Annotated in this window: 99 protein-coding genes and 2 pseudogenes (2 of these 101 running past the window's edge); 31 read left to right on the plus strand and 70 right to left on the minus strand. The window is 55.3% G+C overall.

Translation table 11 applies throughout. The features are described from left to right. The 7 genes from P8S54_RS03395 to P8S54_RS03425 form a co-directional block, all read right to left on the minus strand. Positions 1-342: the 5' end (the start) of an enoyl-CoA hydratase/isomerase family protein gene (locus P8S54_RS03395; RefSeq protein ID WP_281443239.1), read on the minus strand. 774 nt of this gene lie to the left of the window's left edge; the window shows 342 of its 1,116 coding nt (coding positions 1-342); the start codon lies at positions 340-342; the stop codon falls past the left edge of the window. Positions 343-402: 60 nt separating this feature from the next. After that, complete coding sequence (locus P8S54_RS03400) at positions 403-1,557, minus strand: acyl-CoA dehydrogenase family protein (protein WP_009099455.1); 1,155 nt, start codon at positions 1,555-1,557, stop codon at positions 403-405. A gap of 221 nt (positions 1,558-1,778) precedes the next feature. Then, positions 1,779-2,771: a branched-chain amino acid ABC transporter permease gene (locus tag P8S54_RS03405; RefSeq protein WP_281443240.1), complete on the minus strand. Its 993-nt coding sequence runs from the start codon at positions 2,769-2,771 to the stop codon at positions 1,779-1,781. A gap of 2 nt (positions 2,772-2,773) precedes the next feature. Then, positions 2,774-3,661 carry a branched-chain amino acid ABC transporter permease gene (locus P8S54_RS03410; RefSeq protein ID WP_281443241.1) on the minus strand — a complete coding sequence of 296 codons (888 nt, stop codon included), beginning with the start codon at positions 3,659-3,661 and terminating at the stop codon, positions 2,774-2,776. Between the two features lie 145 nt (positions 3,662-3,806). Continuing rightward, positions 3,807-5,030, minus strand: a complete 1,224-nt coding sequence (locus P8S54_RS03415; protein ID WP_281443242.1) for an ABC transporter substrate-binding protein — start codon at positions 5,028-5,030, stop codon at positions 3,807-3,809. Between the two features lie 189 nt (positions 5,031-5,219). Then, positions 5,220-5,969 carry an ABC transporter ATP-binding protein gene (locus tag P8S54_RS03420; RefSeq protein WP_281443243.1) on the minus strand — a complete coding sequence of 250 codons (750 nt, stop codon included), beginning with the start codon at positions 5,967-5,969 and terminating at the stop codon, positions 5,220-5,222. Next, the gene (locus tag P8S54_RS03425) at positions 5,966-6,754 is read right to left on the minus strand and encodes an ABC transporter ATP-binding protein (protein ID WP_281443244.1); all 789 of its coding nucleotides are present in this window, start codon (positions 6,752-6,754) and stop codon (positions 5,966-5,968) included. The genes P8S54_RS03420 and P8S54_RS03425 overlap by 4 nt, the downstream gene beginning before the upstream one ends. Positions 6,755-7,087: 333 nt before the next feature. Here P8S54_RS03425 and P8S54_RS03430 point away from each other — a divergent pair, with 333 nt between their 5' ends. The 19 genes and pseudogenes from P8S54_RS03430 to P8S54_RS03520 all read left to right on the plus strand — a co-directional run bounded on the left by P8S54_RS03430 (position 7,088) and on the right by P8S54_RS03520 (position 36,180). Then, positions 7,088-7,495 (plus strand): MerR family DNA-binding transcriptional regulator, encoded by a 408-nt coding sequence (locus tag P8S54_RS03430; protein ID WP_009099444.1) that lies wholly within the window; start codon positions 7,088-7,090, stop codon positions 7,493-7,495. A gap of 6 nt (positions 7,496-7,501) precedes the next feature. Then, on the plus strand, positions 7,502-8,671 hold the full coding sequence (locus P8S54_RS03435) for an isovaleryl-CoA dehydrogenase (protein WP_281443245.1): 1,170 nt from the start codon (positions 7,502-7,504) through the stop codon (positions 8,669-8,671). Between the two features lie 22 nt (positions 8,672-8,693). After that, positions 8,694-10,301: a carboxyl transferase domain-containing protein gene (locus P8S54_RS03440; RefSeq protein ID WP_281443246.1), complete on the plus strand. Its 1,608-nt coding sequence runs from the start codon at positions 8,694-8,696 to the stop codon at positions 10,299-10,301. Between the two features lie 12 nt (positions 10,302-10,313). Further along, positions 10,314-11,147 (plus strand): enoyl-CoA hydratase/isomerase family protein, encoded by an 834-nt coding sequence (locus tag P8S54_RS03445; protein WP_281443247.1) that lies wholly within the window; start codon positions 10,314-10,316, stop codon positions 11,145-11,147. After that, entirely contained in the window at positions 11,144-13,195 is a 2,052-nt protein-coding gene (locus P8S54_RS03450) for an acetyl/propionyl/methylcrotonyl-CoA carboxylase subunit alpha (protein WP_281443248.1), read from the plus strand. The genes P8S54_RS03445 and P8S54_RS03450 overlap by 4 nt, the downstream gene beginning before the upstream one ends. Before the next feature lie 11 nt (positions 13,196-13,206). Next, complete coding sequence (locus P8S54_RS03455; RefSeq protein ID WP_281443249.1) at positions 13,207-14,115, plus strand: hydroxymethylglutaryl-CoA lyase; 909 nt, start codon at positions 13,207-13,209, stop codon at positions 14,113-14,115. Between the two features lie 59 nt (positions 14,116-14,174). Further along, positions 14,175-15,878, plus strand: a complete 1,704-nt coding sequence (locus P8S54_RS03460; protein WP_281443250.1) for an AMP-binding protein — start codon at positions 14,175-14,177, stop codon at positions 15,876-15,878. 101 nt (positions 15,879-15,979) lie between these two features. Beyond that, on the plus strand, positions 15,980-16,804 hold the full coding sequence (locus P8S54_RS03465) for a class I SAM-dependent methyltransferase (RefSeq protein WP_281443251.1): 825 nt from the start codon (positions 15,980-15,982) through the stop codon (positions 16,802-16,804). A gap of 43 nt (positions 16,805-16,847) precedes the next feature. Beyond that, a complete protein-coding gene (locus P8S54_RS03470) occupies positions 16,848-17,417 on the plus strand; it encodes a hypothetical protein (protein WP_281443252.1) in 570 nt (189 codons plus the stop codon). Positions 17,418-17,616: 199 nt separating this feature from the next. Continuing rightward, positions 17,617-19,599, plus strand: a pseudogene (gene tssI / locus P8S54_RS03475) (type VI secretion system tip protein TssI/VgrG); the annotation flags it as partial. Positions 19,600-20,789: 1,190 nt separating this feature from the next. Continuing rightward, a complete protein-coding gene (locus P8S54_RS03480; RefSeq protein WP_281443253.1) occupies positions 20,790-21,542 on the plus strand; it encodes an ankyrin repeat domain-containing protein in 753 nt (250 codons plus the stop codon). 464 nt (positions 21,543-22,006) lie between these two features. Then, positions 22,007-23,959: pseudogene (gene tssI / locus P8S54_RS03485) on the plus strand (type VI secretion system tip protein TssI/VgrG); the annotation flags it as partial. Positions 23,960-24,136: 177 nt separating this feature from the next. Next, positions 24,137-27,913, plus strand: a complete 3,777-nt coding sequence (locus tag P8S54_RS03490; protein WP_281444056.1) for an RHS repeat-associated core domain-containing protein — start codon at positions 24,137-24,139, stop codon at positions 27,911-27,913. A gap of 194 nt (positions 27,914-28,107) precedes the next feature. Further along, complete coding sequence (locus tag P8S54_RS03495) at positions 28,108-31,020, plus strand: RHS repeat-associated core domain-containing protein (RefSeq protein WP_281443254.1); 2,913 nt, start codon at positions 28,108-28,110, stop codon at positions 31,018-31,020. Beyond that, positions 31,010-31,303, plus strand: coding sequence for a hypothetical protein (locus tag P8S54_RS03500; protein WP_281443255.1), 294 nt, complete (start codon positions 31,010-31,012; stop codon positions 31,301-31,303). Before P8S54_RS03495 ends, P8S54_RS03500 begins: the two co-directional genes overlap by 11 nt. Positions 31,304-31,376: 73 nt before the next feature. Continuing rightward, complete coding sequence (locus tag P8S54_RS03505; protein ID WP_281443256.1) at positions 31,377-33,029, plus strand: RHS repeat-associated core domain-containing protein; 1,653 nt, start codon at positions 31,377-31,379, stop codon at positions 33,027-33,029. 210 nt (positions 33,030-33,239) lie between these two features. Beyond that, positions 33,240-35,477 (plus strand): RHS repeat-associated core domain-containing protein, encoded by a 2,238-nt coding sequence (locus tag P8S54_RS03510; RefSeq protein WP_281443257.1) that lies wholly within the window; start codon positions 33,240-33,242, stop codon positions 35,475-35,477. Continuing rightward, entirely contained in the window at positions 35,474-35,695 is a 222-nt protein-coding gene (locus P8S54_RS03515; protein WP_281443258.1) for a hypothetical protein, read from the plus strand. Before P8S54_RS03510 ends, P8S54_RS03515 begins: the two co-directional genes overlap by 4 nt. 35 nt (positions 35,696-35,730) lie before the next feature. Further along, positions 35,731-36,180 (plus strand): hypothetical protein, encoded by a 450-nt coding sequence (locus P8S54_RS03520; protein WP_281443259.1) that lies wholly within the window; start codon positions 35,731-35,733, stop codon positions 36,178-36,180. Here the strand turns inward: P8S54_RS03520 and P8S54_RS03525 are convergent. Continuing rightward, positions 36,177-36,473, minus strand: a complete 297-nt coding sequence (locus P8S54_RS03525) for a hypothetical protein (protein WP_281443260.1) — start codon at positions 36,471-36,473, stop codon at positions 36,177-36,179. The genes P8S54_RS03520 and P8S54_RS03525 overlap by 4 nt on opposite strands. A 277-nt stretch (positions 36,474-36,750) precedes the next feature. On the opposite strand from P8S54_RS03525, the gene P8S54_RS03530 reads away from it, so the two are divergent. From P8S54_RS03530 to P8S54_RS03540, 3 genes are read left to right on the plus strand one after another with little or no spacing between them, the layout of a single operon-like run. Further along, complete coding sequence (locus tag P8S54_RS03530; protein WP_281443261.1) at positions 36,751-37,029, plus strand: Trp family transcriptional regulator; 279 nt, start codon at positions 36,751-36,753, stop codon at positions 37,027-37,029. Then, positions 37,026-38,447: an anthranilate synthase component I family protein gene (locus P8S54_RS03535; RefSeq protein WP_281443262.1), complete on the plus strand. Its 1,422-nt coding sequence runs from the start codon at positions 37,026-37,028 to the stop codon at positions 38,445-38,447. Before P8S54_RS03530 ends, P8S54_RS03535 begins: the two co-directional genes overlap by 4 nt. Next, positions 38,444-39,118: an aminodeoxychorismate/anthranilate synthase component II gene (locus P8S54_RS03540; RefSeq protein WP_281443263.1), complete on the plus strand. Its 675-nt coding sequence runs from the start codon at positions 38,444-38,446 to the stop codon at positions 39,116-39,118. The genes P8S54_RS03535 and P8S54_RS03540 overlap by 4 nt, the downstream gene beginning before the upstream one ends. Here P8S54_RS03540 and P8S54_RS03545 read toward each other — a convergent pair. The 8 genes from P8S54_RS03545 to cysM all read right to left on the minus strand — a co-directional run bounded on the left by P8S54_RS03545 (position 39,102) and on the right by cysM (position 49,293). Next, positions 39,102-39,392: a DUF1294 domain-containing protein gene (locus P8S54_RS03545; RefSeq protein ID WP_281443264.1), complete on the minus strand. Its 291-nt coding sequence runs from the start codon at positions 39,390-39,392 to the stop codon at positions 39,102-39,104. The two genes, P8S54_RS03540 and P8S54_RS03545, sit on opposite strands and share 17 nt — an antisense overlap. A gap of 38 nt (positions 39,393-39,430) precedes the next feature. Continuing rightward, complete coding sequence (gene rluF / locus P8S54_RS03550) at positions 39,431-40,447, minus strand: 23S rRNA pseudouridine(2604) synthase RluF (protein WP_281443265.1); 1,017 nt, start codon at positions 40,445-40,447, stop codon at positions 39,431-39,433. Between the two features lie 26 nt (positions 40,448-40,473). Beyond that, positions 40,474-41,019 (minus strand): DUF924 family protein, encoded by a 546-nt coding sequence (locus P8S54_RS03555; protein ID WP_281444057.1) that lies wholly within the window; start codon positions 41,017-41,019, stop codon positions 40,474-40,476. A 76-nt stretch (positions 41,020-41,095) separates the two neighbouring features. Beyond that, the gene (gene ppc, locus P8S54_RS03560) at positions 41,096-43,744 is read right to left on the minus strand and encodes a phosphoenolpyruvate carboxylase (RefSeq protein WP_281443266.1); all 2,649 of its coding nucleotides are present in this window, start codon (positions 43,742-43,744) and stop codon (positions 41,096-41,098) included. A gap of 34 nt (positions 43,745-43,778) precedes the next feature. Then, a complete protein-coding gene (gene mazG / locus P8S54_RS03565) occupies positions 43,779-44,615 on the minus strand; it encodes a nucleoside triphosphate pyrophosphohydrolase (RefSeq protein ID WP_281443267.1) in 837 nt (278 codons plus the stop codon). Next, positions 44,615-46,891 (minus strand): GTP diphosphokinase, encoded by a 2,277-nt coding sequence (relA, locus tag P8S54_RS03570; RefSeq protein WP_281443268.1) that lies wholly within the window; start codon positions 46,889-46,891, stop codon positions 44,615-44,617. The genes mazG and relA overlap by 1 nt, the downstream gene beginning before the upstream one ends. A 68-nt stretch (positions 46,892-46,959) precedes the next feature. Continuing rightward, positions 46,960-48,396: a 23S rRNA (uracil(1939)-C(5))-methyltransferase RlmD gene (gene rlmD / locus P8S54_RS03575; protein WP_281443269.1), complete on the minus strand. Its 1,437-nt coding sequence runs from the start codon at positions 48,394-48,396 to the stop codon at positions 46,960-46,962. Further along, positions 48,397-49,293, minus strand: coding sequence for a cysteine synthase CysM (gene cysM / locus P8S54_RS03580; RefSeq protein WP_281443270.1), 897 nt, complete (start codon positions 49,291-49,293; stop codon positions 48,397-48,399). A 91-nt stretch (positions 49,294-49,384) separates the two neighbouring features. Here cysM and P8S54_RS03585 point away from each other — a divergent pair, with 91 nt between their 5' ends. Next, on the plus strand, positions 49,385-52,084 hold the full coding sequence (locus P8S54_RS03585; protein ID WP_281443271.1) for an ATP-binding protein: 2,700 nt from the start codon (positions 49,385-49,387) through the stop codon (positions 52,082-52,084). Here P8S54_RS03585 and acpS read toward each other — a convergent pair. The 12 genes from acpS to rpoE form a co-directional block, all read right to left on the minus strand. Further along, entirely contained in the window at positions 52,081-52,458 is a 378-nt protein-coding gene (gene acpS / locus P8S54_RS03590; RefSeq protein ID WP_281443272.1) for a holo-ACP synthase, read from the minus strand. The genes P8S54_RS03585 and acpS overlap by 4 nt on opposite strands. A gap of 23 nt (positions 52,459-52,481) precedes the next feature. Continuing rightward, a complete protein-coding gene (pdxJ, locus tag P8S54_RS03595) occupies positions 52,482-53,300 on the minus strand; it encodes a pyridoxine 5'-phosphate synthase (protein ID WP_281443273.1) in 819 nt (272 codons plus the stop codon). A 76-nt stretch (positions 53,301-53,376) separates the two neighbouring features. Continuing rightward, positions 53,377-54,069, minus strand: a complete 693-nt coding sequence (gene recO / locus P8S54_RS03600; protein ID WP_281443274.1) for a DNA repair protein RecO — start codon at positions 54,067-54,069, stop codon at positions 53,377-53,379. Positions 54,070-54,077: 8 nt separating this feature from the next. Beyond that, the gene (era, locus tag P8S54_RS03605; RefSeq protein ID WP_009099393.1) at positions 54,078-54,977 is read right to left on the minus strand and encodes a GTPase Era; all 900 of its coding nucleotides are present in this window, start codon (positions 54,975-54,977) and stop codon (positions 54,078-54,080) included. Next, on the minus strand, positions 54,974-55,666 hold the full coding sequence (gene rnc / locus P8S54_RS03610; RefSeq protein ID WP_009099391.1) for a ribonuclease III: 693 nt from the start codon (positions 55,664-55,666) through the stop codon (positions 54,974-54,976). The genes era and rnc overlap by 4 nt, the downstream gene beginning before the upstream one ends. A gap of 96 nt (positions 55,667-55,762) precedes the next feature. Further along, positions 55,763-56,566, minus strand: a complete 804-nt coding sequence (gene lepB, locus P8S54_RS03615; protein WP_009099388.1) for a signal peptidase I — start codon at positions 56,564-56,566, stop codon at positions 55,763-55,765. Between the two features lie 16 nt (positions 56,567-56,582). Continuing rightward, positions 56,583-58,400, minus strand: a complete 1,818-nt coding sequence (gene lepA / locus P8S54_RS03620) for a translation elongation factor 4 (protein WP_281443275.1) — start codon at positions 58,398-58,400, stop codon at positions 56,583-56,585. 192 nt (positions 58,401-58,592) lie between these two features. Further along, positions 58,593-60,002: a DegQ family serine endoprotease gene (locus P8S54_RS03625; RefSeq protein WP_281443276.1), complete on the minus strand. Its 1,410-nt coding sequence runs from the start codon at positions 60,000-60,002 to the stop codon at positions 58,593-58,595. A 67-nt stretch (positions 60,003-60,069) separates the two neighbouring features. Next, entirely contained in the window at positions 60,070-60,519 is a 450-nt protein-coding gene (locus tag P8S54_RS03630; protein ID WP_281443277.1) for a SoxR reducing system RseC family protein, read from the minus strand. Positions 60,520-60,537: 18 nt separating this feature from the next. Then, positions 60,538-61,554 (minus strand): MucB/RseB C-terminal domain-containing protein, encoded by a 1,017-nt coding sequence (locus P8S54_RS03635; protein ID WP_348651274.1) that lies wholly within the window; start codon positions 61,552-61,554, stop codon positions 60,538-60,540. A gap of 26 nt (positions 61,555-61,580) precedes the next feature. After that, a complete protein-coding gene (locus tag P8S54_RS03640) occupies positions 61,581-62,309 on the minus strand; it encodes a sigma-E factor negative regulatory protein (protein WP_281443279.1) in 729 nt (242 codons plus the stop codon). A gap of 301 nt (positions 62,310-62,610) precedes the next feature. Beyond that, on the minus strand, positions 62,611-63,210 hold the full coding sequence (gene rpoE, locus P8S54_RS03645) for an RNA polymerase sigma factor RpoE (RefSeq protein WP_281443280.1): 600 nt from the start codon (positions 63,208-63,210) through the stop codon (positions 62,611-62,613). Positions 63,211-63,601: 391 nt separating this feature from the next. Here rpoE and P8S54_RS03650 point away from each other — a divergent pair, with 391 nt between their 5' ends. Further along, positions 63,602-64,675, plus strand: a complete 1,074-nt coding sequence (locus P8S54_RS03650; protein WP_281443281.1) for a 3-deoxy-7-phosphoheptulonate synthase — start codon at positions 63,602-63,604, stop codon at positions 64,673-64,675. Between the two features lie 78 nt (positions 64,676-64,753). On the opposite strand, the gene dinG is transcribed toward P8S54_RS03650, so the two are convergent. Together dinG and rhlB are read right to left on the minus strand one after the other, a co-directional pair. After that, positions 64,754-66,880, minus strand: coding sequence for an ATP-dependent DNA helicase DinG (gene dinG / locus P8S54_RS03655; RefSeq protein WP_281443282.1), 2,127 nt, complete (start codon positions 66,878-66,880; stop codon positions 64,754-64,756). Positions 66,881-66,885: 5 nt separating this feature from the next. Continuing rightward, the gene (rhlB, locus tag P8S54_RS03660; RefSeq protein WP_009099369.1) at positions 66,886-68,160 is read right to left on the minus strand and encodes an ATP-dependent RNA helicase RhlB; all 1,275 of its coding nucleotides are present in this window, start codon (positions 68,158-68,160) and stop codon (positions 66,886-66,888) included. A 145-nt stretch (positions 68,161-68,305) separates the two neighbouring features. On the opposite strand from rhlB, the gene P8S54_RS03665 reads away from it, so the two are divergent. Both P8S54_RS03665 and xthA read left to right on the plus strand, forming a co-directional pair. Next, the gene (locus P8S54_RS03665) at positions 68,306-68,554 is read left to right on the plus strand and encodes a hypothetical protein (protein ID WP_009099368.1); all 249 of its coding nucleotides are present in this window, start codon (positions 68,306-68,308) and stop codon (positions 68,552-68,554) included. Further along, on the plus strand, positions 68,554-69,387 hold the full coding sequence (gene xthA, locus P8S54_RS03670) for an exodeoxyribonuclease III (protein WP_281443283.1): 834 nt from the start codon (positions 68,554-68,556) through the stop codon (positions 69,385-69,387). The genes P8S54_RS03665 and xthA overlap by 1 nt, the downstream gene beginning before the upstream one ends. An 88-nt stretch (positions 69,388-69,475) precedes the next feature. On the opposite strand, the gene P8S54_RS03675 is transcribed toward xthA, so the two are convergent. The 13 genes from P8S54_RS03675 to P8S54_RS03735 all read right to left on the minus strand — a co-directional run bounded on the left by P8S54_RS03675 (position 69,476) and on the right by P8S54_RS03735 (position 81,408). After that, positions 69,476-70,582 (minus strand): hypothetical protein, encoded by a 1,107-nt coding sequence (locus tag P8S54_RS03675; RefSeq protein WP_281443284.1) that lies wholly within the window; start codon positions 70,580-70,582, stop codon positions 69,476-69,478. Between the two features lie 4 nt (positions 70,583-70,586). Beyond that, on the minus strand, positions 70,587-71,339 hold the full coding sequence (locus P8S54_RS03680; protein WP_281443285.1) for an energy transducer TonB: 753 nt from the start codon (positions 71,337-71,339) through the stop codon (positions 70,587-70,589). Further along, entirely contained in the window at positions 71,336-71,743 is a 408-nt protein-coding gene (locus P8S54_RS03685; protein ID WP_281443286.1) for a biopolymer transporter ExbD, read from the minus strand. The genes P8S54_RS03680 and P8S54_RS03685 overlap by 4 nt, the downstream gene beginning before the upstream one ends. Beyond that, the gene (locus tag P8S54_RS03690) at positions 71,736-72,278 is read right to left on the minus strand and encodes a MotA/TolQ/ExbB proton channel family protein (protein ID WP_281443287.1); all 543 of its coding nucleotides are present in this window, start codon (positions 72,276-72,278) and stop codon (positions 71,736-71,738) included. Before P8S54_RS03690 ends, P8S54_RS03685 begins: the two co-directional genes overlap by 8 nt. Before the next feature lies 1 nt (position 72,279). Beyond that, positions 72,280-73,662 (minus strand): MotA/TolQ/ExbB proton channel family protein, encoded by a 1,383-nt coding sequence (locus P8S54_RS03695; RefSeq protein ID WP_281443288.1) that lies wholly within the window; start codon positions 73,660-73,662, stop codon positions 72,280-72,282. Next, positions 73,659-74,444, minus strand: coding sequence for a DUF3450 family protein (locus P8S54_RS03700; RefSeq protein ID WP_281443289.1), 786 nt, complete (start codon positions 74,442-74,444; stop codon positions 73,659-73,661). Before P8S54_RS03700 ends, P8S54_RS03695 begins: the two co-directional genes overlap by 4 nt. Before the next feature lie 320 nt (positions 74,445-74,764). Beyond that, entirely contained in the window at positions 74,765-75,736 is a 972-nt protein-coding gene (nrdF, locus tag P8S54_RS03705) for a class 1b ribonucleoside-diphosphate reductase subunit beta (protein WP_009099349.1), read from the minus strand. A 31-nt stretch (positions 75,737-75,767) separates the two neighbouring features. Next, on the minus strand, positions 75,768-77,873 hold the full coding sequence (gene nrdE, locus P8S54_RS03710) for a class 1b ribonucleoside-diphosphate reductase subunit alpha (protein ID WP_348651279.1): 2,106 nt from the start codon (positions 77,871-77,873) through the stop codon (positions 75,768-75,770). Positions 77,874-77,932: 59 nt separating this feature from the next. Beyond that, positions 77,933-78,367 (minus strand): class Ib ribonucleoside-diphosphate reductase assembly flavoprotein NrdI, encoded by a 435-nt coding sequence (nrdI, locus tag P8S54_RS03715; protein ID WP_281443291.1) that lies wholly within the window; start codon positions 78,365-78,367, stop codon positions 77,933-77,935. A 9-nt stretch (positions 78,368-78,376) separates the two neighbouring features. Beyond that, complete coding sequence (gene nrdH / locus P8S54_RS03720) at positions 78,377-78,598, minus strand: glutaredoxin-like protein NrdH (RefSeq protein WP_009099342.1); 222 nt, start codon at positions 78,596-78,598, stop codon at positions 78,377-78,379. Between the two features lie 263 nt (positions 78,599-78,861). Continuing rightward, positions 78,862-79,473, minus strand: coding sequence for a superoxide dismutase (locus P8S54_RS03725; RefSeq protein WP_009099340.1), 612 nt, complete (start codon positions 79,471-79,473; stop codon positions 78,862-78,864). A 244-nt stretch (positions 79,474-79,717) separates the two neighbouring features. Beyond that, positions 79,718-80,644, minus strand: a complete 927-nt coding sequence (locus P8S54_RS03730; RefSeq protein WP_009099339.1) for an FAD-binding protein — start codon at positions 80,642-80,644, stop codon at positions 79,718-79,720. 14 nt (positions 80,645-80,658) lie between these two features. Further along, the gene (locus P8S54_RS03735; protein ID WP_281443292.1) at positions 80,659-81,408 is read right to left on the minus strand and encodes an electron transfer flavoprotein subunit beta/FixA family protein; all 750 of its coding nucleotides are present in this window, start codon (positions 81,406-81,408) and stop codon (positions 80,659-80,661) included. A gap of 439 nt (positions 81,409-81,847) precedes the next feature. On the opposite strand from P8S54_RS03735, the gene P8S54_RS03740 reads away from it, so the two are divergent. Then, a complete protein-coding gene (locus P8S54_RS03740) occupies positions 81,848-83,512 on the plus strand; it encodes an electron transfer flavoprotein-ubiquinone oxidoreductase (protein WP_281443293.1) in 1,665 nt (554 codons plus the stop codon). A 35-nt stretch (positions 83,513-83,547) separates the two neighbouring features. Here P8S54_RS03740 and P8S54_RS03745 read toward each other — a convergent pair whose 3' ends face one another. The 15 genes from P8S54_RS03745 to P8S54_RS03815 all read right to left on the minus strand — a co-directional run bounded on the left by P8S54_RS03745 (position 83,548) and on the right by P8S54_RS03815 (position 96,660). Beyond that, on the minus strand, positions 83,548-85,758 hold the full coding sequence (locus P8S54_RS03745; RefSeq protein ID WP_281443294.1) for an ATP-dependent helicase: 2,211 nt from the start codon (positions 85,756-85,758) through the stop codon (positions 83,548-83,550). Further along, positions 85,755-86,330 (minus strand): DUF1285 domain-containing protein, encoded by a 576-nt coding sequence (locus P8S54_RS03750; RefSeq protein WP_009099323.1) that lies wholly within the window; start codon positions 86,328-86,330, stop codon positions 85,755-85,757. The genes P8S54_RS03745 and P8S54_RS03750 overlap by 4 nt, the downstream gene beginning before the upstream one ends. 27 nt (positions 86,331-86,357) lie before the next feature. Further along, positions 86,358-87,191, minus strand: a complete 834-nt coding sequence (locus tag P8S54_RS03755; protein WP_281443295.1) for a TatD family hydrolase — start codon at positions 87,189-87,191, stop codon at positions 86,358-86,360. A 42-nt stretch (positions 87,192-87,233) separates the two neighbouring features. Further along, entirely contained in the window at positions 87,234-87,569 is a 336-nt protein-coding gene (locus P8S54_RS03760; protein WP_009099319.1) for a PilZ domain-containing protein, read from the minus strand. A gap of 27 nt (positions 87,570-87,596) precedes the next feature. Next, on the minus strand, positions 87,597-88,580 hold the full coding sequence (locus P8S54_RS03765) for a DNA polymerase III subunit delta' (protein ID WP_281443296.1): 984 nt from the start codon (positions 88,578-88,580) through the stop codon (positions 87,597-87,599). Then, on the minus strand, positions 88,571-89,224 hold the full coding sequence (gene tmk, locus P8S54_RS03770; RefSeq protein WP_009099315.1) for a dTMP kinase: 654 nt from the start codon (positions 89,222-89,224) through the stop codon (positions 88,571-88,573). The genes P8S54_RS03765 and tmk overlap by 10 nt, the downstream gene beginning before the upstream one ends. A 63-nt stretch (positions 89,225-89,287) precedes the next feature. After that, positions 89,288-90,295, minus strand: a complete 1,008-nt coding sequence (mltG, locus tag P8S54_RS03775; RefSeq protein WP_009099314.1) for an endolytic transglycosylase MltG — start codon at positions 90,293-90,295, stop codon at positions 89,288-89,290. Positions 90,296-90,325: 30 nt separating this feature from the next. Beyond that, positions 90,326-91,126, minus strand: a complete 801-nt coding sequence (gene pabC / locus P8S54_RS03780) for an aminodeoxychorismate lyase (RefSeq protein ID WP_281443297.1) — start codon at positions 91,124-91,126, stop codon at positions 90,326-90,328. 12 nt (positions 91,127-91,138) lie between these two features. Then, entirely contained in the window at positions 91,139-92,377 is a 1,239-nt protein-coding gene (fabF, locus tag P8S54_RS03785) for a beta-ketoacyl-ACP synthase II (protein WP_281443298.1), read from the minus strand. A gap of 195 nt (positions 92,378-92,572) precedes the next feature. Next, positions 92,573-92,806, minus strand: a complete 234-nt coding sequence (gene acpP / locus P8S54_RS03790; RefSeq protein ID WP_008956801.1) for an acyl carrier protein — start codon at positions 92,804-92,806, stop codon at positions 92,573-92,575. Between the two features lie 124 nt (positions 92,807-92,930). After that, complete coding sequence (gene fabG, locus P8S54_RS03795; protein ID WP_009099308.1) at positions 92,931-93,674, minus strand: 3-oxoacyl-ACP reductase FabG; 744 nt, start codon at positions 93,672-93,674, stop codon at positions 92,931-92,933. A 55-nt stretch (positions 93,675-93,729) separates the two neighbouring features. Continuing rightward, positions 93,730-94,689 carry an ACP S-malonyltransferase gene (fabD, locus tag P8S54_RS03800; protein ID WP_281444058.1) on the minus strand — a complete coding sequence of 320 codons (960 nt, stop codon included), beginning with the start codon at positions 94,687-94,689 and terminating at the stop codon, positions 93,730-93,732. Positions 94,690-94,827: 138 nt separating this feature from the next. Beyond that, the gene (gene plsX, locus P8S54_RS03805; RefSeq protein ID WP_281443299.1) at positions 94,828-95,862 is read right to left on the minus strand and encodes a phosphate acyltransferase PlsX; all 1,035 of its coding nucleotides are present in this window, start codon (positions 95,860-95,862) and stop codon (positions 94,828-94,830) included. Between the two features lie 42 nt (positions 95,863-95,904). Continuing rightward, on the minus strand, positions 95,905-96,075 hold the full coding sequence (rpmF, locus tag P8S54_RS03810; RefSeq protein ID WP_009099300.1) for a 50S ribosomal protein L32: 171 nt from the start codon (positions 96,073-96,075) through the stop codon (positions 95,905-95,907). Positions 96,076-96,111: 36 nt separating this feature from the next. Beyond that, a complete protein-coding gene (locus P8S54_RS03815) occupies positions 96,112-96,660 on the minus strand; it encodes a YceD family protein (RefSeq protein WP_009099297.1) in 549 nt (182 codons plus the stop codon). A 172-nt stretch (positions 96,661-96,832) separates the two neighbouring features. On the opposite strand from P8S54_RS03815, the gene P8S54_RS03820 reads away from it, so the two are divergent. Continuing rightward, positions 96,833-97,426, plus strand: coding sequence for a nucleoside triphosphate pyrophosphatase (locus P8S54_RS03820; protein WP_281444059.1), 594 nt, complete (start codon positions 96,833-96,835; stop codon positions 97,424-97,426). 38 nt (positions 97,427-97,464) lie between these two features. Here P8S54_RS03820 and sppA read toward each other — a convergent pair whose 3' ends face one another. The 3 genes from sppA to P8S54_RS03835 are packed head-to-tail and all read right to left on the minus strand — an operon-like array spanning position 97,465 to position 100,220. Further along, positions 97,465-98,589 carry a signal peptide peptidase SppA gene (gene sppA, locus P8S54_RS03825; protein ID WP_281443300.1) on the minus strand — a complete coding sequence of 375 codons (1,125 nt, stop codon included), beginning with the start codon at positions 98,587-98,589 and terminating at the stop codon, positions 97,465-97,467. Between the two features lie 29 nt (positions 98,590-98,618). Beyond that, the gene (locus P8S54_RS03830) at positions 98,619-99,269 is read right to left on the minus strand and encodes an HAD-IA family hydrolase (protein ID WP_009099290.1); all 651 of its coding nucleotides are present in this window, start codon (positions 99,267-99,269) and stop codon (positions 98,619-98,621) included. Positions 99,270-99,278: 9 nt separating this feature from the next. Then, positions 99,279-100,220: an RluA family pseudouridine synthase gene (locus tag P8S54_RS03835; RefSeq protein WP_009099287.1), complete on the minus strand. Its 942-nt coding sequence runs from the start codon at positions 100,218-100,220 to the stop codon at positions 99,279-99,281. A 698-nt stretch (positions 100,221-100,918) separates the two neighbouring features. On the opposite strand from P8S54_RS03835, the gene rne reads away from it, so the two are divergent. Further along, on the plus strand, positions 100,919-104,173 hold the full coding sequence (gene rne, locus P8S54_RS03840) for a ribonuclease E (RefSeq protein ID WP_281443301.1): 3,255 nt from the start codon (positions 100,919-100,921) through the stop codon (positions 104,171-104,173). A 57-nt stretch (positions 104,174-104,230) separates the two neighbouring features. Here the strand turns inward: rne and murB are convergent, their stop codons facing one another. From murB to P8S54_RS03875, 7 genes are read right to left on the minus strand one after another with little or no spacing between them, the layout of a single operon-like run. Then, positions 104,231-105,238, minus strand: a complete 1,008-nt coding sequence (gene murB / locus P8S54_RS03845; protein ID WP_281443302.1) for a UDP-N-acetylmuramate dehydrogenase — start codon at positions 105,236-105,238, stop codon at positions 104,231-104,233. Positions 105,239-105,241: 3 nt separating this feature from the next. Further along, on the minus strand, positions 105,242-105,709 hold the full coding sequence (locus P8S54_RS03850) for a low molecular weight protein-tyrosine-phosphatase (RefSeq protein ID WP_009099280.1): 468 nt from the start codon (positions 105,707-105,709) through the stop codon (positions 105,242-105,244). Beyond that, positions 105,706-106,494, minus strand: a complete 789-nt coding sequence (kdsB, locus tag P8S54_RS03855) for a 3-deoxy-manno-octulosonate cytidylyltransferase (RefSeq protein ID WP_281443303.1) — start codon at positions 106,492-106,494, stop codon at positions 105,706-105,708. Before kdsB ends, P8S54_RS03850 begins: the two co-directional genes overlap by 4 nt. Continuing rightward, positions 106,494-106,703 carry a Trm112 family protein gene (locus P8S54_RS03860; protein WP_009099276.1) on the minus strand — a complete coding sequence of 70 codons (210 nt, stop codon included), beginning with the start codon at positions 106,701-106,703 and terminating at the stop codon, positions 106,494-106,496. The genes kdsB and P8S54_RS03860 overlap by 1 nt, the downstream gene beginning before the upstream one ends. Then, positions 106,696-107,712, minus strand: a complete 1,017-nt coding sequence (gene lpxK, locus P8S54_RS03865; protein ID WP_281443304.1) for a tetraacyldisaccharide 4'-kinase — start codon at positions 107,710-107,712, stop codon at positions 106,696-106,698. The genes P8S54_RS03860 and lpxK overlap by 8 nt, the downstream gene beginning before the upstream one ends. Beyond that, positions 107,709-109,445, minus strand: a complete 1,737-nt coding sequence (gene msbA, locus P8S54_RS03870; protein ID WP_281443305.1) for a lipid A export permease/ATP-binding protein MsbA — start codon at positions 109,443-109,445, stop codon at positions 107,709-107,711. Before msbA ends, lpxK begins: the two co-directional genes overlap by 4 nt. Positions 109,446-109,501: 56 nt before the next feature. Beyond that, positions 109,502-111,769, minus strand: a complete 2,268-nt coding sequence (locus tag P8S54_RS03875) for a DNA internalization-related competence protein ComEC/Rec2 (protein ID WP_281443306.1) — start codon at positions 111,767-111,769, stop codon at positions 109,502-109,504. A 96-nt stretch (positions 111,770-111,865) separates the two neighbouring features. Between P8S54_RS03875 and P8S54_RS03880 the strand changes: the two genes are divergently transcribed. Continuing rightward, positions 111,866-112,417 carry a DUF2062 domain-containing protein gene (locus P8S54_RS03880; protein WP_009099270.1) on the plus strand — a complete coding sequence of 184 codons (552 nt, stop codon included), beginning with the start codon at positions 111,866-111,868 and terminating at the stop codon, positions 112,415-112,417. A gap of 22 nt (positions 112,418-112,439) precedes the next feature. Here P8S54_RS03880 and P8S54_RS03885 read toward each other — a convergent pair whose 3' ends face one another. Further along, positions 112,440-113,156 carry an ATP-binding cassette domain-containing protein gene (locus P8S54_RS03885; RefSeq protein ID WP_281443307.1) on the minus strand — a complete coding sequence of 239 codons (717 nt, stop codon included), beginning with the start codon at positions 113,154-113,156 and terminating at the stop codon, positions 112,440-112,442. A 10-nt stretch (positions 113,157-113,166) separates the two neighbouring features. Continuing rightward, positions 113,167-114,408 (minus strand): lipoprotein-releasing ABC transporter permease subunit, encoded by a 1,242-nt coding sequence (locus P8S54_RS03890; protein ID WP_009099266.1) that lies wholly within the window; start codon positions 114,406-114,408, stop codon positions 113,167-113,169. Between the two features lie 199 nt (positions 114,409-114,607). On the opposite strand from P8S54_RS03890, the gene P8S54_RS03895 reads away from it, so the two are divergent. Beyond that, on the plus strand, positions 114,608-115,343 hold the 5' portion of the coding sequence (locus P8S54_RS03895) for an agmatine deiminase family protein (RefSeq protein ID WP_281443308.1). Its footprint extends 335 nt past the window's final position; 736 of the gene's 1,071 nt are visible here — the first part of the coding sequence; its start codon is at positions 114,608-114,610; the stop codon falls past the right edge of the window.

Raw genomic sequence — 115,343 nt, forward strand, 5'->3', positions numbered from 1 at the left:
GCCGTTACCCCAGCAAATCACCGGTTTTGGGTAGGTGTGTAGCAGGTAGTCGAGGCGGTATTCCGTATCAAAAAAGCGCTGAGGAAAATCCGGGTCGCCGTCGCCGGTTATGGCTTTATAGAGGTTGACCACATCGCCACCGGCGCAAAAGGCTTTGTCACCGGCGCTATCCAGCAGTACCGCTACAATTCGCTCGTCAGCCTGCCAGGCTTGCAGCCGTGGCAGGATCTCTTCGATCATCTCAAGCGTTAGCGCATTAAGAGAGCGTTCAGCGTTGAGGGTGATCTCACCAATGATATGGCCATCTTGGGTGGCGTGTTCAGCAAACAGTACGCAACTCATTCCGTTGTCCTTGTGATTGCCTTTGTGATTGTCCTTGTGACTGGCTGCCCTTGTGGCTAACTATAGCTCGGCGGCACCGCTTGCAAGCACGCGGCGAGAAATAATCAGCCGCATGATTTCGTTGGTGCCTTCCAAAATGCGGTGCACGCGGGTATCACGCACGTAGCGCTCCATGGGGTACTCCTTGATATAGCCGTTACCGCCGTAAAGCTGGAGTGCCTCGTCGCATACCTTAAAGCCTACATCGGTCGCAAAGCGCTTGGCCATGGCACAATACGCGGTGGCATCCGGATGGCCTAAATCCAGCTTAGCGGCCGCCATACGTACTAGCTGGCGGGCTGCTACAAGCTCCGTCACCATATCTGCCAAGCGGAACTGCAACGCCTGGAAATCCGCTAGGCGCTTACCAAACTGCTTGCGCTCCAGCATGTATTCTCGGGCTTTATTAATCGCCTGCTGGGCGGTGCCAATAGAGCACGTAGCGATGTTGATGCGCCCGCCATCTAGTCCTTTCATGGCAATTTTGAAGCCGTCGCCTTCGTTGCCCAGCAAGTGGTTAGCAGGCACGCGCACGTCTTCAAAGGTGATCATGCGGGTGGGCTGGCTGTTCCAGCCCATTTTTTCCTCTTTACGGCCATAGCTAATGCCGCTGGCTTTGGCATCCACCGCAAACGCGGAAACACCGCCGGGGCCTTCACCACCGGTACGCGCCATTACCACTAGAAAATCAGTGCTGCCCGCGCCGGAAATAAACATTTTGCTGCCATTCAGCACATAGTCGTCGCCGTCGCGCTTGGCCGTGGTTTTAAGCGATGCGGCATCGGAGCCGGAGTTAGGCTCCGTCAGGCAGTAAGAGCCGAGTAGCTCGCCTGTCGCAAGCTTTTCACCCCACTGCTCCACCGCTTCCGGCGTGCCGAAGTCCGCCAGCATCCAGGTCACCATATTATGAATGGTGAGGTAGGCCGTCGTAGAGGTGCAGCCCATGGAAAGTTGTTCAAAAATAATGCTGGCATCCAGCCGGGAAAGCCCCAGCCCGCCAACGTTTTCCGGCGCGTACAACGAACAAAAGCCCAACTCACCCGCTTTACGAATGACATCCACTGGAAAGAAGGATTCGGCGTCCCACTCTGCTGCATGGGGTTCTAACTCATTTTGGGCAAATGCCCGCGCCATATCAGAAAAGGCAACTTGGTCTTCGCTTAGCTCAAAATTCATAGCGTTCCTCCGTACAAGCATGGCTGGGCAACGTGTCATTCGGCGTTGGACGGCACAGGCTTTGCTATTTGTCGTTACTGGTAATGTTGACGTTTACGTTAACTTATATACTTACCTTAACCTACGCAACCGCTTAGCCCCACTACCTTTGGAGTAGACGTATTTTAAGGGCAAAAAAAGGGTGCCAATAGGCACCCAACGGACAGACCCGGTTCAACCCATTACTTAAAGTTTTTGCGATACATCTTGCTAAGCTCACCCACAATACCGCTGCGGAAGCTAAGCACGCAGACCACAAAAATAATCCCTAATATTACGTTTACCCAGTTGCCAAGCGGCGACTGCGCCAGCACATGCTGCAGGCTAACCACAATGCCCGCGCCCATCAGTGGGCCTAACAACGTACCCACACCGCCCAGTAGCGTCATCAGAATAACTTCACCGGACATGTGCCAGTGGGCATCGGTTAACGAAGCCAGCTGGAACACTACGGTTTTGGTGGAGCCCGCTAACCCAGCGATGGCAGCAGAAAGTACAAAGGCCAACAGTTTGTAGGCATCAACGTTGTAGCCTAACGAGACCGCACGGGGTTCGTTTTCACGAATCGCCTTCAGCACCTGCCCAAAGGGCGAATGCACGGTGCGCTGGATAAGCGCAAAGCCGAATAAGAAAATCGCAAACACGAAGTAGTACATCGCCAAGTTGCTGCGCAGGCTGATGAAACCAAACAGCTCACCCCGTGGCACGCCGTGTAAGCCATCTTCACCACCGGTAAAGGGCGCCTGTACAAACATGAAGTAGACAAGCTGCGCTAGCGCCAGCGTTACCATGGCGAAGTAGATACCCTGGCGACGGATTGCCAGCAGGCCAAATAGCAGCCCTAACACCGTAGCCATCAGGGTTCCGCCAATAATGCCCAGCTCAGGCGTTAAGCCTGGGTAACTTGCCAGTAAGTAGCCGGTAATATAGCCACCTGTCGCGAGAAACGCGGCATGCCCAAACGAGAGCAGTCCCGCATAGCCCAGCAGCAAGTTAAAAGCGCTGGCAAATAGCGCAAAGCAGAGAACCTTCATTAAGAACACTGGGTACGCTAAGAAAGGCGCCACCAGCCCCACTGCAACAAGCGCTGTGTAGAAGAGGTTGCGGCGCATATTGGCACGTTTTTGGCGTTCCAACACCGCAGAGGGTGCTTTGATTGCTTGAGAATCTGCCATGGTTAAGCCTCCTTACCGAACAGCCCAGCGGGGCGTAACATGAGCACTAATATCATCACCAGGAAGATCACAGTATTGGAGGCTTCCGGGTAATACACTTTGGTTAAGCCTTCGATAACTCCCATGCCTAGGCCGGTAAGAATCGCACCCAGGATTGAACCCATTCCCCCGATAACCACCACGGCAAACACCACAATCAATAGGCTTGAGCCCATAGTGGGTGAAACCGGGTATAGCGGAGCTGCCAGAACACCCGCAAACGCAGCCAGTGCAACACCAAACCCATAGGTAAGGGTAATTAACAGCGGTACGTTGACCCCAAACGCCTGCATAAGCTGGGAGTTTTCTGTACCCGCCCGCAGGTAGGCGCCTAAGCGAGTGCGCTCAATCATGAACCAGGTGAATAGACACATTGCCAATGCCGCTACCAGTACCCAGGCGCGGTAAGTGGGCAGGAACATAAAGCCTAGGTTGACCCCCCCCTGAAGCACCTCTGGGGTGGCATAACGCGCGCCGGAAACCCCGAAGAAGTTGACCAGCGTGCCTTCAAAAATTAGCGCTAACCCGAACGTTAGCAGTAGCCCGTAAAGGTGATCCAAGTGGGCAATACGACGCAGCAAGAAGCGCTCCATCAGCATGCCAAAACCACCTACCACCAGCGGCACTAAGAACAGTGCTAGCCAGTAGTTAATGCCTAAGTAGCGAAAGCCTAACAGCGCGGCGAAGGCCCCCAGCATGTATTGTGCCCCATGGGCAAAGTTGACGATCTTCAGTAGGCCGAAGATGACCGCCAGGCCCAAACTAAGCAGTGCGTAAAAGGCACCGTTCACAAGCCCAAGCGTTAGCTGGCCCATGAACACGGCCAGTGGCACGCCGAATATCATCGTCATGGTATGACTCTCCTCGCCGCCAAGCGGGTAGCAGCACCTGCTGCCACCCGTGGATATTGCTTATGTAATAACGCTTCAAGGCTGTGAATGGCTAGCCTGAACCGCTGCCATAGGCCCTATGCTTTCAAACGTTTCTAGACCCGTTTTAGTTTTGAACCAGCTTGCACTGACTCTCAGAAAGCGGACGGTAGGCTTCTTCGGCGGGAATAGTGCTAAGGATTTCGTAAAGGTCCCACTCACCAGTGGACTCTTCCGGGGTTTTCACCTGGGCCAAGTACATATCGTGAACCATGCGGCCATCTTCACGAATTCTGCCGTTGCGGGCAAAGAAGTCCTCAACGGGCATCTCAGCCATTTGCGCACGTACAACTTCAGGATCATCAGTACCTGCCGCCTCTACCGCTTTTAGGTAGTGCATGGTGCTGGAGTAGATACCCGCCTGCACCATTGTCGGCATCCGGCCCATCTCTTCGTAGTAACGCTCAGACCATTCACGAGACTCTTCATCCATGTCCCAGTACCAGCCAGTGGTCAGCAGCAGGCCTTGGGTGGCTTCTAACCCTAGGGCGTGAACGTCGTTCAGGAAGATAAGCAGACCCGCTAACTGCTGACCGCTTTGAACAAGGCCAAACTGGCTGGCAGTGGTGATCGCGTTGACGGTATCCGCACCCGCGTTAGCCAGACCCACAATTTTGGCACCAGAGCCTTGCGCCTGAAGAATGTAGGAAGAGAAATCGCTAGTGGGGAACGGATGGCGAACGCCGCCCACGACTTGACCACCGCTCTCTTCTACGACGCGCGTTACGTCACCCTCCAGCGCGTGGCCGAAGGCGTAGTCCGCGGTCAGCATGAACCACGTGTCGCCGCCCTGCTCTACAACGGCCTGTGCGGTACCGTTGGCCAGCGGATACGTGTCATATACCCAGTGGATGTGGTTTGGCGTGCAGTGTTCGTTGGTGATGCTGGACGCCGCAGAGCCTGAAATAATGCCCAGGCCGTTGTTCTCTTCAAGCACGCGGGTAACCGCGATAGTGACCGAAGACGCCACCATGCCCGCCACCATATCGACGTTACGCTGGTCAATCCACTCGCGTACGGTGTTAGCCCCTACGTCGGCGCTATTACGGTCATCGGCACTAAATACAACGATGGGCGCACCGTTCACGCTGCCACCAAAATCCGCAACGGCCATTTCCAATGCTCGCTGGCCGCCTGGGCCCGCTAGGTCGCGGTAGGTACCGGACATATCGGCCAAGTAACCAATGCGAACCTCGCCATTACTAATTTCAGCCTGGGCGGTTGAAATAGCCATGGTGGAAGCAGCGGCAACAGCGATGCTAGTAGCGAGTGTTTTTTTAATGAAGGTCATGTTCGTCTCCTGGCCCTTAAGGCCTTTGTTTTTGTGTTACGACGTTTTTAAGTGCTTTATAGAGCGTTCAGCGTTTTATAGAGCGTTCAGCGTTTTTGGTGCTAGGTTTTTGGTGCTACGTTTTTAGTACTACTTTTTTAGTACTACGTTATTAATCTTGGTGGGTATTACCCCCAACCCCGGTCTTTGCTACACCCCCAGCATTGTGTTGAGGTGATCACGGCGTGAAGGCAGCTGTGCGGCGGTGATCTCTTCAACTATCTGGCCGTGATCCATCACGAAGTGGCGGTCTGCCAAGGGGGCCGCAAAGCGGAAGTTCTGCTCGACCAGCACGATAGTCATGCCGCGCTCTTTCAGCTGAATGAGTACCTCAGCTAATTTCTGCACGATAACCGGCGCTAACCCTTCGGTAATTTCATCAAGCAGCAATAACCTTGCCCCGGTGCGCAAAATACGCGCCATGGCTAACATTTGCTGCTCACCGCCAGAAAGCCGCGTTCCCTGGCTTTTGCGCCGCTCATAAAGGTTAGGGAACATGTCGTAGATTTCATCTAAACTCATGCCGCCTGAGCGCACGGTGGGTGGCAGCAATAGGTTTTCGTGCACATCCAAACTCGCAAAAATCCCCCGCTCTTCCGGGCAGTAACCAATACCCAGCCGAGGAATATGGTGCGGCTTCATGCGCAGCGTTTCGTTACCGTTAATGACGATAGAGCCGGTACGCCGACCTACCATATTCATAATCGATTTAAGCGTAGTGCTACGCCCCGCACCGTTGCGCCCTAGCAGGGTCACTAGCTCACCGCGTTTAACATCAAAGTTAACGCCGTGCAGAATATGCGACTCGCCATAAAAGGCGTGCAGATCATTAACCCGCAACATTTCTAGGGTTTGCGACTCGGTAGCAGCGTTGGTCTCATACGCTTCGGCGGTGTTCATACGGCAGCCTCCTCTTCAGCGGCTTCGCTACCCATATAGGCTTCTCGCACCAGCGGGTTACGGGAAACCTCTTCATAGTCACCTTCCGCCAACACTGCGCCACGCGCCAACACGGTAATGCGGTCACATAACCGGCTTACCACGCTTAAGTTGTGCTCAACCATCAGTACCGTGCGTCCTTGTGAGACGCGCTTAATCAGCGCCACGATGCGGTCAACATCTTCAGCGCCCATGCCCTGGGTAGGTTCATCCAGCAGCATCATAGTGGGGTCAAGCGCCAGCGTAGTGGCAACTTCCAAGGCACGTTTGCGGCCGTAGGGCATTTCTACCGTTAAGGTGTCGGCGTACTCTCTTAGACCTACTTCATCGAGTAGCTCCATGGCTCGGTCGTTAAGATGATTAAGCGACATCTCCGACTTCCAAAAATGGAAGGAAGTACCAAGCTGACGCTGCAGCGCCACACGAACATTTTCCAACGCCGTCATGTGCGCGAACACCGCCGAGATTTGAAATGAACGAACTAACCCAAGCTGGGCTATCTCGTTGGATTTTTTACTGGTGATGGGTTTCCCGCGATAGAGAATCTCACCACGGGTAGGCGGTAAAAACTTGGTAAGCAAATTGAATACCGTGGTTTTACCTGCACCGTTAGGCCCGATTAGGGCGTGAATGTGCCCTTCCTGAACCTGAAGGTTCACGTCATCAACGGCGGTAAAGCCGCGGAACTCTTTGGTCAGTCCTCGCGTTTCGAGTACTGGCCCATTAATTACATCGTCTGCACGCATGAAGTGGTAAGCCTCTTGTTGTTCTTGTGCTGACTTTGCACCAGCCAGTTTACTCTGGAGCGGAAAATCGTTAGCCGGCGACGCACCCTTACCTGAACGTAAGGTGTAGGTGCAAACTAGCAATCACTTGCAGGGTATTACAATTACAACTTTGGTCTACGCAGACTAAATCCAATCTGCTTTAAACGCTTTATATATAAACTTTTCAGACACTTATGGATATTCAACGGTAATCGACGTTTAGTAATATCAGCTTTACGTTAACGTAAACTTGTTTTAGCCTCATGGTCAGTGTTCCATAGGGGCATCCCCCTATCGACGAGAATAACGATCATGAGCAAAACATACTCGATTAGCGAGCTTGCCAGTGAGTTTGACGTAACCACGCGCAGCATTCGCTTTTATGAAGATCAAGAGCTTTTACACCCCGCCCGCCGGGGTCAAACGCGCATTTACAGCAGTAAAGATCGCGTACGCCTAAAGCTAACGCTACGCGGCAAGCGGCTGGGGTTTTCTCTCGCTGAAATTCGAGAACTTTTTGAGCTATGGGATGAAACCCGTAGCGGCAGTGAAAAGCAGCTGCACCTAATGCTGAGCAAGATCGGTGAGCGGCGCGCCGCTCTCGAACAACAAATGAAAGACATCACCATGGTGCAGTTAGAGCTCGAAAGCGCCGAAATTCGCTGCCGACAAGCACTTGAAGAACTTAACGAAAAGCATCCCTTAACAACGACAAGGTAATTGACCATGTTTTCACACTATTCAGAACTTAATTTTGGCCTAGACGACGAACTGAACATGCTGCGCGAGCAGGTCAATGCCTTTGCCGCTAGCGAGATCGCCCCCCGCGCTGCTGAAATTGATCGCACCAACGAATTCCCTAACGATCTCTGGAAGAAGTTCGGCGATATGGGCCTATTAGGCATTACCGTGTCTGAAGAGGATGGCGGTAGCGGCATGGGCTACCTTGCTCACTGCATTGCCATGGAAGAGATCTCCCGGGCGAGCGCGTCGGTCGCGCTCTCCTACGGCGCGCACTCTAACCTGTGCGTCAACCAACTTAAGATTAACGCCACCGCTGCACAAAAAGAGAAGTACCTACCCAAGCTGATCAGCGGCGACCACGTGGGCGCGCTGGCAATGTCTGAGCCCGGTGCGGGTTCCGATGTGGTGTCCATGCAGCTGCGCGCAAAACAGGATGGCGATCACTACATCCTTAACGGCAATAAGATGTGGATCACCAACGGCCCTGACGCTGATGTGCTGGTGGTATACGCCAAAACCGACCCGGACGCGGGTTCTAAAGGCATTACCGCGTTTATTATCGAAAAAGGCATGGAAGGTTTCTCCACCGCTCAAAAACTCGACAAGCTGGGTATGCGCGGCTCTAACACCTGCGAGCTAGTGTTCCAAGATTGCAAAGTACCGGCCGAAAACGTGCTGGGCGACGTGGGTAAAGGCGTGCGCGTATTGATGAGCGGCCTGGACTATGAACGCGCCGTTCTGGCCGCTGGCCCCATCGGTATTATGCAAGCCGCCATGGACGTGGTGATGCCCTATATCCATGAGCGTAAGCAGTTCAACCAATCCATCGGTGAATTCCAACTGGTGCAAGGCAAAGTGGCCGATATGTACACCACGATGAACGCCTGCCGTGCCTACCTGTACGCCGTTGCTGGTGCCTGCGACCGTGGTCAAACATCCCGCAAAGATGCTGCAGGCGTCATTCTTTACTGTGCCGAAAAAGCGACCCAAGTAGCGCTGGATTCCATCCAGTTGCTGGGTGGCAATGGCTATATCAATGAGTACCCCACCGGCCGCCTGCTGCGCGATGCGAAGCTGTATGAAATTGGCGCAGGCACCAGCGAAATTCGCCGGATGCTGATCGGTCGCGAACTCTTCAACGAAAGCCATTAATGTCATTCAGAAGGGTCGCGCCATGAGCACAGTGAACAGCCAAATCAATCCCCGTAGCGATGTTTTTCAAGCTAACGAAGCCGCGATGCTTGGAGAAGTCTCCAAGCTACGTGAACTGACCGCCGCCGTCGCCCAGGGCGGCGGCCCCAAGGCCCGCGAACGCCACGAAAGCCGTGGCAAGCTATTTGTCCGTGACCGCATTGATCATTTGATCGACGAAGGCTCGCCGTTTTTAGAGTTTTCCGCCCTGGCGGCCCACCACGTTTATGACAGCGACATACCCGCCGCAGGCGTAGTAACTGGCATCGGCCGAGTGTCCGGCGTTGAGTGCGTGATTGTAGCTAATGACGCCACGGTCAAAGGCGGCACTTACTTCCCGCTAACCGTGAAAAAGCACCTACGCGCCCAAGAAATCGCCCGCAAGCATCGCTTGCCGTGTATTTATCTCGTGGACTCCGGTGGCGCCTTTCTACCCCGCCAAGACGAAGTGTTCCCAGACCGCGACCACTTCGGGCGCATCTTCTATAACCAAGCCACCATGTCCGCTGAAGGCATTCCACAGATCGCCGTGGTGATGGGCTCCTGTACCGCGGGTGGCGCGTATGTGCCCGCCATGGCGGACGAATCCATCATCGTTAAAGAGCAGGGCACGATTTTCCTAGGTGGCCCGCCTTTGGTAAAAGCAGCCACTGGCGAAAACATCAGCGCTGAAGACCTTGGCGGTGCGGATGTTCACGCCAAAATAAGCGGTGTTGCTGACCACTACGCCGAAAACGACGCCCACGCGCTGCAGCTGGCACGCGCCTGTGTGTCGCGCCTGAACTGGCAAAAGCGCGGCAAGTTGGCCATGCAAGCGCCTAAACCACCCAAGCTCGATCCAGCAGAGCTTTACGGTATTGTGGGTACCGACCTTAAAAAACCTTATGACGTGCGCGAAGTGATTGGCCGTGTAGTCGATGACTCTGACTTTGACGAGTTCAAACGCTACTACGGCGACACCTTAGTGACGGGTTTTGCCCATATTCACGGCTACCCGGTAGGCATTGTGGCCAACAACGGCGTGCTGTTCTCTGAAAGCGCTGTAAAAGGTGCGCACTTTATTGAGCTGTGCGCCCAGCGCAAGATCCCGCTGGTGTTCCTGCAAAACATTACCGGCTTTATGGTCGGCTCCAAGTACGAGCACGAAGGCATCGCTAAGCACGGCGCCAAGCTGGTAACCGCCGTGGCCTGCGCCAAAGTACCCAAATTCACGGTGCTGATTGGCGGCAGCTTCGGCGCGGGTAACTACGGCATGTGCGGCCGAGCCTATGACCCCAATCTCCTGTTTATGTGGCCCAATGCGCGTATTTCTGTAATGGGTGGCGAGCAGGCAGCAGGCGTACTTTCCCAGGTAAAACGCGAACAGCACGAACGCGAAGGCCGCGAGTGGACCAAAGAAGAAGAAGAGGCGTTCAAACAGCCCACCCGCGATCAGTACGAGCACCAGGGCCACCCTTACTATGCCAGCGCCCGCCTGTGGGATGACGGGGTTATCGACCCGCTGCAAACCCGCGATGTGCTGGGGCTTTCTCTCGCTGCCGCGATGAATGCTGAAGTAGAAGAAACACGCTTCGGCGTGTTCCGGATGTAAGGGGCGAACACTATGGCTTACTCAACGCTACTGATTGAAAACGGCATAGCGCGCCTTACCCTAAACCGTCCAGAGGTGCATAACGCCTTTGACGACAGCCTAATTGCCGAACTAAATGCGCACCTTGAAGGGCTGCATCAACTCGCCAATGCGGGTGATGTACGGGCAGTGGTACTAGGTTCAGAAGGTAAAAGTTTCTCCGCAGGCGCTGACCTTAACTGGATGAAGCGCATGGTCGAGTACGACCTAGAAAACAATCTCGCCGACTCCCGCAAGCTGTCAGCGTTAATGCACGGCTTGGATACCCTGCCCTGCCCCACGCTTTGCCGGGTTCAAGGCGCGGCGTTTGGCGGTGCCGTGGGCTTAGCTGCCTGCTGCGATGTGGTGATCGCCTCTGATAAGGCTAAATTCTGCCTCTCAGAAGTCAAAATTGGCCTCTCTCCTGCGGTCATCAGCCCTTATGTTCAGCGCGCGCTGGGCGAACGGCAGATGCGCCGCTATGCCTTAACGGCAGAAGTCATGGATGCACCAACGGCGCTGGCACTCGGCTTAGCCCATAAAGTGGTAGACCACGAAGCGTTAGACAGCGAGGTAGACACCATGCTGGACACGCTTCTAGCTGGCTCGCCTCAAGCACAACGCGCCACCAAAGCACTACTGGCAAGCGTCGCCCAAGCGCCCGATAGCGATACCACCCGAGAGCACACCTGCCAGGTGATCGCTAAATTACGGGTGAGCCACGAGGGCCAAGAGGGCTTATCCAGCTTTTTTGAAAAGCGCCGCCCCGCCTGGACGCAACCGTCCAGCCCTCAAGAACAGAACAACGCTGCGGAGCCACGCTCATGACGCTTGAACACAACGCTGAAACACATAAATTCGATACCTTGCTGGTGGCCAACCGCGGCGAAATTGCCTGCCGTGTGATGCGCACCGCCCGCCGCATGGGGCTTAAAACCGTGGCGGTATATTCAGATGCCGATGCCTCTGCCCGCCACGTACGCGAAGCCGATGAAGCCGTGCGTCTAGGCCCCGCCGCCGCTCGCGAAAGCTATTTGAATGTCGATGCGGTGATTGAAGCCGCCAAGCGTACCGGCACGGGCGCGATTCACCCCGGCTACGGCTTTCTATCTGAAAACGGTGGCTTCGTAAAAGCGCTTGAACAGGCAGGCATTACCTTTGTTGGCCCACCGGCCTCGGCGATTGCCGCCATGGGCGACAAATCTGCCGCCAAAGCACGCATGGCTAACGCGGGCGTACCGCTGGTGCCGGGCTACCATGGCGATGATCAAGACGATGACCTGCTGCGCGCCGAGGCCGACAAAATCGGCTACCCGGTGATGCTCAAAGCCAGCGCTGGTGGTGGTGGTAAAGGCATGCGCGTTGTAGAAAGCGGCGAAGGTTTCAAGGCAGCACTCGACGGCTGCCGCCGGGAGTCCAAGGCTGCCTTCGGTGACGACCGCATGCTTATCGAGAAGTACCTGGTGCAGCCTCGCCATGTGGAAGTTCAGGTGTTCTGCGACCGCCACGATAACGGCGTTTACCTGTTTGAACGTGACTGTAGCGTTCAGCGCCGCCACCAAAAAGTCATTGAGGAAGCCCCAGCCCCCGGCATGACCTTGGAGCTGCGCCAAGCCATGGGTAATGCTGCCGTACGCGCCGCCAAAGAGATTGGCTATGTAGGCGCGGGTACCGTCGAGTTCCTGTTAGATATTGACGGCTCGTTCTACTTTATGGAGATGAACACCCGCCTACAGGTTGAGCACCCCGTTACTGAAATGATTACTGGCCAAGACTTGGTTGAGTGGCAGCTGCGCGTGGCGATGGGCGAGCCACTCCCCTGCACCCAAGACGAGCTAACCATCACCGGCCACAGCTTTGAAGCGCGTATTTACGCCGAAGACCCAGAGCAGGACTTTCTTCCCGCCACTGGGCTGCTCACTCGCTTTGCACTGGATTTAGAGGGCGCAGGGTTAGACAGCGATCAGGTGCGTTTAGACAGCGGCGTAGAGAGCGGCGACGAAGTTTCCATGCACTACGACCCCATGCTGGCCAAGCTGATTGTTCACGGTGCTGACCGTGACGCCGCGCTTGCCACGCTGAACCGTGCCTTAGCCGCACTGGATGTACAGGGCGTGGTGACTAACCGCGCATTCCTTCAGCGCCTTGCGAATCACCCTGGCTTTAAAAATGTCGAGCTGGACACGCGCTTTATCGAGCGCAACGAAGCCACGCTATTTGCCCCGCGCAGCTACTCTACCGAGGCCTACGCCAGCGCTGCGTTAATCGGTTTAAACCAGCTGGCGCAGGAGTGCGAAACCGACTCCCCCTGGGATCGCCACGACGGCTTCCGTCTCAATGCCCCGCATACCATCCGCATTGCGCTGTGTGACCCGGCAAGTGCTCAGGCAGCCGACAGCGACGAAGCGGTAGTGGTGGTTGAAGGTAAGCGCGAAAGCGGTGCATCCCTCTGGAACCTTACCATTGGTGATGAAACGCTCACCGCCAGCCTACAACGACTGCCAGGGGATGCCGTTGCCGTTACACTAAACGGCCACCGCCGCCGCCTTCAAGCGCGCCGGGATGGGCATGTTGTGGTGATGGCAGAGCCAAGCGGCGAAACGCGTCTGTTCTGGCGCCGCATTGATGCCATCGACCACGGCCACCATGAGGCGGAATCAACCCTGACCGCCCCCATGAACGGCACCGTTGTAGCGCTGCTGGTCGCACCGGGCACGGCGGTGGAGAAAGGCATGCCGCTGATGGTCATGGAAGCCATGAAAATGGAGCACACAATGACCGCGCCTGCCGATGGCAGCGTCGATACGTTCCATTTCCAGGCCGGCGATACCGTCAGCCAGGGCGATGTACTGCTCGACTTTGCCCCCAGCGAATAGGAGCCCAGCCGATGGCACTGCCAACGTCAATTAAGCTGTTCGAAATGGCCCCTCGCGATGGCCTGCAAAATGAACCGGGCACCTTGGTGCCCACTGCCACCAAGATCGAACTGATCGAAAGGCTAGCCAACGCGGGCCTCACCCATATTGAGGCGGCTAGCTTTGTCTCGCCCAAGTGGGTGCCACAAATGGGCGATGCCACCGAGGTAATGAGCGGCATTGCTCGCAAAGCCGGCGTGGTTTACTCAGCCTTAACGCCTAACGTTAAAGGCCTAGAGGGTGCGCTGGCGGCAGGTGTTGAAGAGGTGGCGGTGTTTGGCGCCGCCTCGGAGGCCTTCTCACAAAAGAACATCAACTGCTCTATTGCTGAGTCCCTTGAGCGCTTTGAACCTGTGCTCGCACGGGCCAATGAAGCAGGTATCCGAGTACGCGGCTATGTATCTTGCGTGCTGGGCTGCCCCTATGAAGGCGACATTTCCCCTCAAAAAGTGGCCGAGGTAGCCAAGGCGCTGTTTGATATGGGCTGCTATGAAATCTCCCTGGGTGACACCATCGGCGTGGGCACGCCGCTCGCCGCAAAACGCATGATTGAAGCCACCCGCCAGCAAGTGCCCATTGAGCACTTGGCCGCTCACTTCCACGACACTTATGGCATGGCCCTGGCTAACTTATACGCCGTGCTAGAAGAAGGGGTCAGCGTGATTGACGCCGCCACTGCAGGCCTTGGCGGCTGCCCTTATGCCAAGGGCGCATCCGGCAATGTGGCTACCGAAGACGTGCTCTATTTACTTGAAGGCCTAGGCATTAACACCGGCGTCGACCTTCAGGCGGTGATAGACACCGGCTACTGGATTACGAATGAGTTAGGCCGCAAGCCAAGCGCAAAAGTTGCTCTCGCAAAAGGCATTAGCCGCCAATAATAATTACACGCCGCCTGACGTCCCGTTTAGATAAGAAAAAAACATCGGAGAGACATATCATGGCATCAGCCGCTATTACTTTACCTAGTTACACCAGCAGCACCGCCGATAAACCGCTGCTAGGTATGACCATTGGCGATAAGTTTGACCAGATTGCCGCTCAGTACCCAGATAACGACGCACTGATTGCGCTGCATCAGAATATCCATTGGAGCTATCGTCAGCTTCAAGAGGAAGTTAACCGCTGCGCCCGCGCCCTGCTTGCCATCGGCGTTAAAAAAGGTGACCGCGTTGCCATTTGGGCGCCCAACTGCAGCGAGTGGACGCTGACCCAGTTCGCTACCGCCAAACTTGGCGCGATTCTGGTCAACATCAACCCTTCCTACCGCACCCATGAACTGGAGTACGCCCTAAACCAATCGGGCGCTCGTTTTCTGGTCACCGCCCACAGCTTTAAAGCCTCTGACTACACCGCGATGCTTTATGAGCTGGCACCCGAACTCAACAGCAGCGCGGAAGGCCAGCTAAACGCGCAAAAGCTGCCCGAACTTGAGTGCGTGATCAATCTTAGCAGCGATAAACACAGCGGCATGTGGCGTTGGGCCGACTTCATTAATGAAGCAAGCAAGGTCAGCCAAACCGACGTCGATGATTTACAAGCGACACTGCAGTTCGATGACCCTATCAATATCCAGTACACCTCGGGCACTACCGGCTTCCCAAAAGGCGCCACACTTTCCCACCACAACATCCTGAACAACGGCTTTTTTGTGGCCGAAAGCATGGGCTTTACCAACGAAGACCGTTTGGTCATCCCTGTCCCGCTCTACCACTGTTTCGGCATGGTCATGGGCAACCTGGGCTGTATGACCCACGGCGCGGCGATGATTTACCCGGATGAGGGTTTCGACCCTGGCAAGGTGCTAAAAGCGGTACACGAGCAAAAAGCCACCGCGCTGTACGGCGTACCGACGATGTTTATCGCTGAGCTGGAACACCCGGACTTTGCCAGCACCGATTTTTCAACCCTTCGCACGGGCATTATGGCGGGTTCCATCTGCCCTGCTGAAATCATGAAGCAGGTCATCGACAAGATGAACATGAAGGGTGTGCAGATCGCCTACGGCATGACCGAAACAAGCCCTGTTTCTACCCAAACAGGCGCCAACGACAGCATCGACAAGCGCGTTTCTACCGTAGGCCGCACCCAGCCCCATTTGGAAAGCAAAATTGTCGATCCCGGCAACGGCGGCATTTTGCCCCGCGGTGAAATTGGCGAGCTGTGTACCCGTGGCTACAGCGTCATGCTTAAGTACTGGAAAAACGAAAAAGCCACTGCCGAGGCCATTGACGAAGCGGGCTGGATGCACACGGGTGATTTAGCCACCATGGACGAAGAGGGCTATATCCAAATCGTCGGCCGTATTAAAGATATGGTGATTCGCGGTGGCGAGAACGTTTACCCCAAAGAAATTGAGGAGTTTCTATACGCTCACCCGGCAATCTCTGAAGTACAGGTTACCGGCGTGCCGGATAAGAAATATGGCGAAGAGTTAATCGCCTGGGTGAAGCTCAACAGCAGCGCAGGTGACGTCACCGGTGAAGAGCTGCGTAACTACTGCAAAGGCAAAATCACCCACTTTAAAATTCCGCGCTACTTTAAGTTTGTCGATGAATTCCCCATGACAGTAACGGGTAAAATCCAGAAATTCAAAATGCGCGAAATTTCTATCCAAGAGCTTGGGCTTGAGGATCAAACATAATTCCATCAAGCCTTGTTTTTCAAATATCGTTTTAATGAACGCCGGCCCTCGGTCGGCGTTTCACTTTATTCATATAACTTACGCTATAACGAGACACTGACATGGCCACTCACCAGCCGCTAACCGAGCACTACCACCAAGGGCTGCGCGATGGCGATATTCTCACTCAAATTCGCACTCACTACCCCGATGGCCCTACCCTGCACCAGCTCGCCCCGTTAGATCAGCTGCATATTGGCGGTATCGCCGCGTCAAAAAAACTGCTTAGCCTGCTTGACCCACAAACGCATAAACACGTGCTGGATATTGGTTCCGGCGTAGGCGGGTTAATGCGTCAAGGGGCAGCGCTTGGGTTTCATATCACCGGGCTGGATATCACCCACCGCTTTAACGTACTTAACCAGGCGCTGACTGATTTATCGCTTCATTCGACCAACCCGCCCCTTCGCTGTGTTACCGGAGATGCCTGCGCATTGCCCTTTCCAGAACACGACTTTGATGCCGTCCTTTTTCAACACAGTTTAATGAATATGCCCGAGCCTGCCCACGTGCTTGCGCAGTGCCGCCGCGTTCTTCGCCCCGGCGGAAAGCTCGTAATGCACGAGGTGGTCAGTGGCGAAAACATTGCCGACCTCCGCTTCCCCGTGCCGTGGGCGGCAACGCCAGAACATTCGCACCTACTCACCATAGCCGAGCTAACCAAGCTACTTGAGACGAACGGTTTTCAGCTATCACATTGCGAAGATTGGAGCAGCACCGCGCTTGAATGGCGACAGCGGCAGCGACAAAAAGAGCAAACGCCACACACGGCCGTGCTCTCTCCTCAGTGGATATTTGGCGAGCGCTTTTTGAAAATGGGAAAAAATCTGCTAGAAAATTTGGCTAATAACGCAATTAAAGTGGTGGAAATTAGCGCCCGTTGCTAGGCTGGTTAAGGTGACTTCCATGTAAAAGGACAGAGGAACGCCAATGAATCGCCTGGCAAGCACCCTGCTCTTTAGCGCTTTTGGCACCATGCTCCCTTTTATGGGCTGCTTTGCCAATGACGGCACTCCCGTTATGGCCTATGCCGCCACTGAAAGCGAACTCATCACACTCGCCAATGGTGTGGTACTGGAAGGTAGCGACTTAAACAGTTTGGATACCTACACCACGGGTTTTCGTCTCACCGCTGGGTTTAGCCCATCACACCTGCCGCGTTTGGATATTGGCGCTGAGATTGCCTACCGGGAAAGTGAAGAAGTCCCCATCTCTAACAGCGTTTCCCCACTGATAATGGACACCCTTAGTCTAGGCGGTGCTGTTGTTGCCGGCGTTCGCATGGGGTCTTTCAGCGTATATGCTAAATCCGGCTTTACCGAATGGCGGGGTGAAACCGACCAACCCCTAGCCGACAGCGGTGGCACTGCCTTACTGCAAGGGATCGGTGCGACGATGACGATTAACCGGCTAGTGAGCCGGCTTGAGTACGAACGCATCGACGCCCCCACCCTGAGCCATCTCAATATGATGAGCGCTTCGCTGCATCTGCCGTTTTAACTATCCTGCCCTTTTTTCATACTTCGGCATTCGCTTTCGCTCTTACCTCGCTTTATAGGAAATCGCTTAAAATTATGTAAGCCATTTCGTACACGCGTAAGAGATCCCTGTGACTTGCCTATCTGGGCTTGTCTCGGGCCCCGTTGCCGCTATCCTAATCCGTTCTTATTTAGCAAATAACGATCCAAGGAGCGGCGCGATGGCGGATAAAACGGGCCTGCAGTTTACCCTGACCCTACCCGGGGTGGATGATACCGCCGTGGTGCGTTTTACCCATCGTGAAGCCCTCTCTGAGCCGTTTACCCTCTCCGTGGACTTTGCCAGCCGTACCCATGACCTGTCACCCACTGACTGTTTGGATCAGGAGGCGACGCTTAGCATTTGGCAGGACGGCGAACCGCTGCGCCGCGTGCATGGGGTGATCGCAGAGCTGCATCGCGGCGATCGCGGTCATCGGCGCAGCTTTTATCGGGTCGAGATTCGCCCTGCGCTGTGGCGGTTATCCCTGCGCCATAATTCGCGCATCTTTCAGGACGCCTCGCCTTACGATGCGATTACTACGCTAGCCAGCGAGCGCAGCCTCACCGATATCGGCTTTGCCACCACCCGCACGCCCCTGGATCGCGAGTTTTTGGTGCAGTACCGCGAGACCGACCTGGCCTTTATCGAGCGTGTGGCCGCCGAAGAGGGGTGTTTCTATTTCCATGCGTTTGAGAACGTCGAAGGGGGTAAACACTCGTTAGTGTTTGCTGACGCCACCGTGGTACTGCCCAGCATAGGCGAGCGCGTCTACCACGGTCGCGCCGGGGGCACCCCGCCCCGACGCCACGTACGCAAGTTGCGCCAGGCCAGCCGGGTACGCCCCGCTTCGGCCATGCTTAAAGACTACACGTTTAAGAACCCGCCCTACGACCAGAGTCACGAACACCACGGCCCTGGGCTGGGTGAGCATGCCCAGCGGGAAGACTACGAACATTTTGATTACCCTGGCCGTTATAAGAAGGACGCCGCCGGCAAGGCCTTCACCCGTCACCGCTTAGAATCCCTGCGTGCCGATGCCACCACCGCCGAAGCGGAGAGTGATTTACCCGAACTTGCGCCCGGTATTTGCTTTACCCTCACCGACCACGATATCGATAGCCTTAACCAAGCGTGGCAGGTGGTCTCGGTGGTGCACCATGGTGAGCAGCCCCAGGCCCTGGAAGAGGACGGGATGGCCCGGGGAGGCTATGACAGTAACAATGGGGGCAGCGGCTCTGCGTCGGCCCAGTCGGGCGAGCTAATGACCCGCTACCACAATGACGTGGTGATCATGCCGAAGGAGCAGACCTTCCGCCCGACGCCCAACCCCAAGCCGCGCGTGGATGGCCCCCAGGTGGCCTTTGTGGTGGGGCCGGAAGGTGAAGAGATCTACTGCGACGAACACGGCCGGGTCAAAGTCCAGTTCCCCTGGGACCGCTACGCCGAACCCAATGAAACCGCCAGTTGCTGGGTGCGGGTGGCCCAAGGCTGGGCAGGCGGCGGCTACGGCAGCCTAGCGATTCCCCGCATCGGCCACGAGGTCATTGTCTCGTTCCTAGAGGGCGACCCCGATCAACCGCTGGTCACCGGCCGCACCTACCACGCGGTGAACACGCCCCCGTATCCGCTGCCGGAGCACAAAACCCGCACGGTGATCCGCACCCAAAGCCACAAGGCCGACGGCTTTAACGAACTGCGCTTTGAAGACGAAGCGGGCGAAGAGCAGATTTGGCTCCACGCCCAGAAAGACCTTGAACTACTCACCCTTAATGACCGCACGGAAGAGATCAAGCGCGACAGCCACCTTAAGGTACACAACGACCGCATCAGCGAGATCGATAACGACGAGCATCACACCGTACACCGCCACCGCTTTGAGCACACCGAAGGCGCCCAGCATTTAAGCGTGGAAGGCACCATGCATATGCGTGCCGGAGAGGCCTGGTTAAGTGAGAGTGGTCAGGAACTGCATATCAAGTCGGGGCAAAAAGCGGTACTTGAAGCCGATGGCGAAATCACCCTAAAAGCCGGTGGCAGCTTTATCAAACTCGACGCCAGCGGCATCACCATCGTTGGTTCCCAAGTCAAGATCAACGCCGGTGGTTGCCCGGGTAATGGAAGTGGACAAGCCGCCGTATCCCCACGGTTAGCAGGCGAGGCAGCACTGGAGGTCAGCGATGACGTCACCCTAGAACCACATCAAGACCCACTGCTTGAAAGTGCGGCCATTGCGGCAGCCACCTGGGTGGCAAGCCAAGATGAAGCGGGGCAGGAAGAAGATCACAGCGCCAATGCAGAAAGCGAAGAAGAAACACTGATAGAAAGTGAGGCCAAAGCCGCGCTTCGCGAAAAGGCCCAGCGGTGGCAGTGCCGCCAGGAACAAATAGCTGCCGCGCGCCAGAAAGCCAACCGTTTGCCTGAACACAGTGACCAGCGCGCACATCTGTTAGCGACTGCAGAACGCTTCGAGCGCGATAACTTCGCCGTTGAGCACGCAAGGCTGGCACAGCATATTTATGAGCCAAGCCAGCCAGCGCCAATAGGTTGGGAAGATGCAAGCGACAATATGCTGACCCTTGAGCAAGCAGGCATTCCATCACCTCAGGATTTAAAACCTGATGGCAGCGACTTCCGGACGGGTGTGTGTATATCTAATCCCGAGGTCTTTGGTAACGCTTTTGAGCCAGCGCTGGTGTTTAAAGGCACTACCACACGAGAAGATTGGCTTAATAATTTTGCACAGGGTGCTGATCGACATTCCGATTACTATGAGCGAGCTGTCGACTTAGGGCGTAATGTCGAAGATTCTGGCGCTAAAATCCATATAGCGGGCCATTCGCTAGGTGGGGGTATGGCATCAGCCTCCTCCCGCGCTAGTGGCATGGCGGCAACTACCTTTAATGCTGCAGGCTTGCACCCTAATACCGTTGAGCGTTACGGGGGTACCCTGCATACTCCTGAGCAAGAAAATATTGCCGCTTACCGCGTAAGAGGAGAAGTTCTGACCAACTTGCAGGAACAAAATTCGAATTTTACTATACCTGGCATTGCCGGATGGGGCCAACAACAGCTCGCAAAAAACTTACCCAACGCAGTAGGCACCCCTTATGAGTTGCCGGGACGCAGCATTAACCGTATAGATCTCCATAGCATGACACAAGTGATTGACGGCCTGGAGGCGGAAAAAGCCTTTGATCAGCGACATCTTGCCGAAGCAACGGGACACTACTGCCAGTAGCCAAAGGATACTTTATGTGGTTCACACAAAGGCAATTGTCTCGCATGCCTATCTTAATCGTATTACTGGTAGGCCTATTGATCACTGGTTGCCAACCATCTGAAGGAGTTTCTATGTCCCGCTCATACACTGCCAGTGAGTTTTTTAACGGCCCTCAGCTTGAAATGGCCGAAGCCATCGAACGCAATGATATGGCCACCCTTCGACAGGGGGCTGAACAGGGCATTGACCTCCATGCTCGCGGCGACAGGCAGATCACCCTAATGTGGTTTGCGATGCTGCAGGAGAATACTGATGCCGTTCGAACACTGGTTGAGTTAGGGGTGCATCCCAATGAAAGCCCTGTAGAGGGTGGAGGAACCCCACTTGGTCAAGCCCTTCGGAATAAAGATACTCGCTACCTAGAAGCTATGCTGGACGGTGGGCTATCACCCAATGATGCCACGGATAATGAGGGCAATGATAAGGACTACCCGCTTATCTTTAGCACTATTACCAGTGGTACCTTAGAGCACGTTAAATTACTGGTTGAACGTGGTGCAGATATACATTACCGGCTCCGAGATGGTATCGGCTCCAGCCCGCTTGACAGCAGTACAACAGGCACTAAACCCGAAATTGCTATTTACTTACTTGAACAAGGTGCTGAGCCGAATATCCATATTAGCACAGGTGTTACCACCGCCTGGCGCGTTCATAATCGTATTAAGGGCACAAGCGGTACTGAACGAGAAGGATATTTGCAGCTTCGCGAGATGATGATTGAGCGCGGGATTGATTTCCCCCCTCCTTCGCCCGTTGAGGTACGCGAACTGATGCGCTCTGAAGGTTTGACGCCTGTAGTTCCCTTTGGTCATGATCGTTAATTGTCAGCACTACCAATGGTCACGGCAAAATGACCTTTAGCTACGGCCCAGCGCCTAATCGGCGAACAGCATGCCAGTATCCGTGGTGACAGCGGCTGGCAACACCAGCACAGCCTCACCGCCGCCGGCGCACCCCAGGCCAGCCAGTTCGGTGAGCTACCCGCGCTTAATTGGCACACCTACGGCAGCGGCCATTTGCATGGCCTAAGCGCCCCCAGCCTTGATCTGGAAATCGCCATGAAACCTGAATTCCGTCAATAAACCTTAAAGCAATGCAATTGACGATAACCTTTCACGCCAATCTGGCCTCTATACATTTGTAAGCCATCTCTTAAATCCTTGTAAGCCATTTCTTACACGCGTAAGAGATCCCTGTGACTTGCCTATCTGGGCTTGTCTCGGGCCTCGTTGCCGCTATCCTAATCCGTTCTTATTTAGCAGATAACGATCCAAGGAGCGGCGCGATGGCGGATAAAACGGGCCTGCAGTTTACCCTGACCCTACCCGGGGTGGATGATACCGCCGTGGTGCGTTTTACCCATCGTGAAGCCCTCTCTGAGCCGTTTACCCTCTCCGTGGACTTTGCCAGCCGTACCCACGACCTGTCGCCCACCGACTGTTTGGATCAGGAGGCGACGCTTAGCATTTGGCAGGACGGCGAACCGCTGCGCCGCGTGCATGGGGTGATCGCAGAGCTGCATCGCGGCGATCGCGGTCATCGACGCAGCTTTTATCGGGTCGAGATTCGCCCTGCGCTGTGGCGGTTATCCCTGCGCCATAATTCGCGCATCTTTCAGGACGCCTCGCCTTACGATGCGATTACTACGCTAGCCAGCGAGCGCAGCCTCACCGATATCGGCTTTGCCACCACCCGTACGCCCCTGGATCGCGAGTTTTTGGTGCAGTACCGCGAGACCGATCTGGCCTTTATCGAGCGTGTGGCCGCCGAAGAGGGGTGTTTCTATTTCCATGCGTTTGAGAACGTCGAAGGGGGTAAACACTCGTTAGTGTTTGCTGACGCCACCGTGGTACTGCCCAGCATAGGCGAGCGCGTCTACCACGGTCGCGCCGGGGGCACCCCGCCCCGACGCCACGTACGCAAGTTGCGTCAGGCCAGCCGGGTACGCCCCGCTTCGGCCATGCTTAAAGACTACACGTTTAAGAACCCGCCCTACGACCAGAGTCACGAACACCACGGCTCTGGGCTGGGTGAGCATGCCCAGCGGGAAGACTACGAACACTTTGACTACCCCGGCCGTTATAAGAAGGACGCCGCCGGAAAGCCCTTCACCCGCCACCGGTTAGAATCTCTACGCGCCGACGCCACCACCGCCGAAGCCGAAAGTGATCTCCCCGAACTCGCCCCCGGCATTTGTTTTACCCTCACCGACCACGATATCGATAGCCTCAACCGTGACTGGCAAGTGGTCTCGGTGGTGCACCATGGTGAGCAGCCCCAGGCCCTGGAAGAGGACGGGATGGCCCGGGGAGGCTATGACAGTAACAATGGGGGCAGCGGCTCTGCGTCGGCCCAGTCGGGCGAGCTAATGACCCGCTACCACAATGACGTGGTGATCATGCCGAAGGAGCAGACCTTCCGCCCGACGCCCAACCCCAAGCCGCGCGTGGATGGCCCCCAGGTGGCCTTTGTGGTGGGGCCGGAAGGTGAAGAGATCTACTGCGACGAACACGGCCGGGTCAAAGTCCAGTTCCCCTGGGACCGCTACGCCGAACCCAATGAAACCGCCAGTTGCTGGGTGCGGGTGGCCCAAGGCTGGGCAGGCGGCGGCTACGGCAGCATGGCGATTCCCCGCATCGGCCACGAGGTCATTGTCTCGTTCCTAGAGGGCGACCCCGATCAACCGCTGGTCACCGGCCGCACCTACCACGCGGTCAACACGCCCCCGTACCCGCTGCCGGAGCACAAAACCCGCACGGTGATCCGCACCCAAAGCCACAAGGCCGACGGCTTTAACGAACTGCGCTTTGAAGACGAAGCGGGCGAAGAGCAGATTTGGCTCCACGCCCAAAAAGACCTGGAGCTATTAACCCTTAACGACCGTACCGAGGAGATCCGCCGGGATAGCCACCTTAAGCTGCATCGCAACCGACTCAGTGAGATCCATAACGACGATCACCTCACCGTACACGGTAAACGGCACACCCTGATCAAAGGCGATGACCACCTTCAGGTGGATGAGAGCCGCCATGAAGTCTACGGTGAGTCCCAGTTGGTGGAGACCGGCCGCGAGCTGCACCACAAGGCGGGCAGCCAGATTGTCTTGGAAGCCGGTAGTGAGATCACCCTGAAGGCGGGCGGCAGCTTTATCAAGCTCGACCCGGGCGGGGTGACTATTGTCGGCCCCCAGGTCAAGATCAACTCCGGCGGTAGCCCTGGGCGCGGCCAGGGCCACGCCATTGTGCTGCCCCGCTTACCCTTTGAGGCCGAGCCCGAGGAGAGCGAGGACGTTACCCTTGAGCCGCACCAGACCCCGCTACTGAGCAGCGACATTACCGCCGCCACGCCGTTAGCACTGGACGATATCGATATTACCGATGGTCTGGCCGATGATTGCAGTGCCTGTGAGCCTGCGGTGGGTAGCCCCGTCAACCCACTGCTGGGCGCCAAGCTGCTGCCCGCGGAAACCGACTTTGCGCTACCGGCACCACGACCCTTTGTGTTTAGCCGTGGCTATCTCTCCAGCAACGGTGAGGTGGGCGCACTGGGACAGGGCTGGTCGCTCCCAGGTCAGAGCCTTGCCATTACTCTGAACGACAACGCCTGCATCATCCACGACGCCCAGGGCCGCCAGATTACCTTTGGCCCACTGGCTCCCGGTCAGGTACGCTTCTCGCCCACCGAGCAGCTATGGATTCGTCGCGGGGGCAACTCAGGCGATGAAGCGAGTAACGCGCCTCGCTGGCAAGCGTTAGACGAAACGCTGCGCAGTGATCCTGAGCGTATCGTGTTAAGCGATGCCAGCGGCTTGTATTATATCTTCGCTGCTAATGCCGCTTCTGCGACAGAAAGCGCCGCTGCTGATTCCGGTCGCTGGCCCTTAACCGAAGAGCGCGACCGCAATGGCTATGCCACCCAGTACTGCTGGGAAGGGGAGCTGTTGGTGGGGGTAATCGACAGCGCCCAGCGCCACTACCAGTTGGTTTACGACCGTATATTGCCCGCCCAGCCCGACGATGCCGGCCAACGCTTAACCGGCGTTAAGCTGGTGCAAGAACACGACGGCGAAGCAGCAGACGAGTGGTTAGTGCGCTACTCCTATAGCCCGGTGGGGGATTTGATTGCAGTGCGCCACCGTCATGGAGAGGTAGTGCGCGAGTTTGAGTGGCAAGACCATATGCTCACCGCCCACCGGGTACCCGGTGGCATGGAAGCCCACTACACCTGGGATCGCCACGCCCCGGATGGCCGGGTGGTTGGCCAGCAGGAAGCCGGTGGCCTGGCGCGCTCTTATACCTATCATGTGGATCACACCCTGGTCACCGATAGCCTGGGCCGGGAGGAGCGCTACCACTTTGTAGGCAGCGGCCCCGGCCGCCGCTGGACGGCCCACACCCGCGCCGACGGTTCGCGGATCGAGTTCCGCTATGACCGTGCGGGTCTCAAGGTAGCGACGGTGGATCCGTTGGGTCATGAGACATTGATCGAACGGGATGAGCATGGGCAAGTGATTGCCCAGACCGGCCCAGACGACACCCGCTGGGCGATGGAGCGCGATGCTCTCGGTCAGCCGATCAACATTGAAGGCCCTGAGAATCAGCGCTGGCAGATCACACGTAACAAGCTCGGCCACCCGCTGGAGGTCACCGGGCCGGAAGGCACCACTGCCTTCGCCTATGAGAATGAACAGTTACCCGACCGCCCTACCACCGTCACCGATGCGGTGGGGGCTACTCACCAGCGGGAGTGGAACGCCCTGGGCCAGATGACCGCCCAAATCGACTGTTCACAACAGCGTACCGAGTACGCCTACGACCGCCACGGTTATCTGGCCAGCATCACCAACGCCCTAGGGGAAACCACCCGCACCCAGCACGACGAGATGGGCCGACGCATCGCCACCCAGCTCCCCGACGGGCTCTACTGGCACCACCATGTAGACTCTCTTGGGCGCTTGGTGGAGCTGGAAGGCCCCCAAGGGTTTAGGCAGCAGTTCTTCTTTGATGACCATGGCCGCCCAGTACAGCGCATCGAGGCCGACGGCAGCCAGCAGTTTACCGCCTATGATGAGACCGGTCGCCTTAACGAGCTGACCCTGGGCAACGGCGCCGTCTACCGCTTTGCCTATGACGACATGGATCGCTTAGCCCGCGAGACCGGCCCCGATGGCCGCGAGCAGCAGTACCGCTACGATGACGCCGGGCGTCTGATCGAACGCATTGAAGCCAACCGAACAGGCCCTGACGGCCAGCCGCTGGTCACCCGTTACGACTATGACGAAGCCGGTCGCCTCACCGCCCGGCACCTACCCGCCACTGACCACGCCCCGGCCAGCACGGAGCAGTACCAATGGGGGACGAATGGTCAGCTACTCAGCGTCACCAACGATCATGGCGAGGTGGCCTTTAGCTACGACCACGCCCAGCGGTTAATTGGCGAACAGCAGCAACATACCGGATTAGAAGGCGGCAACGGTTGGAGCTGGCAACACCAGCATAGCCTGACGGCGACAGGTGCCCCCAAGGCCAGCCAGTTCGGCGACCTACCGGCGCTCCACTGGCACACCTACGGTAGCGGCCACCTGCACGGCATGAGTGCACCGGGCTTGGATCTTGAGGTCGCCCTGGAACCCGATGCCCTGCACCGGGAGACCCAGCGCCGTCTCAGTACCAGCGCCAATGCGCATAACCAGCCATTAATGTTGGAGCGAGGTTACACCAACCTCGGCCAGCTGGATCACCTCACCCTGCGCAGCCCGGACACCACCAGCCAGCAGAGCTATCAATACGATGCCCTGGGCCGGATGAACTTCCGCAGCCTGCAAGGTGATCCAGCAGAAAAAGTGATTGCTTACAGCTACGACGCCGCCGGGCGCTTAATCGGCAGCCAGCACGGCGATAATGCCCACCGCTACAGCGTGGACGCGGCGGGTAATCGCTTAGAGCAGGGTGTCGACAAGCAGCAAGGGCTGACGGATAACCGCCTCACCCAACTCAATGGGGCGCGCTACCGCTACGACGGTGCCGGTAACCTGATCGAACGCCAACAGCCCAACGGCGAACGCTTAACTCTGGGCTATGACGGCGCCAACCGCTTGGTGCATCTCACTCACGCCAGCGAACTGGGCTACACCCGCGAAGCCACCTACCGCTACGACGGCCTGGGCCGCCGGATCAGCAAAACCGTGCGCCACATCAACGGTACCACCGCCACCACCCACTACGGTTGGGATAGTGATCGCATCGTGCGGGAAGAAACCGAGAATCAGCGCACTACTGTAGTGTATGAGCCAGGCAGTTTTGTGCCCATGCTCAGAATCGATGATACCCAACAGGGGCAATTAGTCAGCGCCTATATCACCGATGCCCTGGGCACCCCGATGCAGTTAGTTACCCCCAACGGCCAACCCCGTTGGCTGGCCGAACCCGACGACTGGGCAGCCGTCAAAAACCAACGCGCCGTACGCAACGTCACCCAACCGATCCGGTTCCAGGGCCAATGGCACGACGAAGAGAGCGGGCTTTACTACAACCGTCACCGTTATTACGACCCGCAGCAGGGGCGGTATATTAGCCAGGATCCCATCGGTCTCAATGGGGGTACAAACTTGTATGGCTATGTAACCAATCCGACGGGGATGGTGGATCCGTTGGGGCTGTTTCAATCAGCCATGGGCAGTATCGGTGCAGCGTATGGCTCACAAGCGTTAGCACACGCTGCACCAGCTCCCTTGCCAGATCAAGGCGGCCAAGTACTAACAGGTGGAGATTACAATCCAGGGATCATTGCTTCGATTTTCCCAACAAGAATGTCGGCACTTGCTAAAGATGCAAATCATGGAAGAGCGCTGAGATATAAGGGGGCGACACGTAGTGATATCACACTTCCTGCGGCATCAGGCGCCTTAGGAGCACCAATGGTAGGTGCAGCTGCACCCGGTGCAGCAAAAATCGCGGCAGGAGCCAGTAGCACTTTAGCAGCAAGTGCAAATCAACTTAGCCTGCGTGCTATGTGCAGCGTTGCGACCGTATCGCCGGGTGCAGCTGTAGGAATGGCTAACCCAGTAGTTCAGCAAAGAGCTATTGATTTCACAAACGGATTTTTCGATCCTGGAGCGCCCCAAAATATTATGCAATTTATTGGTGGGGTAGTAGAGGGGGAGCTTGCTAAAGAGGGGTTGCCTGCCAAATGAAATCGGACAATTTCCTTTTTTTGATAGGCGGAGCAGCTGGTGTCTTTTTTGGTTTAAAGGTTTTTATCTCGCCAATACAAAGATTAAAGTCTGTAGTTTATGACTTTGGCAGCCATCATGAACTTATTGGAATCGCCATAATGATATTCAGCGCTGTTTGTATTTATAGCGCTGTAAGAAAGAAAAAATAAGCTGTGCCAATCAGATCATATACCCACCGGGCACCCGGTGGCATGGAAGCCCACTACACCTGGGATCGCCACGCCCCGGATGGCCGGGTGATGGGCCAGCAAGAAGCCGGTGGTTTGGCGCGGACGTACAGCTACCAGGTGGATCATACCCTGGTCACCGACAGCCTGGACCGAGAGGAGCGCTACCACTTTGTGGGCAGCGGCCCCGGCCGCCGCTGGTCGGCCCACACCCGCGCCGACGGCTCGCGCATTGAGTTCCTCTATGACCGTGCTGGGCGCAAGATCGCCACCGTCGATCCGCTGGGACACGAGACGCTGATTGAGCGGGATGACCACGGCCAGGTGATCGCACAAACTGGCCCGGACGGCACCCGCTGGGCCATTGAGCGCGATGCTCTCGGTCAGCCGATCAACATTGAAGGCCCTGAGAATCAGCGCTGGCAGATCACACGCAATGAGCGCGGCCACCCGCTGGAGGTCACCGGGCCGGAAGGCACCACCACCTTCGCCTATGACAATGCCGACCTGCCCAACCGCCCTACCACTATCACCGATGCGGTGGGTGCTACCCACCAGCGGGAGTGGAACGCCCTGGGCCAGGTCACCGCCCAAATCGACTGTTCACAACAGCGTACCGAGTACGCCTACGACCGCCACGGTTATCTGGCCAGCGTCACCAACGCTCTGGGGGAAACCACCCGCACCCAGCACGACGAGATGGGTCGCCGCATCGCCACCCAGCTCCCCGACGGACTCTACTGGCACCACCATATGGATACCCTTGGGCGTTTGGTAGAGCTGGAAGGCCCCCAAGGGTTTAGGCAGCAGTTCTTCTTTGATGACCACGGCCGCCCGGTGCAGCGCATCGAGGCCGATGGTAGCCAACAGTTTACCGCCTACGACGACATTGGCCGCCTCAGCGAGCTAACCCTGGGCAACGGCGCGGTGTATCGTTTTGCTTATGACGACATGGATCGCTTAGCCAGCGAGACCGGCCCCGATGGCCGCGAGCAGCAGTACCGCTACGATGCGGCCGGACGACTGATCGAACGTATCGAAGCCAACCGCCCAGGCCCTGACGGCCAGCCGCTGGTCACCCGTTACGACTATGACGAAGCCGGTCGCCTCACCGCCCGGCACCTACCCGCCACTGACCACGCCCCGGCCAGCACGGAGCAGTACCAATGGGGGACGAATGGTCAGCTACTCAGCGTCACCAACGATCATGGCGAGGTGGCCTTTAGCTACGACCACGCCCAGCGGTTAATTGGCGAACAGCAGCAACATACCGGATTAGAAGGCGGCAACGGTTGGAGCTGGCAACACCAGCATAGCCTGACGGCGACAGGTGCCCCCAAGGCCAGCCAGTTCGGCGACCTACCGGCGCTCCACTGGCACACCTACGGTAGCGGCCACCTGCACGGCATGAGTGCACCGGGCTTGGATCTTGAGGTCGCCCTGGAACCCGATGCCCTGCACCGGGAGACCCAGCGCCGTCTCAGTACCAGCGCCAATGCGCATAACCAGCCATTAATGTTGGAGCGAGGTTACACCAACCTCGGCCAGCTGGATCACCTCACCCTGCGCAGCCCGGACACCACCAGCCAGCAGAGCTATCAATACGATGCCCTGGGCCGGATGAACTTCCGCAGCCTGCAAGGTGATCCCGCAGAAAAAGTGATCGCCTACAGCTACGACGCCGCTGGGCGTTTGATCGGCAGCCAGCACGGCGATAATGCCCACCGTTACTCAGTGGACGCAGCGGGTAATCGCTTAGAGCAGGGTGTCGACAAGCAGCAAGGGCTGACGGATAACCGCCTCACTCAGCTTAACGGGGCGCGCTACCGCTACGACGGTGCCGGTAACCTGATCGAACGCCAACAGCCCAACGGCGAACGCTTAACTCTGGGCTATGACGGCGCCAACCGCTTGGTGCATCTCACTCACGCCAGCGAACTGGGCTACACCCGCGAAGCCACCTACCGCTACGACGGCCTGGGCCGCCGGATCAGCAAAACCGTGCGCCACATCAACGGTACCACCGCCACCACCCACTACGGTTGGGATAGTGATCGCATCGTGCGGGAAGAAACCGAGAATCAGCGCACTACTGTAGTGTATGAGCCAGGCAGTTTTGTGCCCATGCTCAGAATCGATGATACCCAACAGGGGCAATTAGTCAGCGCCTATATCACCGACGCCCTGGGCACGCCCATGCAGTTGGTCACCCCCAACGGCACCACCCGCTGGCAAGCCCAACCCGACGACTGGGCCGCCGTCAGAAACGAGCGCGGCAACACGCCACAACCGATCCGCTTCCAGGGCCAATGGCACGACGAAGAGAGCGGGCTTTACTACAACCGTCATCGGTACTATGACCCACAGCAAGGTAGGTATATCAGCCAGGATCCGATTGGGCTCAATGGCGGGACGAACTTGTATGGGTATGTGACCAATCCGACGGGGATGGTGGATCCGCTGGGGTTAGAAGGAGAGACTCCTTGGCGCTATAAAATTGATCGTGACGTTCACCCTATCCGCAATGTGCCCAAGATGTTTATGCAATTTGTTCATCAAGCAGTTCTTCCAAGTAAAGAAACTGCTACAACGGTTAGCAATGTAGCAGCTGTTTGCTCGCTAGCACCGCCGCTGACATCTTCATGTGGCCCAGTCTCACTGGGTGCAAGTATTTATGCGGCAGGCATAGAAGCCGTCGATGGTAACGGACGGCAAGCTGCGGCAGACATTGCACCAACGATTGCATCCGAAACAACAGGTCATATTTTTAAACGGGCCGAAATAGTAACTGATGGAGTCAGTAACGCTATTGGTGTTGCTGCAGGGTTTAAAACACAGTTCTGGGGAAATAAAGATAACCATATTGCTAGTGAACAGGAGTGTTCAAATGCTGAATAACAAAAAACTATGGTTTGGCATAGCTCTTTGGATATTGCTAGCTCTGATAATGGTGAGAGACATAGGTCTAGTTGCCACAGATTTGTTTAGCTTTGCTGTCAACTTTTTCTTTGGATTGTTTTTTAGTTATTACATTATTGCCTATCTGTTTGGGTGGGATATGCTGAATTATGGTGGGCTGCCGATGAAAAAAGGCAAAGATGACATTTGGAGAACTATTATGTTTATCGTTTTTATTTGCTTCTGGCTATGGGGTTTTTTCAGCTTTTTTAGGACTTTCTGACAAAATAAATCTCTTCTAAACACCCGCTAAGGTAAGCACGTAGTGTTGCCTTGGCGGTGACGTGGTTTTCACCATGATGCACCTTAACTCCAGGCGCACCTACGGCAGCGGCCACCTGCACGGTATGAGCGCCCCTGGCCTGGATCTAGAGATCGCCCTGGAACCCGATGCCCTGCACCGGGAGACCCAGCGCCGCCTCAGCACCGGATCCAATGCGCACAATCAGCCGCTGGTGCTGGAGCGCGGGCACACCAATCTAGGCCAGCTGGATCACCTCACGCTACGCAGCCCGGACACCACCAGCCAGCAAGCTTATCAATACGACGCCCTGGGGCGGTTGAGCTTTCGTAGCCTGCAAGGTGATCCCGCAGAAAAAGTGATCGCCTACAGCTACGACGCCGCCGGACGTTTGATCGGCAGCCAGCACGGCGATAATGCTCACCGCTACAGCGTGGATGCGGCAGGTAATCGGTTAGCGGCACCATCAACAGAGAACCCAACGCCGAACACCACCAACCAGCTGGCTCAACTCAACGGCACCCGCTATCGTTACGACGGCGCTGGCAACCTGATCGAACGCCAACAGCCCAACGGCGAACGCCTAACGCTTGGTTACGACGGCGCCAACCGCTTAGTGCACCTGATCCACGCCAGCGAATTAGGCTACACCCGCGAAGCCACCTACCGCTACGACGGCCTGGGAAGGCGCATCAGTAAAACCGTACGCCACACCAACGGCACCACCGCCACCACCCACTACGGCTGGGACGGTGATCGCATCGTTAGGGAAGAAACCGAGAACCAGCGCACCACGGTGGTCTACGAGCCGGGCAGCTTTGTGCCCATGCTGCGTATCGACGACACCCAGCAAGGCCAAATCCTCAGCGCCTATATCACAGACGCCCTGGGCACGCCCATGCAACTGGTCACTCCCAACGGCCAACCCCGCTGGCTCGCCGAACCCGACGACTGGGCGGCGGTCAAAAATCAACGCGCCGTACGCAACGTTACCCAACCGATCCGGTTCCAGGGCCAGTGGCATGACGAAGAAAGTGAGCTTTACTACAACCGCCATCGCTATTATGACCCGCAGCAGGGGCGTTATATTAGTCAGGATCCGATTGGGCTCAATGGCGGCACGAACCTGTATGGGTATGTGACGAATCCGACGGGGATGGTGGATCCGCTAGGGTTGTTTCAATCAGACATGGGCAGTATTAGTGCAGCGTATGGCTCACAAGCGTTAGCACACGCTGCACCAGCTCCCTTGCCAGATCAAGGCGGCCAAGTACTAACAGGTGGAGATTACAATCCAGGGATCATTGCTTCGATTTTCCCAACAAGAATGTCGGCACTTGCTAAAGATGCAAATCATGGAAGAGCGCTGAGATATCAGGGGGCGACACGTAGTGATATCACACTTCCTGCGGCATCAGGCGCCTTAGGAGCCCCAATGGTAGGTGCAGCTGCACCCGGTGCAGCAAAAATCGCGGCAGGAGCCAGTAGCGCTTTAGCAGCAAGTGCAAATCAGCTTAGCCTGCGTGCTATGTGCAGCGTTGCGACTGTATCGCCGGGTGCGGCTGTCGGAATAGCCAATCCGGCGGTTCAAGAAGTAGCTTTGGATATTTTAGACAGCTCATTACCAGGCCCTCCTTCACCAAATAGATCTGGCATTGTTGGCTATATTATGGGCACTGTATTTAGCCCTGAGGAGTGGGGAAAGTGAGTCAAAACTTTAAGCAAAACGCTTTAAATACTCTAACAAGCATTGCTCTTATTACATTTGGCATATACATATTAGTGACCGGCGAAATAAAGAACATGCAATTAGGAGACGAAAGAATAATCCCCGCTTCGGCTGTGATCACTTTCGGCGCATGGTTACTAATAAGAAGTGGAATAAAAATTATCAAAAAATAAGACCTGGCACCACCATGTGGATGCCCTTGGGCGTTTGGTAGAGCTGGAAGGCCCCCAAGGGTTTAGGCAGCAGTTCTTCTTTGATAACCACGGCCGCCCGGTGCAGCGCATCGAGGCCGACGGCAGCCAGCAGTTTACCGCTTACGATGACATTGGCCGCTTGAGCGAGCTGACCCTGGGCAACGGCGCTGTCTACCGTTTTGCTTACGATGAGATGGACCGCTTAGCCAGCGAGACCGGCCCCGATGGCCGCGAGCAGCAGTACCGCTACGATGCGGCTGGGCGACTGATCGAGCGCATTGAAGCCAACCGACCCGGCCCCGACGGCCAGCCGCTGGTCACTCGTTACGACTATGACGAAGCCGGTCGTCTTACCGCTCGGCACCTACCCGCCACTGAACACGCCCCGGCCAGCACGGAGCAGTGCCAGTGGGGCAGCAATGGGCAACTGGTCAGCGTCACCAATGACCACGGCGAAGTCACCTTCAGCTACGACCACGCCCAGCGGTTGATCGGCGAACAGCAGCAACATACCGGTAGCGGCTGGCAGTGGCAACACCAGCATCGCCTCACCGCCGCCGGCGCGCCCCAGGCCAGCCAGTTCGGCGAGCTACCGGCGCTCAACTGGCACACCTACGGCAGCGGCCACCTACACGGCATGAGTGCACCGGGCTTGGATCTTGAGATCGCCCTGGAACCCGATGCTCTGCACAGGGAGACCCAGCGCCGTCTCAGTACCAGCGCCAATGAGCATAACCAACCATTAATACTGGAGCGGGGTTACACTAACCTCGGCCAGCTAGATCACCTCACCCTTCGCAGCCCGGACACCACCAGCCAGCAGAGCTATCAATACGACGCTCTGGGTCGGATGAGCTTCCGCAGCCTGGAAGGTGATCCCGCCTCCAAGGTGATTGCCTACAGCTACGACGCCGCTGGGCGTTTGATCGGCAGCCAGCACGGCGACAATGCCCACCGCTACTCAGTAGACGCAGCGGGCAATCGGTTAGACGGCCAACAAGCGCTATCCGATAACCGCCTAGGTCAACTCAACGGCACCCGCTACCGCTACGACGGCGCAGGCAACCTGATCGAACGCCAACAACCCAACGGCGAACGCTTAACCCTGGGCTACGACGGCGCCAATCGCTTAGTGCACTTGATCCACGCCAGTGAGTTAGGCTACACCCGCGAAGCCACCTACCGTTACGACGGCTTAGGCCGTCGGATCAGCAAAACCGTACGCCACACCAACGGCACCACCGCCACCACCCACTACGGCTGGGACGGTGATCGCATCGTCAGGGAAGAAACCGACAACCAGCGCACTACCGTGGTCTACGAGCCCGGCAGTTTTGTGCCCATGCTGCGTATTGACGATACTCAACAGAGTCAATTAGCCAGCGCCTATATCACCGACGCTCTGGGCACTCCCATGCAGTTGGTCACCCCCAACGGCCAACCCCGCTGGCTCGCCGAGCCTGATGACTGGGCGGCGGTCAAAAATCAACGCGCCGTGCGCAACGTCACCCAACCGATCCGGTTCCAGGGGCAATGGCACGACGAAGAGTCAGGGCTTTACTACAACCGCCACCGTTATTATGACCCGCAGCAGGGGCGGTATATTAGCCAGGATCCTATCGGCCTTAATGGCGGTACGAACTTGTATGGGTATGTGACGAATCCAACGGGGATGGTGGATCCACTGGGGTTGTTTCAATCAGCCATGGGCAGTATTAGTGCAGCGTATGGCTCACAGGCGCTAGCAAATGGAGCAACCACGCCACCTCCCCCAGCAGCGCCTGCCGGCGAGGTATTAACTGGCAGTAACTATCGGCCCGGTATTATTGGTGCACTATTCCCATCCCACATGTCAGCCTTTGCGAAAGATCCACAATACGCTGAAGCACTTGGGCATCAGGGGGCAACACGTAATAATATTACACTGCCTGCGGCATCAGCCGCATTAGGGGCTCCCATGGTAGGTGCAACTGCACCGGGTGCAGCAAAAATCGCGGCAGGAGCCAGTAGCACTTTAGCAGCAAGTGCAAATCAGCTTAGCCTGCGTGCTATGTGCAGTGTGGCGACTGTATCGCCGAGTGCAGCAGTCGGAATAGCTAATCCAGGTGTGCAAGGTGCGGCTTTAGACTTCATCGATAGCGCTGTGGGTGGAACTAGCCCTAGCCCGAATATCGAAGGAATAACAGGTGCTGCAATAGACTACTTTTTCAGCCCTAAAGAGGCCTTAAGATGAACAAAATAGCCTTTTTGGTTTGGAATAAGCTTAAAAAATCTAATTTCGGCTTCTTGGCTGCTGGACTTTTATTCATTTTAGTTGGGATTGATACCTCTGCAACAGGTAAGCTTCCTAGAGGTGGCATAATTTATGACGATAATTTAAAAATCTTTTACGCCCTCATCTGGTTCACTTTTGGACTTGCCTGTATTTTTCTTGGCGTTAGAAGGAAGTAATAATTCTTTCTATACTGGTCGTTGGTAGAGGCAAATTGGGTCACAAGGCTCTGATCGAGCGGGATGAGTACGGGCAAGTGATTGCGCAGACTGGCCCGGACGGCACCCGCTGGGCCATTGAGCGGGATGCTCTGGGTCAACCGGTGAGTATCGAAGGCCCTGAGAATCAGCGCTGGCAGATCACACGCAACGAGCGCGGCCAGCCGCTGGACGTCACCGGCCCGGAAGGCACCACTGCCTTCGCTTATGAGAATGAACAGTTACCCGACCGCCCTACCACCGTCACCGATGCGGTGGGGGCTACCCACCAGCGCGAGAGGAACGCCCTGGGCCATGACACCGCCCAGATCGACTGCTCCCAGCAGCGTACCGGGTACGCTTACGACCGAAACGGCTACTTGGCCAGCGCCACCAACGCCCTAGGGTATGGCGTCCCAGTCGCCGGGTTGGGCTTGCCATTTCGTTTCGCCGTTAGGAGTGACTAACTGCATTGGCGTACCCAGGGCATCGGTGACGAGGCGCTGAGGACGTGGCCTTGTTGGGATTCATCAATGCGAAGCATGGGCACAAAACTACCCGGCTCATACACTACCGTGGAGCCTTGGTTGTCGGTGCCTTCCTGCACGATGCGGTCTCCGTCCCAGCCGTAGTGGGTGGTGGCGGTGGTGCCATCGGTGTGGCGCACGGTTTTACTGATGCGGCGGCCTAGCCCGTCGTAACGGTAAGTGGCTTCGCGGGTGTGGCCTAACTCGCTTGCGTGGCAGCACCACTCAGCCAATACGCTTCCAAGGCCAATGGCACGACGAAGAAAGCGGCTACAACCGCCACCGGTACTATGCCCGGAGCAAGGGCGTTATATGAGCCAGGACGCTATAGGCCTACAAGGCAGCGCAAACCTGAATGGCTACGTCACTAATCCTACAGGTAAGGTGAATACGCTAGTCGTCTCGCACAAACAAAAAGCTTATTAACTATCGATTAGGCATTGACCTTTTATCTCACGCTGTTAGTGTACTAGTACGCTAGTACACTAAATAACGGCTCGGTGATAAACAGTGCCTGCAAACGTTTCTTTAAATGATAATTTCCAAGCAGAGCTGGTTCGTCATTTGCTCGCCATTGACTCGCCTGAGGCAATGCACGAAGCGCTTGCCAGCCTGTTGACACCCGCGGAGTACCAAGAAATCAGTAAACGCCTGCAGATTTTTAAGCTGCTGCGCGAAGGCGTGCCCCACCGCAAAATTGCCGAAACCCTAGGTGTGGGTATTGCTACGGTTTCACGCGGGTCACGCGCTTTAACGACGCTACCCTCTTCACGGAATGATGACTTATGAGCACTGCTAACACGCACTCTACTCAAGGCCCGCAGCCGTTTACGCTTCCGCGCAAGCCTCACTATGTGACGCTGGCGGCGGACTGCGACTTCTTTGCCCTGTTTCAAAAAATTGAACGGGAGTTTGATAACTGCTACATGCTGGAGTCGCTGGGTGAAGATAGCCACATAGCGCGTCACTCCATTATAGGCTTCGACCCCGAATACATTCTGTACGCCAACGGCAACACGCTGACCATTGAAGACCGCGACGGTAACGCCAACCGCTACCCAAGTGACAACCCTTATGAACTGCTGCGCAGCCTGATCCCACAAAATATTATTTCTCGTAAATATGCAGGCGGGCTAAGCGGTTATCTTGGCTACGACGCCATGCAGTACTTCGAACCCTCACTCACCCTGAAAGCCAGTGACGACTTCGATACCTTTCGCTTTGGGCTGTATAAAGATGGTCTGATTCTCGACAAAATGACCGGCGAAGTCACCTACTTCTACTACGACAATAGCCGCTACGCGTTTCTGCAAACGCTGATCGACGCCGACGACGAACCGGCAGGCCCGCTGCACATTACCGCGTTGGGCGACACCATGAGCAAAGCCGAACACGCCGAGGCGGTTGCCAAGGTAAAGCAGGATATTATCGACGGCAAAGTATTCCAGTGCGAAGTGGGCTTTAAAAAGCGCTTCCGTATTGAAGGCGACACCCTCGCGCTCTACGACCAGCTGCGCACGATTAATCCCTCACCACAGATGTACTACGTTAAATTTGGCGAACAGAAGCTGATTGGCGCAAGCCCTGAGCTGCTTTTCCGGCTGCGCCAGGGGGAAATGGAAACCTTCCCTCTTGCGGGCACCACCCTGCGCGGCCAAACGCCTCAGGAGGATACCCAGCTTGCCCGGGCGCTGCTTAACGACCCGAAAGAGATCGCTGAGCATAATATGATTGTGGATCTGCACCGCAACGATATCGGCCGCGTCGCCCAGTTCGGAACGGTAAAAGTGCGCAGCCTGATGGACATTAAGCGCTTCAGCCATGTGCAGCATATTTCCAGCGAGATTGTGGGGATTATCGCCGAAGGTGAAGATATGTTTACGGCTCTTGCCAGCAACTTCCCGGCGGGCACACTAACCGGTGCGCCAAAAATCGAGGCTATGAAAATCATCGACGACCTGGAAAATGACGGTCGTGGCCCTTACGGCGGCGCAGTGGGCCAGTTCTCGTTTAACGGCGATTGCACCTTTGCTATTCCCATTCGCACGGTGTTTGTGAACGGTGAACGCGCTTACGTGCAAACCTGCGGCGGGAACGTATTTGATAGTAACGCCGACGATGAATACGAAGAGATTCGCCGCAAATTTGCCGGCACCCGCAAAGCCCTTGCCCCTTTTATGAGCGCGGATATGGAGAGCCAAGCATGAAGGTGCTAATTATCGATAACTACGACTCCTTCACCTATAACCTCTACCAGTTTATCGGTGAAATTCTCACTACAGAGAAGAATCGCGGCGAGCTTCCTCACTTTGAAATCATCGTCAAACGTAATAATCAGATCGATTTCAGCGCCATTGAGGAAATGGCTCCCAACCGCATCATCATCTCCCCCGGTCCAGGCTCGCCGGATGACCCGCGCTACTTTGGGGTTTGTGCTGAAGTGATCGAGAAACTCGGCAAAACCACGCCCTTGTTAGGCGTATGCCTGGGCATGCAGGGCATCGTCCATGTGTTTGGCGGCAAGGTGATTAACGCCCCACTGCCCATGCACGGCAAAATCAGCCCCATTAACCACAACAACCGCTCGGTATTTAACGGCGTACCCAACCAGCTTGAGGTGATGCGCTACCACTCACTGATTGCTGATGCGGCCTCCCTGCCCGAGTGCCTGGAAGTCACCGCCAGCGTGGGCGAACTAACGGCTGATAAGTTTGAGCAGCGTGCCAGTTGGCAGGCAGTTGGTGAGTTTGAGCTAATGGGTGTGAAACATAGGGACTATCCAATACACGGCATACAATTTCACCCGGAGTCGTTTGCCACCGAAGGCGGAAAAGAGCTAATAGCCAACTTTCTTTTCACACCTAATGGCCAAGTATAAAAGGCATTAATACCCACAGACCTCCTACATTCAGCGCTACGGTCATCCAAAATATAAGTCGAAAGCTTGTCTTTTGGGTTTTATGGCGCAGGCGCTGTTGGGCAAACCAAGCGCCCGGCCAGCCGCCTGCCAGCGCCAGCAGATGCAGCGATTTCTCGCTCACCCGCTGGCGCTTTTTAATAGCCGCTTTTTTATCAACGGCGTAAACGATATAAGCAATAACGCTGACAACAACATAAAAAACAGCTACAAGAATCAAAATAGAAGTGCTCAATCACGTTTTCGAAGAAAGCGCATAACCTGTAGCGGACGCTACTTACGGCGCGACGATGGCTTGCCACCCGCTGTGGGCTTGCCTCTTCCGGTTCGCCCCTTACCCACCGTTTTAGCGCCTGCTTTCCCTTTTATACCGGGCTTACCACTGGCAGGTTTAGCCTTCGCGTGGGCTTTTGCTGGGCCTGCGGCTTTACCTTTTGGATCTTTACGAACTTTCCCGCTTGGCTTAGCCCCCTTCTGGGCCTTTTTAGCTGCCGGTTGGTTTCCCTTTCCAGCGTCTGAACGAGCGCTATAGTTGGGCCTGCTGACTGGCTTTTTCTTCTCAGGCACAGGGTCAGAGGTCTCGGTAAGCCTAATGATGGTATCGATCTCTTTCGGCGTTAAATCCCGCCAGTCGCCCAGCGCCAAGCCTTTTAGCGAGACATTCATGATGCGTGTGCGAACCAGCTGGGTAACGTCGTAGCCGAAATACTCACACATGCGGCGGATCTGGCGGTTTAGCCCTTGTACCAGCGTAATGGTGAATACAAACGTCGACTCTTTAGCGACCTTACACTTTTTGGTCACCTGCCCTAAGATCGGCACGCCACCCTGCATACCGGCAATAAACTCATCGGTAATCGGCTTATTGACCGTCACCACGTACTCTTTTTCATGGTTGTTATTAGCGCGCAGAATTTTATTCACCAAGTCGCCATTATTGGTGAGGAAAATAAGCCCTTGGGAGTCTTTATCCAGGCGCCCAATGGGAAAGATACGCGTGCCGTGTTTTACGAACTCAACGATGTTGTCTTTTTCCGCCGACTCTGTGGTGCTGACAATACCCACCGGCTTGTTAAGCGCGATAAGGACTAAATCTTCCTCCTCCTGAGGCTCAATGTCCTGACCGTTAACTTTTACCCGATCACCCGCCACTACTTGGTCGCCGGTGGTCGCACGGCGGCCGTTGATCCAGACATTGCCTTGTTCCACATAGCGGTCAGCCTCACGGCGGGAACAGAGGCCGCTTTCGCTGATGTATTTATTAATTCGAGTAGATTTTCGTAACGACATAAAACGCCATATAGCCTAAATAAACGTTAAAAAGAGGAGCCGGGCTGCTTGAGGAATTCGACCTCTTCCGGGGTCGAGGTTCTGCCCAAGACCGCATTGCGATGTGGGTAGCGCCCAAAGCGATCAATAATGGCTTTGTGACGTTTCTCGAACTCTAGATTGCTCTCCAGACCCGGCTGGTTGAAAAGCTGCAGAGCAACGCTATGAATGACCGCTGATTCGCTGTGCATATAAGGCATATAGAGAAAACTGCGTTCCACCGCCGAGAGCGACTGGTCTGCCCCGCTGGCGACCGCCTCCTGGGCCAGCGCCAACGCTAGCGAGTCGCAGGCAAACGAGCGAGCATCGTCGCGGTAGATATTGCGCGAGAACTGATCCAGTACGATAACTTCCGCCAGACGACCGCGCGGCGAACGACGCCACTCAAAGCATTCACAGACGGCGGCTTTGCTCATCACATCGCTAAAGCGTTCAACAATTTGTTGATCCATCTTGGGGTCTTTCTTGAACCATTGGGCTGGCGTCAACTCATGAAACCAAAATGCCAATACGTCTTGAGCTCGCGCATTCATGCTCCGACCCTCCGCAACAGACATATAGAAAAGCGCCGCCACCCAGCGGTGACGGCGCTGATAGGCAAACGTCATTTTAGCCTGTGTTGCGTAAGCCGGCCGCAATGCCCGCCATGGTCACCATTAGCGCGCGAGATAGGTCTGCACTAATGGCGCCATCGGCATCGCGGTTACGCTGCAAAAGCTCCGCTTGTAAGCCGTGAAGCGGGTCGATGTAAGGATTACGCACATCAATTGCCTGGCGAATGAGCGGCGTATTTTCCAGCAATTTCTCCTGCTGGAGGATATCGAGCACAGCCTCTTCCAGCCGTTCAAAACGCTCACGCAGCCTTTTACCCAGGGCTTTTAGCGACGGCTCATCCACCAGCCGATGCTCGTAGTAAGCGGCAATCGCTACATCGGCCTTGGCCAATAGCATCTCAAGCATGTCTAGGTAGGTGCCAAAGAACGGCCATTCATTGCGCATTTCTTGCAACACTTCACGACCGCCGGGCTGCTCTAGCCGCCGCGAAAACGCTTCACCGCTACCCAGCCACGCGGGCAGCATTAAGCGGATCTGCGTCCAGGCGAAAATCCACGGTATCGCTCGCAGGGTTTCCACACCGCCATCTTGGCGGCGCTTAGTAGGCCGTGAGCCCAACGGTAGCCTGCCCAACGCTCCTTCCGGAGTTACCGCACGGAAGTATGGAACGAAGTCAGGATCTTCACGCACCACGCCCACATAAGCGGCATGGGCGACCTTAGCCAACTGATCCATCTCCTCCCGCCAATGGGGCTCAGGCGTACGTGGCGGCAGTAACGTGGCTTCTAGCACCGCACAGGCATAAATTTCCATGGAACGCAGGGCAATATCCGGCTGACCGAACTTAAAGCGAATCATCTCGCCCTGTTCGGTCACTCGCAGGCTACCGTTCACCGAGCCGGGGGGCTGGGAAAGTATCGCCGCGTGGGCCGGACCACCGCCACGGCCAACGGTGCCACCGCGACCGTGGAATAGGGTTAAGTCTACGCTATGCTTTTCGCACACATTCACCAGCGCTTCCTGGGCGCGGTACTGTGCCCAAGCGGCAGCAAGCTGTCCCGCATCTTTCGACGAATCGGAGTAACCGATCATGACTTCTTGGCGGTCATCAATCAGCGCGCGGTAGCCCGGTATCGCCAGCAGCTGATCGATTACCTCACCTGCGTGGTTCAAATCGTTAAGCGTTTCAAACAGCGGCGCAATCGGTAGCGTCACTTGCCCACCGACCTCTTTCATCAGCAGCGCGACGGTGAGTACATCAGAAGGCTCTGCCGCCATGGAGATAATATACGTGCCAAGTGCCTCTGACTGCTCTTGAGCAATCACCTTGAAGGTATCGAGCACTTCACGGGTCTCAGCGGAGCACTCCCAGCGGCGCGGAATCAACGGACGCCGCGAGGCGAGTTCGCCAAGCAAAAACTCTTGGCGTTTGGTTTCATCCCATTCACGGTAGTGACCAAGACCCAGCGCACTGGTCAGCTCTTCAATAACCTGCGCATGGCGGCTCGCTTCTTGGCGCAGGTCGAGCTTGGTGAGGGTGACACCAAATACCGCTACGCGGCGCAGGGTATCCAGCAAGGCGCCGTTGGCGATGGTATCCAGGCCAACATCACACAGCGAGCGGTAGCAGGCTAACAGCGGCGAATAGAGCTGGTCGCGGGTTTCAATAATTGGCCCGCCCTCATAATTGCGACCATCTAACTCAGCTTTGGCCCAGTCCCGCGTTGCTTCCATTCTCGCCAGCAGGCGTTTTAACACCTCCCGATAGGGTTCCGCCACGTCACCTGCTTCTGCTTTCAGGGCACTATTGGCCTTCCACATAGAGAGTTCGGTTTTCAACTGTTCAAGGTCACGCAGGTAGAGATCGGCAGCCATCCAGCGGCCTAGCAGCAATACTTCACGGGTGACCTTCGCCGTCACGTTTGGATTACCATCACGGTCACCGCCCATCCAGGAAGCGTAGCGTATTGGCGCAGCGTCCAACGGAAGGCGCTCCCCGGCCGTTTCCAACAGCAGACTGTCTAGGTCGCGGTGGAAATCCGGTACCGCTTGCCACAGTGAGTTTTCAATCACCGCAAAGCCCCATTTGGCTTCATCCACGGGGGTTGGCCGCTCATGACGGATCTCATCGGTGTGCCAAGCCTGACTAATGAGCTCTTCCAGGCGACCTTGGGCGCGCGCACCCCGCTCTGGGTAGTCTTCAGAGCTTTCAATCGCGGTTAAGCACTCATCAATGGCGTCGTATTTTTGAATTAACGTGCGGCGAATAACTTCTGTTGGGTGTGCTGTTAGTACCAGCTCCACGCGCATATTAGCGAGGGTCTCAACCAACTTTCGCGGGGAATTACCGGCCTTCTGGGCACGATTTAACAGCTCACCCAGCACCGGCTGAGAGCCGGGCTTATAGTCTTCCACCCGGCGAAAGCGCGCCCGGTAGTGCTGCTCGGCAATATTGGCCAGGTTTAGAAACTGGTTGAACGCGCGGGTCACCGGCAACAGATCCCGCTCTGGGAGCTGACGCAGGTACTCAATCAGTTGTCGTTGCTGCAATGAATCGCTTTGGCGACCCCGCTTAGCATGAGCTCGGATGGTTTCGATTTTATCGACAAATGCCTGGCCTAAATCGTCGGCAATGGTACGCCCCAGGCTATCGCCTAAAATACGTACATTATCGCGTAGCGATTCGTGTAGGTCGTGACTCATTGGCATGGCCTCCTTGCGGGGACGCGTTGATAGTTTAAGAGGTTAACTGTTGTTCTTGGCCTTTAGCGGCTTGCCAGTGGGCTTCCATCTCGTCAAGCGATGCCTCGCTGATCGGGCAGTCGTCTTCGGCAAGCGCGCGTTCAACGTAGCGAAAGCGGCGTTCGAATTTACTGTTGGTGGCGCGCAGGCACTGTTCAGGATCGGCTCCCAGAGTGCGCGCTAAATTAGTAACGGCAAATAGTAAATCGCCCACTTCTTCTTGAGCATGCGGGAGGTCATCGGCGGCAAGCGCCTCTTCCACTTCCGCCAGTTCTTCACGAATTTTATCCAGTACTCCGCGGGCATCCGGCCAGTCAAAACCGACCCGGGCAGCGCGTTTGGAAAGCTTGGACGCACGGCTCAGCGCAGGCAGCGTACGCGGCACATCGTCCAGTACCGATACAGCTTGCTGGGCACGCTCGGCGCGTTCACCCGCCTTCAGCGCTTCCCAGCGTGAGTTGACCTGCTGGGTCTGCACATCTTCTGCATTCACCCCCGGCGGACGCCGAGATGCCAGGGTGCCGTCGGGAAACACGTGCGGGTGGCGTCGCAGCATTTTCGCGGTCAGCGTATCGACGATGTCGTGAAAATCAAAACGCTGCTCTTCTGCGCCAAACTGCGCGTAATACACCACTTGAAAGAGCAGGTCGCCTAGCTCGCCGGGCAATTCATCATAGGCACGGCGTTCAATGGCATCGGCAACCTCGTAGGCCTCTTCTAAGGTATGGGGCACAATGCTGTCCCAGTTCTGCTTAATATCCCACGGGCAGCCCTGTTGGGTATCGCGCAACACTTGCATCAGCGTTAACAGGTCATCTAAGCGGTAACGCATTAGGCCCCTCCCTTACGGGTACTTTTCTCTGGATCGGCGTTACGCAATCGGCGCACCTCGGTCACGTTAGGCAGCTGCTGAAGCCGTGAGAAGAGCCGGCCTAGGGATTCAAGACCATCTACTTCCAGGGTAATACGCAGCCGGGCGATACCCTCATCCGTATCGGTCAGGGTATTCACCGCAAGCACATTCACCTTTTCATTGCCCAGAAGCCCCGTGACATCCCGTAGCAGACCTGAACGATCCCAGGCTTGAATTTCAATGGTCACCGGATAGCGGGTATGGGCGCGCTCGCCCCACTCAACTTCGATAATGCGCTGAGGCTCATCCATGCGCAATTGAAGAATATTGGCGCACTCCTGACGGTGCACCGTCACCCCTCGACCCTGGGTAATAAAGCCGACAATAGGTTCACCGGGCACCGGGCTACAGCAGTTCGCCATACTGGTTTTCAGATTGCCCACCCCTAGCACCGTAATATCACTTTGAGTGGCTTTACTGGGCTGGCGGCGTGGCTTAGCCAGTAGCCGATGGAGCTGTTCTTGGTCGTCGGTTTCACCAAATAGCTGCTGAGCTTGGTGAAGCACTTGGCCAATACGTAGATCGCCCGCCCCCAGCGCTGCATACATATCATCAGCGTTTTGGTAGTTAACGGCTTTGGCCAGCTGGATAAGGTCTAGCCCTTCCACATCTAAACGGCGCATTTCCCGCTCGAACAGGGCGCGCCCTTCCTCAAGGTTTTGATCCCGGGCCTGATATTTAAACCACGCTTGTATTTTGGCCCGCGCTCGGGAAGTGCGCACATAGCCCAGGTTTGGGTTGAGCCAGTCGCGGCTTGGGCCACCCTTGGTAGCCGTCAAAATTTCAATCTGCTGGCCGGTTTTTAGCTTATAGGTCAGCGGTACGATACGCCCATTGACCTTGGCACCTCGGCAGCGATGGCCAATTTCAGTGTGCACCCGATAGGCGAAATCGATAGGCGTGGCGATGCGCGGCAGGTCGATGACGTGACCATCCGGGGTAAATACATAGTTGCGATCGGGCGCAACATCGCTTGAGAGTCCTTCGCGAAGATCACCAAAACCGCCCACTTCGTCTTGCCACTCCAATACTTGACGCAGCCAGGCGATTTTCTCTTCGTAGCTGCGGCTTTTTGCATTGGTATCGTGGCCTTTATAGCGCCAGTGGGCACAGACGCCTAGCTCTGCCTCATCGTGCATGGCAAAGGTGCGAATTTGAATCTCGATTACCTTATTATCTGGCCCCATGACAGCGGTATGCAGTGACTGATAGCCGTTTTTCTTAGGGTTGGCGATATAGTCATCAAACTCGTTGGGCACGTGGTGCCAGCATGAGTGAACGATTCCCAGTACGGTATAGCAATCGGTCACTTCTGGTACCAAGATTCGCACTGCACGTACGTCGTGTACCTGGGAAAAGTCGATCCGCTTGCGCTTCATTTTGCGCCAGATGGAGTAGATGTGCTTCGCCCGACCGCTTACGTCGTAACGCAGTATGTTCTGGGCTTCCATCAAGCTTTTGAGGGTTTCCACGACGTCATGGATATAACGGTCACGATCCAGACGTTTTTCGGCCAACAGCCTGGCAATCGCTTTGTAATCGTCTTCATGCAGGTAGCGAAACGAGAGGTCTTCAAGCTCCCATTTAATTTGGCCAATCCCCAAACGGTGGGCAAGCGGCGCATAGATGTCGGCCACTTCACGGGCAACTTGCAGGCATTTTTCCCGGGGCGCATCTTTGACTTGGCGCAGCGCACAGGTGCGTTCAGCAATTTTAATCAGCGCGACGCGCACATCACCCACCATGTTAACCAGCATTTTGCGCAGGTTTTCCTGCTGATTGTGCTGGCCCATGGCATGGTTGGGTGTCAATGGATAGCTAATAGCCGCCATTTGTAAAACACCGTCGATGAGCTGGGCGACTTCACTGCCAAAACGCTTGGTCACTGCGTCTATACTGAGTAGCCCTTCGCGCACCGCACGGTAGAGTACGGCGGCCTCAAGGGTTGTCTGGTCAAGCTTAAGCTCAGCCAGTATGTCGGCCATCTCAAGCCCCATACGAAAACTAGAGCCTGCCGAGAGCCACACGCGGTGAGTATTAGGTGCCTCGCGCTCTAACTGCTCGGCCAGTTCGCAGGCTTGCAGCAGCCTCTCGGGTTCACGTAGGCGCACATCTTCTTGAAGGCGCGTTAACCATTGTTGTATGTCCACTTTTCCGCTTTGAGTGAGCGGTTGGTCTTCACGCACTTTCACCATGGCAATATCATCCTTTCAGGGTGACGGCGTTCGCCGGGCCGCCACCGAGGCTTGATGCAATGGGCAAACTAGCCCCCGTATTCAAACAGCATCAGCGTTTCCATATGAGCAGTGTGCAGGAACATATCTGCTACCGCTACTTGCTTGACGCGGTAACCTGCATGCACAAGGTGTGCCGCATCCCGGGCTAGGGTTGCCGGATCGCAGGAAACGTAAGCCACTTTGGGCACTTTGTATCGGCCTAAGGCTTGGCAAATCGCTTCTGCCCCACTACGCGGCGGATCAAGCACCAGCGCCTCTATTGACTGCTCACTTAATAAGGCATGTACCGTTTTTACGTCGCTTAAATCTGCCTGTTGGACAGTAACGGCAAGCTGATTTAGACGAGCATTGGCGGCGATGCGCTCAACCATCGCGGGATTACCCTCCACGGCATGCACCTTGGCCCCTGCCGCTGCTAAAGGAAGGCTAAAGTTGCCTATTCCCGCAAACAGATCAGCGACCCGCTGCCCCTGGACTGGAGAGAGCCATTCAGCCACCTGGGCCACCATTTTTTGATTGACCTCCGCGTTGACCTGAAGGAAATCACCGGGCGCAAACTGTAAGTTTAGAGCAGATTTTGCCTGGGCATTGCCCAAGTCGCTCTCTGATGCAGTGGGCGTTAGCGTATCTATCAATTGCGGTGCTGCACCATACCAGTGCAGTGATGGGCCTTCGCGCCCTAACCATGCACCTAAACTTACCTGCTGCTGATCAGCAAAACGCTGCCAGCGGGCGTTATCTTGAGCGTGCTCCTTTAACTGGCGAACCAGGAGTAGCGTGGTATCTTCCGTGGCGACAAGCTCAATATGGCCCACTTGGCGCGGCGCTTCTAACGTGGCTAGCAGCTGCCGTAAAGGCCCTATTAGCGCCTGCAACTGCGGCACCAGCACATGGCACTGCTGAATATCCACCAAGCGGTGGCTATGGGGCGCACGAAAGCCAAGCAGCACGCTGCCACTCCCGTCGACTTTAACCCCCAGCCGTGCCCGCCGCCGATAGCTTTCATGGCTACCGTTAATCGCGGCGATGGACTCAAGCGTAATGCCCTGTCGGGCCATTAATTCGGTTACTACTTCGCGCTTATGGGCACGCTGCGCGTTGATATCTAAATGCTGCAGATCGCAGCCACCGCACTGACCAAAATGGGGGCACGGCGGCACCACACGTTGCGCAGAGGTAGTGAGCTGCGTTTTGATATGCGCTTCATCAAAACGTTTGCGCGTCACGTGCACCCCTACCACTACTTGCTCACCGGGCAGCGCCTGGCTAACAAATACGGTTTTACCCGCTGCGTTATGGGCGACACCACGCCCGTCATGGGCTAAACGCTCAATGACCAGCGGTGCGGAGGCATCACTTTTTACGGCATCGCTCGGTTGCGGTGCTTTACCGCTAGGCGTACGCGCCAAGCCCGAGTGCCCTGAGGCGGGGCGGGGGGGCCGCCGCTTTCCCAACATCGCCATCTATACCTCCGGGGCAAACAGGCCTGTTGAGAGATAACGATCACCACGGTCGCACACAATAAACACAATAACCGCATTCTCCGTTTGTTCAGCAATACGCAGTGCGCCCGCTAAGCTACCGCCCGATGAAACCCCAGCAAGAATACCCTCTTCACGGGCTAAACGACGCATATTTTGCTCCGCTTCCTGCTGGCCAATATCGAGCGTGACATCTACTCGGGGCGCTTCAAAAATAGCCGGCAAGTACTCCGCTGGCCAGCGGCGAATGCCGGGAATGCTGGCACCGTCAGCGGGCTGAAGCCCAACGATTTGAATCGCTTCGTTCTGCTCTTTAAGATAGCGGGAAACCCCCATAATGGTGCCAGTGGTGCCCATCGAACTAACAAAGTGCGTCACCTCGCCGCCGGTTTGCTGCCAAACCTCGGGGCCGGTTGTGCGGTAATGCGCCAGTGGGTTATCTGGATTGGCAAACTGGTTTAGTGGCTTGCCCTCGCCTCTGGCTATCATCGCATCGGCAATATCCCGCGCCTCTTCCATACCGCCTTCTTTACTGGCAGAAATCAGCTTAGCGCCATAAGCCGCCATGGCCTGCTTACGCTCAGCCGAGGCATTTTCAGGCATCACCAACACCATGTTGTAGCCTTTTATGGCTGCCGCCATGGCAAGAGCTATCCCCGTATTACCCGATGTTGCTTCGATTAACGTATCGCCTGGCGTAATTTCTCCACGCGCTTCGGCTTCACTGAGCATCGAAAGTGCCGGGCGGTCTTTAACAGAACCCGCCGGGTTATTGCCTTCCAGCTTGGCTAGCAACGTATTGTTGCGGCCAGCGGTAATTCGCTTTAAGCGCACAAGGGGCGTATTGCCAACCACATCTTCTAACGTGGGATAATTCATCTTACGTTCCTTATCGTAACCGTTATGCTGCATTATATCGGTGCTGCCTGTGAGTGGACAGGCAACCTCATTGAATCAACGAGCTTCTTACATGTCTTTGAACACGCGCCTGCTGTTTGCCCTACTGGGTTTTCCTCTGCTGGTCTACGCCTTCATGGCCATCTTGCTGGTGGTACAGAGCGACCTGACTGGCCGTGAGGTACTCAAAGAGCGCCTGGTTAGCGCTGGCGAACTGACTGCCCCGAGCCTGGGCAGTGCAATGATCGATGGCGACCTCCAACGCCTTGAAGATATTGCTAGGCAGCTCCTAGAGCACCGAGGTTTTCGCGCCGTTACGCTGTTTGATGAACAAGGTAATCGTCTCTTAGTGCTTGGCCGCTCTATGCCCCCGCCCCCACGCCTCCATGCGCCTGATGCCACATCTGTGACTCAGGAAGAGGAAGTCTGGCGACTGCAGGTGCCACTCACCGCGCACTCTAGTGATCACACAAGCCGCTCGGGCACTGGCTGGCTAGAGGCCGAAATGGAAACGCGGGCGCTTACGTTAGAGCGCTATAAAAAAATCGCCAGTTTCAGTTTAGGCGGCATGCTGCTGGGCTTACTGCTTTTTTTGATCGCCTATGCTATCAGCCGCTATACCACCCGCCCCATCGAAGAAGCCAACCAAGCGCTTTACCGTTTATCTCGAGGGGATTATCGACTGTATTTGTCGGAGGCAAATCCCCGCGAGCTTAAACAGCTCACCGGGCATATTAATAGCCTAGCTGAGCACTTACAGCAGGCGCAGCAGGATATGCAGAACCAAATCGAGCAGGCCACCAGTGAGCTTCAAGAGTCCATGGAGACCATTGAAGAACAAAATATCAAGCTCGACCTTGCTCACCGCAGCGCCCTGCGCGCCAACGCGGTGAAATCGGAATTTTTAGCCAACATGAGCCATGAAATTCGCACGCCGCTCAATGGCATTATCGGCTTTTGTCGTTTACTCGGCCGTTCAACGCTGGATGCCCGCCAACAGGAGTGGCTAGAGCACGTTCACCGGGCGTGCGATAACTTGCTTATGCTGGTTAATGATGTGCTCGACTTTTCCAAGCTGGAAGCCGACCGGCTTACCTTAGAAGAGGTTGAGGTGGATGTTGTCGCGCTGGTCGATGAAGTCGTTGGTCTCTACGCTCCGGAAGCCCAGCGGAAACGTCTCCATCTGGTCGCGATGGTTTACGATGATGTACCTACGCCGCTGTGCGGCGACCCACTACGTATTCATCAGGTGCTCAGCAACCTTATCAGCAATGCTTTAAAATTCACCACGAAAGGAGAAGTCATTGTTCGGGTGATGCTAGACACTCTGGAAGGCCGGCATGTGGTGCTGAATATTAGCGTCAGCGATACAGGCATTGGGTTAAGCAATGAGCAGCAAAAGCAGTTATTTAGCGCGTTTTCGCAAGCTGAGCCTAGTCACTCGCGCCAATTTGGTGGCAGCGGCCTGGGCTTAACCATCTGTCGGCAGCTGATTGAGCGCATGGGGGGAACAATTAGCGTCAACAGTGAGCTTGGCCACGGTGCCACGTTCTCTTTTACGCTTCCTTTGCTGGCGCATTTAGCCGACGAACGGCTGCCCGAAATAGCCTTGGCAAACCCCACCATACGAATCCACGAACCCCACCTCGCTACTCGCCATGTGCTTGAACACCTGCTAGAGCGATGGGGGGCCAATCCAGTGACGTTTATTGAAGCCGGAAATGAAGAGCTAATCATTTTAGGGCTAGAAGCCGAAGACTTTGCAGGCGATCGCAAAACCTACTGGCAATCTGTCATTGCCGAAACGCTTTGCCCGACATTGATACTGGCTAACACCTCCAGTTTGGATTTACCTCAATGGGTGCTGCCAAACGGCGGTGAGATGTTGTGTAAGCCCTTTACCCGCGCACAGTTGGTCACCACCATTAAGCAACTGTTACAACCCAGCCAACCAGTACAGATTAACTCCCCAACGACGGTACGCACGCTGCCTTTATTGTTGCTAAATATTCTTATCGTGGATGACAACACCCCTAATCGTGAGCTGTTAAAAGCCATGCTGGAGAATGAGCATATTAAGATCGCGCTCGCCGCAAGCGGCCAGGAAGCGCTTGAGTATGCTCGCCAGGAAACCGCTGATTTAGTACTCATGGATATTCGCATGCCAGAGATGGATGGCGTTCAAACCACCAAAGCGCTCCGCCGTATCAACAATAGCTGGGCGCGCTGCCCGATTATTGCGGTTACGGCCCATGCGCTTGGCAGCGAGCGACAACAGTGGCTAACAGAGGGGTTAGACGATGTACTGATCAAGCCGGTGGACGAAGCGCAGCTTCAGCAACTCTTGCAACGCTTTTTAGGCGTTGCACCGCTGGCACAGAAAACTCACATTGAGCCGAGTGCTGCCCAGGCGTTGCCGCCGGCACCCGGTAAGCTCCCCGTTATTGACTTAGTGCTAGGCACACGCTTAGCAGGGGGTAAAGAGCATCTAGCTAGAGAGCAGTTAAAACGTTTAGTCGATAGTCTGGCGGAGAGCCAGCAAAAGATGCGCAGTGCCTACGAAGCACACGACTTAACGACGCTGTTAGACTGGGTGCACGGCTTAAACGGCGCCAGCCGCTATTGTGGCGCCCCAGAGCTAGCGTTGCTGGTGGAAAGCTTAGAGACGCGCCTGCGCACCAGCGGTTTAAATAACGCTGAAGGCTTACTTAATGAGCTATACAACGCCATGGAGCGACTCCAGGCCCAGCGCGATACCTTGGTTAGGCCCTAGGCTTCGAGAATCACAAAAGCCACTGCGTAGTCCGCCTCATCGCTAAGGGTTACATGAGCGGTGGTCGCGCCGCTGGCTTGAAACAGGCGCTGTGCTTCGCCGGTCAGTACGAAGCTTGGCTTACCTAATGCGTCATTGACGACTTGGATATCGCTCCACTGCATACCGCTGCGCAAACCAAGCCCAAGGGCTTTTACGAAGGCCTCTTTAGCAGCGAAACGCTTAGCTAGATAGGCCTCCGGCTCACCTTTTTGACGCCAAACGGCTTGCTCTTGAGACCCTAGAATGCGCGCTGCAAAACGTGGCCCATGTCGCTGGATAGCGCGAGCAAAGCGTTCTACCCGCGCAATATCAGAACCAATACCCACAATCACTGATTAACACCCATGCTCATAGATCAATGCCCACAACAGCCGCTGTGCTGATGGTCATGCTCGTGTTCGTGCTCATGGGCATCTAACGCCGCCATTAAACCTGCTTCTTGGCCTGCGATGATTAAGCGTTTCATCTCTTGCACGGCCTCTTTTAGCCCTACAAACAGTGCTCTAGCAATAATCGCGTGACCAATGTTCAACTCGTTAACTCCGGGTAATGCCGCAATAGCTTCAACGTTGTGGTAGTGCAGACCATGGCCGGCGTTTACCACTAAGCCTAAAGACACCGCGTGAATCGCCGCAGTACTTAGGCGCTCATATTCAGCATTAGCCGTTTCACTGCCTGGTTGTGCTTCTGCATAGGCACCTGTATGCAGTTCAATGGTAGGTACACCGGCGCGAACGGCGGCATCAATCTGCGCCTCATCGGGATCAATAAAGAGAGAGACATCGCAGCCAGCCGCCTTAAGGCGCTTACAGGCGTTGGCAATCAGCTCAAACCCGCCGACTACGTCCAAGCCACCTTCGGTAGTGAGCTCTTCGCGCTTTTCGGGCACCAGACATACATGCGCGGGGCGTATCTCTTCTGCCAGCGCAAGCATCTCTTCGGTGACGGCCATCTCCAAGTTCATACGCGTATTGAGCATTTCAGCCAATAAACGCACATCCCTGGGCTGTATGTGGCGCCGGTCTTCACGTAGATGCACCGTAATACCGTCAGCCCCTGCCTCTTCGGCGAGAAGTGCTGCCTGCACGGGGTCTGGGTAGCGAGTGCCACGCGCTTGGCGCAGCGTCGCAATATGGTCAATGTTAACGCCCAATAAAATCCTCGGGGGGTGCATACCATGTCTCCAATAATGTGCAGCTGATATTCGCTAACTGAGTAGTGCCTAAAAAGTAGCGCCTAAAAAGGGGTGTTTAACGCTGTCGACGGCGGGCTAAATCGAGCATCAGCTCTCTTGAGCGCAGTGCAGTTGCACCCAAATGAGGCGCAAGCGCTGCCCGCATTACCGCTTTTAAAGCGCTGGCTAACCCTGTTGACTGCCAATCGCCCTGCTCAATGTAACGCAGTGTGCGCCCTTCGATCCCCTGCTCAGCAGGTTGAAAAGCACGGCTTAACGCATCAAAGCGGTAGCGGGTTTGTGGGTCCAGCGGATGACCTTCCGGCGAACAAAAACGCGGCGTCGCCTCTAAAACCTCAAGCAGCGCCCACTCAAACCTGCGCAAACCAAGGGCACGCTCGGCGGGCGTAGGCAGCGCTTCTAACAAAGCACTGTAGTAGGCAAATACTTCCTGGGCGCTTAACTCCAGGGGAAGTAGCCGTGTCGCAATCTCATTGGCATAGAGGCCGCAAAGCAGCCCTTCGCCTGCTAGCAGCGCTGTTTGCCCACGGGACTCCATCAGGGTTAACCGTTTAAGCTCCTGCTCACCCCGCCAAGCCACGAATAGCGGGGTAAACGGCTGCAGACGCTGGCGAGATTTAGAGCCGGGCCGCTGCCCTCCGTGGGCAACAGCGCGGATACGCCCGTGATTAAGCGTTAAAAGATCCACCAGCGCACTGGTTTCACGGTAAGCCCTGCGGTGCAGTAAAAACGCGGGCTCCGCCGACATTGCAGCACTCAATCGAGGTCGTAACCCAAGCTTTTCAGTGCGCGCTCGTCATCCGACCAGCCGCGCTTCACTTTCACCCACAGGTTAAGCATTACCTTGGTACCCAGCGCTCGCTCCATATCCAAACGCGCTTCGCGGCCAATGCTCTTGATTCGATCACCGTTTTCGCCAATCAGAATCACTTTTTGCCCCTGGCGCTCAACAAGTATCAGCGCGCTGATGTGGGTAACGCGCTCGGTCTCGCGGAACTCTTCTATTTCAACGGTCATCTGGTACGGTAGCTCATCACCCAACTGGCGCATCACTTTTTCACGCACCAGCTCGGCTGCCATAAAGCGCAGGCTCTTATCGGTGATTTGGTCTTCGGGGAAAAAGTGAATACTTTCCGGCAGATGCTTCGCCACTTCTTCTTCTAGCGTGTCTACCTGGGTACCGTGCTTGGCGGAAATGGGTACCACTGCCGCAAACTCACGGCGGGCGCCCACTTCAGCCAGCCAAGGCAGTAGATCGCTTTTATCAGTGAGGCGATCCACTTTATTAACCGCCAAAATGACCGGCGCCTTCACGTGTTCTAAGCGCTTCAATACCGCTTGGTCTTCCTCGGTCCAGCGGGTGCGGTCGATAATAAACACCACACAGTCGACATCGCGCAGCGCCTGGGTGGCTGCTTGGTTCATAAAGCGATTAATGGCTTTATTGCGGTCTTTGGACATAATGTGCATGCCCGGCGTATCCACATAAATAAACTGGGTCTCATCAACCGTTTTAATCCCCATTACCTGGTGGCGAGTGGTTTGCGGCCGCCGCGAGGTAATAGAGATCTTTTGCCCTAGAATTCGATTCATGAGGGTTGATTTGCCTACGTTGGGCCGACCAACGATGGCCACGAATCCGCAGGTTTGGCTCATGATTTATCTCCAGGATTTTTTTCAAGGTGGGAAAGGGCTTCTTCAGCTGCCTGCTGTTCCGCATGGCGGCGGCTAGGGCCTTTACCCGTGGTATGCTCGCTCAACAAATCAATGTAGCACTCCACGGTAAAGGTCTGGGCATGCGCCTCTCCCTTTACAGAGACCACTTCATAGCGCGGCAGCGCCGCTTGGCGCGACTGCAAGAACTCTTGTAAGCGTGTTTTAGGATCTTTCTGGGTGTCTTGCAATGAGATACTCTCTAGGCGCTCAGCGTACCAAGCCATCACACGCTCGCGAACAGTATCCATACCCGCATCAAGATAAATCGCCCCAATCACGGCCTCAACGGCATCCGCTAGAATGGACTCGCGGCGGTGGCCACCGCTTTTCATTTCGCCAGAGCCTAGCCGCAAGCACTCGCCAAAGGCCATCTCGCGAGCTAACTCCGCCAGGGTTTGCCCCTTCACCAGACGGGCACGCAAACGTGACAACTGCCCTTCTCTGGCCTGGGGAAATCGTTGAAACAGCGCTTCAGCAATCACAAAGTTGACGATAGAGTCACCTAAAAATTCCAGGCGCTCATTGTTACGACCACCGTAGCTACGATGCGTCATGGCCAGTTCCAAAAGCGAGTGGTCGCCAAAGGTATGGCCGATTCGTCGGCAAAAAGCGGTTAAGGGATTACTCACAGTGCTCCTACGTCATTGACGTTAACTAAGATAACCACACTATCGGCTTGCAACATAATCGACTTGCAACATAATCGGTTTGCAACATATACAGCGTCACTCAATACGACGCACGCTGGAGAAACTGGGTAGCCCGCCATCCCAATGCATCCAAACTGCAAAGGCACGCCCAACGATGTTCTCTTCCGGCACAAAGCCCCAGTAGCGGCTATCGTTGGAGTGGTCTCGGTTATCCCCCATGGTGAAGTAGTGACCTTCAGGCACGACAACTTCGCGCATTTGCGGACCAGGGTCGCGGGGATTGTTATAAATATAGTGGCTAACGCTACCCAGGCGCTCTTCTAACAGTAGCTGCTGAGGCGAGCGTTCAGGCCCCTCTTCAATCAGCGATTTGCCAACCGGCTCACCATTAATATATAGCTGCTTACCCTCATAACGGACACTGTCGCCGGGCAGCCCGACAACTCGCTTAATGAAGTTAACGGCTGGCTCGTCGGGGAAGCGAAATACCATCACATCGCCCCTCTCCGGGTCATCCACTTCAAAAAAGCGGTTATGCACTACGGGTAGACGCAGCCCATAGGCGAATTTATTCACAAGAATAAAATCACCTACCTCAAGGGTAGGCTTCATCGATCCCGAGGGGATTTGAAACGGCTCAACAATAAAGCTGCGTACCACCAGGACGACCAAAAGCACAGGGAAAAAAGAGCGCGAATAATCGACCGGCCAGGGCTCTTTTAACAGCTTTTCACGGGTGGGCGCATCCAGCCCATCAGTAGTTGCCGCTTCAGCAGTGGCAACGCGTTGACGTCGTTTAGGGCGAAGCCAAAGCACATCCAGCAAGTAGACGAAGCCCGAAATTGCAACAGCCAGTACCAGTAGTAATGAAAAATCCATGGGGGGGTTAGATTCCCTAGTCGTTAACCTTGAGCACAGCAAGGAAGGCATCCTGGGGAATTTCAACGCGCCCCACTTGTTTCATTCGCTTCTTACCGGCTTTCTGTTTCTCAAGCAGTTTCTTTTTACGGCTTACATCGCCGCCATAACATTTGGCCGTCACGTTTTTACGAAGCGCTTTCACCGTTGAGCGAGCGACGACCTGCCCGCCGATGGCCGCTTGAATAGCCACATCAAACATCTGCCGAGGAATAAGCTCTTTCATCTTCTCCACTAGCAGACGACCACGGTTATGGGCATGGTCGCGATGGATAATAACGGCCAACGCATCGACTTTGTCACCGTTGATCAATACATCCAGGCGAACCAGCTTGGCCACTTCGAAACGCTCAAAGTTATACTCCAGAGACGCATAGCCACGGGAAATCGACTTTAAGCGATCGAAGAAGTCCATGACCACCTCAGACATAGGCAGCTCGTAGGCCAACTGGATTTGATTACCCAAAAACTGCATATCCCACTGCGTACCACGACGCTGTTCGCACTCGGCAATCACGTTACCCACGTACTCTTGAGGCACCAGGATGCTGGCACGCACGATAGGTTCACGCATCTCGTCCACGTCGGCCATATCAGGCAATTTAGACGGGTTGGAGATGTAGCACACATCGCCATTTTTCATGGCTAATTCATAAACAACCGTGGGTGCGGTGGTAAGCAGGTCAATATCATATTCACGTTCAAGCCGCTCCTGGATAATCTCCATGTGCAGCGTGCCAAGAAAGCCCACGCGAAAGCCAAAGCCAAGAGCATCAGAGTTTTCCGGCTCATATTCTAACGAGGCATCGTTAAGCGCGAGTTTTTCAAGTGCATCACGAAAGTCTTCGTAATCATCTGCACTGACCGGGAACATACCTGCATAAACCTGGGGCTTAACTTTTTGGAAACCTGGCAGGCGTGGAACGTCGGGCGTTTTGGTATGGGTAATAGTGTCACCCACCGGCGCCCCGTGAATCTCTTTAATACCGGCGACAATAAAACCTACTTCACCAGCACGTAAAATGTCGGTCTGCTTCCGTTGAGGAGTGAAGATACCCACTTCTGTGGCACCCCAGTCGCGGCCTGTCGATTTGATGCGGATCTTATCGCCTTTACGCAGCGTGCCATCAAATAACCTAACCAGCGAAACAACCCCCAAATAGTTATCAAACCAGGAGTCGATAATCAGCGCTTGCAGTGGCGCATCTGGGTCGCCTTTCGGTGGCGGAATATCGCGAACTAACCGTTCAAGCAGAGCATCGATACCAATTCCGCTTTTAGCTGATACTTGGCAGGCATCAGTCGCATCAAGACCGATAATCTCTTCGATCTCCTGGGCAACCTTGTCACAGTCCGCTTGGGGTAAATCGATTTTGTTTAGTACAGGTAGGACTTCAAGTCCCTGCTCAATAGCGGTATAGCAGTTGGCGACCGATTGAGCCTCTACACCCTGCGCAGCATCCACCACCAGCAATGCACCTTCACAAGCATAGAGCGAGCGAGAAACCTCGTAAGAAAAATCAACGTGGCCAGGCGTATCGATAAAGTTAAGCTGATACACCTGCCCATCGGCAGCGGTGTAATCTAGCGTGACCGACTGAGCTTTAATGGTAATCCCACGTTCGCGCTCAATGTCCATGGAGTCGAGCACTTGCTCTTTAAGTTCACGCTCGGTTAAACCTTCGCAGGTTTGAATCAAACGATCTGATAGCGTCGACTTACCATGATCGATATGGGCGATGATGGAGAAATTTCTAATATGCTTAAGCTTTCCGCTGGAAACGTCTTGAGACATCGAGTGTGCTCTACCTTATGGGTGCGCAAGTGGTGATTGGCTCTATTTGGCCAACGAGCGCAGGCCATAGTATTTGCCCGCACCACCAAATTGCCAATGTTCGTCAAAAAGATAAGCGCTATTGTAGCGATATGCGCGGGATAGGAACAGCAGTCCGGCGAGAACCGCCGGACTGGAAGGATATTAGAGGGGTTACTCTAGGCGTAAAGCTACAAACAGTGAGCGCCCATCGCGGTATAGGCGTAGCGGAATAGCACGGTCACTGGGCAGTTCTTCAACGATGCGCAGCAGCTCATCAGCGGAGGACACACTGCGATGATCGATACTCACCAGCACATCGCCCGGGCGTAGGCCAGCCTGGGCGGCCACGCTATTGGCTTCAACCTGACGAACCTCAACGCCGCCGCTAATATTTAAACGCTCGCGGGTAGCTTCATCAATTTCTGCTACCGAAACCCCTAAACGCGCCTGATCATTACTGCCGGACGGCCGTTGAACTGCTTCGGAATCCGGCCAGTTGCCGAGTTCAACCGTTTCAGTCACCTGCTCGCCATCGCGCATAAGCGTAAGCTCTACTTCCCGCCCTGGTGCTACACGGCCAATTAAGCGCGGCAAGGTGCTGGAACGATCAACTTCTTCACCGTTGACTTCTACCACTACATCGCCAGCCTGAAGGCCGCCTTGGGCCGCAGGGCCTTCAGGGTCGAGGTCGGCAATCAGCGCACCAATCGCTTCATCCATGCCAAAAGATTCGGCTAAGTCCCTGGAAACAGGCTGAATCATCACGCCCAGCCAGCCACGACTGACCTGACCATCTTCACGCAGTTGGTCAGCCACATCCATAGCAACGTTGATAGGGATGGCAAAAGAGAGCCCCATGAAGCCGCCGCTGCGGGTAAATATTTGCGAGTTGATCCCAACTACTTCGCCCTGAAGGTTAAACAGTGGACCGCCTGAGTTACCAGGGTTAATCGCCACATCGGTTTGAATAAAGGGAACGTAAGCGTCACGTGGCAGCGTACGATTAATCGCGCTAACAATACCGGCAGTGACCGAGTAGTCGAAGCCAAACGGTGAGCCAATGGCGGCGACCCACTCACCTACTCTAAGCTCGTCTGAATCACCCAGATTCAGTACAGGGAGATTATTAGCATCGATTTTGAGCAGCGCGACATCCGTTTGGCTGTCACTGCCAATCAGTTCTGCAGTCAGCTCACGGCGGTCGTTCAAGCGAACCAATATCTCATCGGCATCCTGCACCACATGCGCGTTCGTGAGCACATAGCCATCTGCACTAATCACAAAGCCCGACCCTAGGGATTGGCGCTCCTGGCTTCTTCCCTGGCTGCCCCCAGGCGGCATGGGAAAGCTATCGCCAAAGAAGTGCCGAAATATTTCGGGAAGTTCTTGTCCACCAAACCCATGCCCAGCAGGCCCGCCGCGCTGGATGGTTCGGCTAGTGGAAATATTCACAACACCAGGAGCTGCATCTTCAACCAGCTCAGTGAAGTCTGGAAGGCTTTGCGCATGGGCAGTTTGGCCCATCATAAGTAGCGCAACTAAGCATAGCCACAGGGTAGAGGGAAGAACCAAGCGCTTCATGCAACAGCTCCTAGTCAAGCAAACACCATACGAAGGGGAAGCAACTCACTGTGAGTTACAAGGACTATTAACTGACCAATCGAGGGCGAAAGCGTTCCGTACGCCCGCTCATGCCATATTTAAGGGCAACAGTACCACTGATCAATGCCCCAAAAAAAACAGCGGCACTCTGCCACTCTGAAACTCCCGCCCAGGCGGCTGAGCCTGACAGTATCAATGCAATTAATAACGGCAAGGTATAAACCAGTAGCGCGACTGCAGTCAGGTCGTTTTTAGGTACGCTAAACGTAACGGAAGCACCTAAAGGGTAGCGCTGCTCATACTGTTCAGGAGGGCAGCTGGGCTTCACTACAAGCTGCTGCTGTTGACGGCGAGCCATCAGCCCCATTCCACATCCACGACCTTTGGCACACTGCTCGCAGCTTGCCATCACTGATACATCAACGGTAATACCTTGGCGCGGCACATACCCCACCACCGTGCCAGTGCGCAGCAAGTCAGAGCAGGAGTCAGTCATAGGTAGTTACCGGTGCGCTCATTCAAACTCAACGGATTGTACAATTCGAAGCAGCAGTGCTGGCGGCAGCTCGCCAATGCCTATCAACTGCCAGCGCTGCTCGCCTATCGTGGCAAACTCAACAGCCACAGTAGACACGCCAAGGGTGTGGATACCCGGTTCAAGCGCTGTTTGCGTTACCGGGACTGCAAATATACTTAGAGAAGCTAAGCCGTCACTAAAAAAACGATGCTCAGTTTCACTGGCACTACCTTCGATAGGTTGTGCCACAAACCCTTCGGGCAACCAAGTAACCTGCCAGCCTGGATCAGGCATTGTGTAGGCATTGTCACCACTAATCGAACCACTGTAGGGTTCAGGGGATTGGAGCTGAGTCATCTGAAAGGTTTCAAGTACTCTGCCCTGAGAATCACTTAATACAGATTTTAATAACAGACCCGTCTCTTGATCCACCCACCACCCATGATGATAACGCTCGTCATCGTGGGGCAAAAAGTTTAGCTGAACAGCTGAGCGCCCAGCCACCCTAGCGTCGTTTTCAAGCGTAATAGCATAGTTATCTGCAATATGTGTGGCCCAGGCTTCAGGCATAGACGGTGAATCACTCTCACTGGCATCAAACCATGCCAGCCGCCCAACATGGGAGCGGCGCTCAACGCTAACAGAGGGGCCATCAAGGTGTTGAACCACTTGCTGACGAACGCCTTCATGAATCCGGTGGGATAGCGCTAGCGTGCGCACTCCCAGCGCATCTATAGAAACGGCTCTTGCTTGAAATAAATAGCAGTGGCTTGCGTACCTGCTGTACACAAGCCACTGCTCGACACTTTCAGGAGTGCCTTGAGAGACTATTGAAGCACAAACGCTAGAAGCAGCTGACGCATCATGACTGCTTGCTTCTGCTGGAACTAAAAAAAAGTTTGCACTTAACACACATAAGCTAAGCGCAAACACTTTTTTCACAGGGATACCTTTTCTGGTAACAGCAGATGCCGACATACCTCTATTAGCTATTCCCTTACCTACGTTACTCATATTCGTTACACATCTCGGCTTAGCGGTTAGCGCTGGCCAAGGGGCTCTGTAACAGAGGAGGAGCGCATCAAAGGCATCCAGCTATCTGCATTGCCGCTAGCCGCGCCTTGAGCATGCTGCTCTAGGTACGACTGAAGCAAACGAATTTGATCAATATCAATCGACGTGCTCTGCTGCGACATCACATTTTGTGGCATGGAAGGTGCGGAAAAGCCAGCCTCGCTAACATTCATTAGCCCACTCCCACCCTGACCGTTAATACGAAACGGGGTGGGTTCAAACATTGGCATGTCGGATTGAGACATAGTAGCGGGCTGCATGGACGTTAGGCTAACCGGCTGTACTTGTGCGCCCACAGCAGGTGTCGCTGCTAAGTCGCCAGTACCTTGCCCAGAGGTGCTGCCATTACTGCCAAAAAACTGTACGCCTGTAATTACCATTAACGATACAGCTGCGGCAACACCGGCTCCACGTGCAAATGAAACACCATTGGCCTTGACTGGCGTGCCCTTCTGCTCATCGTCTAGCAATGGCGCTGGCTCGTCACGCAATCGCGCCATAATACCTGCGGAGAGATCAACACTCACGTCCACGTCGCGCTCACGCTGCATCATGCTGCGCGCTAAATGGTAACGTCGCCATGTCTCTGCCGCATCACTGTCATCAGGCAGCGACTTCAACACTCGGCGTAGCTCAAGCTCATCACTTTCGCTATCCATTAACGCCGAAAGCGATTCCCGTGTGTTTTGACTCATACTTCACACCCTCACACTGTGTTAGAAGGAGCACCGCAGTTATTCTGCAAGCAATACAGAACACGTCGGTCGCTCCATAGGCCAAGACCCTACTGCAAACCTGTTTGCAAAATCTTAGTCCAAAGACCCCATTTCAAATCTCTTGTTCAGGGCTATGACGCTTCTCTTGCCAGACAGTTCACAAAAAAAGAAAAAACGTAAGATAATGTGACAGCCAGGTAATATCGCCATTTATCAACGGCTGGGCCCTAGCGATTTTGATCAAAAACAATGCCCTGCCAGAGCGATTACGCCTCTACCGTTACTCCTCGCGACTGTTACGCGCCGTAGTGACCAGCGGACGAATATGCTCATCAACCGCTTCACGCGCGCGAAAAATACGCGAACGCACAGTACCTACCGGGCACTGCATTATCTGAGCAATATCCTCGTAGGCAAGGCCGTCTAACTCTCGTAACGTGATAGCAGTGCGCAAATCTTCCGGCAGTTTCTCAATGGCTTCATAAACAGCCGCCTCAAGCTGGTCACGCGCGATGGCCGCCTCAGGGGACTCGGCATCTGCCAAGCGGCCGCTTTGATCGACAATTTCGGCATCGACAATATCCAAGTCACTCCCTGGCGGCCGCCGCCCCCGGGAGACCAGGTGATTTTTCGCCGTATTTATCGCTATCCGGTACATCCACGTATAAAACGCACTTTCTGCACGAAACTTGCCAAGCGCCCGATACGCTTTAATAAACGCTTCTTGAGCGACGTCCTGCACTTCTGAGTGATCGTGCACATAACGTCCAATCAAACCAATAATCTTGTGCTGGTATTTTTTCACCAGTAGATCAAAAGCGCGGGTATCGCCTTTTTGGGCACGCTCAACAAGCTGTTGGTCTGTTTCACGGGTGCCCATTCACACGCTCCTCCTGCTTGTACGACATACATCGAACCTGGGGTGTTTTTCGCCCTTTAACGTGGGCATTCACAGCAAGCAGCATAGCGTCCCTTGGGCATTGTTTAATAATAATGATGACATCAGATGGCAACGTTGCGCCCTCTGCTCTTTATGCGATTAATCTTCAATGGTGCTTAGTGTTACGCGTTCTGTTCAGCGCATCAAGCGCTTAGCTGTGTTAGCGGGAACCTTGCGCTAGTCATCTGGCAATGAAAACGTTGGCTTCTACTCACCAAACGCTGAGGCTGACACCTTCCGGCGTATTCAAGTTCCGCAACAATTGATTTTTACTCCCCGGACACGCCATAGTAGAGGCCACTTTAAGCCCACCGCGCACACAGGTAGCACGATGTCTGATCAGCAGGTTAGTAACCTCAACGTTCTCGCCCAGGATGTTCTCACCACACCCGAAGCACTTAAAGATGCCATTCCACTGACCGAAGCTGCCGAGCGCTCGGTAATTGAAGGGCGTAACACCATCCAGAATATTCTCGATGGCAAAGACCCCCGTTTACTCGTAGTGGTGGGGCCATGCTCTATTCACGATGTCGACGCCGCGCTGGACTACGCGCGCCGCTTGCGCAAGCTGGCCGACCAAGTAAACGATAGCCTGTATATTGTAATGCGCGTCTATTTTGAAAAGCCTCGCACCACCGTTGGCTGGAAAGGCTTAATCAATGACCCGCATCTAAATGACTCATTTGAAATTGATGAAGGCTTACATATTGCGCGCAAACTGCTGGTGGATTTAGCCGAAATGGGCTTACCACTAGCAACTGAAGCGCTCGACCCCATTTCGCCCCAGTACCTGCAAGACTGCATCAGCTGGTCAGCCGTCGGCGCACGCACCACTGAGTCGCAAACCCACCGTGAAATGGCCTCCGGCCTCTCCTGCCCCGTAGGTTTCAAAAATGGCACCGACGGCAGCCTGGACGTTGCGATTAATGCGTTAGAGTCCGTCGCTCACCCACACAATTTCCTGGGCATTAACCAGTCGGGCCAAGTCGCTATTATCCGCACCCGCGGCAACGCCTACGGCCATGTCGTGCTGCGTGGCGGCAACGGCAAGCCTAATTACGATAGCGTTAGCGTGGCACTGGCCGAAAAAGAGCTTAAAAAAGCTAACCTTTCCGCCAACATCATGATCGACTGCTCCCACGCGAACTCAAACAAAGATGCCGCACTGCAGCCGCTGGTACTGGAAAACGTGACCAATCAGATTTTAGAAGGTAACACCTCTATTATCGGCCTGATGGTTGAATCCAATATTGGCTGGGGCAATCAAAAAGTGCCTGCAGATTTAAGCGATCTTCAATACGGTGTTTCTATCACCGACGCCTGCATCGACTGGGATACAACGGTTGAAACCTTTACGCGCATGAACGAGAAGCTGGCGCCAGCGCTTGCTAAGCGCATCGCTTAACCACTCTTTTAATTACAGTTTTAATAACAGTTTCAGTAACAGTAACGCCCCGCTGCGGCCTGCCCAGCGGGGCTTTTTTTACATGATTTCTCGTTTGAACGGTGGCAAGGCATCTAAAAGTGCTTGGCCGTAGCGGCGGGTAATCACACGCCGATCCAGCAGCGTGATAGTGCCGTGATCACTCTCTTTTCGTATCAGCCGCCCACAGGCTTGTACCAGCTTGATAGACGCATCCGGCACGCTGATGCGCATAAACGGGTTACCGCCCTGGCTCTCAATCCACTCTGCCAATGTCGCGCCTACCGGGTCATCAGGCACTGCAAACGGCAGCCGTGTGATCACCACATGGGTAAGATAGTCGCCGGGCAGGTCAATACCTTCCGCGAAACTTGCCAAGCCAAAAATAATGCTGCCTTCACGTCTGTCCACGGCATCGCGATGGCGCTCAATCAACTCGCGCTTGGGCAGTGCGTCCTGGGCCAGCACCCGCGTTTTGGTTTCAACCGACAGGGCTTTTTCTACCGCGCGAAGCTGCGCCCGTGAAGAGAACAGCACCAATACGGCCTCTTTGTCGCCTAGCTGCTCCACAAAACGCACAATCGCGCCCTCGTGGGCATCACGATCGCTTGGGTCGGTGGCCTCTTTGGGAACGCGAAGAATCGCATTGGCATAATCAAACGGGCTAGGCAGCGCTTGATAACGGTAACGGTTAGCTAACCCAGCACGCTCCTGAATACGCTCAAAACGCCCCAGCGCGGTGAGGGTTGCTGATGTCACCACTGCACCATGGCACCGCCCCCATAAGTGCTTGGCCAAGGTATGGGCCGCTGAAACAGGGCTTGCCGAGAACTCCACTTCTGGTTCACCCGCCACCCGACTAAGCGAGAGCCAGCGAGCGCTGGGCGGCGCATTGGCAGCGTCCTGCTCACTAAATGCTTGCCAAAGCGCATGGGCCTCAAGTGCACGGCCGTGAAGCAGCGCCACCAACGGCAACCATGTTTCAGCCTGCTCTCGATCCAAGCCCGTTTGCTTGTCTGGATCGAGACTTTCCCTAAGAATATCGCTGATGCTTTCTAAGCAGCGCGATAGCGTTGCAAACATAACCAGCAACTGCTGCGCCTGCTCACGCAACGCATCGGGAATCTGGCCTTTTTCAAAGCGGAACTGATGAAGGGTCTCTTCATCACCTAGCCCATTGGGCCGCCCTGCCAGCTGATGCCCCACGCTGAACACATCACCCAGCGCAGGCTCTAAGCCATGCATTAATTCTGGCAAGCTAGCCAGTAAGCGCGCCACCGTTGGCTGCACTGCCAACCCCTGGTGGAGATCCGTCAAACTGCTTTTGAGGGTTTTTAACCAGCGCAAACAGCCATGCACCGCAAAGCGGTGGGCAAAATGAGACAGCGCTTTATCGGGCAGGTGATGCCCTTCGTCAAACACAAAAATACAGTTTGCGGGGTCTGGCAAAATAGCACCACCACCGAGCGCCAAGTCGGCTAGCACTAGATCATGGTTAGCAACGATAACATCGGCATCTTCAAGCTCACGCCGGGAACGAAAGAACGCGCAAGCGCCAAAATGCCCACAGCGCCTGCCGGTACATTGGCGATGATCTACCGTTAAGCGCCGCCAGTGGGCATCGTCGATGGATTGCGGCCAATTATCGCGATCCCCTTCCCAGTCCCCTTTACCGTAAGACTCCGCCATATCACTCGCAATCACGGTAAAGTCGCTGCTTTCCGCCTGAAGCGACTGCTCAAATAGCGAGAGAGTGGGGTTAGGTTCACTGCCCTCCAGGGCCTGATCAAGGCGCGCCACACACACATAACGCCCACGCCCTTTGGCAAGGGCGTAGCGAAATGCAATACCGCTGTGGCTAGCAAGGGAGGGCAGGTCCTGGTTCAACACCTGCTCTTGCAGCGCAACCGTAGCCGTGGAGACGATCAGGCGTTTGCCCTGGGCCTTGGCAATGGGCAGCGCGGCAATTAAATAGGCGAGGGTTTTCCCGGTACCGGTACCCGCTTCCAGCACACAGACATGGCTGTCGTTGGTGCGCTTACCTTCGCTATCTTGCTCAATCCCCCCGAGCGTACGGGCAATTTCTGCGATCATTAACCGCTGCCCGTAGCGTGGTGTCAGCGCTAGCTTTTCCACCACGCTACGGTAGGCTTGCTGAATATCGCTTTTTAAGCCGTTGTCCAGCATGCGTGTTACAGCATGCCTTCCGGCGGGTGCTCGCAGGGGAGCTTGCCATTGATATAGCGTTCGATCTCAGGCAAGGAGAACGCATCCTCTTCACCTACAAAGCTAATCGAAACGCCTTTTGCTCCGGCACGGCCAGTACGGCCAATACGATGAACGTAGTCTTCCGGGTCTTCCGGCAAGGTGTAGTTGATCACATGGCTGACGTCTTCAATATGAATTCCGCGCCCGGCTACGTCAGTGGCCACCAGCACTTGAATCTCTCCCTCGCGGAAGCTTTCAAGGGTTTTGATACGCTGGTTCTGCGGCACATCCCCCGACAGCATGGCAACGCTAACGCCCGCTTTCTTGAGAAGACTATCCAGCTTACGCACGAGATCACGGCGATTACCGAACACCATGACTCGCTCGAAGCTCTCTTGCTCAAGCAAATTCACCAGCAGGCGCTCTTTATCATCATCAGACACCAAGTAGACACGCTGGTCGATGTCCGCTTGGTTCTCAACGGTCACTTCAATCTCTACGTGGGCAGGATCGAGCGTCCACTGGCTAGCCAAGCTCAGAATATCGTCGGTGAAGGTCGCCGAGAAGAGGAAGGTTTGGCGCTCCTCTTTTTTAGGCGTATAGCGAATGATCCGTTTCACATCGGGAATAAAGCCCATGGAAAGCATGCGATCCGCTTCATCCAACACCAGCACTTCCACTTCTGAAAGGTCGATATCGCGTTTCTGATGAAAATCTAGCAGGCGGCCAGGCGTGGCAACCAAGATATCGATCTTGCTGCCTAGACTTTCACGCTGCTTTTGGTAGTCCATACCGCCCACAACGCTGGCGACATTTAGCTGGGTAAACCGAGCTAGGGCTTTAGCATCTTTTTCGATTTGCAGCGCCAGCTCACGGGTGGGCGCAATAATCAGCGCGCGGGGCGCACCTGGCTTCTGCCCATCCGGTGTTGGCTCTTCCAAAAAGTAGGCCATTACTGAAATTAAAAACGCAGCAGTCTTACCCGTTCCGGTTTGCGCCTTGCCAACAATATCGCCGCCTAGCAGCGTTTGGCGAAGGGCTTCCGCTTGAATGGGCGTGCAGTATTCAAACCCTTGAGCATGAATAGCGCGCATTAACGGCAGCGGCAGATCAAAGTCATGGAAGCGCCACTTGCCGGCCACGGCGGGCACCTGAAACTGACGAAGATCCCAGTTCGACTGACGACGACGCGGTTTCCGACGGCGGCGTTTAGGCTTGCGGTTCTGGGCCGATGCTGTGGTCTGTTCCGACTCGCTCATAGGCTGTGTATCTGTCCATTGCTGTGGATGTTAGGCATCACGAAGTGCGCATTGTACCAGGGGTTGGCGATAAGAGCGCGCTCTGCTGTCGAAGGAGTGCGCTAGCCTGTTAGAATGACGCATAAATTAACCCAAGGAGCGCGACATGACGCGTAAGAAAAAGACCCGTTCGTTAGCGGATAAAGTCACTATCCGTACTGGGCGTCGTAAAGATTATAAAAAATGGCGCCACGAGAACCCAGACCAAGTTACCTCTTCACGCCGTTTTGTAGCAAAAAAGCAGCAGCAGCGTAAGCTTCAGGCAGTTCGCAAACTGGCCCGCCAGCAAGAGGGGCAGACCATTTCGATTCACCCGGACAAAGAGGCGGAAAACCCTTCTGGAGAGAACTCTTAATGCGTTTGGTCTCGTTCAACATCAATGGTATCCGGGCACGCTTGCATCAGCTTCAAGCGCTGATTGATACTCAGCAGCCTGATGTTATTGGCTTGCAGGAAACCAAAGTGCAGGACAGTGAGTTCCCTCTGGCCGATGTAGAAGCCATGGGGTATCACGTGTTCTATTATGGGCAGAAAGGCCATTACGGGGTTGCCTTACTGTGCCGCCAAACGCCTGAGACGGTTTTTTATGGCTTTCCCGATGACGAAGAGGATGCCCAGCGGCGCATGATTGGCGTGCGTCTGCTGGCCGACGATGGCCAGCCGGTGACCGTATGGAACGGCTATTTCCCCCAGGGCGAAAATATTGCTCACCCTACCAAATTCCCCCATAAAGAGCGCTTTTATCAGCAGCTGTCCCGATTGCTTAACAATCAACACAGCCCTGACGAGCGCCTTGCCATCATGGGTGATTTTAATATTTCCCCTGAAGATCAAGACATAGGCATTGGCGAAGCTAGTCGCAAACGCTGGTTACGTGAAGGCAAAGCCAGCTTTCAGCCCATAGAGCGCGAATGGCTTGAGGGTATTAAAGCTTGGGGGTTAAGCGATAGCTACCGGCTTTGCTACCCAGAGAATGATGCTTGGTTTAGCTGGTTTGACTACCGCTCAAAAGGCTTTGACCGGGAGCCAAAACGCGGCCTGCGCATTGACTATATTTTAGTGACACACCCCCTTGCGGAGTGTGTGACCAGCGCCGGTATCGATTATCAGCTACGCGGCATGGAGCGCCCTTCTGATCATGCGCCGATCTGGAGCGATTTTTCATTAACGCTTACGCCTCAAGGCTGACCATTATTGGATCGCCCGCTACCCTTTTAAAGCCACCGGCCCATGTAGAGAGGCAGGTGGTCGTTAATGCTTTCCTGGCTATTTAAGGCTATCTAAGAGTGACCAGCCAGGACTCCACCTCTGCATCACCAAGTGCCAACGCCTGCGTAAAGGCGTGTTTAGCCAACGCTTCCTCGTCCCAGGCGTAAGCCAGCTGACCAACCTGTCGCCAGTCTCGCGCTTGCTGAGTGTATTTGGCTACGTCTTTCCATGCCGCTAGGGCGTTTTGAACATGCTTCGCTTGTTGCCAGGCAGTGGCCAACAGCCTTAGCGTTTGCTCATCCTGGGGCAGCATTCCATTTTGCAACGCTTCAGTGAGATGCTCCGCCGCCCGCGCAGGTGTGCCCCCTGCCAAATGGAGTTGGATTAACAGCAGTCGCTCTTCTGGTTGGGTGAATTTGCCTAGCTGCCACGCCATCTCCCATACGCCTGCGGCAACCCCTGGCTGGCCTGCCTGCTGCGCAAGCCCAGCCGCCTGTCGCCACGCCTCAGGGGCACTTTGGCTATCAAGGCCCTCCAGCAGCCACGCTAGCGCAGCATCGTTTTGCCCGGCATTGCGCAGCACGGCAAGCACCAATGACTGCCGTGCTTCATTTAAGCTATCGCGCTGTTCAAGCAAGGGCGCCAAGTACTCGGCTGCGCGTTCCCAGCGCTCCTCTTGGGCCAATAGATACACCAATTGCCAGCTCACCTGTGCATCCGCATGGCTATCCAACCACTGCTCATACAGCGCAATGGCCTCACCGCGCTGACCTGCCGCCCGCCGCAACCCAGCCTCTTCACGCTGCCACCTAGCCAGCTGGCTTGCGGGCACACCGCTACGCTTGCGGGCATTGGCCAACTGCTCGGCGGCTTCTGCTTGCCGCCCTTGGCGTGCCATGGCACCTGCCGCAAGCTGAGAGTAAAGCGCGCTGGCCCATTGGTCCGAGCGGTTACCCGCTTGCAAACGAGCAGCCTGTCCCGTTGCCCGGGCAATAAGTGTGTCCAATGCTTCGGAACCCCCATCACTCGCGCCAGCATCCGTCAGCTGCTGCTGAAGCGCATTAAGATCTTGAATGATATCGCTCGGCAAAGGCTCACTTGCAGGGGCAAACGAAGCCCAGAGGCTTAACAGAATTATGCCAACCACACGCTGCATATAACTTAAACGCTGCATTTAACTACCTCAGCTGAAACTCAATACGCTGCGTGGCGCGCCGCAGCTGCTGGCTGGGCTCAAACTGCCAGCGAGCAATCGCCTCACGCGCGGCATCTTCAAACACGCGCCGAGGCTGCGCATTGGTAACTTGGATTGTGCTGCTATCAACGCTGCCATCACGACGAATAACAAACGCCACCTCGACAAACCCTTCCATTCCCCGGCGCTGCGCGCGAGGAGGATACGTAGGATTAACGCGATTTGTAGGCGCCACCTGACCCACGCTAACCGGCTCATTAGAGGGTGCAGGCTCGGCCTGGGGCGCCGCTTCACGCTGCGCGGTGGAGGGGGTTGGCGACAGCGGCGCAGGCGACGGTTCTGGCTGTGCTTGCGGCGCCGGCTCTGGCTGCGGTGTTGGCGGCGTAGGCTCTGGGGTAACTTCAGTAAGTTCAGGCAACTCGCTATCGAGTTCTAGCGGCTCCACAGGCTCTTCGGGCAGCTCAACCTCCGGCATCGTGATAGCGCTTTCCGCCATCGGGGGAGGCTCGGGCATCGCCATAGGAGGAGGCGCGACGGCAGGCGCTGCATCTGCAGGCTGGGGGGGTGGTGTCTCTTGTTCTGGAGCAACCTCTGGTGCTTCCACCATATTCATGGATAGCGTCATTTCCGGCGTTTCTAACGCTCGCTCCGGCGGCGTTACCAATAACGCCAGCAGCCAAAACAGTCCAACAGCCAATGCCACCCCGCCGGACAAGGAAAGCACATGACGAATCATGGGGCGCTCCGGCTCGCGGCTACGGCCACTTGGTCAACACCAGCCTGTTTTAAACGGTCCATCACTTCAATTAGCAACCCGGTTGTGGAATCACGGTCGGCCTGAATAACCACCGACCCATCGTCGGTCAACATGGCAGCCACTTCCTGGCCAATCCGGTGGATATCGACAGGCTTCCCATCCAACCACACCGCACCTTCTGGCGTTACCGCTACCAACACCTGCGCATCCGGCCGAGGGCTTGCCGCGCTAGATTCAGGGCGATTAATGTCGATACCGCTCTCTTTAATAAAGCTCGTTGTCACAATAAAAAAGATCAACATGATGAACACCACATCCAGCATCGGCGTTAAGTTGACCTCGTTGCTATCGGCCGTGGCATCTACAGAACGGCGTCTACGCATCACTCTCCTCCACGGCACGCGCCAAGCGGTCGTGCAGACGCTGATCTTCACGACGAATAACGTGCTCTAAACGACTAATAAACAGCAGCCCCACCACCGCAATCGCCATCCCCGTTAAGGTGGGCAGCGTGGCCCGTGCCACGCCGTCTGCCATGGCACGGGCCTGGTGGGTATCGCTCAGCGAAAGGCTATCAAACACTGCGATCATGCCAGTGACCGTCCCCAACAGCCCCAGCAGCGGACAAAGCGCTACTAACAACTTTAACCAGGGCAGCGGGCGGCTTAATTTGGCAACTAACGCAGTAGCCCATACGTGGCGCAGCGTGCGTGCGCTCCAGCTACGATGATCGCTACGCGCTGCCCAGCGGCGAATTAGCCTGCGTCGCGCGACACGCCAAGTGATGCGGTAATACCACCAGCGCTCTATCGCCATACCAAACACCAGCACAGCTACGAAGGCGAGCACGACCAACACCGCGCCACCGGCATCGACTAGCCGCTCTACAGGCTCAAGCCAAAGGGGTAGCGTAAACATCTTAGCTCACCACCGGGGCATGAGGTGCTGACTGGGCTTCAAGGTGATCTGCCAGCGTTGCGCTCGCTTCGCCTTCAATCACTTGCGTTAGATAACGACTGCGGCTAGCCAGCGCCGTTTGCGCAAACAGCAGCGGCACGGCGGTTACTAACCCTAATACGGTGGTTACCAACGCCTGACTGATACCGCCCGCCATGAGCTGTGGGTCGCCGGTGCCAAAAACGGTGATGGCCTGAAAAGTGACGATCATGCCTGTCACGGTGCCCAGCAGCCCTAACAGGGGCGCAATCGCTGCCAGTAGCTTGACGATTGGCTGACCCCGCTCAATACGCGGAAGCTCAGCCAGCACCGCTTCATCCAACCGCGCTTCCAGCGCTTCTGGCGTTTGGTGCTTATCCATCTCTTGAAAGCGCTGCAGCACGCGACCCAACGGATTATCCCCACGCAGTTGGCTTAGCGATTTACGCTGCCGAGCAACCCGAGCGCTCGCGACCAGTAGATAGATATACTGGGTCAGCGCCACCAGCAAACCAAACACCCCTAGCACGACAACGACGTAACCGACATAGCCACCCTGCTGGAAGCGCTCCCAAAGGCTAGGCTGCTGGGCAAGCGCGCGCAGCACAGCCCCTTGTGTCGGGTCGATAGCAAACTCACGGCTTTCGCCTTGGTGGTAAGCCGCCAGCACAGCGCTCATTTCACGAGGAGTACGGGGAACTTCAGCAAGCTCATCGTCACTTCCTCCTTTTCGCAGCAGCGCCGTCTCGGTAAAAGCAGCAAAGTCGCCCAGACGCACCACATCCCGGGACTCAATAACGCCACGCGTATCTGCCACATTAAGTGAGAGCCTTTCAGCACGGCCTGTTTGTGCGGTGAGTGTTGCCAGGCTATCCACTACCGCTTCAAGGTGCTGACGTTCAAGCACGTCTAACTCATTTAAACGCGGTGGCAACGCTGCATCGCCAAGGGTGAGCCAGCTTTCATCGCTCAACGCATTGCGCACCTCACTACTGTGCTGGCTCAAGCGGGCTAACAGCGCGGTGAGCGCCTCACCCTGCTCCGCTTGACGCTCAGAAAGATCGCTTGCCTGCTGCGCCTGCTCGCTTTGCTGGGCTTGTAAGGCATCACGCTGCTCTTCGGCGACCTGATGCGCTGAGCGCGCCTCTTCCAATGCCGCCTCTAGTGCTTGCTGGTCATCAAGAAATGAGCGCAGCCGCTCTTCATCGCGAGCTTCCGCCGCTTGGCGCGCTTCTCGCAGTGAGCTTATGGTTGCCGGATCAAGGCTGGTGCTTTGCTGGGCCAGCGCGCTGCCGGAAAATACACTGAGCATTAACGTCAGCAGTGTGGCAAACGCCTTCAGCGAAGGTTGAGGTAACCCACTCATTGCTGACCTCCCTGTTGCTCATCAGCGGTAATGGAAAGCGGTAAACGCAGTAAGTCGGGGGTACGCTGATCATCAGCAATTCGTAATCCATTGCGCACTTCCCGTCGAGCGCTTTCATCTAGCGCTTGCCATGCACCACTCTCGACGTCCCACACACCACCTTCGCGGCCATCCGGGGAGAGGTAGTAAAAACCGATGCGGCCCACGCGCAGGTACTCCACTTCACGGGCAGGCATATCCGCAATGTCTAGCCGACCACGCCAGGTATCAATAGTGCGCCCGTACTCAAGCTCTACGCGCCATGCTTCGAGCAGGCCGGTAATTCGCTCAACGCTTTCTGCGCCTGAATCAGCCTGCGCTGTTTGCACCCTTGCTAGCCGCTCGTCGCGCAAAAAAGGCAGATCAGTTTCAATCCAACGGATTAACTGCTGGGTCATATCTTGCTCAATTAAAGGCAGCGCCGCTCGGGTATCGCTCAGCATATCCAGCGCCCTACTCAAGCGTTGCTGGCGCTCAGCTTCACTGGCTAAACGACCACTAAGCGCTGAGTTAGCAGCGTCTATTTGGCGGGTTTCACGCTCAAGACGACGAAGCTCTTCCAGGGCCGCGCGGGTCTCTTCATCGGCGGTGTCGATTTGCTGCTGGATAGCCGACTGGGCTTGCTGGGCCTCAACACTTTGGGAGGCCTGCCCTACTGTTTCATCGCTTGCCAGTAGCGAAGCACTAACCAACACTCCGGCAAGCAAGCACCCACCCAGGACAAAGAAAGGCCTTTTCAGCACGTTACGCCTCCGTTACTGATTGACACGCGGCCATTCACGGCGCGCTAGAAATTATTGAACATAAGAACGATTTGCGTTTCGTTTCAGCAGTGCATAGCCTAACACTCATGAAATAAATGACAATATTTATCATTAGCATTCAAAGACACGATGCAATGCACGACGATCTAATCTAGCGTGAGTGAGACGGCCAACGTGACATCAACGTCTGATTTGGCGGAAAAATGGGGGATAAAAGCGGAGAAAGGGAAAAAATGTTATGAAAAGATGGCGAGCACCCTACTCACCATCTTTTTCAAACTGAATGCAGCTGTAAACGCTTAAAACGCCCAGTCGTCGTCTTCGGTGGCGACGGCTTTGCCGATTACGTAGGAAGAGCCGGAGCCGGAGAAGAAGTCGTGGTTCTCATCGGCGTTGGGGGAAAGCGCTGCCATGATGGTCGGGTCGACGTCAGTAACGCTGCTGGGGAACAGTGGCTCAAAGCCAAGGTTCATCAGCGCTTTGTTGGCGTTATAGTGAAGGAACTTCTTCACGTCCTCTGTCAGGCCTACTTCGTCGTACAGCGATTCGGTGTAGCGTACTTCGTTGTCGTAAAGCTCTAACAGCAGCTCATAAGCGTAGTCTTTAACTTCCTGCTGGCGCTCGGGTGTTGCTTCGGCAAGCGCTTGCTGGAATTTATAGCCTACGTAGTAGCCGTGTACTGCTTCATCACGAATGATCAAGCGAATCAGGTCTGCCGTGTTGGTCAGCTTAGCGTGGCTCGACCAGTACATGGGCAGGTAGAAACCTGAGTAGAACAGGAAGGACTCAAGAAAGACGCTGGCCACTTTACGCATCAAGGGGTCGTCTGAGCGGTAACGCTTAAGAATCAGCTCAGACTTCAGCTGTAGCGTGGGATTCTCTTCGCTCCAACGGAAGGCGTCATCGACATCGCGTGTGGTACACAGCGTGGAGAAAATTGAGCTATAGGAACGCGCGTGAACCGACTCCATAAAGGCAATATTGGTGTATACCGCCTCTTCATGGGGAGTGCGGGCGTCTTCCATAAGCACCGGTGCGCCAACGCTGCTCTGAATGGTATCGAGCAGTGTCAGACCGGTAAATACGCGGATCGTTAGCTGCTTTTCCTGCTGCGTCAGCGTATTCCAGGACTGAATGTCATTGGAAAGTGGCACTTTTTCCGGCAACCAAAAATTGCTGGTCAGGCGGTTCCACACTTCCAGGTCTTTATCGTCTTGCAGACGGTTCCAGTTGATCGCATTGACCCGGGATAAACGTTGCATAATGGTCATCAGATAGCTCTCTTTAAAAATCGTTACGCACTTACAGTGTGCAGGAGACACAGCCTTCTACTTCGGTGCCTTCCAGCGCACTCTGGCGTAAACGGATGTAGTAAAGCGTTTTGATCCCTTTACGCCATGCGTAAATTTGCGCCTTATTAATATCACGCGTGGAAGCGGTATCCGGGAAGAACAGCGTTAGCGATAGCCCTTGATCAACGTGCTGGGAAGCTTCTGCATAGGTGTCGATGATTTTTTCCGGGCCAATCTCATAAGCGTCTTGGAAGTAATCAAAATTCGCCTCGTTCAAGAATGGCGCAGGGTAATAAACGCGCCCCAGCTTGCCCTCTTTACGGATCTCAATGCGCGCCGCCACCGGGTGAATACTGGAGGTGGAGTTATTGATATAAGAGATTGATCCGGTTGGCGGCACCGCCTGGAGGTTACGGTTATATAAACCATGCGCCATCACCGAGGTTTTAAGCGCTTGCCACTCCTCTTGGGTGGGTAGTGCAATACCACTACGCTCGAATAGCCCACGCACTTTTTCAGTACGCGGCAACCATGCTTGATCGGTGTACTTATCAAAGAACGTGCCCGATGCGTAGGTGGAGTCTTCAAACCCAGCAAAGGCTTCGCCGTGCTCAATCGCCAGCTGGTTAGAGGCACGAATGGCATGGAACGCAACGCAGTAGAAGTAGAGATTAGTAAAATCCAAACCCTCTTCTGAACCGTAGTAAATGTGTTCCCGTGCAAGATAGCCGTGCAGGTTCATCTGCCCAAGGCCAATAGCTCGAGATTTCGCGTTACCTTCGGCGATGGATGGCACGCTGCGCAGGTTGCTCATCTCAGAAACAGCGGTGAGGCCACGAATAGCAATTTCTACGCTGGTGCCGATATCGCCTGAATCCATGACTTTGGCAATGTTCATTGAGCCAAGGTTGCAGGAGATATCCTGACCAATCTGACGATAGCCAAGATCGTCGTCATACTCCGTAGGCGTATTCACCTGGAGAATCTCAGAGCAGAGGTTGCTCATATTGATCCGGCCGGCAATCGGGTTGGCGCGGTTTACCGTATCTTCAAACATAATGTACGGGTAGCCGGACTCAAACTGCAGCTCGGCCAGGGTTTGGAAGAAGGCACGCGCATTGATCTTGTGCTTACGGATGCGCGCATCCGCGACCATTTCATGGTACTTCTCGGTGACACTGATATCGCCAAACGGCACGCCGTACACCCGCTCGACGTCGTAGGGCGAGAACAGGTACATGTCGTCGTTGCGCTTAGCCAGCTCAAACGTGATATCTGGAATTGTTACACCCAGCGAGAGCGTTTTAATGCGGATTTTCTCATCAGCGTTTTCACGCTTGGTATCTAGAAAACGCAGAATATCTGGGTGGTGAGCGTTCAGGTAAACCGCACCGGCACCCTGCCGTGCGCCTAGCTGGTTGGCGTAAGAGAAAGCATCTTCCAGCAGTTTCATAATCGGAATAATGCCCGAGGACTGATTCTCGATACGCTTAATGGGAGCGCCAGACTCGCGGATATTCGTCAGCAAGAAGGCAACGCCGCCGCCGCGCTTGGAGAGCTGGAGCGCTGAGTTGATCGAGCGTCCAATCGACTCCATGTTGTCTTCAATACGCAGCAGGAAGCAGGAAACCAGTTCGCCGCGCTGTTGCTTGCCGCAGTTCAGAAACGTAGGCGTGGCCGGCTGAAAACGGCCGCTGATCACTTCATCAACCAGCGATTTGGCGAGCGCTTCCTCGCCCCGCGCTAGGCTCAGTGCCACCATGCATACACGATCTTCATAGCGCTCTAGGTAGCGCTTGCCATCGAACGTTTTCAGCGTGTAGCTGGTGTAATACTTGAACGCGCCCAGGAAGCTTGGAAAACGAAATTTGTAGGCATAGGCCTGTTCAAACAGTGCCTTAACAAAACCAAAGTCGTACTGAGCCAGCATATCAGCTTCGTAGTACCCTTCTTCGACCAGGTAGTCGAGCTTCTCTTCCAGAGAGTGGAAGAACACGGTGTTTTGGTTAACGTGCTGCAAAAAATACTGGCGCGCAGCTTCGCGGTCTTTATCCAACTGTAGCTCGCCGTTGGCACCGTAAAGATTGAGCATGGCATTCAGCGCGTGGTAATCCAGCGTTCGCGTCTCACCAGTCCCTGCAGCAGGCCGCTTTGCATCAACAACATTTTTTGGGGCTACGTTAGTCGTTTCCAAAACTCTTCTACTCCTTTGCGGACCTTGACGACATCATCATCAGTGCCAAGCAATTCAAATCGATACAGCAGCGGCACTTGGCATTTTTGCGCAATGATGCGCCCAGCCAGACCATACGCATCGCCAAAATTAGTATTTCCAGCAGCAATAACACCGCGAATAAGGTGTCGGTTTTGCTCATCGTTTAAAAAGCGAATCACCTGCGCTGGCACCGCCCCTTTCGCCGCGCCGCCTCCGTAGGTAGGCGTGACTAATATGTAGGGCTGTTCTACGCGTAACGCTGTTTCTTCACGATTGAGCGGCAGACGCTGGGCACTTAAACCAAGCTTTTGTATAAAACGGTGTGTGTTTTCCGACTTGGTGGAGAAGTACACCAGCGTACCGGCACGCTCAGCTTCCACATTAGCGGGTTGCATGGCGGTAAATTACGCCAGCGCTTGAATGCGATCAGGGCGGAAACCAGACCAGTGCTCTTCACCTACCACCACCACCGGCAGCTGGCGATAACCTAACGCTTCAACTTCTTTTTGGGCATCGGCTTCAGCGGTAATATCGATAACAGTATATTCAATACCCTGCTTATCCAGCGCGCGGTAGGTCGCAGTGCACTGAACACAAGCGGGCTTGCTATAAATTTGGATTTCCATGGCTATTTTTTCCTTTTCATAGCGGTATTTTTCGGGTAGCGCATATCTGGTGCTCACCCTCTCTGGAAGAGACACGCATACTATATATAGCTCATGACAAAATCAATTCAAGCATATATGGTATTTTTCATCCACAGGTTATTGACAGGCCATGCCCAGACTGGCATCTAAAAACCAAAAAGCCGCCCCACAAGGGGGCGGCTTTTATGAGCGGCGCCACTATCGGCAGCGCCCTCTCTTTCTAGGTATTACTGGGGATGAGCTTAGGCTTTGGCAGCCTGATAACGACGCTCAACGTCTTCCCAGTTAACCACGTTAAAGAACGCAGAGACGTAGTCAGGGCGCTTGTTTTGATACTTCAAGTAGTAAGCGTGCTCCCACACATCCAAACCCAACAGCGGCGTGTTGCCGTGCATCAGCGGGCTGTCTTGGTTCAGTGTGTTTTCTACGACCAGTTTTTTCTCGGGGGTCACAGAGAGCCATGCCCAGCCACTACCGAAACGACCAAGCGCGGCTTTTTTGAACGCTTCTTGGAACGCTTCAAGGCCACCCAGCTCAGCATCAATGGCTTTTGCCACGTCGCCCTGCGGCTTACCGCCACCGTTGGGAGACATCATTTGCCAGAACATAGAGTGGTTGGCGTGGCCACCACCGTGATTGATTACGGCTTGACGCTTCTCTTCCGGTACACGATCAAGGTCAGCTACCAGCTCTTCGACGGGTACATCTTCCAAGCCCGTGCCTTCAAGCGCAGCATTGAGACTAGTCACGTAAGTATTATGGTGACGAGAGTGGTGAATCTCCATCGTCATCGCGTCAATGTGCGGCTCAAGCGCGTCATAGGCGTAAGGTAGTTCTGGAAGTGTATGTGCCATGTTAGCTACTCCTTATGTGGCTTTTTTTGCATTCAACCAGTTTGCGTCCAACTAGTTAGGTGCGGCCATGCCCCACCCTTTTCAACCGCTAGGACAATTTTTTTCTCACTAAGCCTAGCAGTGAATTAGTTCAGCGCCTTTGACCAAGTACTTTAGTCAACTATTGCCAGTTTATCGAATCTGACCCCATTAAAAAAGCCGGCTTCTAAGGAAGCCGGCTTTTATATACTTGAGATTCAGATGCTTATAGCTTGCTTTCAAGCTCGGGCAGAATCTCAAACAAATCACCCACTAGGCCATAGTCGGCAACCTGGAAAATAGGCGCTTCTTCGTCTTTGTTGATCGCAACGATCACCTTGGAGTCTTTCATGCCTGCCAAGTGTTGAATGGCGCCTGAAATACCCACTGCGATATACAGATCCGGCGCGACAATTTTGCCGGTCTGACCAACCTGCATATCGTTAGGCACAAAGCCTGCATCAACGGCTGCCCGCGAGGCACCAATGGCAGCCCCCAGCTTGTCGGCAATGCCATCGAGCAGTTTGAAATTGTCGCCGTTGCCCATACCACGGCCGCCAGAAACCACTACCTTAGCACCGCCAAGCTCTGGGCGATCAGACTGCGCCAGCTCTTCTTTTACGAAGCTGGACTGAGCGTTCTCAACCACAACGTCAACCGTCTCGATAGCGGCACTGCCGCCAGCGCCCACTGCATCAAAGCCAGTAGTACGCACGGTAATTACCTTAAGCGCGTCGTCACTTTTTACTGTGGCGATAGCGTTACCTGCGTAGATGGGACGCAGGAAGGTATCAGCGCTCTCAACACCAATTACGTCGGAAAGCTGGCTAACATCTTTTAGCGCAGCTAAGCGTGGCAGTACGTTTTTGCCAGTCGTAGAGGCGCTAGCCAGCACGTGAGTATAAGCGCCTGCCAGCTCAACCAGTAGAGCGCCCATTGGTTCGGCAAGCTGATGGGCGTATACCGCGTTGTCCGCTAGACGAACCTTGCTTACGCCATCAAGCTTGGCGGCCGCTTCAGCAGCGGCTTGTACGCCTTCACCGGCAACAAGCACGTCGATGTCACCACCAATCGCCTTAGCAGCAGCAACTACGTGGGCTGTCGCGCCCGCAAGCTGACCTTCATGGAGGTCGGCAAGTACCAGAATGCTCATGAGATCAGCTCCTATTAAAGCACTTTGGCTTCGTTTTTCAGTTTGTCGATCAATTCGTCTACCGAGGCAACCTTGACACCGCCTTTACGTTCAGCCGGCGATTCCACTTTCACCAGGGTCACCTTGGAAGCCACCTCAACGCCGTAATCGGCGGGGGTTTTCACATCCAGCGGCTTTTTCTTAGCCTTCATGATATCTGGCAGTTTGGCGTAGCGCGGCTCGTTCAAGCGCAGGTCCGTCGTGACGATAGCGGGTAGCGTTAGCGCGATGGTTTGCAGGCCACCGTCGATTTCCCGGGTCACATTAACTTTGTCGCCGTCTACCGTGACGTCGGATGCGAAGGTGCCTTGGGGCAGATTGGTCAATGCAGCAAGCATTTGGCCAGTCTGATTATTGTCGGTATCGATGGCCTGCTTACCTAGCACCACCAAACCTGGCTGCTCTTCTTCAACAACTTTGGCCAGCAGCTTGGCCACGGCAAGTGACTCTACCCGCTCGTCGGTTTCAATATGAATAGCGCGGTCTGCGCCCAGCGCTAGCGCGGTACGCAGCTGCTCTTGGGCGGCTTTAGGGCCAACCGTCACGGCAACCACTTCGGTAGCAACACCCTTCTCTTTCAGGCGCACCGCTTCTTCTACAGCAATTTCGCAGAAAGGATTCATGGCCATTTTGACGTTGGTAAGATCGACGTCAGAGTGGTCCGCTTTCACACGGATTTTGACGTTATAGTCAATGACGCGTTTAACCGCGACGATTACTTTCATAGGTTCCTCGCTTGGCTTGTCGTAGAAGCCGTTAACCTGACCCGGCACCGAAAAAAGATACCGATGAAAAATAGGAGCGGCGCAAGACGATTAGCACCGCTTAAAAAATTCATGCAAGCGTTTGATAGGTCTGTAAATGAAAAACCCCATCAATTTGCCACAACCACCCTATGGGCAACAACACTCATCGTCTACGGCCTTGGTCGTAGCTGCTATCAATCCACCTTAATTCGCAATGAGCCAACCCGGGTGTTGACCAGCATCGATCGAGAAATGCTGCTTTTGCCATCGTAGGGGTGACCTGACAGGGGTATTATGCCTATCATGGGGCATAACCAGAAGCAAACGACCGTTTTAAATTAAGACCAGCTTTTCATTAGCTAGTTCTCAAAGCTAACTTATCGTTAAGTTGGCCGTTAAGAGAATAAGGAGAAACCGGGTGGAAAACGTTGAACGCGATGTAATGGACTTTGATGTGGTGATTGTGGGAGCCGGCCCTTCTGGACTGTCTGCCGCATGTCGCTTAATGCAACAGGCTAATGAGGCTGAGCAAGAGCTTACGGTCTGCGTAGTGGAGAAAGGCTCAGAAGTAGGCGCTCATATTCTATCTGGCGCGGTTTTTGAGCCTCGCGCATTAGCTGAGCTGTTCCCCGATTGGGAAGAGCGCGGTGCACCGCTAAACACCCCCGCCACCCGGGATGATGTTTACTTGCTTAAAGATGCTGAGAAAGCACAGAAAATCCCCAACGCTTTAGTGCCAAAAAGCATGCACAACACGGGTGGCGAGCTTACTCGTTATGTCATTAGCGCGGGGAACTTGAGTCGCTGGCTTGGCGAACAGGCCGAAGCACTCGGGGTTGAGATTTTCCCTGGTTTTGCTGCCCAGGAAGTAATTATTGAAGAGGGTGTTGTTCGCGGCATTCTAATAGGTGATATGGGCGTTAGCGCCGATGGCACTCCGAAAGACGGCCATATGCCGGGTATGGAGCTGCGCGCAAAATACACGCTATTTGCTGAAGGCGCCCGCGGGCACCTTGGCAAACGGTTAATTCAAGAGTACTCCCTCGATGCTGGTCGCGACCCACAGCATTACGGTATTGGCCTTAAAGAGTTGTGGGATGTACCCGCCGAGCAACATGAGCCTGGGCTTGTGGCACACGGGTCTGGCTGGCCACTGGATAAAAACACCCACGGCGGCTGGTTCCTCTATCACGCAGAGAATCAGCAGGTCGTCGTGGGCCTGATTATGGACCTTAGCTACCAAAACCCGTGGCTCTCTCCCTTTGATGAGTTTCAGCGTCTAAAACATCACCCCACTATCAGCCAGTACTTGTCTGGCGGTAAGCGGGTAGCTTATGGCGCGCGGGCCATTACCAAAGGGGGGCTTAACTGCCTACCCAAAATGACTTTTCCAGGTGGCCTGCTAATTGGCTGCGATGCAGGCACGCTCAACTTCTCCAAGATCAAGGGCCTGCACACGGCGATGAAGTCGGGCTTGGTAGCCGCGGAGAGTGTTTTTGAAGCTATTAAAGGCGGCGACGAGGGCGCTCAAGAGCTGACAAGTTTCACCACTAAGTGGGAAGCCAGCTGGGCCTATGAAGAGCTAAAAGAGAGCGCGAGCTTCGGCCCTGCCATTCATAAATACGGTACCGTTGGAGGCGGCGCCTACAACTTTGTAAATCAGTTGCTGGGCAATAAGCTTCCCAACGTGCATGACACCACCACCGACCACGGTGCGCTGAAGCCTGCCGCCGAGTTTGAAAAGATCGATTACCCAAGGCCCGACGGCAAGCTCTCTTTCGACAAGCCAACCTCGGTATTTTTATCCAATACCAATCACGAAGAGGATCAGCCTTGTCATCTGCGCTTAGCAGACCCCGAGCTGCCCATTCGCGACAACTTGCCTGAATACGCCGAACCTGCGCAGCGTTACTGCCCTGCAGGCGTTTATGAAGTCGTTGAGGATGCGCAGGGTGCGCCTAAGTTCCAGATCAACTTCCAGAACTGCGTCCACTGTAAAACCTGCGACATCAAAGACCCCGCCCAAAACATTACCTGGGTAGCACCCGAAGGTGGCGGCGGCCCCAACTATCCTAATATGTAAGCATCACTAACCCCCCAACCGGCATGTTAGCGCTGCTAGCATGTCGGTTGGGCAGGTGATTCCAAACACTCAATCGGTGCACGGCGAGCAATCAACCGCCGACGGCCAGCCTGGGCAAAGCGCACATCAATAACCGGGTCTGACGGGTTTCCTTCGACCGCGGCCACCTCTCCCTCTCCAAACACAGCATGCAGCAGGCGCTGGCCTGGATAAAAATGCGTATTAACGCGGTACTCAGCACTCGCCTCCTGCACCTGCGGGGGCGCCAGTTCGATATCCCCTCTGTCCAGTCGATCCAGATAACGCTTAACCAAACCAGGTGAAGCGACCTGAACAGCAGCCTCTGGCGGGCGAGCCGTTGCCAAACAGCCAGCTACCCGCATACTGTCCTGCCAAGCACTTTCAGCAATAAAACGGCTGGGCCGGTGGACGCCACCATCATGAAGCATCAGCAGCTGCTCCTGAGCGCGAGTAATGGCCACGTAAAAAAGTCGACGCTCCTCTTCCAATCGCTCATCGTTCAGCGGATTGTCGCGGCTGTAATGAGGAAAGTCCTCCTCATTAACGGCTGCCACCGCCACGAGCGGCCACTCAAGCCCCTTTGCGCCATGTACCGTACTAATCAGTATTCCATTCGCCTGGTTTTCTACCGGGCGTTCTAGCAGCTCAATAAATGCATCAGGGTTTTGCACGCTCTCTGCCTGCTCAATGAGCACATCCAATAAGCGCACATCCTCCTCGCCTTTATCTCGCCTTGCAGCAGCACGCTTAAGGGTTTTTTCCGCGTCGATAGTGTCTACTACATGGCTTAGTAGCTTTGCGGGCGACCATGCGCTGAGTTTTGGAAGCTCGCATAACAACTCCCAGCGCTTTTTTAAGGTACGACGCTGCAGCGGCTTGAGCGCTGCTAGCACTGGCTCGTGGCGCTCGGGCCAGCGCTGGGTGGTGGCCAACTGATTCGCTAACTGCTGCAGCCGCTCACGAGCGACAAACGGCGTTGGCTGTGAAAGAAGCAGCAGCAACTGTGCTGGGTCATGCAGCAATTCCGGGCGGCGGGACAGTTTTAAATAACCCGCCAACGCTTGCACCAGCGGCAGCCGAAACACAAAGCGGTCTTCCCGTAGCAGCCGAAATGGGATGCCAGCCTGCAATAACGCCAGTTGAAAAGGCACCGAAAGCGCCCAGCTACGCACTAGCAGGCTAGCCTCGCTTAACGCCCGCCCCTGGGCCTGCCAGTCCATCAGTGCGTCCAGCAGCAACCGACTGCCTTGGCCAACCGATATCCGCGTTTCTGGGTTATTAGCGTCCGCCAAACAGAGCTGATCAGGACGGCGCAGATTAGGCATGATGGCGTGATTAGCGGCTAGCGCTAGTGCATGGCCATGCCGGAAGGTGGTAGAGAGCGGGTAATCGGTTGCAGCACCAAAGGTGGCGGTAAAGTTTTCCAACATGGTGTCTGGCCGCGCGCCACGCCACTCATATATACACTGGTTAGCGTCGCCAACGGCCATTACATCCGCGTTTTGCCCGGCCAATACCGCCAGCAGCCGCTGCTGGGCGGTATTGATATCCTGGTACTCATCAATGATGACATGATCTAAAAAGCCTTCCACTCGGCGGCGTAAAGAACCATCCGCTTCGAGCGTTTGGAGCGGTCGATAGAGCAGGTCGGCATATGTCATCACCCCTTCGGTTTGCAGTAGTCGCTCAGCCTCGTCAAACGCCGCTGGAAAATAGTCGGTATCCGGCTCATAGCTCAGGCGATCATATAACGCGTTGGCGGGCAGCATTTCCGCTTTTACCAAGCCACAAAAGTGAGCCAGCGCTTCCAAGCGATCCCCCTCAAGGGCCGCATCACGCCGCTCTACCGCATCGCTAAGTACGTTCAAGCTTGCCTGACGAAGCAGCCGTTCCAGCTGCCACTCGGCAGAGAGCAGACGTCGGGGCGCCAACGCTCCCCACCGACATAGGCTCTGTGTCAGTCGATGCCCTAATGAATGGAAGGTTCGCACGTCGGGTAATGACTGCCCTTTCGGGGCCATACTAGATAAGCGGCGCTGAAAATCATCCCGGGCAGAGCGGTTAAACATCAGCACTAGGATGCGTTTTGGCGAGACATCGTTGGCCAGGAGATGCAACACCCGGGCTGCCATTGTGGTGGTTTTGCCTGCCCCAGCCACCGCGGCTACCCTTGCGTGCCCTTTGCTGTGAGTCACTACCGCTTGCTGTTCAGCTGTTAACTTCACGGCGCCTCGCTGGGTACATCATCGGCATCGATCTCTTGCGCTAGCTCCCCTAGCAGGTAAGGGTTGCCAGCGCTGTACAGACGTAGTTGAGTCCCGCCGTTTGCAACAACACAGGGCGTAGCCTGCTCGATTAAACGGTAATAAACATTACGGTGCAGGCGAGCGCCAAGCCCAAAGCGCACAGCAATTTCAGGCACCTGCTCGCCTTCAGGCGTAGTACTCAGCGTCATAGGGTGCTGGTCATCTAAACGCACAACATCATCAAACTGCGTGGTAAACCACCAGGCATCATCATGGAAATCCGCTTCTACCGCGACCAGCGGCAGATCCTCTACCTTTAAGCGCCATCGCTCCACAGGAGTCACTAGGCAGTAGCCGTCGCTATCGTGCCGCAATAGGCTGGCCAGTAACCGTGGTATGGCCGTTCGGGCAAAAGGCTGTCCTTCGTGCTGCCAAGTGCCATCGGCCTTAATTAAAATATCGATATCCCCGGAAAGTGCCGGCTGCCACTCGTCAACGGGTGGTATGGATGCCGAACCTGGCTGATGCTGTAGCAGTCGATCAATATTCATCCGTCCACACCTCGTGACAATGACGACCTACACCAACAGGCCTGATTGCGCTAACGCCTGCGTAACACTCTCTGGAGCATCTGGAGCAGCAGCGCGGAACAAGTGATAGAAGTTAGCCGTGGTTTGCATAGCCACCTCATCTACGCTGATACCCCGAGCCTCTGCAATACACGCAGCGACTTCAACCACCCAAGCGGGTTCGTTGGGCTTTCCACGATAAGGCACAGGTGCCAAATAGGGGCTATCAGTCTCAATTAATAGGCGATCTAGCGGCAGCTGTCGCGCCAGCTCGCGAAGCGAGGCGGCATTGCGGAAGGTAATAATGCCCGATAACGAAATATAGAAACCTAAGCGCACCGCTTCCCGCGCCATCTCGATATCCTCTGTGAAGCAGTGTAATACACCGCCCACCTTGGGGTTACTATACTCGCGCAATAGAGAAAGCGTTTCTTGTTTAGCGTCGCGAGTATGAACAATAACCGGCAACTCCAGTTCGCGCGCCGCCAACAAATGACGCTTAAAGCGCTCATGTTGGATATCAATAGGGACGCTGTCTTGGTAGTGATAATCAAGCCCAGTTTCACCTATCGCTACTGCACCGTACTGTTCAGCGGCTTCTACAATATCGTCAACGCTCGGTTCGTTGGGCGTGGTGTGCAGAGGGTGTAAGCCTGCAGAAATAGCCACATCCTGGTGCTCTCTGGCAATCGCTGCTAAACCAGGCAACTCTTCTAAGGTCACCGAAATAGCGAGAAACTGGCTGACATTGGCAGACCGGGCCGCCGCTAGGGTAGCCGAAATATCGCCGCCATGGGTATGCTCAGATAAGCGGTCCAGGTGGCAGTGTGAGTCAACAAACATACAGGTCTCGCTTTTGAATAAATAAGTGTCGCTTACGTCAATTCACAGCGTAAACGACGGAGGAGCTTTATCTAACTGGCCTGCCAGAAGTGTTTCAATGCGATCTCGCACCGAATAATCCTGCTGGCTGAAGTGCACACCAATGCCAGGGATGCGGCGACCGCTCACCCCTTCCGGGGAGACCCAAATCACTTTCCCGGTGACTGAAAGCCGCTCACTCTCGCCAGGCAGCGTCAGTAACAAAAACACTTCTTGGCCGAGAGCATAAGGCGTTTTAGTCGGCACAAAAATGCCGCCCCGATCGAGAAAAGGCATATAAGCGGATAGCAGCGTCGGCACATCGGGTAACGTCAAAGAGAGAGCTTTTTGAGCAGCCATTATAACCTCGCGCGGCGGCTAATGGATTTATGAGCGCAACAGCGCCGACCAACGTACCAGCCATGCTTCAAGGACGAGCTGTGGGTTAGGGTTGGCGCCCACAGCCAGCAGGCGGCGCTGCTCGCGGGCATAATCCAATAGCCGAAACCAGTCTTGTACACGGGCGTTTTTAACCGCCTGGCGATAAAGCGGCTCTAAATCAGGGTTATGCAGCGCTGTGGTTTCGCCTGATAGGCCTAATCGAATGAGATCTTCAAGCCATGCAATACCGTACCATAGGATGGCATCTATCGCTTGGCGATCGAGCCTTGCTGCCTCGGAAACGGGTTCTGCGCCGCGCACCAACTGCTCAAAGCAGTCGTGAATTTGGTGGCGCAACGCCCGCTCATCAGGCACAGCCAGCTCTATAGCCAACAGTGGCAACCCTCCAGATACTCGCCACCAAAAGTGCGCTTCGTCGCTTCCCAGCTTCTCGGTCAACCAGCCTTGGCACGCCTCAAAAGGCACACTTGCCAACGGCCACTGCTGACACCGGGAACGGATAGTAGGCAGCGTCCGCGAGGGTACGTCCGAGAGCAAAATAAACAGCGTTTTTTCACCTGGCTCTTCCAAACTTTTAAGTAAGGCGTTAGCCGCTGCGGTGTTCATCGCTTCAGCGGGGGATATTACAATAACCCGGTAACCGCCCTGCTGAGCGGTTTGTGACACAAAGCGATTAACATCACGTATCGGATCAATCCGAATCTGCCGCTTACCCTCTTCAGGAGAGATACGCAGCAAGTCAGGATGATAGCCCGAGGCGAGCATGGCACAGCTATGGCACTGGCCGCAGGCTTGTTCTGTCGGCTTTGCGCAGAGTGTTTTCGCCACTAAGGCGTCCGCTAGCTGCTGTTTCCCGACGCCATGTGCACCACTGATAAGCAATGCATGGGGCATACGATCATCATTCGCTAAGCGAACGAACTGCTGCCAGGTGTCATAGTGCCAGGGCAGCACATCCGTTAACGCCATAGCGCTAACCGCTCTTCCAGCACTGTTGCCAGCGCTGCCTGCACGTCGTCAAGGGCCTGCTCGGCATTGATTATCGCAAACCTTTCTGGCGCTGCCGCTGCTCGGCTTAGGTAGGCCTGCTGTACCGCTTCAAAAAAACTTTCCTGCTCTTGCTCAAAGCGGTCACGCTGGGTGTGTTGGTCACGTAGCCGCCCTTCTAAGCGCGTTTTTGCAGCTGCAGGAGACATATCCAGCAAAAGTGTCAGGTCTGGCGAGAGCCCCTTTTGCACAAACTGCTCCAACTGAGCAATGCGAGAAGGGGCAATGCCACGACCGCCGCCTTGATAGGCAAAGGTGGCATCGGTGAACCGGTCGCAAACCACCCAAGCACCGCGCTCAAGCGCAGGCACAATTTTTTGGGCTAAGTGCTGGGCTCGGGCAGCAAACATTAACAGTAGCTCAGCGTCGCTATTAAGTGGCTCTTCTTGCGTGGGATCAAGCAGCAGCCCACGAATCGCCTCGGCCCTCGGCGTGCCTCCCGGCTCCCGGGTGAGCACCACGTCTACGCCACGCGCCTTTAGCCAAGCCTCCACAAACGCCACATTGGTAGATTTACCTACCCCCTCTCCACCCTCTAGCGTGATGAAGCGTCCGCGCTTGGTCATTGCAGCCCCTTAGTAGCCAGATACACCATAAAATAGTCTGCTTATAAAATCGTATTCAAAAAATCATCGGTTACGGATATAGCGATTAACAGCGTTATTGTGCTCACGCAGCGTGCGGGAGAAATGGTGCGTACCATCGCCTCGGGAAACGAAATAGAGCGTCTCACCTGGCAAGGGATTAACCGCGGCTTCCAGCGCAGCACGCCCGGGCATTGCGATCGGCGTAGGTGGCATGCCATCGATCACGTAGGTGTTATACGGCGTGGCCTCGCGTATATCCGCACGAGTAATACGTCCCTCATAACGCTCCCCCATGCCATAAATAATCGTGGGGTCGGTTTGCAGGCGCATTCCTTGCTCCATTCGCCGCTTAAATACGCCGGCAATTTCACGACGCTCTTCGGGCGCGCCGGTCTCACGCTCAATTAATGAGGCCATAATCAGGGCTTCATAAGGCGTATCAATCGTAAGGTCATCATCGCGACCCTCCCATACCTCTTCTAGGATACGCTCCATGCGAGTAAGCGCCTGACGCAAAATATCAACATCGCTCATTCCCAGGTGGTAGCGGTAGGTGTCAGGGAAAAACCAGCCTTCGGGAAAAGTTCCTTCACGACCCAATAGCGACATCACCTCTTCATCGCTTAATTCAGCGGTGCGCTGCTCTAGCTTAGGTGCCACGCTGAGCAAGCCACGCATCTGGCGAAACGTCCAGCCTTCGGGAATGGTAAGCGGATAGGTCACAACGTTATTGCTACCTAATAACGCGACCATCTCTAACCCACTCATGCCCGGCGTAAGCTGGTACTCCCCCACCCTTAGCCGCGGCACGCGCTCGGGCTCCATTCGCGCCATTAGCTGAAAGGCCCACGCATCGCTAATAATTCCCTGTGCCTCTAGCTCCCCCACCACCTGATTAAAACCGGCGCCTGCTGGCACTTGGTAGAGAGTAGGTTCATCAAGGGTTAATGGCGCCTCTAATCGGCTTTGCCAATAGACGTAACCACCTGCTGCCGCGGCTGCGCCAAGCACTACCAAGATCCCCACTGCGGCTAATAACCGTTTCACCATGACACCTCAACGACTCTTTTAAAATTCTACCTAACGGGATAAGGGCAAATAGCCAAGTAAACGATGCCCCAAAGCTTGTAATCGGTCATGCTCAGCCAGCGGCCAAGAGCGCAGTTCACTGCCCGATTCATTAAGCAGCACTCTAACTGGCCATACCCCTTGAACAGAGTTGGCCACCCATAAACGCTCTACAGTAGGTAAGGCATTTAGCGGCAGTATCGCTTCACGCACTACCCCCTCATCTAATAGCGCGGCACGCAGAGTACCTGCTACACCACAGCGCTCAAGTGATGGTGTAAATAGCGCCCCTGCCTGTTGCCAAAAGACGTTCATACTAGTGGCTTCCACCACATTTTCGTCCGCATCAGCTAGCAGACCTTCTGCAATCGCGCTATCGCGCCACTCCTGGCGCGCCAGTACATTTTCTAAACGGTTGAGGTGCTTAATACCCGCCAGCAGCGGTTGGAAGCCAAGGCGTAGTTGGCAGATGCGTACGCTAACCCCTTTCTGCCAACGTTCAGCATTGGCTACAAAAGGCGTTCGCCGACTTAGCAGCCGTGGCGCCGCCACATCCGGCAGTGCGTAACCGCGCCCACCACTTCCCCGGGTTAGGATTAGCTTAAGCACTTCAAGCTCAGCAGCAGAACCTTCTTGCCAAGTCGCGTGGAGCTGTTCGATCGGCGGTAACGGGATATTTAAGCGCGTACAGCCACGTGCCAAACGCGCGTAATGATAAGGCCAAAGCACTGGCTTACCGGCGCGCATTAAGACTGTTTCAAATATCCCGTCACCATACGCTAGCCCACGGTCATCAAACGGCACCTGGGGCATAGACACCGCTCATTACACCTTTGTAAACAGCAGCGAGCCGTTGGTGCCACCAAAGCCAAACGAATTGGACAGTGCTACATCAATACGCATTTCACGGGCGGTATGCGGCACGTAATCGAGATTACAGCCCTCTTGGGGGTTATCCAGGTTAATTGTGGGCGGAGCCACCTGGTCACGTATCGCCAAAATACTGAAAATGGCTTCCACCGCACCAGCAGCGCCCAAGAGGTGACCAATCATCGACTTGGTAGAGCTGACCGCCACCTGCTGGGCTGCGCTGCCCAACACGCGCTCAACCGCACGGCTTTCTGCTAGATCACCCGCGGCTGTCGACGTGCCGTGAGCATTGATGTAGTGCACTTCAGAAGGCGCCATTTTGGCATCTTTGATAGCATTGCTCATTGAGAGCGCAGCGCCACGGCCATCTTCAGGCGGTGCCGTCATGTGGAAGGCATCATCGCTCATGCCAAATCCTGATAGCTCCGCATACATCGTCGCCCCCCGCGCCTTGGCGTGCTCGTACTCTTCTAGCACTAGGACACCGGCACCGTCTGATAGCACAAACCCATCGCGGTCAGCATCCCAAGGGCGGCTGGCCGCTTCTGGGCTATCGTTGCGCGTTGAAAGCGCCCGCGCGGCCGAAAATCCACCCAACCCCAGCGGCGTGGTCGCCATTTCTGCGCCACCACAAATCATCACGTCAGCATCACCATAGGCAATCGTACGTGCACTGTAGCCAATGTTGTGGGTGCCGGAAGTACAAGCGGTGGTAATAGCGATGTTAGGGCCTTTGAAGCCGTGCTGAATCGCCATGTTGCCAGAGATCATATTAATAATAGAGCCGGGCACGAAAAACGGCGACACACGACGGGCGCCCCCTTTGATTAGCGCATTGTGATTATGCTCAATCATCGGCAGCCCACCGATGCCCGAACCAATCGCCACGCCAATGCGCTCTGCATTCTCTTCAGTGCACTCAAGCCCTGAGTCTTGAATCGCCTGAGCACCGGCGGCCATGCCGTATTGGATAAACAGGTCCATCTTGCGGGCGTCTTTGGGGTTCAGGTAAGGGCTAATATCAAAATTCTTTACCGAACCACCAAAACGCGTATTGAAGCCGCTGGTGTCAAAATGCTCTATCGGCGCTATGCCACTTTTGCCCGCGAGAATGTTCGCCCACGACTCATCTACGTTGTTACCCACTGGGGTCACCAGGCCTAACCCAGTTACCACTACCCTTCTACGCGCCATCAGCTTACCTCCAGGCATCCATGGTGACACGACCCATCCGGGTCATTTACTGCTGAAATTTGGTGACTAGTATAACGGAGATTGAACGTTATATTCATTGTGACCGTAAAGCAAAAAAGCCGCCCTGTGCCAGGACGGCTTTTTTTGGTGCGGGCGGTTAGCACGCCGCCCTGGTTCAATGCGTCGACTCAGCCCTTACTGGTGGGCGTTTACGTAGTCGATGGCTTCTTGAACCGTAGTGATTTTTTCAGCTTCTTCGTCAGGAATTTCAGTATCAAATTCCTCTTCCAAAGCCATCACCAGTTCAACGGTGTCGAGGGAGTCGGCACCTAAGTCTTCCGTGAAAGAAGAGCTATTCTGGATGTCTTCTTCTTTAACGTTTAGGCGCTCTGCCACAACTTTCTTCACGCGCTCTTCAATAGTACTCATCAACGTGCTCCATTCGTTCACACTAGCCGTTATAGATAACTAGCCATTTGGAAACCGCAAGCCAAAAGCTGCGGGGTAGTTTATAGACGCCCTTGGGCCGACGCAACCGCCAAGCCCAAGGCCATCAACGCATATTCATTCCGCCGTTAACGTGCAGCGTTTCACCAGTAATATAACCCGCCGCATCACTTGTCAAAAAACCAACGGCAGCGGCAATTTCATTAGGCTCGCCTAAGCGCGCTAGAGGAATTTGCTTCAACAGCATTTCGTGCTGCGCCTCAGGCAGTGCTTCTGTCATATCGGTGGCAATAAAACCAGGCGCTACGGCATTAACAGTAATTGCCCGTGAAGCCACCTCTCTGGCCAATGCCCGGCTAAAGCCTTCCATACCTGCTTTTGCAGCAGCATAGTTAGCTTGGCCTAAATTGCCCATCGTTGCCACAACTGAACTGATCGACACGATACGCCCAAAGCGTGCTTTTGTCATACCACGTAGGCACGCTTTAGTAACGCGATAAACAGATTTGAGGTTGGTATCCATTACGGAGTCCCACTCGTCCTCTTTCATACGCATGAGCAAGTTATCGCGCGTAATGCCCGCATTATTAACCAAGATGGTTGGCGCACCAAATTGCTCGTTAATTGCTTTCAACACGTGGTCGATGCTTGCCTGATCGGTGACATTCAGGCACATGCCAGCGCCATCAATGCCGTGCTCTTTAAGGTCAGCATCTATTTTCTCAGCACCTGACTCACTGGTCGCGGTGCCCACCACTATGCGGCCTTGACGCCCAAGCTCATGAGCAATCGCTCGCCCAATGCCTCGACTGGCGCCAGTGACCAGCGCAACTCTACGTTCTTGCGTCATAACGTTCTGCCTTTAACCATATAAAAAAGCAAGGATAGCGGAAAATTGCCGCGTCTCACGCGTCGTCAGCCAACGCTTCACGCGCAAGCTCCAGCGCAGCATCCAAGCTATCGGGATCGTTGACGGCCAAACCTTTCGCTCCCCGCACAATACGCTTATTTAGCCCGGTGAGCACTTTACCAGGGCCACACTCAATAAATACGTTAGCACCTTGCTCTACCATGGCTTCAACGCAGGATGACCAACGCACCGGTTGATAAAGCTGCTCAATAAGGCGGGTACGCAAGGTTTCAATATCAGCGTGGGCCTGCGCATCCACATTTTGGATGACGTTGTAGCGAGGTGCGCGCAGCTCTATCTCCTGCATCGCTTGAGAAAGACGCTCCGCTGCAGGGCGCATTAAGGCACAGTGGGAAGGAACCGACACCGGCAGCGCCATAGCACGCTTAGCGCCCGCTTCCTGGCAGGCTAAAATAGCGCGCTCAACGGCACTTTTACCACCCGCAATCACCACCTGACCGGGAGAGTTAAAATTAACGGCAGAAACCACTTCTCCCTGGGCAGCGCTGGCGCAAGCCGCTTCCACAGCACTATCTTCAAGCCCCAGGATTGCCGCCATACCGCCTTCGCCAGCAGGCACTGCTTGCTGCATGGCCTCGCCACGTAAGCGCACCAGCTTCACACCTTCTGCAAAGCCCATAACACCTGCACATACCATAGCGCTGTATTCGCCCAGACTGTGACCTGCCATCACGCTTGGGCGGGGGCCCTCTAACTCTTGCCAAACACGCCAAATAGCGATGCTTGACGAAAGCAGCGCAGGCTGGGTGCACGCTGTGGCGTTAAGTGCTTCTTCTGGGCCTTCTTGTACGACTTTCCATAAATCGTAGCCCAGAGCATCTGACGCTTCCTCAAATGTCGTTCCCACCACACTATAGCGCTCGGCCAGCTCTCGCAGCATTCCTAGCTGCTGAGAGCCTTGCCCGGGAAAAATGAGGGCAAGGGGTTGAGACATGTCGTTCACCTTTGCTCTTGTAGGCGTTTGCTCATTATTCGAGCGATAGGCGTAGTTAAGGGCGCCGTCTTCAACGGTTTTTGGCATATCCTGCTGCCGCCGATAACTCGCAAAATAGTTTACCAACGTTTTATTATCTCATGCCTGCGACGGTGAGTGACGCGACCAGCGCCCCTCGATTCGCGCCGGCAGTTCATGCTCGACTTCTTGCAGCGCCCGCTGGATAGCATAGTAGAAGCCATCTGCACCAGCACTCCCGTGGCTTTTAACCACAATCCTCTGCAAACCCAGCAAACTGGCCCCATTATAACGCACAGGGTCCAGCTCTTGCTTCAAACGCTTTAGTACAGGCTTGGCCAGTAGGCTTGCCAAACGCCCACTTAGGCCTGATTCAAACGCCATTTGCACACGCTCTACCAGCATACGGGTCAAACCTTCACTCGCTTTCAGAGCCACATTACCTACGAAACCGTCGCACACTACCACATCAAGCTCGCCCTGAAATATATCACCGCCCTCGGCATACCCGTGGTAGTCAAATGCTAGATCGGTTGCGCATTCACGCAGCAAACGATCGGCTTCACGCACGTTAGCACTACCTTTGGTTGCTTCAGCACCAACATTAAGCAGCGCGACTTTGGGCCGATCAATTCCATCCATACAGTGGGCCATCGCAGCCCCCATCATGGCAAAGTCGAACAGCCGATGGGCGGGCGAGTCTACATTCGCTCCCAAATCCAGCAAATAGCAGCGGCGCCCTCTGCGAGCAGGAATAGCGGTACTAATTGCCGGCCTGGAAATACCGGAAAGCATACCCAGCTCTCGTCTTGCAAGCGCCACTAAAGCGCCGGTATTCCCCGCACTGACACCCGCTAATGCGTCGCCTTGCGAAAGGCTCTGCAGCATTCGCGCCATACTTGTGGAATGACCACGACGAAGCGCCCATGACGCAGTAGCCTCCGGGGAGACACTATCTGGCGCATCCGCTACCACTAAACGTGACGTTGCCGCAGCCAGGGGCTGCGGCAAGCGCGAAAGCTCAGCATCAATCTGCTGATGCGGACCAAACAGGGTTAGCTCTAGATCAGGGCGCTCAATGACCGCCCTTGCGGAGCCTTCGACAATGGCACGGGGGCCTTGGTCACCCCCCATTACATCAATCGCTAGGCGCACGCAGCACCCACCCTGTTTTGCCGCTCATAAAAGCGTTAAGGCTTAAACCTCAACGACCTTACGACCACGGTAGAAACCGTCTGGAGAAACGTGGTGACGCAGGTGAGTTGTGCCCGTTTCTTTGTCCTGGGACAGGGTCGGTGCGCTCAGCGCATCGTGGCTACGACGCATGCCGCGCTTGGAACGAGTTTTACGGTTCTGTTGAACTGCCATGGGTGTTTACTCCAAGGTATGTAGGGTAAGTAGTGCTTACTTTTTGCCTTTCAAGGCGCCGCTGTTTTTCAAAGCGTTGAGCACCGCGAAAGGGTTCTTGGCTGAAGCGGATTCCTCCGCTGCGCCTTCGGTCTTGCTGACCAGCTGATCCGCCGAGACGTGGCATTCAGCCTCATCGTGATAGACCACCTGTGGCAGGCTGAGGATAAGCTCATCCTCGACTACCGTCAGCAAGTCCAGCTGTTCATTTTCCACCAGCACAGGTTCATGACTGGCAGGCAGCTCGGCAGCCAAGGCTTCGTCAGTGATCATTCCAAGCAGGAAGTCACTGGACACGTCTTGGCTAAGCGGCTCTAGGCAGCGGCGACAGGGCAGTGCCAGCGTCGCTTGCAATTGGCCACGAATTTCACGACGACCTTGGGCATCAACGCCAAACTCAAGCACGACATGACAGTCGCCGGTTTGGTCTCCTGCTTCTTCAGCAAGACGTGGCAGCTTATCAAGCGCCACTAAGCCTTCTAGTCTTTCGCGGCGGGCTGCGAGCTTATAAGGCTCAACCCGACTGGGGAGTTGTGAGGTCAACATAGGCGCGCAATGATAGGCACTCGCCCCGCTGGTGTCAAAGCCGCCAAGACATTTCTTACTAGTTTCTCTCCCAAATCAGGCCAAATAGGCATGCTGTTTGGGTTTCGTTACACTCACACTACCATGCAGGAAAGCCAACACACTGCCTTACAAGGAGTCTAAAGTGCCACAAATGGATAACGCCCCTTTGGTCCTGGCATCTAGCTCACGCTTCCGCCAAGCGCTGCTAGATCGGCTACAACTGCCCTACCAGTGCTATTCGCCAGACATTGATGAAACCCCCTACCCGGGCGAGTCACCCCAGGCGCTCGTGCACCGCCTTGCCTTAAGCAAAGCCAACGCTGTGGCTGATCGATTCCCTAATCACTGCATTATTGGCTCTGACCAAATAGCCCTGTTTGAAGGGGACATCCTTGGCAAACCGCACACGAGCGAGCGCGCCTGCGCTAATTTGGCGCGTTTTTCGGGCCAGCGAGTGACTTTTTTAACCGGCTTGGCGTTGCTGGATACTCGCCACCAGCGTCATCAAGTTCACATTGAGCCTTTTGACGTTGCATTCCGCTCACTCAGCCAACAAGAAATTGAGCGCTACGTTTCTCTAGAGCAGCCACTGGATAGCGCTGGCAGCTTCCGCATGGAGGGGCTGGGTATTGCACTCTTTGAAAAGCTAGAGGGCCGCGACCCCAACGCGCTAATCGGGCTGCCGCTCATTGCACTATGCAGCATGCTTCGCCAGGCGGGCATGAACCCGCTTGGCGACGATTAATGGGGAAACCCAAAACAGCGCATTACTACACCTAAAGGCTAGGGCGACTCAAAGCGCAGTGGAGAGCTAGATGATGATACGCCAAGCACCTCTGCTGCCGCTTGCGTGAAGCGACGCGTCAACCGCTCAAAGGGATCTAGACGCGGCGTGTAGTCTTCCCAGTGAGTTCCACCCACTTCGGCACGCGCCAGCTGTTCCAGACTAGCCAGCTCATCCACCAACCCCAGCGCCAGCGCCTGCTCACCACTCCAAACCAGCCCTGAAAACACCTCAGGGCTATCGGTTAACCGCTCACCGCGACCAGCACGCACATCATTAACAAACTGCTCATGGGTTTGGTTAAGCACACTCTGCCAGAACACTTCTACGTCCTCACCCAGGGGCTGAAAGGGGTCCAAAAACGCTTTATTGTCACCCGCTGTGACTACCCGCCGCTCAATGCCTAGCTTATCTATTGCCTCTTGGAAACCGAAACCCGCATATATAACACCGATGGAGCCCACCAAACTTGCGGGTGAAGCCATAATCTCGTTGGCAGCAGAAGCGATGTAATAGGCGCCGCTGGCACCCACATCTTCAATCAGCGCATAGATGGGCTTATCGCCCTGCTCACGTAGCCGCATTATTTCTGCGTAAATACGCTGAGACTGGACAGGACTGCCGCCTGGGCTATCGATATGCAGCACTACCGCTGCGGCATTATCAGCCGACCAGGCACGGTTTAGCCCACGAATAATACGCTCTGCGTTAGCTGGCGCATCACTGGCAATGACTCCACGCACTTCTACCAGCGCCAGATGAGACTGCGCTGGCGTGGAGGCCGTGGGTTCCCCCCACCACACGCGATAAACCGTAGTCGTTAACGAGACAAGCACAATGGTCAAAAACAATAAACGGAAAAACAGCTTCCAACGACGCGTTCGGCGCTGCTCGGTTAAAACGCCACCAACCCACCGATCCATCATTTCCAACTGCGCCAACCGCTGGCGCTCGCGCAGGGTTTCGGCGTCATCACTGGCATCGCCTGCTAACGCCGCCTTCCCTTTGACAGACCTTGAGACGTCAGGGCCTTGGGTCCATCGGTCTTCTACCGCCTCGTTAGGCTGCTCTTCTACCGCCTGCGGCTGCTCACCATCGCTGCCGCGCTTTTGATCATCGCTCATAAACTGCCCTTAACTGTGCCGGAGTGAGGTTAGCCGTATAGCCAATCAAAAAGCTCACTAATATTATGCGCCACCCAGCGAGGCTGACTTAGCGCTAAGCGAGACGGCGTATGAACACCATAGGTCACCGCTACGCGGTCCATACCAATGGCTCTGGCCATTTCCATGTCGTATTCGGTGTCCCCAACCATCACCGCACGCTCAACAGGAATAGCGAGTTCCTCCAACAACTCGCTAAGCATTTGCGGATGAGGTTTCGAGCGCGTTTCATCTGCCGTTCGGCTAGCGTCAAACCATCCACCACTGCCCGTTTCGGCAAACACACGATCAAGACCGCGACGACTTTTTCCTGTCGCCACCGCTAGCCGCTGCTGCTCGCGCTGCCGCAAACGCGCTATCTGAGCGTCCACGCCTTCAAAAAATGGCATTGGGGTGGTATCGGAGTGAACAAAATGGTGGGCATAGCGCTGCCGCAGCAGCTCTGCCTGCACTGGCCCGATTCCCGGGCAAAGCTTATTGATCGCCTCGGGTAGCCCCAGGCCAATAATATCCTCAATAGCGCTAACGCTCAGTGCATCCCACTCCGCATCCACAGCTGCCGCCTGCATGCAGGCAACAATTTTAGGCACCGAATTCATCAGGGTGCCATCCCAGTCAAAAATAATCAGTTCGTAGCGCATACGGGTTCCTTATCGCCGAGCCCGCTGCAGCGCTGCTTCCAACGCTTCTGGCAGCGGCGCCTTTACCGTCACAGGCCGACCATTGCCCGGCTCAGGAAACGTTAAAGCACGCGCGTGTAAAAACAGCCGATCCACTTTCAATTGCTGAGTCATATGCACACTTTCACGGGTCGAATATTTGTCGTCGCCCAGCAGCGCATGCCCCGCATGGGCGGCATGCACGCGAATCTGGTGCGTACGCCCCGTCACGGGCTCAGCTTCAACAAGGGTGGCTTTCTCGAATGTCTCGACGACTGAGAACAGGGTGCGCGACACTTTGCCGTTGGGATCAACTCGCACCCGACGCTCGCCGTTTCCGGCATCAAAACGGTCTAATCGAGCGCCTACATACGTTTTCCGCGCTGGCCACCGGCCATTGACCAACGCCAGGTAGCGCTTGTCCATTGCATGCTTCTTCAAAGACTCATTCAGGGTTACCAGCGCATCGCGGGATTTAGCCAGCAGCAAGCACCCAGAGGTATCACGATCTAACCGATGCACAAGCTCTAGGAACGTAAGATCGTCTCGGACTTGCCTAAGCGCTTCGATTAAGCCAATTTTTACGCCGCTGCCACCGTGAACCGCCAACCCAGAAGGCTTATTGAGCACCATCCAGTCTGGGCCTTCCATAATCACGCTACCAATCAGTAGGTCGCGCAAATTATCACTCACCTCTTTTACCGCCTCTCGCGGGGCTAGGCGCAGCGGCGGTACGCGCACCAAATCTCCTGCCTGCAGCCGGTAATCGACTTTAACGCGTTTTTTATTAACCCTTACCTCACCTTTACGTACGATGCGATAGATCAACGCACGTGGCGCTCCTTTTAGTCGGGTCATCAAAAAATTATCAATTCGCTGACCCGCCTGCTCCGGGGCGATATCCACCCACTGTACTTCGCGCCCTTCGGCCATTGCCGCGCACTCCTGGTATGATTTTCTAACGTCAGGCTAAAAACGGCATTCTAACGTAGACCAATGGGCATTGCGTCAATTGCTGGTAGTTGTCTTTACTGTTATATTCCAAAACGCTCATCGGTTTAGCGTGGATAACGTGTAGATAACCGTTTTATTACACGTTAGCTTCCACGGTTAAGCCAAGCACCTGCCCGACTAACACGCAGGTCAGAGCATGGGGTGATAGGTTAGTGTACGCATTACCCACCCCCCAACGTATTAAAAGCACGTACTGAAATAACGTATTGAGAAAACAGTCACTCTGCCGCTCGTAATTTCTGCGTCAGATACGCTAAAGCCTCGCCCGTAATGGCAGGCTTGTTTAAACAAACGTCACGCTCCCAGTAGCTTCCCTGAACGTCATAAAAGGGGGCTTCTCGGAGCGCAATGATCAACGCTGTGCTGATGGCCGGCGTTGGCGAATCGATGAATGCCAGGTGTTGGCGGTGTCAGCAGGGCCGGATGGACGTGACAGCCACCGAAACATGTCTTGCCTCCGCCACGTACTCAACGCCCTTTCAGCCGGGTCGGCAATGATGCCTTCCCGGCTTAATGCGTCAGCATAGCAATGCGCCGAGCACAAGCACGCAGCACCCAGCGATTCGTCTACGCCACGCTTAGACGGCTCGTCGGCACGCAACGCTATGCGAGACACTATGAAACGGATGCTGATTAACGCAACCCAGCCAGAAGAGCTGCGGGTTGCGCTGGTAGATGGACAACGCCTTTACGACCTGGATATCGAATCAGGCGCTCGGGAACAGAAAAAAGCCAACATATATCGTGGCAAAATCACCCGTGTCGAACCCTCCCTTGAAGCCGCGTTTGTCGACTTTGGCGCCGAGCGCCACGGCTTTTTGCCGTTAAAAGAGATCTCCCGCGAGTACTTTATTAAAGATGTCTCTGGCCGCCCCAGCATTAAAGAAGTGCTTAAAGAGGGCCAGGAAGTCATCGTTCAGGTGGACAAAGAGGAGCGCGGCAACAAAGGCGCCGCTCTGACAACGTTCATCAGCTTAGCGGGTCGTTTTTTAGTACTGATGCCTAATAACCCACGTGCGGGGGGGATTTCTCGCCGCATTGAGGGTGATGACCGCAGCCAGCTAAAAGACGCCATGGGCCAGCTCACTGTGCCCGACAAGATGGGTCTGATCGTGCGCACCGCTGGCATTGGCCGCAGCTCAGAAGAGCTGCAGTGGGACCTGGACTACCTAGTGCAGGTTTGGGAGTCCATCACCACTGAAGCGGGCAAACGCTCAGCGCCTTTCCTGATTTACCGTGAATCCAATGTCATTATTCGCGCCATGCGCGACTATCTTCGCCAAGATATTGGTGAAGTACTCATCGATAGCCCTGAAATTCACGAGGAAGCCCTGGGCTTTATCCGTCAGGTAATGCCCTCTTATCAGCAGAAAATCAAACTATACGTAGATGAAGTTCCGCTGTTTTCACGCTTCCAGATTGAGTCGCAGATAGAAACCGCCTACCAGCGGGAAGTTAAACTGCCCTCTGGTGGTTCTATTGTTATCGACCACACTGAAGCGCTGGTCTCCATCGATATCAACTCCGCTCGCGCCACCCGCGGTAGCGATATCGAAGAAACCGCCTTACAAACCAACTCCGAAGCCGCTGACGAGATCGCCCGCCAGCTGCGTTTGCGGGATATTGGCGGCCTTGTCGTTATCGACTTTATCGACATGGGCCCTGCGCGCAACCAGCGGGAAGTGGAAAACCGCATGCGCGACGCGCTGAAACTGGACCGAGCACGTGTGCAGATTGGCCGCATTTCGCGCTTTGGCCTAATGGAAATGTCGCGCCAGCGGTTGCGCCCCTCCTTAGGCGAAACCAGCGGCGTGGTTTGCCCGCGCTGTAACGGTCAAGGCACGATACGCGACGTTCGCTCTCTGTCACTCTCTATCATGCGCCTGATTGAAGAAGAAGCCATGAAAGAGCGCAGCGCACAGATCCGCGCCATTTTGCCGGTACCCGTGGCCACCTACCTGCTCAACGAAAAACGCAGCGTGCTGGCTGATATCGAGTCCCGCCAGGGTGTGCGCGTAGTGCTACTACCGAATCCTGACATGGACACGCCCCATTACGATGTTCAGCGGTTCCGCGATGACCATCTCGATGAAGACGACAGCCAGGCGCTTTCCAGCTTTGAAATTTCCACCGACACTGACGTTGGCAAAGAGCCCGACCCAAGCTTCACGCCACCCACCCAGCGTGCTGAAGCAGCCGTAAAGAGTGTCACGCATAACGCCCCTGCACCTGTTTCGCTACAGACAGAAGAAGCGCCTGCAAAAGTAACGGCAGCAGCGACACCCACGCCAGCCCCCGCCGCCGATGAGCAGCCCAGCGTGATTGGCCGTTTCATTCGTGGTTTCGCCAAGCTGTTGGGTGGTGAAGACAGTAGCACTCAACAACCGGCTGCTGAGGCACCCGCCCCGCGGAAGTCGGCTGAGCGGAGCGCGCCCAAAAGCACCCGCAGCACCGATAATAAGCCCAGGCAAACCCCCGAAAGCAGCGAGAGCGCCGGGAAGAGCGAGCAGCGCAGCAACACTCAGTCCCGTAGCACCCCTGCTGGCGATGATGCTAACGACAAGCGTAGCGGCCCTAACCGTACGCGTAATCGTCGCCGTCATCCGCAGAACGAAGACAGCAAGCCTCAAGACAGTAGCAATAAGAGCAGTCGCCAAAGCGCAAAAGAGCCTTCAGGCAATAGCACTGACGCCCAGCATGAGGCAGCGTCCGCTCAGCCTGAGAGTCGTCGTGACACTCAGCGCGACCAAGCAAGAGAGCAAAAATCCCGCGACAGCAAGCCACGGGATAGCAAGCCGCGTGATGAAAAAGCCAAGAGCGATGAACCACGCAACGCTGCCGACTGCGAGGAAAAGCAAGAGAGCAAGCAACCACCTGCACCGCAGGATGATGGCACGCCAAAGCGCACACGCAACAACCCGCGCAACCGCTCACGCAAGCAGGCCATCAACCCGCAATCTGAAGCCGAGCAGCAAAAGCTCCAGGCTGAGGCCGCGCTTAAAGCAGTGGCCACAGTAGAGGACACAACCCAAGCCGTGCCAAGCACGGAGAGCCAGCCAACGGCCTCTGCAACACAAGAGACGTCTCCAGCAGCGCCCGTTGACTCAACAAGCAGCCAAGCCGCTCAAGCGTCTGATGTCGAAAACGGCGAAGAGACAACAGCAGAGCAGCCTGCGAAGCCAGCCGAAAAGGCCCGCAAAGCAACGCATCAGCGTCGTAAGCCACAGGCAGAGCAGCCTGCACAAGAGACTGCAGCAGGTGATGAGAGCCAACCTATCGCCAATGAATCTGCCAGCGATACGGCCAAAGCTGAGCTTGAGGAGACACCCAAGCCTGCGGCTCCTCAAGAAGCAGAAGAGTCTCAGCCAGCCGAGGCACCTGAGCAGCCTAAAACAGCGCCAGTGGCCGACAGCGAACCGAAGCCTGCCGAAGCGGCACAGGAACCTGAGCCTACCGACACCCAGCAGAATGAAGCAGCGGCTGAGGATGTTAAAGCCTCTGAAACAGGATCAGAAGAGCGCGCGACCGAAACGGCAGCTATCGCCGAGCCGATAGCTGATGAGGCGAAGGTCAACGAGGCGAATGCTGATAAAGTTGCAGCAACTCAAGCCAGCGCTCCAACGACTACGCCGGTAGAAAATGCAGCCGCCGCTGAAGCGTCAGTGCCAGAAAAATCAGCGCCAGTGGCTTCACCGCAAAGCGACACCCCGCAGCCTGAAGAGGCGCCCGTGGCAGAGCAGAAAGAAGCTGAGAATGCGTCAACGGCCGCTAAGGAAGAAACACCGAAGCCAAGCCGTCGGCGCCGTAGTCGCGCGCACAACGACCCGCGTGAGCTACGTAAGCAGCAAGCGCAAAACGCTGGTCAAGAGTAAGCCTTAGCGCCATAAAAAACCCCGCCTCGGCGGGGTTTTTTATGGCTGGCGTTTGGGCTATACAGTTCTAGGCTCGGGTTCAAGCTCTACGCCAAAACGTGCGCTTACCTCATGAACAATTCGCTCAGCAAACTGCAATAAGCCAACGCGGTCGCCTCCGCCAAGATGTACCAACACCAAGGCCTGGTGAGCATGCACACCAAAGCTCCCCTCACACATCCCCTTTAAGCCGCACTGATCTATTAACCACCCCGCTGCCAGTTTAATCTGCCCATCTGGTTGGGGAAAATGTGGCATAGCAGGGTTCTGTTGAAGTAACTGCTCAGCATGGGACAGGCTAACGAGCGGGTTTTTAAAAAAACTACCCGCGTTAGCCAGTACCTCGGGATCAGGTAACTTTGCTTGACGCACGGCACAAACAGCTTCGGCAATCGCCAAAGGGGTGGGCTGCGAAGGCAAACGTGATGCCAAGTCTCCGTAGTGCAGTTTCGGGTTAGGCTGCTTTGAAAGACGCAGCGCCAGCTGAGTAATCACAACGCTGCCCGCCAACGCATTTTTGAAGAGGCTATCGCGGTAGCCAAACTGGCACTCGGCAGCACTCAGCCAGCGCACATTACCCGACGCAACGTCGACAACCTGCACACCCTGCAGCACATCTTTTAGCTCAACGCCATAAGCCCCAATGTTCTGCACCGGCGCCGCGCCGCAATGTCCGGGAATAAGCGCAAGGTTTTCAGTTCCCCACAACCCCCGCGCCGCTAACGCCATCACCAATGAATGCCAGTTGACGCCTGCACCCACATAGGCCACCACCTCATCATCACCCTGGGTTTCAAGCCACCATTGATGAAGCGAGGGGCGAACCACAATACCGTTCAATTGAGGCGGCAGCAGTACGTTACTGCCGCCGCCCAGCAGGGTGACAGGCCACTGCTGCACAGCGGCTTGGCGAAGCACCGCCTGTAAAGCGCATAGCGTATGAGGCGCTGCAAACCGCTCGGCATAACACGGCAGACGCAGCGTATTAGCAGCGGTCAAATCAACATGCGCTTGAATAGTTAGCATGCCTTACCGTTTACCCGTTAACTCGGCAATAAGCCCAGCTGAAGCAGTTTCGATCATATTAAGAACGCTTTCGAAGCCCTCATCTCCCCCATAGTAAGGGTCTGGCACTTCCGCATCAGGGGTGCCCGCAAAAGCTAAAAACAGCCCCACATGCGCACGACTCTCCGCAGGCTTAAGCGCTCGCATTGCCTGTAAGTTGGCATGATCCATCGCCAACACATAATCGAACGCTAGGAAATCGCTGGCACTTAGCTGACGCCCACGCAGATGGCTAATATCCACACCACGACGCTTTGCCGCCAGCTGGGCCCGCTCGTCTGGTGCTTTACCGACATGCCAATCACCCACCCCACAAGAGTCAACGTCGATTTGCCCTCTTAGCCCCGCTTCATCCACCGCGTGCTGAAACACACCTTCGGCCGTGGGTGAACGGCAAATATTACCTAAGCAAACAAACAGTACACGCTTCATAACTCACCTTCGCTTGGCTGCGCTAATAATGCTCTCACCCTATCAAGGTCTTCAGCGGTGTCGACACCCGGCGGGTTCACCGTGCTGGCTAGCGCTACTTGGATAGCATAGCCATGCTGCAATGCCCGCAGCTGCTCTAACTGTTCAAGCTGCTCCAAGCCAGAGGGAGAAAGTTCACGGTAGGCGGACAAGAACCCCACACGGTAAGCATAAATCCCGATATGACGCAGCCAGGCATCGGTGGCAAGCAGCGCAGGCTGCGCTTGAAAGTGCTCACGATCCCACGGAATAGGAGCGCGGGAAAAATAGAGTGCCCGCCCAGCTAGCGAGCGAACCACTTTCACAACATTGGGGTTAAACAGAGTTTCTACATTGCTAATCGACTCAGCCAGTGTCGCGATGGCTGCTTCAGGGTCATCAGCTAAACGTTGCGCCACTTGGTTGATTAGCATAGGAGGAATCAGCGGCTCATCGCCCTGAACATTCACCACCAGTTCCTCTTCACCGAGGGCTAACTGCTCGGCAACTTCTGCCAGACGATCTGTGCCTGACGGGTGGTCAGCCCGGGTCATCACTACCTCTGCGCCATAAGGCAGCATGGCATCCCGAATACGCGCATCATCGGTAGCAACTACCACGCGGCTAGCCTGGCTTTGGCAGGCGCGTCGCCAAACATGGGCGACCATGGGTTCACCGGCGATATCCAGTAGCGGCTTACCAGGCAAGCGAGTGGAGCCATATCGGGCGGGCACAACAGCAATGAAACCTGGTTCAGCGGCTGACATTAGGCTTCCCCTGTTCGACCTGGAGACGTATGCAATTTTTCATCGGCATCCATCACCCGTGCCTCCTCGGGCAGCATCACCGGGATCCCCTCGCTAATGGGATAGGCAAGGCCATCGTAATAGCAGCACAGCTCTTGAGCTTCACGGTCATACTTAAGCTTGCCGTTACACAACGGGCAAACTAGCATTGCCAGTAGTTCCTTATCCATGGGTGCATCCCCTTTCAATAAGCGCTGACAGCTTCGCTGCCAGCCAGTGTTCAAACGATGGCGGAAGTACCGCTTCCACCTCTAACACCCAGCTATCGGGTGGCGCTATATTTTTGCATTTCACCGCATCTTTAGCGGTCATTACCACGGGGCGCTGATCACCAAACTGTAGCGCCTCTGAATTAAATTGCTGATGGTCCGCTAACGGATGCATCTCCCCTTCTACACCCAAGCTATGCAGGGTATTGAAAAATCGTTCTGGATGACCAATTCCCGCGACGGCATGCACTGGCAGGCTAAAAGGGAGCGGTGCCAGCTCGCGGTGCTGACCGTCACTCAAGCGTCGCCAGCGCTGGGGGGCCAACTGCATTGGGGTTGGGGATATCGGCAGTGGTTTAACTAACGCGCCATTTACAATCACTGCATCTACATGGGCTAACCGGCTCGGGGCTTCCCGAAGAGGCCCTGCCGGAAGGCAGCGTCCATTCCCAAGACCCCGAGCGCCATCCACAACGACAAGCTCAATATCTCGGCCTAGCGCCAAATGCTGCAGGCCATCGTCACTGAGCAGAATGTCGCACCCCATCTTCACTAACGCCTGGCCTCCCCGAGCGCGCTGAGGGTCGGCCACCACGGGTAAGCCCGTTTGCTGAGCAAGCATAAGTGGCTCATCGCCACTTTGGGATGGCGCCGTCTCAGGGGTTACGAATAGCGGATAAGCCTTCGCCTTGCCCCCATACCCCCGGGTAACAATACCCGGTGACCAGCCCCGATTAACCAGCCAGCGGGCAAGCCATGCCACTAACGGGGATTTTCCTGTGCCGCCTAAGGTGATGTTGCCCACCACAATCACCGGTACCGGCGCATGCCAAACCGGCTTCTTTCCGTCGCGATAGCTCGCTTCACGACGCGCCATAAGGTAACGGTATAAACCGCCCAGCGGATAGAGCGGCGTCAGCCATGGGCTAGCCCCATAAGCCGCCTTTAGCCAACGCTGCTCCAGGCTCATTCACTCTCCTGAAACTGAAGTTGATGCAGCGCTGAGTATGCACCACCGGCCTCCAAAAGCGCCTGATGCGAGCCCTGTTCAATAATCCGCCCTTGATCCATTACCAGAATGCGGTCAGCACGCTCGATAGTAGAGAGACGGTGGGCGATGACCAGCGTGGTGCGGCCTTCACATACTCGCTCAAGAGCTTTCTGAATATAACGCTCTGACTCGGTATCCAAAGCGGAAGTGGCTTCGTCCAAAATCAGGATAGGCGCGTCTTTAAAAATCGCCCGGGCAATCGCTAAGCGCTGGCGCTGCCCACCTGAAAGCATGACGCCGTTTTCCCCTACTACGGTAGCGTACCCCTTAGGCAGCTTCTCAATAAACTCGCTGGCATAGGCTGCTTGCGCAGCGGCTTCGACGGCAGCAGGGTCTGGGTTGGTAACGCCGTAAGCAATGTTATCGGCAATAGTTGCGTTAAACAGGGTTACCTGCTGAGACACTAGGCCAATCTGCTGTCTTAGCGGCCCAAGAGCATATTCATTGGCATCAATGCCATCGATCAAAATTCGCCCTTCGCTTGGACGATAAAACCGCGGTAGCAAGCTGACCAGCGTTGACTTCCCGCTGCCAGAGCGCCCCACTATCGCCACCAGCTCACCGGGGGCTACGTTAAGAGTAATGCCATGGAGCACATTGGGCTGGTCGTCCGCGTAGCGAAAGCTGATGTTATCAATCACTACCTCACCGTTTAACCGCTGAGGAATCTTCTTGCCCTCATCTTGCTCAGTGGATAAATCCAGCAAGCCAAATAGCTCAGAGGCGGCGGCAATGCCTTTTTGAATTTCGCTATTAACTTCGGTGAGCTGACGCACCGGCTTGATCATCAGCGCCGCAGCGGTAATAAACGCCACAAATTCGCCGGGTGTCATGTCAGCCATCAAGGCTGGGGACATCGCCATCCACACCAGCAGCGCCATGGAAACAGCCACCAGCATCAAGATAACGGGCGAGCTCACCGCGCGGGTCATTGCCTCCTTCATACTCTGACGGCGGTTCTCTTCACTCACCCTTTCAAAACGCTGTTTTTCATAAGGCTCGGCGCCGTGAGTGCGCACCACGCGATAGCCTGAGAGCGCCTCAGACGCCACGTGGGTAACATCGCCCATGGAGTGCTGGATGCGCTTAGAAATGCGTCTAAACCGCTTACTCACGTAGCTGACGACTGCGGCAATAAGGGGGGTTACTGCCAAAAACAGCAGCGTCAGCATCCAGTTTGTCCAAAACAAATAGCCAATCAGGCCTACCACGAACAACCCTTCGCGAAGAATAATCGTAACGGCATTGGTGGCAGCACCCGCCACTTGCTCTACATGATAGGTAACACGAGAGACCAGATGACCACTCGAGTGGTGATCAAAAAAGCGTCCAGGCAAGTGCAGTAAGTGGTTAAACACGTTGCAGCGCAACGTATGAATGACGTAGCGCCCCACATACGCCATAAAGTAAGTGCTTAAAAAAGTGCCTAACCCGCGGGAGGCAAACATCAGAATGACGAACAGCGGTAAGAAAAGCCTGAAGGCTGCATCAGGGTGCTGAATACCGTCGATTAACCGTTTCATCATCTCTGCTAGCGCAGTACTTGAAGCGGCATAAATCACAAAGCCTACGATCGCCAGCGCAAATGCACGCCAATGCGGTTTAACGTAGCCTAATAACCGTTTATAAAGAATCCAACCTGAATCAGTCACACGCGCTCCCGGCAATAGTGTGCAGTGCGCAGAATTCTACCTTATGGCGAGGCGCATCAACACCGCTTACGACCTCCGTGCAGCTTTCGCCAAGGAATAACCTCTACAGGCTGGTTAGCCTGCAGCGTAAAGCGAAGCGCTCCATCATGAGCGGTACTCCACATACAGCTCTCTTGGTCACGAAACCGGCGTACCACGTCATCCACAGGGTGATTAAAGGCATTATCTCGCCCAGCACTAAAAATCACATTGAGGGGGCGGCTCATGCGCACAAACTGCACGCCTGAGCTTGTATGACTACCATGGTGCCCTGCGACCAATACACTGATGGGCGGCGTCAGATCAGCCACGAAGCGTCTTTCGATATCACGCCCAACATCCCCGGTGATCAGCAAACGCTGCTCACCTACGCTTGCTTCCAGCACGCAGGAACGATCATTCGCCGATAGCGTATTTTCACCCGCCGGGGGCCAAAGCACGCGATACTCAATACCGTCGTACTGCCACTGCTGCCCACGCTCGCAAGCTGTCGCCTCAACCGGCAGCGATTCCCCCGAGGGCGCCAACCACTGGTTAACCTGATGATCGTCTAGCAGGCTTTTTACCCCACCCGCATGGTCCATATCGGCATGACTGACCATGACTTGATTAAACTGCTGCCCTGCTGGCCAGAGCGTTTGCAACGGCATAAAGCCGCTACGAAAGCGTGGACCTGTGTCGTAAAGCATGCGATGCGTGGCGCTACGCAATTCAATTAACTGCCCTTGGCCCACATCATATACCGTCACGCGAAGCTCCCCTGAGGGCAGCGTTTGTTCCAGCGGGGTCCAAGGTAGTAAGCCAGTGAACAACGCCGCGCTAAAGCGGAGCCAGCGCGGTATGCCCGGCAAGCCCCAGCATAGGGCGAACAGCAGCAACGCCCCCGCAAGCGGATAAACAAGTGCAGGCGCAGGCTCCCACAGCGGCGCATATCGAACGGCTATGACTAACAGCTGATGAAACACGGCGAGCGCTTGCTCAAACCCCCACCACATTAACTGTCCAACACCCGGCAACGGAGCAAGCAGCCACCCTAACAGCGCGCTGGGCACCATAACGGAACTCACCCAAGGCACGGCAACCAGGTTGATGAGCGGGGCAGCAGGCGCTACACGCCCAAAGGCCAGTAACACTGCTGCGGCCATTAACGGTGCCAACAATAATTGTGAGCGCAGTAAAGCCCAGCACCACCCTTTTATCCCGCTGGGTCGCTGCCTCCCCTGCCAGATGATGATTAGCCAGCCCACGGCAATAAAGGAAAGCCAAAGCCCAGGACGCCAGAACGACAGCGGGTTCACCACCAAAATCAGCGCCAGCGCTAGCCACCACGCCTGCCAAGCGCCGGGAGAATGCCGACCGCTAAGTACCCACAGTCCCAAAAGCGTCATCACCATGGCGCGCGTTGCTGGCGGTGCCAGCCCAGCTAACGTGGCATACCCCACTGCCGCAGCCCCCGCCAGCCACCATGGCCAGGCACGCAGCCGCCAGTTAGTCGGTGACAGTAACCGCGCCGCCCAACGTGCTAACAGCAGCGTAAACGACGCGACTAAACCCACATGCAAACCAGAAATAACCACCAGATGCGTGGTACCCGTGGCGTTTAGAAGCGCCCAGTCATCTTGGGTCAATTGGTCGCTCTCGCCTAGGGTAAGCGCGGCTAGCCAGCGCTGGGTGCGAGCTTCAAGGGGCTGGCTAGCCAGCATAGCAAGCGCTTTTTGGCGTAGCCCAGTGGCCGTGGTAGCTAATCGTTGTGGAGCGGGGTCCTGACGCACATACCCTGTGGCGTGGATACCTTCCCGCCATAGCCATCGTTCAAAATTAAACGTATCGGGATTGGCAAAACCGCGAGGTGGGCGTAGTCGTAGCGTCATTTGCCAACGCTCACCCGCTTGATAGGCATGCTCGCCGTAAGCACTGACGCGTACGCGGCGCAGTGAATCACAGTTTGGAAGGTTCACGGGAGCCCGACACTTCTCGACCGCTAGCAGCATACGTGACGAGCCTTCTTCGCGCTGAACGCTTAGTATGCGCGTCTGCAAGGTAACGTCTTCACCACTTAGACCTGGCGGCAAACGTCGCCCCCACTCTTGCTGCACGCTGACAAATGCAAAGCCGCCAATTAAAAGCCATATCAATAGCTTAGGGCGCCCTAACGTTAGCCACAGGAGACCCACCAAGATAATGCTGAGCCAGGGCAAAAAGTGCCCCTCTGCACCACTCCACCCTGCCAACAGTACGCCGCTTAGGGTTGCCAATGCAGCGGGTACCGCAACGCCTAAACGCATCACCTCTCCTTGGTGTTAGATCATTAACGCCTATGGCATAGCCGAAGCACTTCGCTATATGGATAATAGGGCGCATCAATCGCAAGAGTATATGACATGCCGCGGCGTTTCCTGCAGCGCTACATGCCTAAACCAGACACGCTAAGACGCCAGCGTTCGTTACGTTTTATGGCGCCGCTCATTGCCGACCCTGGATTATGGCTTTTAACTCGACGAAGCGTTGCCAACGCCTTCAGCGTAGGGCTATTTTGCGCCATGCTACCTATCCCGTTTCAGATGGTGGTAGCTGCGTTGGGCGCACGCCTTAGTCGTTGCAACTTAGCGCTTTCTGTCGGTCTGGTATGGATTACCAATCCACTTACCATGCCGTTGATATTTTATTTTAACTACCGCGTGGGCACCTTTCTATTGGGCGCCCCGGTGCGAGAGGCCCCTTCACGCATTTCAACCCGTTGGATTGCCGAGCAAATGCACGACATCATGCCGCCCTTAATGGTGGGGTCATTGATGACGGCGGTGGTACTAGCGGTTGTCGCTAACGTTGGCATTCGCTTGATATGGCGCTGGCATGTGTCCCATAACTGGAAACGCCGCCGCCTGAAGAGGCGGCAGCGTAGAGCACAAATTGAATCAGAGTTTGACGAGTAGCGTAAAACCTCGCTGAGACGGCCTACGCAGTCACGTCAATTTGCTCCACCAACTGACCCCCATCAAGCTTCAAAACGCGGTCTTGATGGGCCGCAAGCGCTACATCGTGGGTCACAATCACAAAGGCGCAGGCGCTCTCTTTAGCCAGTTGATCCATCAGCGCTAAAATTGTGCTCGCCGTGGTTTGATCCAAGTTGCCGGTGGGTTCATCCATTAATACAAGGCTTGGATCGGTTACCAAGGCCCGAGCAATGGCAACACGCTGGCGCTCGCCTCCAGAAAGCTCACCAGGTTTATGATCAGCCCTCGCCTTCATGCCCACCCGCTCCAGCAACTGCATGGCCCGCTGCTCCGCCACCTTCTTGGGCTGACCGCGAATAATCAGCGGCAACGCAGCGTTCTCCACCGCGCTAAACTCAGCCAGCAGGTGGTGGAACTGGTAAACGAAGCCAATGTAGCGGTTACGGAACTTGCCCAATGCCGCTTCATTAAGACCTGACAGCGGCTCCCCGGCAATCACCACGCCACCGCCACTTGGCCGATCAAGGCCGCCGAGCAAATTGAGTAGCGTTGTCTTACCTGAGCCCGAACTACCCACAATGGCAACGCGCTCGCCAGCGCGCACCTGTAAATCAAGCTGGTCAAGCACAGTAAGGTCTTGTGGACCTTCACTGTAGACTCGCGTCAAGCCTTGGCACTGCAACATAATTGCCCCTGGCTGCGGTATCGATGAGGTCATTAAATCATCCTTATTCATAGCGCAATACGTCCGCAGGCTGAACACGCGCCGCCCGCCAGGCAGGGTACAGCGTCGAGAGGAACGTAAGCCCGAAAGCAGCCACTACGATATCCCGTACATCTGCCCAGTGTAAGCGGGAAGGCAGGTCGCTAATAAAGTAAACGCCAGCATCCAGGAATTGAATACCCAGCACACCCTCAAACCAGCCGATCAAGTCAGAGATCGTTAGAGCCAATAAAATCCCGACCCCGACGCCCACCGCAATACCAATCAAACCAATTGCCAAGCCTTGAACAATGAAAATACCCATGATCGAACGCGGCGTCGCCCCGATGGTGCGCAAAATGGCAATGTCAGCGCGCTTGTCGGTCACCACCATGACCAGTGTTGATACAATGTTAAACGCAGCAACAGCGATAATAACGGTGAGCAGCAGCGCAATCATGCGCTTCTCCATTTGGATCGCCTGGAAAAGACTGCCATGGGAAAATGTCCAGTCAGTACCGCGATACCCGGATCCTAGTTCGTTCACAATCGCTTGGGTTTCACTACCGGCAAGGAAAAGATCGTCAAGTTCAAGACGCAGCCCCCCAACGGCATCACCCAACCGCGCCAGGGTTTGCATATCATAAATGTTGGCGTAGGCCAGGTTGGCATCTAAATCGGCACCCACGCTAAAAATCCCGCTTACCGTAAAGCGCTTTAAGCGCGGAAACACACCCGCCGGCGTAATCGAGGCTTCGGGCACTAACAGCGTGACCCGGTCGCCCACGCCAACGCCTAGACGACGCGCCAGCATTGAACCCAGCACTACGTTCCACTCCCCAGGCACTAAGTCGGCTAACTCGCCCTGGCGCATATGTTTGCCAATAATAGACACTTGCCCTTCCCAATCAGGGTGGATGCCGTTCACCATGGCCCCCTGATTACGCCCGCCAGCGGAGAACATACCCTGCTGTTCAATAAAAGGGGCCGCGCCGATTACCCGCTCACGCTCAACTAGCTGTTCAGCAAGTGCCTCCCACTCCACCAACCCTTCCTGCGCCTCAATTTTGGTGTGGGGCACCATACCCAAAATGCGGGTTCGCAGCTCATGATCAAAGCCATTCATTACCGACAGCACTAAAATCAGTACTGCCACACCGAGCATAAGGCCCAGCATTGAGGTTAAGGAGATAAACGAAATAAAGTGGTTCCGGCGTTTAGCGCGCACATAGCGCAGCCCCACCAGAAAAGGCAAACGATCAAGCATGGCAGTCTTCCTTAATAATAAGCGCCCATGGTACGGTTTTTTTAGCAGGGCTGCATGTGCAAACGCAGCCTTAGAGCGGTATCGAGCAAAGCCGTTCCCTATATCAAGGTAAGGCTTGCATGTTTCTGGGCAAGCCCCTACATTGCGCCGGTTCCTCTTGCCCCAAGGGTAAGTCTTTTTACTTCTATTAAGAGCATCTGTGACGTTGGCTACCAAGACGCATCGCCTGCTGCCGGAATGGCACCCCCAAGATGGCCTTCAGCTTACCTGGCCCCGCTCAGACGGTGATTGGGCGCCTTTATTATCGCGTATCGAAGCGACGCTTGAACGTATTGTTATTGCCACAGCACGCTACCAGCGCGTGCTGATCAGCCTCCCTGATGAGGCAACACGCGCGCGTCTAGCCGCGACGTTTGCCGCCTATGGTATTAGCAAACATCAGCTGCTACTGGTGGTTGCGCCCACCGACGATACATGGGCGCGAGACCACGGGCCGATTACCGTCATAGATGAAGACAATCAGCCGCTGCTGTTGGACTACGCCTTTACCGGCTGGGGCGGAAAGTTTCCCGCTGAGCACGACAATCAGTTGACACAGTGGCTAGCGGATGCGGGCGTGTGGGCCTGCCCAGTCGCCTCTCGGGAGCTGGTTCTTGAAGGTGGCGGTATTGAAACGGACGGCGAAGGCACTCTACTAACCACCGAGGCCTGCCTGCTTAACCCCAATCGCAACCCAACGCACTCCCGCAGCGATATAGAAACAATGTTGGCCGAGGACTTTGGCGTTGACCGCGTTCTATGGCTGGCCAATGGGCACCTAGAAGGCGATGACACCGATAGCCACATTGATACCCTGGCGCGCTTTTGCAACCCTTCAACCATTGCGTACGTGACCTGCGATGACCCCATCGATCCCCACCATGCCGCTCTTAAGG

Source organism: Halomonas sp. M1, from assembly GCF_029581375.1.
In the GTDB taxonomy this organism is placed as follows: domain Bacteria; phylum Pseudomonadota; class Gammaproteobacteria; order Pseudomonadales; family Halomonadaceae; genus Vreelandella.

Bases quoted from the DNA above. Each gene is read 5' to 3' on its own strand.
- P8S54_RS03890 (WP_009099266.1), bottom strand. From the start codon at position 114,408: ATGCTTGATCGTTTGCCTTTTCTGGTGGGGCTGCGCTATGTGCGCGCT.
- P8S54_RS03755 (WP_281443295.1), bottom strand. From the start codon at position 87,191: ATGTTTGTTGACTCACACTGCCACCTGGACCGCTTATCTGAGCATACC.
- P8S54_RS03765 (WP_281443296.1), bottom strand. From the start codon at position 88,580: ATGGCGTTAACGGATGTGCTGCCCTGGCACTATGACACCTGGCAGCAG.
- P8S54_RS03405 (WP_281443240.1), bottom strand. From the start codon at position 2,771: ATGGCAGATTCTCAAGCAATCAAAGCACCCTCTGCGGTGTTGGAACGC.
- P8S54_RS03650 (WP_281443281.1), top strand. From the start codon at position 63,602: ATGTCTGATCAGCAGGTTAGTAACCTCAACGTTCTCGCCCAGGATGTT.
- P8S54_RS03625 (WP_281443276.1), bottom strand. From the start codon at position 60,002: ATGAAGCGCTTGGTTCTTCCCTCTACCCTGTGGCTATGCTTAGTTGCG.
- P8S54_RS03460 (WP_281443250.1), top strand. From the start codon at position 14,175: ATGGCATCAGCCGCTATTACTTTACCTAGTTACACCAGCAGCACCGCC.
- mltG (WP_009099314.1), bottom strand. From the start codon at position 90,295: ATGGTGAAACGGTTATTAGCCGCAGTGGGGATCTTGGTAGTGCTTGGC.
- P8S54_RS03860 (WP_009099276.1), bottom strand. From the start codon at position 106,703: ATGGATAAGGAACTACTGGCAATGCTAGTTTGCCCGTTGTGTAACGGC.
- P8S54_RS03835 (WP_009099287.1), bottom strand. From the start codon at position 100,220: ATGGCCGAAGGGCGCGAAGTACAGTGGGTGGATATCGCCCCGGAGCAG.
- P8S54_RS03630 (WP_281443277.1), bottom strand. From the start codon at position 60,519: ATGACTGACTCCTGCTCTGACTTGCTGCGCACTGGCACGGTGGTGGGG.
- P8S54_RS03885 (WP_281443307.1), bottom strand. From the start codon at position 113,156: ATGACCTCATCGATACCGCAGCCAGGGGCAATTATGTTGCAGTGCCAA.
- relA (WP_281443268.1), bottom strand. From the start codon at position 46,891: ATGGTGAAAGTGCGTGAAGACCAACCGCTCACTCAAAGCGGAAAAGTG.
- P8S54_RS03760 (WP_009099319.1), bottom strand. From the start codon at position 87,569: ATGGCTGCTCAAAAAGCTCTCTCTTTGACGTTACCCGATGTGCCGACG.
- rluF (WP_281443265.1), bottom strand. From the start codon at position 40,447: ATGTCGTTACGAAAATCTACTCGAATTAATAAATACATCAGCGAAAGC.
- P8S54_RS03480 (WP_281443253.1), top strand. From the start codon at position 20,790: ATGTCCCGCTCATACACTGCCAGTGAGTTTTTTAACGGCCCTCAGCTT.
- P8S54_RS03875 (WP_281443306.1), bottom strand. From the start codon at position 111,769: ATGCGTTTAGGCGTTGCGGTACCCGCTGCATTGGCAACCCTAAGCGGC.
- P8S54_RS03415 (WP_281443242.1), bottom strand. From the start codon at position 5,030: ATGACCTTCATTAAAAAAACACTCGCTACTAGCATCGCTGTTGCCGCT.
- dinG (WP_281443282.1), bottom strand. From the start codon at position 66,880: ATGCTGGACAACGGCTTAAAAAGCGATATTCAGCAAGCCTACCGTAGC.
- lpxK (WP_281443304.1), bottom strand. From the start codon at position 107,712: ATGAGCCTGGAGCAGCGTTGGCTAAAGGCGGCTTATGGGGCTAGCCCA.
- era (WP_009099393.1), bottom strand. From the start codon at position 54,977: ATGAGCCAAACCTGCGGATTCGTGGCCATCGTTGGTCGGCCCAACGTA.
- fabD (WP_281444058.1), bottom strand. From the start codon at position 94,689: ATGTCTCAACCCCTTGCCCTCATTTTTCCCGGGCAAGGCTCTCAGCAG.
- acpP (WP_008956801.1), bottom strand. From the start codon at position 92,806: ATGAGTACTATTGAAGAGCGCGTGAAGAAAGTTGTGGCAGAGCGCCTA.
- nrdI (WP_281443291.1), bottom strand. From the start codon at position 78,367: ATGCAACCCGCTAATGTGGAAGCTGAGCGTGCCGGTACGCTGGTGTAC.
- P8S54_RS03515 (WP_281443258.1), top strand. From the start codon at position 35,474: ATGAACAAAATAGCCTTTTTGGTTTGGAATAAGCTTAAAAAATCTAAT.
- lepB (WP_009099388.1), bottom strand. From the start codon at position 56,566: ATGGATTTTTCATTACTACTGGTACTGGCTGTTGCAATTTCGGGCTTC.
- lepA (WP_281443275.1), bottom strand. From the start codon at position 58,400: ATGTCTCAAGACGTTTCCAGCGGAAAGCTTAAGCATATTAGAAATTTC.
- P8S54_RS03695 (WP_281443288.1), bottom strand. From the start codon at position 73,662: ATGAGTGGGTTACCTCAACCTTCGCTGAAGGCGTTTGCCACACTGCTG.
- P8S54_RS03465 (WP_281443251.1), top strand. From the start codon at position 15,980: ATGGCCACTCACCAGCCGCTAACCGAGCACTACCACCAAGGGCTGCGC.
- P8S54_RS03410 (WP_281443241.1), bottom strand. From the start codon at position 3,661: ATGACGATGATATTCGGCGTGCCACTGGCCGTGTTCATGGGCCAGCTA.
- P8S54_RS03680 (WP_281443285.1), bottom strand. From the start codon at position 71,339: ATGATTCGTCATGTGCTTTCCTTGTCCGGCGGGGTGGCATTGGCTGTT.
- tmk (WP_009099315.1), bottom strand. From the start codon at position 89,224: ATGACCAAGCGCGGACGCTTCATCACGCTAGAGGGTGGAGAGGGGGTA.
- rhlB (WP_009099369.1), bottom strand. From the start codon at position 68,160: ATGAGCGAGTCGGAACAGACCACAGCATCGGCCCAGAACCGCAAGCCT.
- recO (WP_281443274.1), bottom strand. From the start codon at position 54,069: ATGTCGGCGGAGCCCGCGTTTTTACTGCACCGCAGGGCTTACCGTGAA.
- P8S54_RS03440 (WP_281443246.1), top strand. From the start codon at position 8,694: ATGAGCACAGTGAACAGCCAAATCAATCCCCGTAGCGATGTTTTTCAA.
- P8S54_RS03635 (WP_348651274.1), bottom strand. From the start codon at position 61,554: ATGAGTAACGTAGGTAAGGGAATAGCTAATAGAGGTATGTCGGCATCT.
- cysM (WP_281443270.1), bottom strand. From the start codon at position 49,293: ATGAATTATCCCACGTTAGAAGATGTGGTTGGCAATACGCCCCTTGTG.
- P8S54_RS03640 (WP_281443279.1), bottom strand. From the start codon at position 62,309: ATGAGTCAAAACACACGGGAATCGCTTTCGGCGTTAATGGATAGCGAA.
- sppA (WP_281443300.1), bottom strand. From the start codon at position 98,589: ATGAGCGATGATCAAAAGCGCGGCAGCGATGGTGAGCAGCCGCAGGCG.
- pdxJ (WP_281443273.1), bottom strand. From the start codon at position 53,300: ATGCACCCCCCGAGGATTTTATTGGGCGTTAACATTGACCATATTGCG.
- P8S54_RS03880 (WP_009099270.1), top strand. From the start codon at position 111,866: ATGCCGCGGCGTTTCCTGCAGCGCTACATGCCTAAACCAGACACGCTA.
- P8S54_RS03425 (WP_281443244.1), bottom strand. From the start codon at position 6,754: ATGCGTGCAGACGATGTAATTAATGGGCCAGTACTCGAAACGCGAGGA.
- P8S54_RS03500 (WP_281443255.1), top strand. From the start codon at position 31,010: ATGCTGAATAACAAAAAACTATGGTTTGGCATAGCTCTTTGGATATTG.
- fabG (WP_009099308.1), bottom strand. From the start codon at position 93,674: ATGACGCAAGAACGTAGAGTTGCGCTGGTCACTGGCGCCAGTCGAGGC.
- P8S54_RS03535 (WP_281443262.1), top strand. From the start codon at position 37,026: ATGAGCACTGCTAACACGCACTCTACTCAAGGCCCGCAGCCGTTTACG.
- P8S54_RS03450 (WP_281443248.1), top strand. From the start codon at position 11,144: ATGACGCTTGAACACAACGCTGAAACACATAAATTCGATACCTTGCTG.
- P8S54_RS03585 (WP_281443271.1), top strand. From the start codon at position 49,385: ATGTCTTTGAACACGCGCCTGCTGTTTGCCCTACTGGGTTTTCCTCTG.
- P8S54_RS03400 (WP_009099455.1), bottom strand. From the start codon at position 1,557: ATGAATTTTGAGCTAAGCGAAGACCAAGTTGCCTTTTCTGATATGGCG.
- P8S54_RS03555 (WP_281444057.1), bottom strand. From the start codon at position 41,019: ATGAATGCGCGAGCTCAAGACGTATTGGCATTTTGGTTTCATGAGTTG.
- P8S54_RS03455 (WP_281443249.1), top strand. From the start codon at position 13,207: ATGGCACTGCCAACGTCAATTAAGCTGTTCGAAATGGCCCCTCGCGAT.
- P8S54_RS03685 (WP_281443286.1), bottom strand. From the start codon at position 71,743: ATGCGTAGACGCCGTTCTGTAGATGCCACGGCCGATAGCAACGAGGTC.
- P8S54_RS03830 (WP_009099290.1), bottom strand. From the start codon at position 99,269: ATGCGCTACGAACTGATTATTTTTGACTGGGATGGCACCCTGATGAAT.
- P8S54_RS03690 (WP_281443287.1), bottom strand. From the start codon at position 72,278: ATGTTTACGCTACCCCTTTGGCTTGAGCCTGTAGAGCGGCTAGTCGAT.
- fabF (WP_281443298.1), bottom strand. From the start codon at position 92,377: ATGGCGCGTAGAAGGGTAGTGGTAACTGGGTTAGGCCTGGTGACCCCA.
- rlmD (WP_281443269.1), bottom strand. From the start codon at position 48,396: ATGGCGATGTTGGGAAAGCGGCGGCCCCCCCGCCCCGCCTCAGGGCAC.
- P8S54_RS03420 (WP_281443243.1), bottom strand. From the start codon at position 5,969: ATGAACACCGCCGAAGCGTATGAGACCAACGCTGCTACCGAGTCGCAA.
- nrdF (WP_009099349.1), bottom strand. From the start codon at position 75,736: ATGACCATTATGCAACGTTTATCCCGGGTCAATGCGATCAACTGGAAC.
- P8S54_RS03730 (WP_009099339.1), bottom strand. From the start codon at position 80,644: ATGAGCATTCTGGTACTTGCCGACCTCCATGAAGGTCAGCTTGCGGGC.
- P8S54_RS03445 (WP_281443247.1), top strand. From the start codon at position 10,314: ATGGCTTACTCAACGCTACTGATTGAAAACGGCATAGCGCGCCTTACC.
- murB (WP_281443302.1), bottom strand. From the start codon at position 105,238: ATGCTAACTATTCAAGCGCATGTTGATTTGACCGCTGCTAATACGCTG.
- pabC (WP_281443297.1), bottom strand. From the start codon at position 91,126: ATGCCCCAGGTGCCGTTTGATGACCGTGGGCTAGCGTATGGTGACGGG.
- P8S54_RS03540 (WP_281443263.1), top strand. From the start codon at position 38,444: ATGAAGGTGCTAATTATCGATAACTACGACTCCTTCACCTATAACCTC.
- P8S54_RS03470 (WP_281443252.1), top strand. From the start codon at position 16,848: ATGAATCGCCTGGCAAGCACCCTGCTCTTTAGCGCTTTTGGCACCATG.
- P8S54_RS03675 (WP_281443284.1), bottom strand. From the start codon at position 70,582: ATGCAGCGTTTAAGTTATATGCAGCGTGTGGTTGGCATAATTCTGTTA.
- P8S54_RS03735 (WP_281443292.1), bottom strand. From the start codon at position 81,408: ATGAAAGTAATCGTCGCGGTTAAACGCGTCATTGACTATAACGTCAAA.
- xthA (WP_281443283.1), top strand. From the start codon at position 68,554: ATGCGTTTGGTCTCGTTCAACATCAATGGTATCCGGGCACGCTTGCAT.
- P8S54_RS03435 (WP_281443245.1), top strand. From the start codon at position 7,502: ATGTTTTCACACTATTCAGAACTTAATTTTGGCCTAGACGACGAACTG.
- P8S54_RS03750 (WP_009099323.1), bottom strand. From the start codon at position 86,330: ATGAATATTGATCGACTGCTACAGCATCAGCCAGGTTCGGCATCCATA.
- ppc (WP_281443266.1), bottom strand. From the start codon at position 43,744: ATGAGTCACGACCTACACGAATCGCTACGCGATAATGTACGTATTTTA.
- P8S54_RS03820 (WP_281444059.1), top strand. From the start codon at position 96,833: ATGGATAACGCCCCTTTGGTCCTGGCATCTAGCTCACGCTTCCGCCAA.
- P8S54_RS03665 (WP_009099368.1), top strand. From the start codon at position 68,306: ATGACGCGTAAGAAAAAGACCCGTTCGTTAGCGGATAAAGTCACTATC.
- P8S54_RS03505 (WP_281443256.1), top strand. From the start codon at position 31,377: ATGATGCACCTTAACTCCAGGCGCACCTACGGCAGCGGCCACCTGCAC.
- rpmF (WP_009099300.1), bottom strand. From the start codon at position 96,075: ATGGCAGTTCAACAGAACCGTAAAACTCGTTCCAAGCGCGGCATGCGT.
- P8S54_RS03430 (WP_009099444.1), top strand. From the start codon at position 7,088: ATGAGCAAAACATACTCGATTAGCGAGCTTGCCAGTGAGTTTGACGTA.
- P8S54_RS03725 (WP_009099340.1), bottom strand. From the start codon at position 79,473: ATGGCACATACACTTCCAGAACTACCTTACGCCTATGACGCGCTTGAG.
- P8S54_RS03815 (WP_009099297.1), bottom strand. From the start codon at position 96,660: ATGTTGACCTCACAACTCCCCAGTCGGGTTGAGCCTTATAAGCTCGCA.
- rpoE (WP_281443280.1), bottom strand. From the start codon at position 63,210: ATGGGCACCCGTGAAACAGACCAACAGCTTGTTGAGCGTGCCCAAAAA.
- kdsB (WP_281443303.1), bottom strand. From the start codon at position 106,494: ATGTCAGCCGCTGAACCAGGTTTCATTGCTGTTGTGCCCGCCCGATAT.
- mazG (WP_281443267.1), bottom strand. From the start codon at position 44,615: ATGCGTTACCGCTTAGATGACCTGTTAACGCTGATGCAAGTGTTGCGC.
- rne (WP_281443301.1), top strand. From the start codon at position 100,919: ATGAAACGGATGCTGATTAACGCAACCCAGCCAGAAGAGCTGCGGGTT.
- P8S54_RS03850 (WP_009099280.1), bottom strand. From the start codon at position 105,709: ATGAAGCGTGTACTGTTTGTTTGCTTAGGTAATATTTGCCGTTCACCC.
- nrdH (WP_009099342.1), bottom strand. From the start codon at position 78,598: ATGGAAATCCAAATTTATAGCAAGCCCGCTTGTGTTCAGTGCACTGCG.